This is a genomic window from Candidatus Saccharimonas aalborgensis, from assembly GCF_000392435.1.
GTDB classification, from domain to species: domain Bacteria; phylum Patescibacteriota; class Saccharimonadia; order Saccharimonadales; family Saccharimonadaceae; genus Saccharimonas; species Saccharimonas aalborgensis.
Map to the genome: position 1 here is coordinate 173,015 of NC_021219.1, position 115,343 is coordinate 288,357.

A 115,343-nucleotide genomic window follows, 5' to 3' on the forward strand; every position below is an offset into this window, starting at 1 on the left:
TGTGTCACAGGTTATTACCGGTGCCCTACTTATACCATTCACGCTTGCACATGGCTTTGAGTTCCCCGACATTAATAAATATGGCCTGCTAATGATTACAATGTTTGGGCTTTACAGTATCGGACATTATCTCTATGCGCACACGCTCAAGCGTGTCGAAGCTTCTGTATTCTCAACGTTGCTCAACACGAGCACAATTTGGGTAATTGCAATGGGTTATCTTGTATTGCACGAAGAGTTGCATCTCTCGGATATTGTTGGGACGGTTATCATCATGACAAGTGTGTTTATGCTCATGGAGCGTAAAAAGAAACATAGGCTACACCTTGAAAAATCTATTCTCATGGGATTGCTTGTCGGATTAATATTCGGTGTCGCTTTGTCAATGTGGGTATACATAGGCAAAGGCTCGGACTTATTGTCATGGATAACAATTAGCTTCTTCGGAACGCCCCTTATTATGCTTGCCGTGAAACCAAAGGTAGCACGAAAAGCAAGGCACTTTTTCTCTGGTGAGTTGCTACCTAGAATGTTAATACTTGCTGTTGTATGGGCGGTTGATAATCTTGCCTCACTGGCTGCATATCAGCATGGTAACGTCAGTATTATTGCACCGTTGCTGCAAACAAGCGCAATCTTAAGCGTACTCGTTGCGATTATATTCTTAGGGGAAAGAACTCGGTTACGCTGGAAAATTGCTGCATCTGTTGTTTGTTTTATCGGCGTTGTACTGATTATTAGTTTCTAACAAATAATCCGGTGAAGCAATGACAGCCCTAGTTCGTGATATAATATACATGGGACTGCTTAGGCAGTCGGTACGTTTTTATCATTTTCTGCTCGCTCGAGGTGTTGTGACATGGCAACTATGCCATAAATAGTCCCCCTTTAATGTGATTCTTGTAATGCGTTAATGTGTGGCTATTACGCCCGGCTTCGCCGGCGCGAGACCTACCGGTTACGGAGCTTGTCTTTGTACCGATACGTTTCTAGAGGCCAAAGTACGTTGTATGACCTTTTCTGGACAGTGCGGAAAGCGAGACCCCGCGTATGCGTGGAGAAAGGAAATGTGATGAACTTACAGCGTACTAAATATAAACGTACGACTCCAAAGTCTCTTACTGAATACTCATCAACGAGCATCAGTCTGGGCGATGGCTTCAAGCTACTGGTTCAAACCATAGTGAAAATCATCGAAAAGTACTTTGGTCTCCTCTATGTTTCTATCTATTAGGTAGGCGCATACGGGAGAATATGGGGAACACGGAGGAACTAGAAAAATTATTAGCAGACTACCCCGCCGAGGCGAGAGTTTTTTGTGCATTAGAACCAAAACGCGACGGTACGTCGCGTCCTATTATCAAGCCAAATAAGCCGCTCAATCAGTGGCTCAAGCGTATGAAACGCGCTTTGTATCGACAACGTAGAGACTGGCCGACGTTTATTCACGGCGGAGTGAAAAAGCGAAGTTATGTATCATTCGCTCGCCCTCACGCCAACAAGAACACCGTCATTACTATTGACATAAAAGACTGTTTTGGCTCCATAACACAAAGCGAGGTGCAACAAGCCCTCGTCAGTAAACTCGGCTTACCGGACGGCCTTGCCTCTCGGCTTGCAGCAAAATTGTGCTACAAACGCCGCATACCACAGGGTTTTGCAACAAGTAGCTATCTGACCAATCTATATCTCAACGACACACTACTGAAAATCAACCGCCAACTTAAGCGCAAACAAATTGACATGACTGTGTACGTCGATGATATTGCGCTGTCGGGACAAAAAGTTGATAGTGCGGTGATTATCAACCTAGTCACGCTTGAGCTATCTCGCGCGCGGTTAGCAATAAGCAAGGCTAAGGTGAAAGTTATGCGCTCTCATAGTCCGCAAATTATTTGTGGACTTGTTGTCAATAAAGGCGTAGCCCTTTCGCGACAAAAACGGAAAGAAATTTTTTCAGATATAGCCAACGGACGTATGAGCGAGACAAGTTTACAGGGCTGGCTAGCGAACTTAAATATGATAGACAGACGGCTTATGAATAAGTTGCAAACATACGCTACACAAAAAGGCCTGGTGGTAGTGAGCGCGAAGCGCGGCGGTCTTGCCGCCTAGGCGAAGCCTCAACACCTCTACTGCTTGCAGTAGTCGCCACCACCAGAAAACACCCTTTACAACAACAAAAGAAATTCGGCGGGGGAAATCCAAAAAATGCAAAAGGCAGGGCTGGCGGGACGGGCTTGCGTTTCTCGCAAGCAATCGGCGGGGTTTGTTCACGCATTTCGCTCAAAATGGGTTCGAGCTTGGTTGTAAAAATACACCAAATCAGGACAAAATTGCAAATTCGGGCGGAAGTTTGCGCTCCGCCCCAGCCAGAAAAACCTTTGATTGTTTCTTTTTATAATTTCCCTTGCCGTGTTTTTTGGAAACTGAAAAGGGTGTTTTGGTTTGTCGGTTCTACCTTATGGCAAAAAGGAGTTGTAAAGAGTACAATTTAAATATAACCCTAAACCAAATCTCTGTTTGGCATGGTTTATAAATCCACAAAGAGAAACAGCTCGTCACGGGTACTTCTTTTTGTGTTCGCGTGGGGAAACCCGCGCGGGTGGTCGCAAGGCTGCCGCTCGTGGCGAGCTTTTTGGTACGTCACGAAAATATTGCCAAATAAGTAAAAGGGGCTAAAGTGTCAAATAGTAACGAATGGTATAAAAGAAACACGTCAATCATACTTCTACTATTTTTCTTTTTTCCAGTTGGCCTCTACCTGATGTGGAAGTATGCAAATTGGAATAAGGTAGTAAAAATAATCATTAGCGTGCTGTTGGGGCTGACTGTTATTGTAGTGTTAACTAACCCGCCAAAAGAGCCGGTTAAAGATACTCAAGAAACGAATACGGAGCAGAGACAGCAAACTCAACAAGCACAACCGCAACAACCAGCTGCGAGTGCATATAGCTACGACTGGGGTAATGAGGGGACAAATACTTACTGGTTGCTCGCGAAAGATGTAGACAACAGTAGCGCAGACTTAAAGGATCGCATCAAGGCTACAATAGCAGACTTTAGCAAGAAAGTTTCGTTCACGACAAACACCCTAGTCAGTGTCACAGATAACGCTAACGTATTTAAGTGCGAAACATTGGCGGGAAAACCAGGCTACACGGGGTCTGAATATGTTGCTTGTCTAAACGAAGCTGGAGGCAAAGACGCCTATAATGCCGCCACTTCTGCGCATAATATTGCTCTTTATAGCCATAATTTTAAGTACAATATGGACGCCACGGAGTGCAAAGATAAATGTAATGAACTAATGTTCTATCCCGATGCGTCAAAAACATCTGAGCAAGCAAAGTATAAAGAAACGCTATACTGGAAACCATAGGAGGTGTTATGGGATTATTTAGTGTTAGTGAAGAAGAGAAAGCAAAGCGAGAACAAGCGAAAAAAGAAAGCACAGCAGCTAAAGAAGAAGCAGCATTTAGCGCCTCGCCCGTCGGAAAAGCGCGCCAAGCCTACGAAGACGGTCTAAAATACTATCAAGTATCTTTTGATTTAGAGCGAGTTGGGACTAATTCTGTTAGTGTTATGGCACGCAGACAAATTAAATCAACATGCGACCCTGTCGGGGCAATTCTAACAGCCATCGACGATGAGGGATGGCAACTAATCCAGGCGGGCTATACTTTCCGCCAAACCCACCAAGATAGTCGAGATAAATTTCTATCTAGCGGCCAGCAGGTCGCCATTACTGGTCAGACAGTTGGCTTATACCTCTTTAGGCGCAGGCCGTAATTGTGTTTAGGCGGTGGCTTTGTCGCCTAGGGCGGAGCTTAGCCACTCCGCTCGTAATCGGTTCGAACTTGGTTGTAAAACTCCACCATAGAAAACACCGCCTCAATGGCGGTATTTTCTATGGTAGTACACAAGTTTCCAGTTTCTGGGACCAAGCCCCTTGCTTTGTTTATTCAGGCAAATTGGTAAAACTAACGCTTCTTAGGGGTGAACACCATACACCATACACTCTATACACTATACCTCCTATCCATATCTCCTTTATTGCGAAAAAAACCTTTTACACAAATCGTCCGTAATTTTACCGAATTCATCATGCAAGCTCTTAGTATTTTTGAGCGAGATATCCTTCCAGTCTATAAAATTTTTGAAGGATGCGACTTCAGTGGGCATTCCCACATCATTTTTCATAAGTTGTCTCTCACAGTACTCGATGATTAGCTCCTCTGCTTGCTGCGTACTCTTCTCAGCTATCGCTTCAAGGTATTCAAGTTCTTCGATATGAAGTATTACAAAGGGATAGAGTTTGTTCCTAGATAGTGTGGGAGTAACCGATGAAGCATAGCCATTGTAGTAACGACGATTAATTGGATCTGCGGGTAAGTCATCTTCTGTAACGAGTATAGGCACAATGATGTCAGGCAACTTATATCCAGGGATTTGCACTGCATTGTCACGAAGAAGTGACACGAAATGGTCAATTTGCTGAAGACCCTTGCGTTTATGCTTTTTTTTCGGGTTCCTGGTCTTTTTAGTGCCAAATAATTGTTGAAGCGAACTCTTCATGTTTGGACGCGAGGCATAAAGCTGCATTTTATAGGGGATATGAAGGGCTTTAGCCTCAATGATAAGCAAAGCTTTATTACCCAACACTAGACCATCTGCAAGCTCGCCGTATCTTTTGATGGTAAAGTTCCTAATGACCTTACTGGAACCAAATCCACTCTCAAGTCGGTCAAGTGCATATTTCTCAAACCCAACTGACCAAGCTTTAGGCAGCAAGCCAAGTCTGCTTTTATCATCGACTCGGTTCAAATATTCATTCATTTGCCAATAAACACCGAGTGTCGTCCTGTTAGCCAATAACCTAGGTGAAGCACACATGATTTTTTGTTGCCCAATCATAATTACTGGATGTCTCATAAAAACCATAAAATTATTCTGGTGCGGACTTCCACGCAGAACTGTGCTGATAACCTCTTTGTTCTCTGATTCATAATCTTGCAGTTTCATCGTATATAACCCAAGTAGTGTTTGTAGCTGCTCAGGAGTAAGCTTCATTTGAGAAAAATAATCCATATCTCTGACGACATCGTTATCTAAATCTGGCTCTGAGCTATGAATTGACCATTCAGTCATAAGCGAGAAGCCAAAACCAATATAGTCAGAGATGGTTACCCCCGTGGCATCAGTGAATAACTGCTCAATATCCAAGTTATGGGGATTTGAAGCACAGCGTTTAACAATGAGCGTTGTCCTTGCTAGCTGATGTAGTATATTTGGGCGGGACGTTAGGAAGCTCTGCTCAGCGAAAGCCATTCGCATTCGCTCCACAGCATATTTGGTCATCTTTGGTTTGCCATTTACCATTCTGTAGTGCATGCCACGCGGAGCAATGGCACGATGCGTCCATTGTTCGGTTAATACCAATAGCCATTTACCAAACTGTTCAAGCTGTTCGGGAGTTGCTATATCCTGGCCAGCATCCGAGTCGCAGTTATCAATCGCAAGTGCAATAAGTGCCAATAAGGGAGGTTCTGTAAAGAACACCCACTCGTCACTCAGCCCCTGATTCTTTCTGGCTTGAAACAACTTGGCGATTTTTTCTCTGGTTTCCTGCGAGAAGAAACTTCTGAGTAGTTTAATCTGTTCATTGTTGTCTTTTACGGGAGTTTTATAAAGAACGATGCTGAGCTTTGACGCTACAATAAGGACAGCCCATAGGTTGTAGTCTTGTAACTCTTTGCCTACTTGCTTAACACTACGCATTTCTCCGAATATATCTGAGTAGCCAAAGTTCACGTTTACGTAATCTGCAACTGCCATAATGTAAGTATAGTTTATAAGAGTAAATGTCCGTTGGTTTACGTGCGTACTATTTGGCCGTTACCCTTGTGTATGTAAGTAAAGGAGCTATTTAAGGGGTGGTGAGGCGGTATTTTCTGTGGTGCGATACGATTTTTAGTTTCGAGGGCCAAGTTTTTGCATTGTCTATTTAGGAGAGCTGGCAAGAATGTACATATCTTGGGACTCAACCGTGAACCCGATACAGTATATCTCTTGACCTAAAACTATCAGGTACTGAGTTCCTTGCGCCAGACCGTACAGTATCTGTGTTTCTCCTTGGCTGCAACATCGTCTGCAATCTTCGCAACTCGTGGATCAATCCTTTCGAACCCAAGCGCTTCATAAAACCGGTTATTCCAAAATAACGTCATGGCCGTAAGATCACGTATGTCCTCCTCACCCACAACATACAGCCCAAATAGCTGCTTCGTCAGCTCGCTACCTATACCCCGCCGTCTCGCATCGGGATGCACTACAAGTGATTCCATGTACGCATGGGGAGGCCGAAGCTCAACTCCAACACAGCCAACCAGTGTTTCCTCACCTGGTACATACGCGAGGAGCCAGCCGTCATAGTCGGCAATATCTTCCGTTGATAATTTACCCAGACGTATCAGTGCTTCAACACTATGCTCTATATTGGGCGTCATTGTTTCGAGAGGGGGATGTTTCGATATGTCGATAGATTTCATATTTCAAATATACACTCTGAGGACGCGCCACCAAACCATAAACCTATAACTCAGCGAGGCGTGGGTTGGTCATTTACATCACTGATTAGTTTGTAACGATCACCGTTGGCTTCAAGCAATTCAGTTTAAACATAGGAGCCCGCATTGAACAATCGTTCGGAGTATAGCTACAATGACGATTTGTACGTACGGTAGCTTCCGGGATTGGTGTGAATATAACGAAAGATGTACACCAGAGAAAACTTTTCGGTCACAGGAAGGTCATTATTAATCAACACTATTTAGTCTAAGCGTATTTTATATATGACCTAATCGTTATGTAAACCTGGACAGTAAATAGTACCGAGATTATGATATATGTCGATATCGTTACCGGCCCCTGTATGGCCGACGGGAAGAATAGTCGATAGAGCCCCCTAGCATAGTCATGAGCCACGCAGTCAGCGTGATGAGCACTGGCCAGCGCCGCGTCCATACATTGTGTACGGTCACAAGGTAAAACCCAAAGGCCAGCAGCACAAACCCATTGAGATAGACCACATGTTCGCTCACCTGAGAGTTGTAGATAGGGAGCGTCACGATCTCGGACAAAAAGAGTGCCGACAGAACAGGTCCGGCAAATCGGCCAACCTTTTTTGATGCGGTGATCTCGACGCGTGTGGTCATGCAGACATCTTAACAAATTTTGTCAAACAATCCCACTAAAACTGAAACTAAATAAGAAACCGGCGTAGGTATATAAACCTTTTGCTACACACTAAAGAGATTCTTGTATTACACTATACATATATGTCACGACAACAAAAAAATGACCCTAGGTCAAAGGAATCCGAAAAACAGCTTCAGGCTGATTATTTACGAGAGAGAATCTATAGTGGCATTACCCTTCTTGGCGTTAGCGCAGGCCTCCTCGCAAATACTGCATACATCTCTGCCAGTTACGCGCTCACGACAATAGTATCCGCCGCACTTGGTATAGGACTGGCAAGCATTTTTGCAGAACTTGTGTCATATCGCGTTATTCACGACAGAGCTATTCCTCGACGTGAATTCTTGCATCACCTAAGAACACACCGAGCTTTTCTGGTCGCTGCAGCCCCATCACTTATATTTATTCCTGCTGCGGCCCTCAGCATCATGACACTGCGAACTGCGCTCGTAATAGACATCGTTCTCGGGGTATTTAGCTTATTTGTTATCCTCATCCGTTCAGCAGTCACGCCAAAGAATACGTTGGCATCAATCACCGTATCGATTGGAATACAGGCGATTATCGCAGCTCTTGTGATTGGTCTAAAGATAGTAAAATAACCTAGCACTTCATAGTCATAGTTTTATTGACAGGCACTACCAAACAGCTCACCATAGGTAACTTTACCTATTTGGTCTTTTTTCTGATCAGCAACGCGAGCGCGACACTCGACTGCCTTGAGGTCTAGCTCACGCTGAGCAGCTTGCCTCTGTTGCTCTACTGCTTGAGCTCGCTTAGCTGATTCGTTCTGCAGATACATATACCCCATCGACCCTATAAGGCCCAAAATGAGGATGATTGCTGCAGTGATATATTGTTTACGACTAAACTGTATCTTTGGAAGTTTTTTAGTCTTTTTCACAGAGTGGACGCCCACTTCTGCCTTTGCTTCAATAGACGACATCATGCGTGCAGACGTTATAGCTTTACGCCCGATTTTGCGACGATATAAACCCTCTCCCCGTCTCGCATGTTGTGGTTTCATCATTCCTATCATAGCAAATCCAGGGTCCGTTTGCTAGCGACATATCCTCGACCTTGATAAAAATAGCCACCTCTTGTAGAATGGATGTTGTGTGGCTCTTTAGCTCAGTTGGTAGAGCAGAGGCCTGAAGAGCCTTGTGTCACTAGTTCGAGTCTAGTAGGAGCCACCATACGAAAGCATCCCTCGTGATATGAGGGATTTTTTCGTGAGGTGACACAAGGCTCTTCAGGCCTTGGCCCTTCGAGCGGTTAATTGAAGCTGAGGGCTCTGTCACTAGTTCGAGTCTAGTAGGAGCCACCATACGAAAGTATCCCCCCATATCTAGGAGGGATTTTTTCGTAAGATTGCATGCTATAATACCCGTTAGCGCGGGTATCGTATAACGGCTATTATATGACCTTCCCAAGGTTGAGACGGGAGTTCGACTCTCCCTACCCGCACCATTTCCAGTTATGACTAGAGTTGATTTTTCACCAAGAGCACAACGAGTCGTCGACATTACCTTGAGCGAGGTAGCGCATCGCTATGGCGACGGGATAAACCCCGGATCAATCGCTTCATGTCCCTATCACGATCTTGAACATTCGACTGCCGTCATGGAAAGTGCTGTCCTATTGGCTTCACGGTTGCATCTTAGTAGAGCCGCCCTCGAATTGGCCGCTCTGAGCGGCGCAGCTCACGACGTCATTCGCGAACACGCTGAGGATATGACACCGGAGGAAGCAAGTGCTGCATGGCTTCGCCGCGTCATGCTTAACAATGGATACACAATTGACGATACTACTGTAACTACCCGGGCAATTCTTGCCACAACTGCCCAAATGCTTGAATCGGGTATCGTTGTCCAGCAAACGGCTGGTCTTAATGCCGATTCAGAAGCTAACGCGGTAGCACTCTGTGTAGCGAGCGCAGATCTCCGGGCCCTCTATATGCCGACCGGACCGCGTGCAGCTCATGATTACTTTCGTGAACTGCGAGGACTATCGGGCGAGGAGGCTCCGGCAGATTTAGAGGGATTGCGAAAGTACCAACTTGGAGAAGTAGCACTTACTAGTGGATACCGCTATCCACTCGATGTAGCTGAGGCGCTCTTTGCACGCGATCGTGACGATATCGTTGCCCACCACAAACGACTGATTGATCTCCTTGATAGAGGACTTATTTCTTCCTGGGATGATGTCGTACAGCTAGACCTCGAGTATTACGAGGCTCATACCCAAAGATAACTATTTAACTTCTTTGGCCATAAAATCTTTGACACTCTGCACTGTGTCCATAAATTGACTGGGGAAAATAATCGTTGAGTTCTTTTCAACCGCAATCTCAGTCAAGACCTGCAAATTTCGAAGCTGTAATGCAATCGGGTGTGCAGAGATGATATCAGCCGCTTCACCTAACTTTTGGGCACTCATTTGCTCACCCTCGGCAGCGATGATCTTTGCCCGGCGCTCGCGCTCTGCCTCGGCCTGTTTGGCCATGGCACGTTTCATATCCTGAGGTAATTCGATATTTTGGACTTTGACACTGTCGATGTTGATGCCCCATTTTTCGGTTTCGCCGTCGACGATATCTTTGATCTGCTGGCTCACCTCATCTCGTTTACCGAGCAACGAATCGAGTTCAACATTACCAGTGACGTCGCGAAGTGCAGCCTGCGCAAACTGGCTTGTCGCATAAATATAATTTGCCACCTCTAGAACAGCTTTATCGGCATTGACGACGTTGAAATAAACAACTGCATCGACATTGATGGTGACATTGTCTTTTGTGATAACTTCTTGCTTAGGAATATCGATGGTATTAGTGCGAATATCGACTTTTATCATTCGCTGGAACACTGGTACTACAATGCGCAGTCCTGGCTCACGTATACCGCTAAACTTACCGAGAGTAAGTACAACCCCTCGCTCATACTGATCGATAATCTTTATGCCACTTGCAATAATTGCCCCGACAAACAAAATGATTGTGATTACTGCACCTTCCACTGTATCCTCCTCGACATTACATAGATACCAGTAGTATAGGATGTTCAAAAAATATTAGCAACGTCTGCCCTACTTGTCGCGAGAACTAGGCCGTGATAGCATGGACTGACATGCGGGTGTAGTTTACCGTCAAAACGCTGGCCTTCCAGGCGAGAAACTCCTGGTTCAACTCCGGACACCCGCACCACAATCACAGTACATCCCTCGACGAGCTTCGCAGATGCGTGGCTCGTTTTCAAACGAGCGACTCTGGGGGTATAATGATAGAGGAAGATGAAATTGATACATACAGCAAAAAAAGCCCTCTACATTTCGGTAGCGAAGTATTTTCGTTACTGGTCAAACAAGAGCCTGCGGCGCTGGAATCCGCGAGTTATTGTCGTAACGGGGTCGGTTGGCAAGACAACCATGCTCAATCTCATCGAAACGCAGCTCGGACCGGCGGCTCACTATTCACACAATGCCAATAGTGCCTTTGGGATTGCCTTCGATATCGTGGGGATGCGTGGTATTACCAGCAGCAAGCTGAAATGGCTGTATCTGTTCATCGCCGTCCCCCTCCGATCACTTTTTTTTACCAGACATGAAAAATATTATGTTGCCGAGATTGACGGAGAACGCCCCCGCGAAGCCTCACTGCTTGCCGAATGGCTACGTCCCGAAGTAACTGTCTGGGTGAGCCTGGGCAGAAGCCACGCGGTGTTTTACGATGCAGTGGTCGCAAGCGGTCGCTATGGGTCAGTCGATGAAGCTATCGCCGATGAATTCGCTTCACTTGCCCGAAACACCTCAAAGCTCGTAATCGTAGATGGCGGCAACCCGGCCATGACCACACAGATCAAAGATATTAGCGGCAAGATAGTTGCCATAACTGACGCAGCATTGCACAAATACCACGTCTCGCCTACCAGTGCATCATTTGTAATGAGTAGTGGCACATTTTCTTTTTCAGATCCAATGCCAAAAGAGACGTACGTCCAATTGGCGATGCTTGAGCAGCTCATGAACTATCTCGCTTTGCCGATTACCCACGATGTATCGTCATTTTCGTCACCACCAGGCAGAAGTCGTCATTTTGCAGGCATCAAAGACACACACCTGATAGACAGCAGCTACAACGCACACCTCATCAGCATGCGTTCAATGATTGCGATGATGCAGGCTATGCCCGCGACGCACAAGTGGGCGGTCATCGGCGATATGGTGGAGCAAGGCAAGAGCGAGTCCGAAGAACACCGATTGCTTGGCGAGCTCCTCTCAACCACAGATTTCGAGCAAATTATTCTGGTGGGGCGACGAGTTTCTCTACATACTCACCCCGCTATCAGTTCATCCAACCCGCAAAGACACGTAGAATCATTTGCAAACGCACGCGATGCACTGCAATATATCGTCGATCATTTGCAGGGAAATGAAGTCCTGCTCTTTAAGGGTAGCCAGTACCTCGAATGGATAGTCGAGAAGTTACTTCTCAACCCACAGGATGTAAGTAAATTAGCTCGCCAGGATATTGCATCAGTTAAGCGCCGAGCATCTTGGGGGTTATCATGACAGCGCCTCTCGTCATCATCCACGGCTGGACCTACACAATTAAGCCATGGGACAAAACTGTTGCCATTCTCAAGGAGATGGGAGTGGAAGTACATCAACTCCGTGTGCCAGGACTGACACAGCCGTCTGACGCCGTGTGGACAATCGATGCGTACGTCGCCTGGCTCGATCAGGAACTACAAGCAATCCCCAATCCAATCGTCCTAGGGCATTCAAATGGTGGTCGTATTGCCATGCATTATCTAGCACAACACCCCAATCGTTTCAAAAAGCTTATTTTGCTGAATAGTGCCGGCGTCGCTATCTCGTCAACGAGCCAGTCGCTGAAAAAAACTGCAGTGAAAGCATCAGCAAAGATACTCAAACCGCTCAAATATATCCCTGGTGTTCGACGTGTAGTGTACCGCGCGCTAGGAAGCGACTACGGCAGAGCACCAAAAAACATGCAGGCCACACTCAACAATATGCTAGCAGCCGATAAAGACTTCTCTCCGCGTATGATCGCTACCCCAACGATCATGCTGTGGGGGGAGTCGGATAACGTTACGTCGCTCGCAATTGGCAAAAAAATTGCCGATGAACTCCCCACGGCAACGCTCCATACCTTTCCGGGCTGGGGACATGCGCCGTACCTCACTCACCCAGAACAAGTGGCTGACGCAATTATGGCTGCCATGCAGGAGAGCGCGTGATTTTTCAGTCAATCGGCTCACAGTTTCGGGCCCCAGATATGTGGCGGCATCTGACTGCTCATGCTTCGCGTGATTCGTCTACGAAACTCACCCACACACTTGAGGCAACATTTGGCGGAAAGGCCTTTTTGTACCAAAATGGCAGAAGTGCGCTCGCGGCAGCCTTAACCCAAATCGCGTTAGATCATCCAGGCGCATCGGTCGCGGTGAACGGCTATAGCTGCTTCGTCGTACAAGAAGCGGTGCATGCGGCTGGTTTGACACCAGTATTTCTTGATATCGATCCAAACGCTCTCCATTTTTCGGGTGATACCCTAGCGAAAGCGCTCACAGAAAACACCGATATCAAAGCAGTGGTCGTTCAAAATACCTTAGGCATTCCGTGTGATATAGAGACGATTGAGCGAATCACTACAAAACGAAATATTTGTCTTATCGAGGACCTGGCTCATTCTGCTGGCTTACGCTATGGCGACGGTCGTGCGGCAGGATCTGTTGGGGCCTTTGTCATCCTATCATTTGGCCGCGATAAACTACTCGATACGGTGAGTGGCGGTGCACTCATTGTGCGTCAATCAACAGATACAAGCAAATTGCCTCAGCATGAGCTACTTGCACCGCTGGGAACTCGCCTGAGAGATCGTTTGTATCCATTTTTTACCTGGATAGCACGCATGTTGTATCCGATAAAAGTTGGCGGCGTGTTACTACGGGGGCTCCTGTGGACAAAGCTCATTTCACGCTCGGCGAGCGGTAGTATCAACCCGTCCTACACGATGCCTGCTTGGCAAGCCGAATGTGCGCTCTATCGGCTGAAGGAGCTAGATCATGATATTGGTCGGCGAAAGGCGCTCCAGGAAATCTACCAAGAAAGACTACCCTCACTCATCGTAGCCGATACACCCGTGCGTGTCTCGATCATGGTAAAAGATCGTGCTGCGGTGCTGCGCGCCCTCCGTGCCCACCACTATTATCTTGATGATATTTGGTATGATAGTCCCATCGGCCCGCGCCGGCTTTATCCCTCTGTAGCCTTTCCTGAATCACGCTGTCCTCACGCTGTCTATGCAGCAGAACACATCATCAATCTCCCGACTCATGTGTCTGTCGACAAAACAACTGCTCGACATATTGCTCAGATCATCGCCGAGGAAGAAGCATGAACCAATTCAGGATGTGTAGCGATAAGGCCACGTGGGATCGCTATCTCGCAGATTATCCTGAAGCAAATTTTTTGCAGTCATGGCAGTGGGCAGAAACATATGCTCGGCGTGGCAATACCATACTGAGGCATACGCTCACCGATGATGGTGTAGTAAAAGCAGTAGTCGCTGGCGTCACACATACTGCCCGGCGAGGAAAATATTTAGAAATCGCTGGCGGACCTTTGGTTGACTGGTCTGACACTCGCCTCGTTACTCTCCTCATGAATCATATTGCGACATTTGCCAGAGAGCAGCGGTGCGTATTTGTGCGTATCCGACCACAAGCACAGACCGTTTCATTGACACAGTTTGGTCTCCGTCCTGCACGTATGCATCTTCATGCAGAACATACCAGCATACTAGACATTGGCCGTGACACCGAGGTATTGCTCGCCGCCATGCGCCAACAAACGCGCTACGAGATACGACGCGCACCAAAACGCGGCATTAGCATCTCCTCAAATAGAGCGTCGGTTGAAATTGATGAGTTCATTGAAATGCAGTACCAAACTGCCCATCGCCAGGGATTCACTCCCTCTTCGCCCGATTTCCTCCGTGAAGTTTGCCGCCAATTTGGTGACGATGCGCGTCTCTACCGCGCACAAAAAAATGGTCAGACGCTCAATCTTGCGCTTATCTTACATTTCGGTAAGGAGACGGATTATTATGAAGCGGCCTCGATACCAGCAGCACGCAACGAACCCGGCGCTTACGCTATTTTGTGGCAGGTTATCAATGACGCCAAGCAGCGACAGATGTCGCGTGTGAACCTGTGGGGAATTGCACCGTCCAATTCCGGGCCAGCTCATCGCTACGCTCGTGTGACGACATTCAAACGTGGTTTTGGTGGCGACGACACTACCTATACACATGCTCATGATCTCGTCCTCAGGCCCATTGCCTACACAAAAAACTGGCTTGTTGAATCCATACGAAAAAAAAGGAGAAACGTATAAATGGCATACGAAGTGAAAACGGTTGAATCAAAAGAGCAATGGGATTCGTTCGTCACATCACACCCCGAGGCCAACTTCCTGCAATCATGGCAGTGGGGAGAGTTTCATACATCGCGTAGCAAAACGATCGTCCGTCGCGGTATCTACGATGACAACAAGCTTGTCGCCGTCTACACCGGACATGTCGAGCCAGCGCGTCGTGGGATTCATTTGGAAATTGCAGGTGGCCCTATCGTAGACTGGCAAAATCAGTCTCTCGTAGAGAAAGTATTTGCAGACATTGCAGATATGGCAAAAAGACTTGGCTGTGTCTATGTGCGAATCCGGCCTCAACTCCTCGATAGTCCAACCGCTCGGCATCAATTTGGCAATCTTGGTCTCAAAAAAGCGCCAATGTATCTGAGTGTGGAGCTAGCAGGTGTGATCGACCTCACAAAAACCGACCAGGAAATACTGCAGGGGATGCGCCAGCGTCTCCGACGGGCCCTCCGAAAAGCAGAAAAGAATACTATCACCGTCGAAAAAAGTACTGATCCTGCGGCGATAAAAGAGTTCTATAAGATTCAGCTTCAAACTGCAGGACGACATCAATTTGTAGCATTCTCGGAAGACTTCCTCACCAAGCAATTTGCAGCATTTGCAAAAGATAATTCGGCAGTCCTCTATACCGCAAAGTACCAGGGAGAGATACTTGCTCAAAACTTTATGATATTTTATGGCAATGAAGCCTCCTACCATTATGGGGTTAGCACCGAACTCGGCACGACACTCTCTGGTGCACCACTGCTACATCTCCAGGCAATGCGCGATGCTCGCGAGCGAGGTATAACTCGTTATAACTTCTGGGGTATTGTTGACGAGACCGATACTAACCATCGATTTTACGGTGTGAGTGTCTTTAAACGCGGCTTTGGAGTTGAAGAGCTACGATACCTACCAGCCCATGATCTGATCATCAACCGCACCGCTTACCTAAAGACAAAGCTTATCGAGACGACCCGTCGAAAGATCCGACGTGTCTAAACGCTGCTACTTACTGCTCATGCTATAATGATCTCTAGTGAAACATATCTATGAGATACCGGTGGCACCCTGGCTCGCTACATTGAGTACAAAAATTGGTATGCCGATCACGCTCGCAACTATTCCAGAGGATGTTGTCGAGCAGATAGTCTCTTATCACATGGATACGGTATGGCTGATGGGGGTATGGCAACGCAGTGAAGTAGCGGCCGAGATTAGTCGAGCTGATGAGCAACTCTGGCACGAGGTTGTCGGAATCCTCCCCGACGCCACCAAAGACGATATCATAGGATCGGCCTATGCAGTAAAAGCCTATCGTGTTGACCAACGATTCGGCGGCGAAGATGGTTTGGCGATTTTTCGAGAGCAGTTGCGTGCCCGCGGTGTCAAGCTTCTGCTCGATTTTGTCCCCAATCACACGTCATTTGATGCACCATGGCTAAAGACAGACCCCGAGTATTACATTGCCGCTCGCCGAGATGATGCCAACGAACACCCTGAGCGCTACTACCAAACGGAGCAAGTCTGTATTGCCAAAGGTGCCGACCCAAACCTGCCACCATGGCCTGACGTCGCTCAGGTAAACGCCTTTTCGTCAGCATACCGCCTTGAGAGCAGTCTGACTCTGCAATATATCGCCAGTCTCTGTGATGGTGTACGCTGTGATATGGCGATGCTTCTCCTGAACGACGTCGTCGAACATACTTGGGCCGAAAAAGCGGGTCAACGACCCACTGAAGAATACTGGTCAGAGGTTATTGGCTCGGTAAAGGCGCTTTATCCATCATTTATTTTTATTGCTGAGTGCTACTGGGACACGGAACGCACTCTCCTAGAGCTGGGCTTTGATTACTGTTATGACAAACGTCTTTACGATGCTATGGTTGCTCGCGATGAGAGCGCTATCGATAATCGTCTCAGTGTACTGTCGGATGTCGCACCCCATCTGGTGTACTTCCTCGAGAATCATGATGAAGCGCGAGCAGCGACCGTCTTTAGTCCAGATGAGCAGACGCGGTATGCCCGAAAAATTATTACATCGCCAGGAGTTTGCTTATGGTATGATGGCCAATTTGTCGGCAATCAGGCGAAGCTTCCTACCCATATTGGACGTGCACCGATCGAAAAGCCAAACGACGAAATTTGCGATATTTACAGAGAGTTACTCGTCTAAATCTTTTTTCAGCGGGTGCTCACTACACTCGACAATGACACCCTCGAACGGGCGCAACATGATTGTGCCGTCTTCGGCAATTTCCGGATAATCAACCGGATGCGTACAACACAGAATACGTCCTTTATGTGGAAGTTTCACCGTATTATCAAGTCGTCCGAAATTGAGAGCAACGTAGATATGCTGATCACCCAACCAGCGAGCATACGAGAATACATCGGCCTCAAGCTCGCCAATCGCCTCATAGGTACCAGTCCGCAAAATCTCATAACGGCTTCTCATGCGCAGGAGTCGACGATATAGTGACAAAAAAGAGTCGGCTTCGTGTTGTTGTGTTTCAACATTGTGATGTCGTACAGACTCCCCTAATGGTAACCAGGGTTTTGCCTTACTAAATCCTGCATATTGACCCGTCTGCCACTGCATTGGTGTCCGCTCTGGATCACGCGTCGAATCGATATCTCCTGATGTAAACGCTCGTAGGTCTTGGATATCCTCCTGTTTAACTGGGGTATTGGGCATACCCAATTCGTCACCATAGTACACCGTCGGCAAACCGGGTAGTGACAGAAGGAGGAGTGCCATCAAACGGGCCTGCTCATCACCGCCCATTCTTGAGACTAACCGTGATTGGTCGTGATTACCAAAGCAGTACACGGGTGTATGCTCATCGGGATCAAGCATTCCCTGAAACTCAGTGATAAATGTGCGGAACGCATCGGCATAAAAGTCGGTCCACACGCCCTCGAAGTTAAATGGCATCGCTACTTTAGGATTGACACCATAAAAGCCAAGGTATTGCTCTTTTGTGCTGTAATTGGCGTCAGGATAGTCTTCGAATATCATGATACGATTATCGTATTCGGCAACAACATCAGTAAGCTCACGAAGATAGGGGAAAAGATTTTTCCAGAAACGACTATATTTATGAATGTAGTGGTTGTACTCACCCTCTGTCCCGTCCATCGCCTTTCTGACAATTTCTGTCAAAGGATCGTTTCGGAACTTCGGGTCTTTACTTAGCCAGCGTACCGCGTCCGCGCGAATACCATCGATACCGAGATCGAGCCAAAAGCGTACCACGCGTTTCATTTCATCGCGTACCATAGGGTTGTCCCAATTAAGATCGGGTTGCGCCGCCAGAAAGGTGTGGAGATAGTATTGGTTACGACCATCATCATACTCCCAGGCAGAGCCCCCAAAAATACTCAGCCAATTGTTTGGTGGACCACCTCCAGGAGCGGGATCTCGCCATGTGTAATACTCTGCGTAAGGTCCCTTTCTTGATTTACGTGATTCCTTAAACCATTCATGCTGGTCACTGGTGTGATTTGGCACAAAATCGATCATGACGTTTATATTTCGTGCATGCGCTTTCTCGATGAGCTCCTTAAAATCATCTAGCGTCCCAAATAGTGGATCAATATCACAGTAGTCGCTCACGTCATAGCCCATATCTGCCATCGGTGAAGGAAATATCGGTGAAAACCATATTGCATCAATATCCAGCGAATCTTTTTGGCCTTTTATGTAGTCCAGACGGTCGATAACACCCCGAATGTCACCTACACCGTCGTTATTCGCATCCATGAAACTACGTGGGTATATCTGATATATTGCGTTCACATCTCGCCAAGAAAGACTCATTGCTTTTCTCCTTCATCATCCAACGCTGCATAGACGCCGTTTGTCCAGCCAAAGCCATCCTGAACCTCATACTCTCCGCCACCACCCAGTTCTCCGGGATGAACGACGTTGTATTTTTCAATCATTTTTTGATACTTTGCATACACTAAGTCGTTTGCGAGTAGCCAACGGCGTCGAATTTCATTGGCAAGTTCATGATACCCATATTCCCTCAGGCCGTGGATTGCCACCCACTGAAGAGGCGCCCAGCCATTTGGTGCATCCCACTGCTGTCCGCTTGTAACAAGGGTTGTTACAAGTCCACCGGGCTTCAGAAAGTCGGTTTCAATTCGCTTCGCTAAAAAGGCTGCTTGCTCCTTCGTAGCAATTTTTGTATAGAGAGGAAACAATCCTGCCAAGGTTACTCGTCCGCTTGAATTATATGTCGACGTGTCATAATCACAAAAAAACCGTTCCGATTCATCCCAGCAATATCGCCGAATAGTCTCTGCTCGCCGCTCAGCAGCTTTTCGAAACGACGTAGCCAGGAGGGGCTGCTTGATAAGTGTGTAGGCTTCTGCGATGGTGGATTCAAGCGTATAAAGCATACTGTTGAGGTCAATTGCCGCCATGTTTGTGGTCTGAATTGATTGAATTTCATCCGCCACGCGAAACCAGCGTGAGCTAAAATCCCAACCACTCTCAGCGCCTGCCCGTAAGTTAAGATAGAGCTGTTCTTTAGCGTTCTCGTCACTGATATTCTGAGCTGTTTGTCGGTCCTCACGGCTCATCTCGGGACGTGGTGTGTGCCTATCATCAAAGTATCGCCCAAGCAGCGCACCGTTTGGCATCCGTACTAATCGATTGTGGAGCGTTGGGGTGCTCTGCTTCATCGCCTCCCGTCGTCCGTGCGTCCAAAAACGGTATTCGATAAGCAAATATGGAAGGAACTCAGCGTATGTCCGCGTGCGCCCCCTACGCTTCGCTAGCAATATTATCATTTGAGCAAAAAACGGCGGCTGGGAGCGACTAAGGAAATAGCTGCGGCTAGCATTGGGGATCCTCCCATACTTTCGTAGCATATAGGCATGGTTTCGTACCATACCAAGAAGTATGTCCCACTTATCGTCAGCAGCAAGACCGAGCATGATAAAGTAACTATCCCAATAAAACTGTTCGTCAAACCTTCCCCCCGGCACGACATACGTATAGGGGAGTGCGAGTAACGAACCGTGTTGTTTTCTATTGGTACGTTCTAGGTAGGGCCATAGTTGCCGTATATGTTCACGCGCAGTCGCCGCAGTAGCAGGCAAACTCCCTGACTTCTTGTTTAGGATAGGCTGTGCCTCAAAGTTAGTATCTACGAAGTCCTTGAGGGAAAAACCAGCCTGTTGCCGCTGCACTTCATATTGTTTTTTTATTTTTTTGCCCTTTGGAACCATATCAACAAATCGTTTTCCATCGCCCAAAACTTGAGTAACTTGAACATCTTTAAGAAGATCACCATAGCTATCCTCGGGACTCTGAGGCGTTCGGCCCAGGGTACCCGCCACTGCAACATATGTCGATTTCACTTTTTCGACATGACGGCGAGATGTTTGTTTTTTTCGCAAAATGCGCCTAAACATATCTTACTATTATAGAGGTTACGGCTAGATTCTGGCAAGGTATTTATGAAATGCAATGTTATCAACATAAATGCTTGTGTTTTTTGCTACCTCACTGTATATTAGCGACATACACGGTGGTAAACAAAAAAAGGGGATGTCATGAAGACAAAAAAGAAAATCTACGTTCAATACATTGGCTAGGGCCGTCTTGTCTTAGTAATATGGCCTACGCTATGAAGGAGCTACTATTTGTTAGCTCTTTTTCGTTCGTTTGGATCGAGTAATTTTTTGCGTAGCCGGAGGGATTTAGGAGTCACTTCGAGAAGCTCATCATTTTCGATAAAGTCGATACACTGTTCGAGACTCAATTCAGTAAAAGGCGTCAGTTGTACTGTGCCATCACTCGATTTACTGCGCATGTTTGTAAGATGCTTTGCCTTACAAACATTTATCTCTAGGTCTTCTTGGCGAGTATAGAGGCCGACAATTTGTCCAGCATACACTTCGACGGCCGGTCCCAGAAATAACTCGCCGCGAGACTCTGCGTTCTCTAGCGCGTAAGGTGTCGTCGTGCCTGTCTCAAAGGCGATCAAAACTCCCGATCTTGTTTGTGGCAACTTTCCGCCAAGCGGTTGATAACCATGAGGTAAGGAATTCATGACCACCGTCCCCTTGGTATCAGTAAGCAAAAGATTTCGTAGCCCGATCATAGCCCGTGTCGGCAAATGATACGTAAGTCTCGTCGTACCACTACTGGTCTGTTCCTGCTTGCTCAGTGCTGCTCGACGCGTACCTAGTTCTTGACTAACTACCCCGACAAATTCAGCGCCGACCTCAATCTGCAATTCTTCAATTGGCTCCTTCTCGACTCCATCTTCGGTGATTGTAACAACTTGGGGCCGCCCAACTTCAAACTCGTAGCCCTCACGCCGCATCGTCTCGATAAGCACAGACAGATGTAGCTCACCTCGCCCAGAAACGGTAAACCCAATTCCCTGCTCCTCAACACGCAGTGCAACATTCGTCTCTAGCTCTTTTTGTAGGCGATCGCCAATCTGACGACTGGTCGTGAACTCACCTTCCCTTCCCTTAAAGGGGCTGGTATTGGGACCCAGAAACATACTCAATGTCGGCGCTTCTATCGAGATGGTTGGCAACGCCTCAGGCTCATCCTTGTCAGCAATCGTATCGCCGATATGTGCACCAGACGCGCCAGTTACAGCAACAATATCGCCCGCGACCGCTTCGTCGATCTCTTCACGCAGCAGCCCACGGTAGCTAAAGAGCACGTCAATCCGTGCCGGAGAAGCAACGTCATTTTTGATAATAACGACGCTTTGCCCCTTTCGTGCCTTACCGCGTGAGATTTTCCCGATAGCATATTTCCCTAAGAAGGAATCGTATTGAAGCGCAGTGACGAGGAGTTGCAGCCCACCATCTTCACTCACGCGTGGTGCAGGAATATCATTTATAATTGCTTGAAATATTGGCTCTAAGTCAGCATGCTCACTAGGATTCTCCGGTACTCCTACCCAGGCCTTTCCTTCTCTCCCGATTGCATAATACACAGGATAGTGAAGCTGAGAGTCATCTGTTGCTAATTCCAAAAAGAGATTAGCAAGTTCATCTTCTACTTCGGCAATACGTCGTGCCGGCTTATCAATTTTATTTATAACAACAACAGGCTTGAGTCCCAACTCTAGTGCTTTGCTGAGCACAAATTTCGTCTGCGGCATGGGGCCTTCCTGCGAATCAACAATCAGTAGTACACCGTCGGCCATATTGAGGGTGCGCTCAACTTCACCGCTGAAATCGGCGTGACCAGGTGTATCGATAATGTTGATTTTGTACTCACCGTGATAAATTGACGTCTGTTTCGCCGTGATAGTGATACCGCGCTCATGTTCCTGATCGCCGCTGTCCATGATGAGTGTTTGGCTCATTTCTGCTTGATTATCACGAAATGTATTGCTCTGCTTGAGCAGGCCGTCAACAAGTGTTGTCTTACCATGGTCCACGTGGGCAATGATAGCAACGTTTCGAATCAATGAGGCATTTTTCATAAAAATATGGTCTGACTTCAGACCTTCCTAGTGTCCATCATAGCATAAATACGGTATCATAGAAAGCATGAACTCGAGTGAACTGATCGGAATCTTACGACGAAACATCCTCACGCCCGTAGTGCTTTCTATCTACGTACTAGCAGGTATTCTACTATTTCTCCACGAATACCGTGACGCGTGGTTTATGTCCTTTGTTATTACCCTCAATACGATTTTTGCTATTGTCCAGGAAATCAGAGCACGCCGAGCTCTGCATAAGCTTGAGCTAATGAACGCCCCCTTTGCTCGCATACCGCAACCAGACGGCACGCTCAAGCAGGTTCCCTACACCGATCTAACTGTTGGTACAACGATTGAGCTGCTGCCGGGTGATGAAGTGCCGGCAGATGGAGAGGTGATAGAATCTCGCGGGCTTGAAGTAAATGAGAGCATCCTCACCGGAGAATCACGTTCAATTGAAAAACCAATGAAATCCACCGTCTTAGCGTCGAGTTCTGTTGTCGCTGGTACTGCACTCGTCAGGGTCAGTGCTGTTGGCGTCGATACAAAAGCAGGTGTAATGACTTCACAACTTAAACAATACCGGCCAGAGCTCACGCCATTGCAGCAAATACTTGCTCGGCTCATCCTCTGGCTTACCTTTGGAGCAATGGCTGTGATCCTATTTATATGGCTTGCCTATTGGCTTGCGGGCTATTCTACAACTGTTATATTTAAGACAATCACTAGCGCAGGAATTACGATTATTCCCGAAGGTCTCATCCTCGCAAGCACATTGCTGCTCGCATTTGGTTCGCTCAAACTTGCTCGCGCTAATGTTCTTCCCCAAAAACTGTCTGCTATCGAGGCTATGGCTCTTCTTAAGGTCCTTTGCGTTGACAAGACAGGCACTCTCACGAGTGATGCAATCGAGTTTGATCGAGTTGAGGCTTTCGAAGATGAGACAGACGCTCTCCAAAAAAAGGTTGGCGTAGCAGCAAGTCTCATTGGCGGAGGGAACGCGACAAGCGATGCCATCACAACCGCTTTGGCTACGGCGGCTCATGCAACTGCGCTTGACACGCTCGCGTTTTCGTCGGAGCGCAAATTAAGCGCCGTTCGCTATCGTCTCGACGGCCAAACGCACACGATAATGCTTGGTGCACCGGAGTTTGTTGCTGCCTATGCACCGATCAGCCACACCCAGAAACAGCTCATTGAACGCTATGCATCTGAGGGACTGAGGGTACTCCTCGTTGCGTCATTCGACGACAAAAAAACTCCCCTAAAAACGTTGCCACAGAAAAGTGGTCTGCCACTAGGCCTTATCATTTTACGCAATCAATTGCGTGAAGGCGTCAAAACCACTGTTTCCTTCCTGCAAAAGCGAGGTGTCAGTATCCGCGTCATTAGTGGTGATAATCCTGATACCGTGCGCTACATCGCCAGGAGCGCTGGAATTATTAACACTGACGCAACCATTACCGGTGCGGACTTAGAGAAGTTATCAAAAAAACAGTGGGACAAAACCATTCTTAACACGACGATTTTTGCTCGTGTACTCCCTGAACAAAAAGAAGCACTCATCGACACATTTAAACGACATGGCCTCTATACAGGCATGGTGGGCGATGGAGTCAATGATGCTCTGGCATTAAAGAAAGCCGATCTCGGCGTTGCTATGTTTGCAGGAGCGGCCGCAAGCCGACGTGTCGCCGATATTATCCTTCTCAATAATTCATTCAACTCACTTCCTATCGGTATGCGACTAGGAAATCGTATTATGCAAGCAATCGAACTCGTTTCACTGCTGTTTTTTCACAAGATTCTCTATGGACTCGTCGTGCTATTTCTCACGATTGCTCTCTCGCTACAATATCCCTTTGCACCCCGACACAATACCTTTATGAATATTTTTATGGTCAGTTTGCCGACACTCATGTGGACATTTTTCCCTCCTCAACCGCTTCACCGCGTCAATCCAAAACGTTTCTGGCAAGATACTTTTTGGCCTATTCTACCAATTTCGCTCATCTCGGGTATTGCCGTTACGGCTGGATATGCCTACGCTATGGATATCCTCAAGCTTGATTATATGACGTCGGGAACCATCGCAGTCATCATGGCAACCGCCATTGCTATTAGTCTCGTATTTCAGTCAAGTCGTATGCTCGGAGTCAAGATAACTCGTCGCACAGCCAGTGCACGATTATTTTACGTTGTTTGGGCATCACTGGTGGTATTCCTAGCATTCGGCTTCCAGTTCTCGCGCAGCTTCTTTGACTTCAACCATCCCGCTTCTAACCGACTCCACGAACTCTGGCCCATACTCTTAGTGCTCACTATCACGCTACTAGTGCATTACTTGTTTGCACGCCTTGCGGGTACCCGCATACGAAAAGACAATACGGCAATGTAATTTCATTCTCTCTGGTGGAGCATATCGGATTCGAACCGATCGCCTCTTCCATGCCATGGAAGCGCTCTAGCCAAATGAGCTAATGCCCCTTATCGGGAGGGTACTGCCCTCCACTTCGCTCTCGAAATTAATTCGAGATCTCGCTCCACCCGCTAAACCCAGTACTTCGTACTGGTGCTGCTAGCGTTGGACATTTTCTATCATAACAAAACACCCCTCTTCCGAGAAGTGTTTTGTTGCTGCTACGCGCCCACCCGGGGCACGGTGTTGGTGAAGCTGTTTGTTTTTTCAATCGCAACGGGCACCCCGTATGCGTACCAGCATCTTCATAGTATGCTACCGACCAGGAAAAAGCGCAAGCATGATATAGTAAACAGAGATGAAAAAAACTCGTAACTCTATTATCCTTGATGCAATCGGCTGGGCTGGGACAGTGCTCGTCATTGGCGGCTATGGCGCCTACGCAATCGGGCTCATTTCTGACGTAGTTATCTATCATATTTTCAATCTGTTTGGATCAATCGGCGTACTGGTACTCTCGACATATCGCCGAATTTGGCAACCGGTTGTTATCAATGGCTGTTTTGCCCTATTTGCCTTAATTGCCATTATTCGTCATTACCTCTAGCCAAATAACAACAAATGTGCTTAACTAGAGGTGTTCAGAACTATGTACACGTCATCAGTAAAGAGTCTTTTCTTTCTTGTACCGGTACCTAGGGTCGATCTGACTCATTATTAACTACAAGAGAGAAGAAATGGCAAAAGCAAATCTTTTCGTCGGCAGTCTTGCTTACGCAACCACTGACGACAGCCTCAACGCTTTCTTTGCAACAGTTGGTCCTGTTGTTAGCGCTCGTGTTATCACTGACCGTGATAGCGGACGCAGCAAAGGCTTTGGCTTTGTCGAATTCGAGAACGAAGACGACAACCAAAAAGCTATCGACCAGCTTAACGGCAAAGAGCTTGACGGCCGAACTATCGCTATCAGCGTTGCTCGTCCAAAGGAAGATCGCCCACGCGGCGGTAACTTTGGCGGCAACAACGACGGCAACTCATTCCGTCAGCGTAGCTGGTAAATGCAGTGAAATAAAAACGATCGCTACCATTATGGCGGCGATCGTTTTTTTGTTATCTCAGCTGATCTTTAAACATACGAAAGTATTCGCCCTTCAGCGCAACTAATTCCTGGTGCGTGCCCGATTCGGCAATTCGCCCATCCTTCATCATATAGATAACGTCAGCTCGCTCGATAGTGCTAAGTCGATGGCTGATCATGATAAGCGTATGTTGTTTATCTTTAAATAGATGCGAGAAAATCCGTGACTCTGCCAGTGCATCAATAGCACTGGTTGGTTCATCCAAAATAACAATCGGACTCTGACGATAGAAGTTACGTGCCAGAGCCAGTCGCTGCCATTGTCCTCCCGACAAATCAACACCAGGTGTGCCGTCATCGTGCTCGAGCCACTTATCGAGATTTGTGAGGTCACCCTTAGGTAGTTTCTCAACGAACGAACGTGCCTCGGCTCGATCGAGGGCTTGTCGATAGCGCGCCTGGTTGAAATCACTGTCGATATCACCAAATCGTACATTGTCACGTGCATTTGTGTACCAATACTGGACAAAGTCTTGGTGTAGTACGCCGAGTTGTCGATGCCAGTCAGTCTTTTTTATCTCTCTTAGGTCGACACCATCTATTGTTATGGCTCCTCTCGACGGTTCATAGAGACCCAATAGGAGCTTAATCAACGTCGATTTACCAGCACCATTTTCACCGACAATCGCAATATGCTGATGACGTTTGATGGAAAGTGAAATGTCGTGCAGCACTTCTTGCTCGGCATTTGGGTACGCAAACCAAACATTTTCTACCGAAATGATTTTCGGGGAAACCGTGAGTGATGTCCGCCCCTGCTCTCCTGTCGGAATTGCCATAAACGCATCGTAGTCGAAAAGAGTGGCAAGATCTTCATCCATACTACTGTATTGGTTAATGAGAGAACCGACACTCGAAAGTGCTCGCGTCACCAGCGACTGCGCATACACAAATTGACCAATCGGCTGCCGTCTCGCAATAATCTCACCAACAATGTAGAGAAGGATACCAAGTTCGGCCGCCGCTTCAAAGAGCTGAGCGCCAAGCCGCTTAGTAATATACTTGCGTTCATAATCAATTTGTCCTTTTTTGTCGATATCACGCAAACGAGCATGCCATGCAATCAAGTGTGAAACAATGCCGTACATACGAAGTTCGGCAAAGTTTTTTGCCTGAAAAGAACTCCATCGAATCTGGCTCATCCGCCGCCTCGTCTCCACATTTTTCTTCCAGTGCGCTGATGATAGTCGAGACAATGCTAATTGCACCCACATACTGGGGATGACGGCAACGAGAATTACCGCACCCAACCACACGTTGATGGTGGTCAGGGCAATCATAGCGATGATCGCCTGTATGATTGACGATATCATCTGAGCGATGGTATCGAAAAAACGCGAGAAAAAGTACGCAAAGTTTTGCGCTTTGTCAAATAAGTCTGCTGTCGACTTGTCATCATAGCGCCAAAACTCAATTCGTGAAAAATGCAGATGAAGTTGATCACTTACCGCCGCGTCAATTTGATAACGTGCCAATTCGGCGATATAACGTTCGATGCTACTCCATGCAACCTGTACCATACCGATAGCCGCAGTGATGATGACGTAGGTTGTTGCCATTTCCGCACTGCCCGCTTTGCCCGCAAATGCATCAGCCAGCGCCGTTGTCGACAGTGCCGCAAAATACGCAGTCACAATCGGCAAAATTGCATCAATTAGTGCATTAAGTAATTTTACAAAGACGGCCAGTGGTGCAGCACGATATGTTGTCTTGGCAACACGCCACAATGCAACGAGCTTTTTTTGTACTGATAGTTCAACCACCGCCGGCACTACTAAGCCCCTTGCGTTTGGCTGGTTTTTTGTGAAGACGTACGTGTTGCAAGTTGTCTCTGTCGATAATATTCAGGCAGCACCACCCCGACCAGCGCAACAGCCAGCAGAACAGCAAAGCCGCACATAATCGATGGGATGCCCTTGATTGTGGCGGGGTCGACAATATTTACGGCCGTAGTAGGCACGATAAACACGAGATAGCCGGCTGCCAGACCTCTGAGCGCACGACTGATATGAGGAGCCGAGGCTTTCTTTGCGTGTGATAAACAATAGAACGTTCCAGCCAATAGCCAGCCATAGTAGTAGAACGCGTACCAGCCAATCGCCATGGGAGCAGACTGGAAAATAACATAATTACCCAAGCATGCGCTTGAAGAAATGCCGTGTCCTGTCAAAGCAAAGAATCCAGCAAAGAGTGCGGCGGATCCATAGGCGGCCATCAGCATCGTACGATTACGACGTCCGGCAATGCGTGACGCAAGATGAAAGCCGAGTGGTGGTAACAAAGTAATTGCAACATAGCCTATGCGTGCCCACGATAAGCTATCGACCCCAAAGCTTCCTTCACATATGTTGTACTCAGCAAGTTGAAATACGGCAAGGAAGAATAAGATCGCGATAGAAAGCTTTGAAACAGCATCAAGTGTGTAGCGCCACCCTACATACAGTGCGAGCCCTATCTCGATCATAAATGTTGCTAGCATCACTGGTGGCGAAAAGCATGACATTTGCAGTGGTTTGTAGTATCGCATGTGCCTATCATAGCAAATCTCTCCTTTTACGCACAGCAATCGTAATTGGTGTACTATTGACACTAAATTTTCTGTCTCGTATATTTAGTGTATAAAGTACACTAAATGAAAGCAGGTTATCATGCGCGAACGACAACATGAAATTATCGAGAAGCTCGGTGTCAAACCAATAATAGATCCACGCGAAGAAGTAGAACAACGTACCCACCTCCTTGCCAGCTATTTGCGCGAGCATCACAGAGCCGGATACACACTAGGCATATCAGGTGGGCAGGATTCACTTCTCGTGGGGCTACTCGCGCAGCGGGCGGTCATGCTCAATCGAACCCTTGGCTATGACTCGACATTTTCGGCAATACTACTCCCCTATGGCACACAGGCCGATAGAGCTGATGCGCTGCTAGCAATTGATACGATCAAGCCTGATCATACTATCGATTTTAATATTGCCTCCGTTGTGGACGCGTTTGTATCCTCATATGATGCCGCAAGTGGGGAATCATTGACCGATTTTCACAAAGGAAACGTCAAAGCGCGAACTCGGATGATGGCACAATATGCAGTTGCCGGCATGCATGATCAAGTCGTACTCAGTACAGACCATGCCGCTGAAGCCTTGGTTGGATTCTTTACAAAATTTGGTGATGGTGCCGCCGATGTCGCTCCTATCGCCACGCTCAATAAACGTCAAGGTAGACAAGTGCTACGCTTCCTTGATGTACCCGAGGTATTTATTACAAAAGTGCCGACTGCTGACCTGCTCGATGCTACTCCTTCTCAGCCAGACGAAGTTGAACTAGGAATGACCTACGAAGATTTCGATGATTATCTCGAAGGTTTTGAAGTTCCCGAAGAGAAAGCTATTGCTATTGAGCGCAGGCATGCTGCCATCTTGCACAAGCTCGAGCCAATTGTGAGGTTTTAGTCAATTATGTCGGATTGTTGAGTGCCTTTTCAAACGATCTATTGTATTGTAGACTTAGTGTATGAAGTACAGTAGCCCCTATGTCCCACCTACACTGACCGTTGACGCTGTTATATTTCAACTTCACGGTGATAAACTAGAGGTTCTCCTCACCCAGCGTGAAAGCGATCCTTTCAAGGGGGAGTGGGCACTACCGGGTGGATACAATGCTGTCGGCAGCACTACCATTGAGGCACTTACTGAAATTGTTTTGCGCAAGACGGGCGTTGATCTCGACAACGATCTCGCTTATATCGAACAGCTCTATACGTTTGACACGGTCGCTCGCGATCCGAGAGGACATGCCGTATCTGTTACCTATATGGGCTGTAGTCGAGCTATCACCCTCGGTACCGGCAGCCAGCATGCTGAGTTTTTTCCCGTCGATAGGCTTCCCAATCTCGCCTATGACCATGCGAGCATCATCACCTATGCCCAGGAACGTCTCGCAGCAAAGCTCACCTATACCAATGCCGTGTCGGGGTTACTCGACAAGAAGTTTACGCTTTCCCAGCTGCAAACAGCATATGAGGCGGTGATGGGACGCTTGCTCGATAAACGAAACTTCCGCAAAAAGTTTCTCACGCTCAATCTCATTCATGAGACGCCAGATACCTGGCGAGATGGTGCGCATCGCCCAGCAAAGTTATATGCATTCAATTCGTCAAGCCTTGAGGTTCTTTCTCGAAGTTTCGACTAGCTAACACATAACATACACACCATCTCAATTCCCTATGCAAAACAGTGTGGCCAGAAAACACACAATAGGGTAAATGGGTTCATATTCTGACAAATTGTTGAATAGCGTTGACAATACACTATTCGCTTGGTAGACTGAAATTAGTTAGTGTAATATGTACAATTAGTACGGGAAGGAACACTCCAATGAAAAAACTATTAACCACTAGTCGGGTCAGCAATACGCGAGATATCGCGGAAAGTGTATTTATAGGAGTTATCCTGACTACGCTTTCCTATGTCGTAGGTCTAAACGCCGGATGGGTTTCAAGTCTTAATCTGCTCGAGATTTTTGCCGTTTTTACCTCCTACTCAAGCACTTATCTCTGCGTAAAAGAGCGACGCGCAAATTACCCGATCGGCGCTATCAGTACGGCCGCGTATATGCTACTGTTTCTGCAAAATGGGCTACTTGCCAGCGCCATTCTCAATGCTTATCTCACCCCCACGCTCATCTATGGGTGGATCAGGTGGCGCAAAGACAAGCAAACACGACCTGTCACCCACGTGCAACTTCAGTGGATACCTGTCTATCTAGCCGTAGCTGGTGTCGGCTACGCTGGAGCAGCACTCATCAGTCAACAATTTGGCGGCACTATGGCATGGACGGATTCGATGATTTTGGCTGCTACCATTCTGGCTCAATTTTTGCTTGACAACAAAAAGCTAGAAAACTGGGTTGTATGGGCCGTTGTCAATGTGTTTGCTATCTATACCTACGCCACCACTGGACTACCACTTGTCGCCTTCCAATATGTGTTTTTCCTCCTCAACACAGTGTATGGATTTATGATGTGGCAACGGAGTAAAAAGATAACCGACACTCTACCGACTCACGCTGATACCGGCGTTCCCATGGAGGCATAGCATGAAACCATTTACCGTTACCATCATTGGCGCAGAGTCCACCGGCAAAACGAGTCTTTCTCGCCAGCTTGCCGATACAATGGATGGTGACTGGGTTCCTGAATTCGCCCGCCCCTACCTTGAAGTTACCGACGGCATCACAAATATCAGCTCGATGCTCGCAATATGGCAAGGGCAACTAGCACTGCAACACGTTGCCACACAGTCGCCGCGACCGTACGTTATCCTCGACACCGATCTCTATGCAACTGTTGGTTACTGGAAGCTCCCGCAGAGCAAATCGTATCTTGGCGCATGTCCTGAAAAACTTATAGAAGACGCCGCATTATACCAATCAAACCTTTATCTCGTCACGCAAAGTAACATTCCCTTTGAGCCAGATGCGCTACGCTATGGCGGCGACAAACGAGAAAGCACAGATGAGTATTGGATACGACTCTGCAAAAGCTATCAACTACCCTACCATGTTATATCGGCAGCTAACCGTGATGAGCGCTTAGCTGAAGCAATTGGCATCATAAACGAAAGGAGTGCACAATGAAAGGTCTTGTTATCGGAAAGTTTTACCCACCTCACCTTGGGCACAACTACCTTATCGATACCGCCCTCAAGAACTGTGAGTCTGTCGACGTGCTCGTCGTTGATAACCCGGCATATCACATTGCTGCCGAGAAGCGACGCGAGTGGCTTCAGGCTCGCCACCCTACTGCCCACGTTACCATTATCCCTGATATCAATAATGACGATGACTCGGTGGCGTGGGCCGCACATACGATGCAGTTTCTCGGCTACAAACCTGATGTTGTCTATAGCTCCGAAGACTATGGTGACCCATGGGCGCGGTATATGGGTGCGCAAAGTATCGTTGTCGACAAAGCACGTACTGCCGTACCAATTTCAGGCACAAAAGTTCGTGAGGATATGCTTGCTTCCTGGCAGTATCTTTCGGACGAGACAAAGGCCGGACTAGCACTTCGCATCGTCATCGTCGGTGCCGAGTCAACTGGTACAACGACTCTGTCGAGAGACCTAGCCGCCGCGCTCAACGCACCGTGGGCACCCGAGATTGGTAGATACTACACCGAATCGATTTTGACGACCGACAAAGCATGGTGCGACGATGACTTTTATCGAATCGGTAAATTACAACAAAACTACGAGGCGGAAATGGCAAAACGCAGTGACGGCGTTGTCGTGTGTGATACCAATGCGGTCGCGACAGAACTCTGGCAACGCCGCTATATGGGGCGTACTACGAAGGCCATGCACGCTATTGCCGCCCAGGATAAAGCTGATCTTTATATTATTACCGGCGATGAAATCCCGTTTGTACAAGATGGTATCCGCGACGGTGAGCACATCAGACATCGCATGCACCAATGGTTTATCGGCCATATCAAAAAAACAGGAATCCCTTACATCATTGTTTCTGGAACGCGAAGGCAACGTCTCCGCAAAGCCCATCAAGTCTCGAAAAAAATGATACGAGAGAAAAAAGTTATTTTTTAATAAAAAATTAGTGTTCAAATCACACTAATATATAAAGGAGTTGTTATGAAAACAAGTAAAGAAACGAGCAGGATATATGGCGAAGTAGTCGCCATCAATGTTGACTTACAAAATGACTTTTGTCCGGGCGGAAGCCTCGCTGTTGAGGACGGAGATCGAGTGATCGAGCCGATAAATAGGCTCAGTGCTTGGGTGCGAGAACACGGCGGTATGGTCGTCGACACCGCCGATGAACATCCGAAAGTAACAAATCATTTCGCTGAGTATGGGGGGACATGGCCGGTCCACTGTGTCGTAGATACCCCAGGTGCCGCCCTACACCGCAATCTGACCATCGAACCATCAGATGCCCTAGCCCGAAAAGGTGTAGCGCCTAACGACGCGGGGTACTCAGGCTATGACGCTGTCTTAAAACCACGTGCTACCGTGCCCAACGATATCGTCAGTGATCTCCCAGAAGAGGAACAGACGGTCGGCAGATTCCTGGAAAGAGTGGTGCGAGTTAACCGTAGTCTTGGTTCAAGGACACTTATCCTCCTCACAGGACTGGCTGGTGACTACTGCGTATCGGCAACGGGACGACCCATCCTTGAGAAGCTCCCATCAGAATGGACAGACCTCATCTGGGTGAGTGATGCGATTCGGAGCGTCAATCAAGAAAATGGTGAGATTGAAAAACAAGCCTCGATTGAAGCAGGTGCCTTGGTTATGACAACGGAAGAAATCTTAGCCGGAGGCATTGTCATTGATCGTGGGCGCCTGGAGAACTAGCCATGGAACGTCTCCTCAACCTTCAAGACCAATATAAGTTCCCGATGGGACAGTTTATCTATGAACAAGAACCCGCTGCAGAAGTAACCTTCAAAATGGTGAATCGCAAGGCAAAAAGTGGTATGCGCATCGCAGATTATGTTTCGGTTCAAGAGCTACAAGAATATTACGATAGCCTGCGCAGCCTCCGTTATACGCCCGAGGAGCTGGCGATCATCGAACGACAGGAGGGCAAGGACTACACACCTGAATTCCTTGGGTACTTAGCCGCATTCCGTTTACCGGAAATTGAGGTCTCAATTGATCCAGCGACGAATGATTTGACCGCCGTCACAAGCGGAAAGTGGAATGACGTTTCACAAGCTGAGATTCCAATCCTCAAAGCCATCCCCACACTCTACTACCCTCGTTATCTTGCCGATCACGGCATAAGTAAACGTGAGTGGTTTCGTGGCGGCGATGAGCGTGGCACAGAGTTTATCAACTATATAACGTCGAGTGGCGCAGCTACGGCCGAGTTCGGCACACGACGCGCAGCATCGAGTGAATGGCAGGATCACATGGTAGGACGTATGGTCGAGGAATGCCCTGGGCAATTTATCGGCACCTCAAATCCCTGGCTCGCAGCCAAATATGGGGTCAAAGAAGTGGGCACAAACGCCCACGAGCTAGGATCGGTCTTTGGCGCACTTGAGGGTAGCCGCGGCGGAAATCCACTCGATGGCCAAGTACGCCTGTTTCGCGAATGGATGACGCGCTTCCCGATGATGCGGGCTGCGCTTATCGACACGTTTACAAGTGATGTCGCCCTTCATGACATGGACCGAACCCTATACGAGCAGACTGAGCTCTATCGTATAGACTCTGGGGTAGAAGAAAAAATTGGTCAAAAAGTTATTGCGATGCTCGAACGTGTCGGTATCGATCCAACGACACGCACCCTCATGTTTACCAATAGTTTGAGCGGTAAACGTGTCGCGGAACTACAGCACCTATTTGGCGGGCAAACGCGTGTTGCCTTTGGCGTTGGCGGTGGCTCAACTAACAATATGCCCTATACTCCCGGTCTCAATATCGTCTGTAAGGCCGTCGAGGTAAATAGCATAGGCACAGTAAAGTTAAGTGACGATGATGGAAAACACATGGGCAATCCGGCCGATGTCGACCGTTACCTAACTCTGTGTGCACAGCGACTCGCCGAACCTGCTGCATGGGACATGACGAGTGCGCTATGATAAAAGAGACTATGCCAAAACAGCCAATGTTCCCCACCGACGAGGAAAAGAGTCGCTTTAGACAGCTCGGCTACGAGCTAGATTCGCACGGAAGACCGCTCCATCCATGGCGCGATCGTCTTCCGCACCTAGCGGAAGGAAAGGGCTTCTTCTACCATTGGGGACCAAACTATACTGTAGATCCGGTCGTTATTTCCCAGACAACAACACCCCGCCTCCTCCTCATCCAAAGGGGCGATACGGGACGATGGGCGTTTCCTGGCGGATTTTTAGAGACAAATGAAGACATCCATACTGCAGGGCTGCGAGAACTCCAGGAAGAAACCGGCCTTGCACAGGTTGACTCATCGGGGAGAGTGGTCTATACGGGCGTCGTCAACGATCGACGCGCGACACTCCATGCCTGGCCCGAAACGTCGGCAATTTTATGGCGCACTCATACAGCCTATCCAGTACAGGCAGGAGATGATGCAGAGCACGCCGAGTGGGTTCCACTTTGCCACGCGCGAACACTGCTTGCCGATAGTTCGCATGGCGATATCCTCGCCGAAGCAATAAAAACTCACGGTAGTCTTCATGAAAAAGTAGAGTATTACGCCGATCAAAGCATTATTCGTGATGCGCAGGGCGGTCATATGGCATATAGCCGCGTAATCATCAGCCCGCCCGAAGGAGTGCCAATCTTTGTTAAGCATCACAACAAAAACACGATCACTGATGATATCCGGGCAGATCATTTACGTCGATATCTCAAAAAGGAATATGCTGTTTATAAGCACCTTGAGACCCACGGTGTACCTGTACCAAACGACGTTATGCTGATCGACGACCATACGCTGCTAATGGAAGCGCTTGATCCCAATAGCGGCTGGTATTGGCGGGCACCGGGTGCACCTCATAAACGCGAAGCTTATATCGAAGATATTTTGCGCAGTCTCACGACAGTAGCGTCGACTCCCCCTGTGGACACTGCGGATATCGCATCGAGCTACACCACCCTACACCAGGAGGGGTGGAACGTGTACCCCGACCATCAACAGATGATTAGGGAGAAGTTAGCAGCATCACAAATCGACGGGAGCAATGAGCTCATAGCAGCACTCGATACTATCTACGCGCGATACTCAGCCCAGCATCCTCCAGAGCTTACCGCTTTTTGTCACCATGACTTTCGTCAATCTAACGTTGCCTGGCATCCAGCGCACGGTACCAAGATTGTTGACTGGAGTTGGGCTGATCGCGGGCCACGACTGGCCGATACAACCAGTTTTCTTATCGATCTCTACAAGTCCGGTCATGAGATTAGCCGCTATCAAGAATATGTTGATGAGTATCATGCACTCGTGCTGATCGGTTTTTGGCTCGAACACAGCATATGGCCGCCAGCACCATCAAATCATCTGGTTCGTGAGCAACAACTCGCCTCGGCTATTGCTGCATTTCGTCTGCTTGAAGAGATTCGACAAACTTCCGTACCTGAGAAAACGGCTTCATGAGTTGTGCATATGTCCGCTCGTTTTCCTCTTGGCTCATCTCAGCACGTGTAATATCATAGCCTTCGTTGATGAAAAATCTATCAAACCCAAATCCGTTGTCACCCCTAGGAGAGTCTGAGATTGTACCCGGGAGCTCACTGTCAAAGAACATCATATGCTCACCATCAAAGTAGCCAAATGTGCACCGAATTACTGCGCCACGATCTTCAAATCCATCAAGCATCCGACAACATGCTTCCTCACCTGCGTGTTCCACAAACCATTTTATGTATGGCCCCGGTAGGTCACCTAGTGCATTAAACGATAGACTTACATCCTCGACCAAGACAGGGCGCCTGACAAACGCATAGGCTTGACGAAGTTTGTGCTCAACAATACTATGGAGGTCTGTCGACTGTAGTTCATCAAGATTTACTTTTTGATACTCGAGCGAAATGCCGAGCTGTCGAGATAAATAGTCCGCTTTATGCTGGTTTCCTGTGATGAATACTGGGAGCTTGCTCATTTTGTCTTTCTCTTTAGCGTCATGCCGGCCACCAGGAGTGCACAAACGATAAATGCGGCTACCGCCCATACATCACGCCACATTTCTGCCGATATATCGGTATTCTTCACTACTCCATTAAGGGCATCTACTGCATATGTTAGTGGCAAATAGTAGGCAATGGTTTCGAGTGTATCGGGTAGTTTATCGAGCGGGACAAAAAGTCCGCAGACAAGGATTTGAGGAAAAATAAGGGCCGGCATGAATTGCACCGCCTGAAACTCAGTTCGAGCAAATGCGCTCACAAATAGGCCAAGTGCTACACCCAGTAACGTATCAAGTAGCGCAACTACTACCACAAACCACTGAGGTCCAACCACATTGAGCCCAAGCCAGTATATCGCGACACTGCTCGTAATGAGCGACTGAATTGCACCAAACAACCCAAATGCTATGGCATATCCGATAATAATATCAAGCTTACCGGCCGGCATAGCCAGGAGACGTTCCATTGTGCCAGTGATACGCTCCCTCAGCGTCGTGATACTTGTTACAAGAAACATAACCGTAAAAGGAAATATCCCTAGTAGTGCCGGACCAAAAAGATTAAACATTTTTGAATTATCGCTAAATATCCAATACAGCAGCGACATCAGGAGTGTTGGCGCCAAAAACATGAGAGCGATTGTTCGCTTGTCATGCCATAATTGCTCAATGATTCGCCATGCTGTTGCAAGAGTTACCCTCAAATGGTAGATCATTTTTGCTCCTCAATCATTGCGACAAAGGCGTCGCCAACGGTCGATTTTTTTGTTCTGACGAGAAGTGCTTTTTTGCTATCGTTCCATAGCATTTCGCCTGCCCGCAATAAGACTAACTCATCGCAGCGTTCTGCCTCATCCATGACATGACTCGAAATGAGAAGTGTCTTTCCCTTTTTGGCGAGTTTATCAAACAACTGCCACAGATCGTTTCTTAAAATGGGGTCCAGGCCAACGGTTGGTTCATCAAGGACGAGAAGATCGGGATTACCGATCAATGCGACTGCTAAGTTTACACGAGCCCGCTGCCCACCTGACAAATTGTCGACAAGACGTTTGCGATAGCGTGTCATATCTACCTCTTTAAGCACACGCTCAACCTCATGCGCATGAGCACCACTCACCCGCGCAAAATAGCGCAGGTTCTGTTCAACCGTGAGATCACCATATACTGCAGGGGCTTGCGTCGCATAGCCAATCCTTGATCGTAGTAACGCATTCCCAGCAGGAATACCAAATACCATGAGAGATCCCCGATACCGCTGAACACCAACTATCACTCTCATCAGGGTTGTTTTGCCGCTGCCACTTGGTCCCACAAGACCAATGAGTTTACCCGGGGGAATAGAGAAGGTTACATTATGAATAATTTTCTGATTATTTCGACTGACCAGCAGACCGCTAGCAACTATTGCATCCATATGACCATTGTATCACTCAATATCACCTCCTGCTTATCCGTATTGCTTCATCCAGAAACAGGAGTCCGGCATGTGTAGAGAGGGGTGAGTGGGGAGTTTTTGGAACAATAGAAATTGGTATGTTTCCCATACCTGCTGCATCGAGATTACTTCTTATTTCGGCAGGTGGAAAGAGTATGTCGTGCTCACCGCTCACAATATGGATTGGAATGCCATCAAGAAACAACTCCTTGACCGGGTCCAAAATACGACATACTAGCCCGGCCTCATATTGTGCTCTTGCCTTGCTCGTGCCAGGTTTTATAGTGCGGATCAAAAAAGCATGGTTAAACAAAAGTCGAAGATCTGTAAAAAGTGACGTTATTTGATGAAGGAAGTTATGATTAACTCGACGCTGCAGCTCACTATACGGAGAAGGAGACCGTGTATATTCATGGGTATTCAGGCCCAAAGGTTGAAGCAGAATCAGCTGCTCCACGTTGTCGCGCATTTTTTGCAGATAAAGAGCCACTCCCCCGGCCGCCTGTGACTCGGCAATAATTGAAGCAGGCTGGCCGTATCGTCGCGTCAATTCGTCAACCATCGTCGCGGTATATCTCACAATAAAATCTGGAACGTCCGAACCATCCTTGTTTGCAAACCAATGCGGCGCGCCTGGTATCACCGCCACGCCCGGCGGGCAGCTTTTTGTAACCCACTACGCCAGCCTGCCTACCTGCGCAGTCCCGAGGAACAACCAGGTGGTCACTGTGCTGGCACCAGCACTACAATATATCGTAACCGGAATTATCTGCTGGTGATAAGAAAAATCAACTTCGATTGTGGAATATTGTCGAGCAAGGTGACTTTTTTTATTACTTATCAATGAGCGCGAGGAATGCCGTTTCATCAATAACCTTCGTACCATACGACTGAGCCTTTTTCAGTTTACTTGCACCAACCTTACCTCCGACAACCAGGTAATCTGTATCTTTACCGACTGTTGTCTGAAAGGTGCCGCCTAATGTCCGTATAAGATCAGCCGCCTCGTCACGTCCCATTGAAGTAAGCGTACCAGTCACAACAAATGACATATTTATCAACTTTCCTGATTTTTCTTCGTAGAAAGGAGTGACATCGTACTGCTCAAACTTAGAAAGTAGTAATTCGTTATCTTCATCAGCAAACCATGCGGCAACACTCTCGGCTACCACATCGCCGACGCCATCAACTGAGCGCAGCTGGTTAATCGTAGCATAGCGAAGTGCATCCAGTGATTTAAACTGCTTTACCAAATCAATCGCCGTTTGCACGCCGACATGCCTGATGCCAAGGCCAAAGACGAAGCGTTCAAGTGGCGGCTTTTTTGACGCAGCAATTGCGTTAATCATTTTTTGTGCAGAAATAGCCGCAAATCGTTCGAGTCCCAGTAGTTGCTCGTACGTCAACCGATAGATGTCTGCGATGTCGTTTACAAGCTCGGCATCGACAAGCGCTTCGACATTTTTTTCACCCAGCGTTTCGATATCAAGTGCGCCCTTACTTGCAAAATGTTGCAACGATCGTTTGAGAATCAGTGGTCCTGTCAAGCCTTTTGCCCGATAGACTACCTCGCCTTCTTGTCGCTCAAACTCCAATTCAGGATACTGCCTAGCAAGCTCACGTTCATACTCAAAGGGCGCTACATTATTGGGACGAAGCTCCACGAGCACCTGTTGTACCTGCGGAATAATATCTCCTGCCTTATAAATCACCACCGTATCTCCAATGCGTACATCGAGTCGTGCAATCTCGTCGGCATTGTGCAGACTCGCATGTTGTACCGTTGTGCCGGCAATTTGTACGGGATCAAAGACAGCCACAGGCGTCGCTGCGCCAGTACGACCAATCGAAATAACGATATCCTTTACAATAGTTGTTGTCTCCTCGGCTGCGAACTTATACGCGATTGCTGCTCGAGGTGTTTTACCCACTATACCCAGTCTCGCAAACTCGGTACGATTATTGACCTTAATGACGGCACCGTCTGTGTTAAAGGGCAGGCCTGATCGAATCTTATCTAGATGGCGTACATACTCCATGATTTCTGCTACGCCGCGAACCACTCTTGTCTGTTTACTTGTTGTTATCCCTAACTCCATGAGCATCGCGTAACCAAATGCAATTGTTGGCGTGTCAGCCAAATCATCACGAATAATGTCATACCCCACGAAATTAAGTGGTCGTTCGGCGACTAGCTTTGGATCAAGTTGCCGAATGGTACCTGCTGCCAAGTTGCGTGGATTTTTGTAAAGTGGCTCACCGCTTCGTTCACGCGCTCTATTAAGCATTTCAAAATCTTCTTTAAACATGACGATTTCGCCACGAATCTCGGTACGGCCTCTCAAAAAATGAGCAAACTTTTGATTTGCTCTCAGCCGTAGTGGCACATTATTTATCGTACGGACATTTGCCGTTACGTCTTCGCCAACTCGACTATCACCTCGCGTTACTGCCTGCACCAATACTCCGTCTTGGTATATCAGCGCAGAAGCCAACCCATCCATTTTTATGTCGCAGAGAAATTCATCACCGACTGTAGGTAAGACGCGTTTCATACGAGCAACCCACGCGATAACTTCGTCGCGGTCAAACACATCAGCGAGACTTATCATTGGTGTCTGGTGAGTGACCTTTGAAAATGAATCGAGTGCTGTCCCGGCGACACGTTGCGTTGGGCTATCGGCTGTAATAAGCTCCGGGTACCAATCTTCAAGTTGAGACAACTCGTGCTTCAAGCTATCGGCTGCCGCTTCACTCAAAATTGACTCATCAAGAACGTGATAGTGGTACCGATAATCATTGATTAGCTCGCGCAGTTTTTCGACCCGAATCCGCGCCTCAGCAAGCTTAGGCTGGTTTTGTATCGTCATCAATAATCCTCCGATAGAGTAAATACACGTAGCTACTGCACCACACGACCGTCCATGCAAACATACACGCGATAACTATCGGTACAGCTGGCACAAATACCCACCATGTCCAAACATGAGATGCCCAGGTGCTCAACTGAATAAGGGGAATTGCGACAATCAGCCAAAGCAGCGCTATAAGTAGCATCATCCACAGCAGACGAAATAAGATGCGGAGTCGCCTTCCCGTCACGAGATCACCTGCGACTTTTACTGCCCTGAGCGGATACATCCCCGGCAGAGTAACGACAACTAATGCGAGAAAGGTCGAGGTAAGCCAGTAGAGCGAGAGGGCAATAAGTAGTGTGGCAAATATCGTAAATATCATCATACTAAGCCCTGAAGAAAGTGCTCCCACCATCGCTAGTGCGGCATACAGTACGATGACAAATCCGATTGGTAACAACTGAATGAGTGCGAGAAATACAAGCATGAGTGTTGCTATAAATGGTGCACCCGCCGAGTATAGGCCGTCTCGCAATTTTGGCTTTCGTCCCGCCAATCGTTCTCTGAGTAGCCATACCGTCGTTAGCCATACAAAGAGAAGAGCAATCATGAGATAGATTTGCTGATCAACCGAGAGACTGGTCGGACCGGTCAATACCGTTCCTGCCAATATTAGCCCCGCTCTGCCGTATGACCCAAACATTTCTCCGATCGAACCGGCGTTTTCGATGGTTTTGGAAATATTTGTGAAGGCGTCTTGACTCGTTACTCCGCTAAAGATAAATATAATCATTCCATAAAAGAGCGTGAGGAGCATAAAGATTTTCCAATTTTGGCGAAGTGTTTTTGTCACGATATGGGTAAATACACTGTAGCTCGGTAATGGCAATGATCTTATGTAATCGCGGCGACGAGTCCGACGGAAACTACGATGAGGGCGACGATTCAAGAACGACCCAATCCGTATCATGAGGTGCTCAAAGTATTTCTTGAGTCCACGTGGGTTAGGCAATGATGTCAAGCGTCGAGTAGTTGTCTTTTTGCTGGGTTGCGGCTTTTTCGAAGAAACTTTGGGGCGACGCGTCTTAACGGCCTGCACAGAGGCTTTTTTGCTTTTCACCACTTGTGCATATCCTTCTTGAGACGAGCTATCCTTGCCTCGAGAGGAGGGTGCGTACTAAAAAGCTGGGCGATGAGACCCGGCTTCAACGGATTAGAAAAAAACAAGTGAGCAGTCGAGGTGCTTTGACGACGCATCGGTTGACCATATTCCATAAGTTTTTCGAGCGCGCTTGCCAACCCCTCAGGATCACGTGTTGAAAACACTCCTGTGGCGTCGGCCAGATATTCGCGCTGGCGGCTGATCGCCATCTGGATCATCGCGGCAATAAGCGGTGATATAAGTATCAGCACAAAGCCAATCACATAAAACAGTGGGCTGTTTGCGTTGTCTTCGCGGTCGTCTCCCCCAAACCACATCAGGCGAAATGCCATGTCCGACAAGAGGCCGATAGCACTCACCAAACCAAACGCAATCATGCTAACACGTATATCGTAGTTGCGCACATGACCCATCTCGTGAGCAATCACCGCCGTCAGCTCGCGGTTGTCCATGATCTCGAGTAATCCTGTTGTTGCCGCCACTACTGCATGTTCGGGATCACGACCAGTCGCGAACGCATTTGGTGAAGGGTCATCGATAAGACATACTTTTGGCATTGGCATGCCTGTGGTGATCGATAGATTTTCGACAGTACGCCATAGACGAGGACTGTCTGCTTTGGTGATTTCCCGCGCACCAGTTGTTACGAGCGCTAGCTTATCGGCAATGACGTACTGAATCAATGCGTATACACCAGCAACAACGAGTACACCAATTCCTATACTTGACTGTCCATTGATTGCACCCACGAGCCACCCAATAGCACCCACAAATCCAACGAATACCGTCATAATCATGACGGTATTTCGTTTGTTTGCTGCGATTGCCTTATACATGAATTGCTAGTCGAGACTAGAACTTGACTTCAACGGGTTTCTCAACAGCTGCGCGATCCTCGACCTCAAAGAACTCGCGTTGCTTGAAACCAAGCATACCTGCAATCGTATTTGCCGGGAACATCTGAATCTTAGTGTTGAGGCTGCTAACACCACCATTGTAGAAGCGTCGTGCTGCCTGTATCTTATCCTCGGTATCAACCAGCTCGTTTTGCAGTTGGAGGAAGTTTTCATTTGCCTTGAGCTGAGGATAGTTCTCTGCTACCGCAAAAAGGCTCTTGAGAGCACCCTCGAATTGATTTTCTGCTTGAGCAGTTGCTTTTGGCCCCTGAGAGCTGGCATTGACAACGTTTGCCCTGGCTTCGGTGACATTTTCAAATACTTGTTTCTCGTGCGCTGCGTAGCCTTTAACCGCCTCTACAAGATTTGGAATAAGGTCGGTACGCCGCTTAAGCTGGACGGTGATATCGCTCCACGCTTCATCGACACGTACTTTGAGTTTGACAAGACCGTTGTACGTTGCCCAAACAAAGAGGACAAGCAAAACAACCACACCGCCCACGATGAGTAAGGTTACTGTTACTGGATCCATGAGTTCTTTTACCCTTTCTTTCTCTACTTTTACTGTCTACAGTATACCACTCGCCGCGCTAAAAGAATAGCTCAACCTATCATGACATCCTAGCAGGACAAAGACTGTCTAGTATTTGTTGAATTAATTACCCGACTCCGCGTCTAAAGCATGACGGTGTCTCACATACTCTTCGATCGTCTGGGCGTCAGAAAATACTAGATAATATTCCCGCCTGTATGCTTCTTGAACACTAAGGGGTTCGTCACCCGTCAGGTCTCTTGTTGTGTCTTTTTTCGAATATAGTTGAGCAAACCTCACATAATCAAATGATTCCTTATTGGGGTTGGCTGCTATTGCCTCAGCGATCGCCTCTGCAATTGTTCGATCTTGCTCTGCAAGCGTAGCCGCCATAAGTGATTCGTGAGTAGGGCCAGGTACAAATCCATCGGGCACAAGGTTATTTGTGCTGTCATGCTTGGGTGGTGAAAATTCCGTACCGTTCATTTTACTTATCTCCATTTCTATTATAACGTATCACTCTTTAATTTTACTAGATATCTCTTGATCCAGCTTCGACCGTAACAGATTAGCAAATAAATGTACCGACGAGTTGAGTAGTGACGCTGCCTTATTATGTGTCAAGAACTCACTGGAGCCAAGAACTGTCATTGTGCGTTCCATAATTGGCCTAAAAAAATCGTTTCCCCATTCGATACCAAGCTGGTGTAGATTATAAGCAACACTGGTCGTGTTATCGATTAGATCTCCATACTTAATAATTCGTACTTCCTCGGGCGCAGAGGCAATTTGCTGCATATATTTGTCAGTGTGATAATCATCCTCGTGGTTGGTCAGTAGTTCAATAAATGATAGTACACGTTCTCCATACTGATCGCGCAAAAGTTCGCGAGGAATATCCGTATCTTCGAGCAAATCGTGACCCAGCGCCGCCAGAGTGATATCCTCTAGTAACCCTTTATCCCTAACAGAGCCGGTGGCTGTAAGCGCATATTCAACAATATTTGCAACATTTTGACAATGTATCGTAACGGGCACGTCACCCCTAAACTGCCCCTTATGCCACTGACTAACCGTATCTAGCATCTGTCTATGTTTATCGCTTATCATATGCCCCCATTATCAGTTTTTACCATTGACTTATAGTACTGCAGGAAATCTTGCCAAGCCGCTCTATCCGCGATCTGATCAACTCTGACTATACTCCTTGGAGCGTGTTTATAATACTCATCACGTCCACCCTTATAGCTCGGCAATGATAAACCGGCACGCATCAAGACAAAGGAGGAGATAGCTTTAGCTGTTTTACCACAGCCATCAGCAAAAAAGTGGTCAACAAGGTCTATATGGTACTCACAAAAAGCAGCAACCTCGACGGGGTCACTATCGGGGTTGGTTAGTTTTTGATGTAACTCCTCATAAAACTGTTCCATGGCAGCAGGCAATTCGTCAAGTCTAGTGTATGGATATTTATCGGAGTCTTCGCCAGTTCTGATAAGAGAACCTTCCTTTACAATACCGTCATTAATCTGAGCAGCAATAGACTCAACTAATTGTCTAACTTTGCTGGCTGATGAAAAATCTGCGTCTCTTTGTTCAAAAGCCAATGATATCGCCTTATCAAAGTTTGCTTTAGCTCTTGCTGCGGCTTCATCACCATCGATGGATTCCATACTGGCTGCTTTTGTACTACTCGCCGATGTGTCGATTGTGCCGTTAGCGGTTCGGGAAGTAGCCAATAGATTATGATTAGCGTCAGCCAAATAACCCTTAAGCTCTTGAGCGGTACCCGCACCTGCCATTATGTCCACCGCTCGGCGTAACGTCTTGCCCTTAAACCCTCCAAGTCTAGCCGCAACCTTCGCGGCATGTTCACGGCCCTTCTCGCTATTATCGTAGGATGAATTACAGTGTTGCTGTATAAAGGCATCGTCAATTACCGTGTTACCCAGTACCTCCGCATCAGCTTCCGCTTGCTCAGGCGTACTAAATAATCTAGCGTAAAGTTCTTGTCGTTTCTGATCGACAACAACTTTACCATCAATTAGAACAGCTACCACTACAGGTCTTCGCTCATCTGGGTCAAATGCCATAAGCATGTACCCATCAACTGCCGTATTGCTACCAGTCTCAACCTGCTTTATAAGCTCAGACCTATTTGCTCTAATACCGACAAAACCTTTGATTATTGCATCAAATGGCACATTAGGATCTTCGCCACCTTTTTCGCGCATTAATACGCCCACCAGTGAGGATTCTAGCGGTACGTCGACATCAAGAATCCGTACATTACGTTCCGTCTCAGAAGCATTTGCTAAGATGTCCTCTATATCTCCGGGGGTTTCGTTGCGCTTATCTAGTACTACTGACATATCAGGATCTGTTAATTGTCGCTCGATTCTTCGGCTTATCATCGATCCCTCATCGTGTACTTGTGCGGCACTGATATCTGGGTCACCCTCTCTCAAGGCAAACTTATAGGAATCAGGGTTGATTGCACCCGAGGGTTCTCCCCTTCCGTCTAATATTCCAGCGAACATTTCGTGACCAGCGCTTAAAGCACGGGTTTTTCCAGATGCAGTATTACCACGCAGAGCATAGATTGTCGGCTTTGGATTTTTTTCTTTGAGCCTTTCGGAAAGTGCGTGAGCTTTTAAGATTGCTTCTTCGAAAACACTTTCGTGCAACTTGCGCCTTTCAGAATCCCAGCTTTCCGGATTATCAAGCAGGGATTTCCTCTCCTGTTTGCTTAAACTATCTAGATTAGCTGATGTAAAGGATTCTATGGAAGAAGTGGTGGTTTCTTTGAGTCGTTTAATCTTAGCTTTGTAGACCTCTCGCGCCGCGTGTTCAGGAGTTCTAAGCACCCCTTCAACACGATCAATTTCTTTTGCTATCGCTTCGGCAGTTTCGGGATCTTCTGCTGCTATCTCTACAGTTGCATCTACTAACTCTTGATCAAAACCATCTCTCTCTAATGTTTCTATGGGGTTACTCCTGCCCACTAAACCCCCGGCTACTGTCTGCTCAGCAGCTGCTCCAACTGCTTCCGTTATTCTTTCGCTGTCCCCCGGGCCCCTCATTTCATAAGCACCGGCATCGGCTATTGTACGCTCAGCGACATAGGTTAGCGCCTCACCAGTCTGTTGCTCAAGTTCGGGAGAAGTCAGAGGATTTACATGTTCTTTAATCCAAGATTTTGCACCATCAATCTTATCCCTAATTTTTTCCATCAATGGTCGGCGACTTTCTGTTTCAGGGGATTGAAGTGGTACAACTGGAATATTTTCTGGGTTTCTATTTTGTATCACATACAAATTATACGAAAAGCTCATGTTATTTACCACACCAGTGAATAAACAAGTAACGATGGTAGAATTAGTATATGAAACACTTCCAAACCCTTCCCAAACTCTCACCGGGCGACCAAGTTGGTATTATTTCACCGTCTGCGGGACTACCAGGACTCTTTCCATGGGTACAAGATTTGGGCCTAGAGCGCATGCGAGATATATTCGGTCTTATTCCTGTAGAATATCCCACCACACGTATGATGAATGCTTCGCTTGAGGACAGAGCGCGCGATATCATGGCCGCATTTGCCGACCCGAACAACAAAGCAGTGTTTGCTTCTATAGGCGGTAATGATCAGATAAAACTTATCAAGTACCTTGACCCACAGGTATTCAGAGATAATCCAAAGCCGTTTTTTGGCTATAGCGACAATACACATTTGCACAATTTCTTGTGGAATTTGGGTATACCATCGTACTATGGCGGCGGTATTATGAATCAATTTGGTATGAATGTCCGAATGTTTGATATGACGATAGATTCTCTCAAGCACGCCCTATTTAACAAGGGCGAATTTCCTCTTGATATCGCAAATAACTATAATGATGAGGGCTTAGACTGGTCAGTAAAAAATAACTTGGCGTTGGAACGCAAACTTGAACCAAACGATGGCATATACTGGGATGGCACCACAAACGCTAAAGGTATTTTGTGGGGTGGCTGCGTAGAAAGCCTAGTGGCTCAAATGGCAACAGCAAAATATCTACCAAGTGATAAAGACATTGATGGCACAATCTTAGTATTGGAGACCTCGGAGAACATACCTCAACACTGGATTATTGAATATCTACTAGTAGGACTAGGTGAGCGCGGCTGGCTGGATAAGTTCCAGGCTGTGTTAGTTGGAAGACCAAAGGCGTGGGAATTTAACAAACAGATGACGCCGCAACAAAAAGCAGACTACCGAGATCAACAACGCAAAACGGTTGTAGGTACTATACGCCAATATAACGCACGTATTCCGATCGTCCAAAATATTGACTTCGGACATACCGATCCCCAAACGGTATTACCCCTCGGCCAGAAAGCGCGAGTCATAGTAGATAAGCAAATAATATACTTGAGTTACTAAATCTCAGAAAAGCCAGAAAAACAGAGGCGAACTTGAATATTATTCCAACCTGGTGCGCGGGGCGGGAATCGAACCCGCACGACTTTTGGTCAAGGGATTTTAAGTCCCTCGCGTCTACCTATTCCGCCACCCGCGCTCAACTTTAGTATACTAGAAATATGAAGCAAATCCTCATAATTCATGGTGGTGAAAGTTACAATTCATACAACGCCTATTTGACGAAGCTGCGATCAAAGCGTGTTGACTATGACCGCCTAAAGGTTCATCAGAAATGGAAACCATGGATCGCAAATCAAATAAAAGATGCCGACGTACTCCTTCCTGAGTTTCCCAATGCGTGGAATGCTGTCTACGATGAGTGGAAATTATATTTTGAGAAACTCATCCCCTTCTTCGGCAATGACGTTCAGTTAGTGGGGCATTCCCTCGGCGCTATGTTTTTGGCAAAATACCTTCATGAGGTTCCGCTCAAACAAAAAGTGAAGCGACTTATTTTGGTCGCACCGGTTTACGACAATGACTTTACGGGAGATAATGGTAGTTTTCTCGTTGGTGACGCACGTGGTCTCGATAAGAGTGCGAATGAAATCCACTTGTTTCATAGCAAAGATGACCCTCTCGTGCCATTTGCTGAACTAACAAAGTTTCACCGTGATTTGCCCGATGCCATAGTTCATACGTTTGAAAACCGTGGGCATTTCATCGAGGAGACATTTCCCGAGATGCTCGAACTCCTCAAAAAGAAATAACCTCGAGCCATCGAGATTATTTCATGGAGGCACGTATGGGAGTTGCACCCATCTACGCGGTTTTGCAGACCGCTGCGTAACTGCTCCGCCAACGCGCCACGTTTTTTAGTATAACAAATAGATTAGCTTTGGTCTCTCGGAATAATAAGAGATGCCTTGGAGGCATCTTATTTGTGGTGCACTGAAGAAGACTTGAACTTCCACGATCGCAATGATCACTAGCCCCTCAAGCTAGCGCGTCTACCAATTCCGCCACCAGTGCATATCACCTGTTGGATACCCCCATAGTATACTGCAATTTACGGTGTTTTGTAAACCATGTCACTCTCAACTGTCCAATAGATGACAGTTGAGAGCCGATCGGTAGAGGTAACAAGTTTTGCGTTACTACGGACTGTTTGTGCATTTTTGTTTGATACATACTCAGCAACGGGTTGGTAAAGACCGATCGCTGGCGCATCCTCTATCCACTGCCGCGCAAACTGCTTGTACTTAGCATTACGTAGATCGGGTTCGAGACGAGACCGCGCACTTGCTAAACTTGCGTCTGCTGTCTTGTTACTGTAGCTGGTGAAATTGTATCCCGATGGTCCCGCCTGCGATGAATGCCAGTACGCATAGACATCAGGGTCAGCACCGATGGAAAGCTGGTAGAGTAACACGTCAAAGTTTCTTCCCTGCAACGTATCTTGCACAAAGGTTGATGATACAGTTGCAGTGTCAACGGTACGTGTATTGACTTTTATACCAAGTGCCTGCCATTGCCGCACTATTTCTTTGAGTACCACTCCATACTCGCTACTTTTCGTTGTTGTGATGTTGAGCTCAAGCGGCTTGCCATCTTTGACACGATACGAACCCTCTGCTTTCCAGCCAGCTTCGTCCAGTAGTGCTTTCGCTTTTGTTAGATCGGTTTTTGGTGCATGCGGAATATCCGCTCCCGTCAGCTGCCCATCAATAAATGGCGAATCGAGTGAAAGTGTTCCCTCACCTAATCTCGCGCGAATGGCTTCAGTATCTGTTGCATACTGAAGTGCTTTTCTCACCTTGCCATCACGTAGTACCGGGTGAGTGGTGTTGAGGAGCAGATAAACACCGCTATCGAGCGATTGAGGTGCCACAGTGTAGCTGTTTGGTATTTGCGAACGAGAGGCAATAGAAATGTCCGCCGCACCATTGACCTCACCTGATTTTAAGGCACTCAGTATTGCTTCTTCGCTTGTGTATGCCTGCACTTCAAACCTATCTAGTTTCGGTTGCCCGCGATAATAGTTTTTATTTGCCTCAAGTGTGACACGCCTCGTTCCCGTTAGTACATCCGCTGACTGGAGAGACTTGAAACGGAATGGTCCACTTCCCACCGGCGACTGACTAAATATGTTTTCCCGAACCGCACCCGGACTCACGCTCGACAAGATATGCTCAGGCAGCACAGGAAAGGTGAGCGCATACGGAAAGGCGGCATAGACTGTTGGTAGTGAAAATTGCACCGTTGTCGCATCGATCGCCTGTACCGATACGTCAAGCCAGTTGATCCTGAGCGAAGAGCGAGAGAGGGGGTTTTTGATGAGATTTATAGTAAATACTATGTCTTTTGCCGTCAAGGGCGCACCATCATGCCATGTTACATTTGGTCTGAGTTTGATGGTATATTGCTTTCCTGTTGAATCCACTTGCAGCGAAGCGGCTATGTCCTGGTGCAAACTACCCGTTTCATCATAATCATATAAGCTCGAGAATACTAAACGACCAACGGTTGCTTCGGCACTTGACGAAATATAGAGTGGATTGAGCGTCGTAATCGGCCCGAGTGAAGCTTCAACGTAGCTTCCACCCCCCTGCCGTGCAGAAACCATGTAATTTGACTGTCCCCACATCCACTGAAGTCCCAAGCCGGCAATGATAAACCCCATCATAGTAAGCCAGAGGGTAATTTGGCGTCGAACAGCGCGTACGTTTTGAATACGACGAATAATAAAACGATGAGCATGTCGACGTGTTGTCCCTTCGATGCGTCGAGCCCGCCGAGCCAACGCCTTACGATCAAGACGTATTCGCCTAAACTGATTCCACCCCTGTTTATCTTTATTCACGTGGTTCCCTTACCTAAATGATGGCAGAAGTAGTCCGGCCAGGATAGAGGCGACGAACGTAATCGCTAAAAAGATAGTTACTTCAAATAGATTTTTGTCTAAGCCGCGCCGCGTAGTATATAACTCCCCCGAACCTCCAAATCCAGCACCTAGGCTCGCGCCGCGTTGCTGAAGTAAAATGGCAAGCGACATAAGAATTGCCGACCCAACGGTAATACTTTGCAAAATACTGTCAAGACTCATTTATTGCTCCTTTCGCATATTCGAATACTCTAGTTCGAGCACGCTACTTACTACATAGTTTACCAGACTTAGTACCAATCCTGTAAGAACCGAGTGCCAAAATGTCATCTGTAGACCTGGAGCGAGCTTTAGTGATATCCAGACCATAAACCCGTTGACAATAATAGTGAACAGACCGAGCGTCAATAAGATTGCAGGAAGTGCCAAAATTATGACAATCGGTTTTAGGATGGCATTGACAACTGAAAATATTAGTCCGGCCAACAAAAAGACAGCGACCCCGGCATCAATCTCAGCTCCGCTATAGCCCGTGCCAAACACTCTCACGGCGATCCAAAGCCCAAAGGAATTAAGTATCCAACGGATGGCAAACATCATCATTTGTTGTTTCATAGTCTCCGTATGAGTATAGCGTTTTTCTACAAACTTGTCGACAAGGCGCGACTCAAGTTTTCATGTCCATCGGCGGTTATCAGGATATCATCCTCGATTCTCACCCCGATATGTTCCTCTTCGATATAAATACCAGGTTCAACCGTCAGCACCATGCCGGGTTGAAAATAGCGCGGTGCCCCAAGGCTATCATGAACATCAATGCCTAGACCGTGACTGATAGCATGAGGGAAATATTTTCGGTACGTCTCAGTGTCATCCCGATTTTTGAGCAAGCCAACCTCACCGAGAGCATCTTTCATAATCTCATCAACTTGACGTAAATAGTCTGCAATAAGCAAGTCTGGTCTGAGTAGTGCAATAATTCGGCGATGCGCATTCTCGACCGCTGCATGTACTTGCTGCTGACGCTTTGTCGGTTTCAGACAATACGTCCTCGTAATGTCAGCCGCGTAACCATCAACCCGCGCACCGACATCGATCAGTAATGCCTGATTTTTCATTATTCTGCCACTGTTTTCGACATAATGAAGCGTCACTGCGTGGCTTCCGCCGGCGATAATTGGTTGATAGGCGTGTGCTGCGTTTGCCCGACGAAATGCCCTCGTCATATCAGCCTCAACCTCATATTCATAGCGGTATTCTTCGAGTTGCGCACGGACAGCGGTAAAGGCCATGATTGTTAACTTCACCGCTCGACGAATTGCCGCAATCTCCTCAGGCGATTTGATCGCTCGAAGTCGAGCCAGTTGATCACTGCAGTCTACTACCTTGGGAAATATTCGGCAAAGCAGAGAATGTAGCTCAGCTGGTGCTGGGTTCATAACAAAATGATGCGGATGTGGTCGATACGGTGTATAAGCAATTGTATGCTGACGGCTCAGCTGGCGTAGTCTTGTTTCAAAATCTGTTTCGTCAATGATCTCATTTGCTCCAGTTGTCTCGAGCAAGGCTTCTTCGTCTGTCTTACCATCAAATATAACTTCCGCTTCCGACCGAGACGGTCTCACCAACACCACATGCTGACGTATGCCGTCAATAATCACTTTCCACCCAGGTAACGTAATTCCTGTAAGCCACAGAAAATTAGCTTCCTGTAGGAATGGTGCTACCATATCGTTACTTAATTGCACTTGGTCATACGATGAAACTACGACAAGCCCTCCGGACAACTGCGCGGTTAGTTGCTCGTGTCTTTTTTTTATCTTCTCACTATCCATTTATTAACTGCTGCGTAACTCAACTTCTGCTGGTTGGCTAAAGATACTGAGTATCTCATTTATTCTAATTTTTGGTAAATATTACCTTTGAATATCCACCGTTAATGTTTGCTTGTACCTGAGGGTTACTTACCGATGCTGAGTATGCTTCAAAGGTCGCTACCGTGCCCACCGGGCTAGTATTTCCAGGTGTGATACGCACCTGATATGTCCAGCCAGCTGATGAAGTCGTCATCGAAACAGTATTTGTAGTTGTCCACGTAGTACCTCCATCTATGGACATCTCAAGAGGACCAGTAGTTCTCAGCTGAAACACTGTTGTACCACACAGGATTGTTAGCTCAGTGCAGCCAGCGGTAGAGTTTATATTAATCGTCGTCCCAAGTGCTAAATTGGTAACTGCTGGCTTCAATATAGCCAAATCTACACGTGCACCCCAGCCACTACCTGTATATCCAAAGACAAGATCGGATGTACCAGAAGGAGGCATCGTTATCTGCCACGCACCAGGAACTATTACTCCACCCGCACAGGTACCATACTGAGGAGTTTGGTACTTATCTGAAACAAACATTTTAACCGTAGGCACTGCCACACTAACCCCTTCGACACAATATGTAGAGCTGGTACCTGAAATGTAGGTGACCGTCACACCAGAGTTTATCGTCACATCAGTTGGTATAGACGTTGGAAAAGCATTATCAAAATTCCGGGCATTTTTCATCCCATCGGCAACAGAGGACAATGCGCTCCTTACTTCTGCTACAGCAGTACGTTGTCGCCAAGACCCAAAAGCGAAAATTACTATACCCGCAAGTATAGTAATCACGGCGATCATTATAAGTAACTCAACTATTGTAAATCCATGCTGCTTGTGGTTAGTTTTCATACAATTACTATAGCACTCCTCATGACTTTACAAAAGAAATGATTCTCTGTGCTAACTTGTCGCCAACAACTTGAGTGATATCTGTCTGGCTCGCTTGCTCGATACCTCGCAGGCTACCAAAAGCTTTGATCAGCTTCTTGCGTGTCACCGGGCCAATGCCAGGAATATCCTCGAGTGTACTTTTGGTTTGTGAGGTACGCTTAAGGGTCGTATGGTATGTCACAGCAAAACGATGCGACTCATCCCTAATGCGTTGTAAAAGTTTAACGATATGGGAGCTGTGAGGAAGACTGATTAGGGTAAACTTGTCACTCGTCATAGTATGACCGTCCAATCTCTCGAGTACCTTATGGTCGAGCCTCACGCGAGATCTCTCGAGGTGTACGACTATCTCTTCGTGCTGTTTAGCTAAGCCGATCATTGGTATCGTGAGACCTGCCTGATCCCGCGCAGTAATCGCCGAATCAAGCTGACCCTTACCACCATCAATCAAACAGATGTCCGGAAGTTTCCACCGAGAACGATTTTTTTCACTAAACCGACGCGACAAGGTCTCAAACATATTTGCGAAATCATTGTTTTGCTCCTTGTGCATTTTGAACTTTCGATACTCAGTACGATCACTAACGCCGTTTGTAAATACCACCATACTCGCGACAACATTTGTGCCACTCATATGGCTAATGTCGTATCCCTCCACTCGTGCCGGTATCGACGCTAGCCCCAAAAGTAATCGTAGATCATCGAGCGCCCTGTCCTTGCTGATATCCAAGAATTCTTTGTCGCCAAACATAATACGCCGCTGCAATTCTCGCAGATATCCGAGCCTATTGCGCAATTCGGCAGCAATCTCAAATTGCTGCTGCCGTGCGGCGCGATTCATGTCTCGCTCGAGTTCGCGAGTGATAGTTAACTTATCGCCCTCAATGTATCGTATGAGCTTTTTAAGACTAGATTTATATTCTTGGCTTGTCATATCGGAGCGCGGACTCAGCCCCAGATGAACATCAAAGTCGACGCGGTGTGTACCCGGCGGTTTCGTATAATACGGAAACACTTTTCGCAGGTATCGAAGAGCTTTTTTGAGAGCATGGCCATTATAGAATGGTCCGATGTACCGAGCCTTGTCGTCAGCTGGATTGCGCGTAAAACTGACATGTGGCCACTCGCTTTTTATGTCAATACGGACATACAGTTGGGACTTGTCGTCGCGAAGCAAGATATTGTAACGAGGCATGTAGCGCTTTACCATTTCGCTTTCCAAAAACAGAGCATCAATTTCGCTGTCCGTCTCAATCCAGTCGGTATCCTCTATCTCCGCCACCAGCGCACGCGTTTTGGCATCGATATCTCGATTTGCCTGGAAATACTGCCGGACACGATTTTTTAAGACCGCCGCTTTTCCCACATAAATCACTTCTCCAGAGGTTGATTTATGAAAGTACACCCCAGGGGAATTGGGAAGGTTTTTTAACTTTTGCGCGAGACTGGTGTTCATCCCACTAGTATAAGCCGAAGTGATCGCGGGGGTCTACTTTTTCTCGGCGCGCATCATACCAAGCGCCATACCGACAAATGCAGCTGATAACACCAAAAAAACTGATCCGACAGCATACTTTGATGCCAGCAGCGCAGTGCCGATTGGCAACATGGCGATGCCCAGTACCAATACAGCCGTTGAGTCTTGTGATGATTGCTTCTTATGCTTTTTCATACATCAAAGTATATCACATGCTGTTGCCGACTGGCACTAGAGATCGTATAGTAGTCATATGAAGCAAGTGTATCTGGAGAATAATTTCGCGTGCTAAAACGCTACTATCGAGCCATCGCCTCAAAAGACCTTGCCCTTCTGGGAGAGTATCGCGACAACGTATGGGTTCACTTGGAATCTCCCTCGCAAGATGAACTGGCTGAAGTTGTCGAACGATACGATCTCGTGCCTGGTCACCTAGAAGATGCGCTCGACGAAGACGAAGTGCCGCGGCTTGAATCAGAGGGCAAACAGACCTACATCTATGTACGTTATGTGGTTCGTGAGCGAACTGGTGATTTTGAGACCTTTCCGTTGCTCATCATCCTGCTAGAGAACGCGCTTATCACCGTTTCATCACGGCACGTTGCTCCGCTCGAGCCCCTTCTCTCTGGCAAGATTCCCTTCACCACCCGGGAACAGACGCGGCTGGTCTTGCTTATTATGCAGCGAATTACCGAGCAGTACGACAGCTTAACAGACAAGACGAGTCGAAAAATAAAAGCAGTTCGGCAGCGATTGCGCACCCATGCAGTGAGCAACCAAGATTTTGTTGATTTTGTCTTGATCGAGGATGAATTAAATGAGTTTTTGAGCGCATTGCAGCCAAACAGCGCTGTGCTGAGGCGGCTTTTTGTCGGTCATCGTTTGGCAGAGCAAGACCGTGATCTCGTGGAAGATGCACTACTCATGAACGAGCAGTCGGTCGAAAAATGTAATGATAACATCAAGGCAATCGTTGGGGTGCGCAACGCGCATAGCTCCATCAGCGACAACAGCCTCAACCAAACAATGAAAGTTCTCACTGTGGCTACACTCGCTATGGCAATTCCCAACATGATTTTTGGGGTATATAGCATGAATATCGAGACACCATTTCAGCATGATACCGGTGCCTTCTGGATTATCCTTGGCATTACGACAATTGTGCTAACGATCGCAATGTGGCTTGGTCGTAAAAAGGGTATTTTTTAGAAGTATGAACAGAGCTTTACTTATCAAAATCGTCGATGTGGCAGCGAGTATTTATGGGCGCATGCTTCGCATTCTGTTGGGAGCATGGCTTGTATATACTGCGTTCGGAACTCTTCGAGACCCCTGGCAGTGGATAGTTGGCGACCTTGGCTTACTGTTGATCGTCTCTGGCCTACTGGGTGCCTGTCTGCTCAATAAGCTAATAGGCAAACCAATTATCACTCGTCGCTAATTACGTTTTTTTGATTGATAGATAGTACTGACGTTGAGTTTCAGGCAAGTGCTCAATAGCATAACGTAGTGCCGTCCGTGGCATACCGCGGGCATGACGGTCGAGAAAATCACGCAGCAGTTGCTCGTCACAGCGTTTGCCGACTTCGCGGAGTGTCCAGCCAACGGCTTTATGCATCAGGTCTTCGCGGTCACAGAGTAGCAGTTCGGCCAAGTCGAGTGAGGTACTTGCGTCACCACGAGCGATATAGGCAAATGTACTAATGATACTGACGCGGCGCTCCCACAAGTTGTTGCTTTTCGCAAGTTCATACAGCTGTCCGCGATCGCCTTGTAGATGTTCACCAACGATCTGGCGACAGGTAACATCGACAAGGTCCCAATTATTGATATTTCGCTTGGTTAGCTCCTGCATATAGAGGTCAAATATGTCATTTTTCGCTTGATTTGACGCACGCGGGTATTGGAGTGTCAATATGATAAGCCCTGCCATGCGGTGCTCGTGTAACGGGCTTTCGATGAGTTTTTGTACCTCCCCGAGCGATAACTGTCGAAACTCTTTGCAAACCTTCCGAATCATCGGCACCCGTACGCCTAGGAATTGATCACCCTCACCGTACTCCCCCGGCCCCGTCTTGAAAAACCATTGCAAATTCACTGCATCGGCATCACTGGTGTAGGCCTGAAGCATGGCCTTAACATCTTCAGCCTTCATTGCACCAGCTCTGCTAGTTTACGGGCGGTGTTCACGTTACGAATGGTCATCTGCTGGTACAGTGGCGTACCGACCGCCCTGAGCAAGCTGCTGCGATGTTGGTTTTTGCGCTCTACAGAGTACAGCAGCGCACCCTCTACATACACCGCGGTTTCTATGTCTGCGTTGCAGCTGAGCTTCATGGTAATGGTCGCCTCATCGACCGCGGGGAACAGGTAGGCTACGTCTGACTTCTGTGTGGTGTCGTTTTGCCACCCTTCCGGAATCGCTTCGGCAATGCGGCAAATGTTGTTAGCGTCGAGAATAAGAAGCGGTATTTCAAACCCAAAGGCTGACAATAACGTATTTTGAATAGCGCTCACATTTAGCTTCTTGAGCGATTCGAAAATGACATTGCCAGAGTTTATGTACGTCCTGACATCGCTAAAACCACATCGCTCAAACACGGTCTTCAGCTCTGCCATCGACACCTTGCGGTTGCCCCCTACATTGATTCCGCGCAGCAACGCAACGTATTTCATAATGATATAGTATAAGAGTTATATCATTTCATTCAACCGTAATACGGAGAAAACACTTTGTCATTTTTACCCCTACTTCTGATCGCACTTGCCATATCGGCTTACTCAACCTACACCGGCGTCAAAGATTACGCCGAGCTCATACGCACAAAAGAAAGAAGCAGGTTATACCTGCGCTGGATTAGTCAGTCCTGGCTCATTTTTGCCCTCCCAGCAGCGACGCTTTTGCTGCTCGCTGGACACATCCACTATCTGTTTGAGCCGATTGCTCGCAGCGACAGCTCTGCATTCATCAGTCTGAGCGGCAATAGCGAACACGACACGAGCGTCATCATTGGCGTCGTGGTAGGGCTTCTCGTCGCAGCCTTCATTGTTGGCTGGCGAGTCAAACGTAGCCTAAAAAAGCGCCGCGAGGCACCGCAAGAAGCACTTATTCCTACTACAACCAAAGAGCGATGGTTGGCTGTCGGCATGTCGGTAACGGCCGGCATTACCGAAGAACTGTTTTTCCGCGCCATGCTGCCCGCGCTCCTTTTTCTTGTCACTGGCAACGCGGCCGTATCGATGGGTCTAGCGCTTCTTGTTTTTGGGATTGAGCATCTCTACGGTGGCTGGAAGGTTGTGCTTGCAACTACCGTCATTGGCTGGGTATTTCTGAAGCTTTTTATGAGCAGCGGAACTATTTTTGTACCTATGGCTGTCCATGCACTGCTCGATATTAACGGGCTCATTGTCATGCCATACCTTGCGAAAAAAGGCATATTTGGCAAACGCGCGTAAGACGCCTAAACCATGCGCTATACTGGTGGTATGAAAAAACGTTCACAACTCATCATCATACTTGCCTGCCTCATTGTCGTTGGCGCTGGCGTAACGTTCCTGCTGTTTTCTAAACGAAGTGATACCCCTACAAATACCGGCACAAATGACATCACAAAAGCCTTGCGCTGCGACCGCGCAACCGCGGACTACACCACAACCGACCCGCTTTGCACCAACACCGATTATGCCCGTCAGCTTTTCGAGCGGGGCATAACCTTTGGCGTGAATGTGCCGGGTACTGGCACGAAACCCTCGCAGGTAACACTGGTTGTCATAACAAATGGAGCAAAGGCGCAGCCGCTCGCCCGTACCCGCGTGAAGGTTTCGAGCGAGGTCAAGGTACAGTGCATAAAAGCACCATGCAACCCCGTCAGCGAAGTACTCACCGAAGCGACAACGGATGAGTTGGGCGTCATCAGCCTGCCGGCCCTACCTTCCGGCACCGAACCGCTCATAACGCTCATCGTCGAAGCCGATGGCCACCCCACCAAACGCGAAAGCATTATGCGCTCCGATTTGGGGCAGTATTTAGTCAGGATTGACTAAGGCTGAAAGAAACTGCAGGAAATAATCGGGGTCTAAATCGCTTTGAACGTCAGCGTGACACCCACGGACAATCGCTTTCCATTTGTCTGTTGCGCTCGCAGGTACCCCGCAGCCCATCTTCTGATGCGCGGAACAAGTCGCCAACACTTCTAGCTGACCAATGGCGATATCTTTCTTACCCGCCTACAGGCACATAGGTTAGCCTACTCACATGCAGTATATCTGCCGCTTATTGGTATTGACTATTACTATCTATCCTTAACGTACACGACTATGCCTGACTTTTGATCATGAACAATTACGCCGCTACGGTTAATATATTTCCAAAGTCTTTGGGCAGCCCATAAGTCTCCAACTGATCCGGTAAAGTTAACTATAAACACAAGTGAAAAAATATGTTGATACATGGGTAGTACTACAGATAGCATGAGAGAAAGCACAGACAAAACGACAAAAGGCAAACATCCCGCTATCAGCATTGGCTTGACAGACAGGAGCCGGTTGGCGGTTACATAGAGAAACCCAAAACCAATGCCAAATGCAGGTTTCACGCCTGCCAGCAAGAACCCAACAGCATGGAGAAGCTCATGTACGACCAAAGTCATGCAGAATACAATAATAAATACACCTAGTCCTATGGGTGTTCCATTACCGTCGCCGACAATATTGTTATATACTGCACCACCCAAAAAGGCCACCGCCAGTCCGACAACCTGCAGCACTGCTAGGCTTTTTGCGGACATCTTGATTGTTTCTACCTTTTTCATAATTTTCACTATACCATGTTCATGAAAATTATGGGTTTCACCCCCGTAACATGCCGGTCTGTACTATTGAGATTTACATAATTTTTATACTATAGGCATGACCTTCTGCACACGCAAACGTTACACCATATGACAATCTCAACCTCGATGTGAACGTAATGCTCGAGCGACAACAGGTCAGCGCTTTACCTCGATACCTGCCATGATGAGCACCCCATCGAGATAGAGTATCGGCGCATCTTTCGAGTGAACGGGGCTTGTTTTGTCTTCTATGCCACCCATCACCATAACAGCGCGAGATTTCACGATGACATTTTCGGGTACGCGTAGCTCCACTCCACCCATAAACACAAAAACGTCAAGCAGCGCGTCTTTTTTAATAGTTGCCTTGCTAAGATCAATTTCGCTGCCGCCCATCACGGCCGTCACCTTACCGCCACGGTAGTCTGACGACGTATTTTTGTGCGAACTGCCACCGAGTATTGCAGTAATATCTTCGTCATTTTTTTCACTCACTCGCCGAATAGTAGAACCGGTGCTTTGACGCAATATCGATAAGCCAATAGCCACTAAAACCGCTGGGAAAAAGATGTCACCTACACTTACCCTTGCGATATCGAGCGTGTTTACCAAAAAAAGTACCCCAAGGCCCGACACAAACAAACTCCAGATGTAATTTTTGCTGTCATTAATTAGCATCAGTAGTCCCGCTCCGATAAGCAGTAGGGGCCACCAATCAGCAAACACAGGACCAAAGTTCAATACGTTAATATTTGAGAGTAAGATCATGACACCCGCGAGGATGATAGTGATGCCCGTGATAATTCGTTTCATAATACAATTATCATATCACCCATCGAGAAAAAGCCACACCACGCTTCACTACAACAAAACTAATCCATGTCTCAGTCAGGCCCTGGTCGGTAGCTCTTCTTTACATATCTGACACAAATGTACGTTCGTAGTGACAGGTATACCCACCGGGGTGCTTTTGCAAATAATCTTGGTGATATTCTTCGGCCGAGTAAAACTGCGTCAACGGCTCCAGACTCGTCACGATCGCACCGTCCCAGCGAGGCTGCGCCCGCCCAATCGCCTGTGTGGCCGCATCTTGCTGCACGTCATCAGCATAAAATATCGCTGAGCGATACGACTCGCCAACATCATTTCCCTGACGGTTTACCGTCGTGGGGTCGTGGATACGGAAAAAATAATCTAACAGTGTTGCTAGTGTCGTCTGAGATGGATCGTAACTAATCCGTAGCGCCTCAGCGTGACCAGGATGATGCTCATAGGTTGGATGGTCATTGCTACCACCAGTGTAACCGACTTCTGTGTCGACAACGCCGACTTGCGCGCGAAACAGCTCCTCCATGCCCCAAAAACATCCACCAGCTACAACGATTTGTTCAATCATACATTTAAGTATACTAGGTGTATGAAACAACCCATAAATCCCAGTCTAAACAGTGCGCAAGTTGCGGTACTCCGTGACAAAGCAACTGAGGCGCCGTTTAGCGGCAAATTTTTAGAGCTAAACGAAAACGGTACTTATGCCTGCGCCAACTGCAACACGCCCTTGTTTGCATCAGATAACAAATTCGACTCTGGCTGTGGCTGGCCGAGTTTCGACGATGCGCTGCCAGGCAGTGTTGAGTTCACCGACGACACTAGTCACGGTATGCAGCGTACAGAAGTGACTTGTAGTGACTGCGGGGGCCACCTCGGCCATATCTTTGAGGACGGCCCATGCGAAACCACCGGCAAACGCTACTGTATCAATTCATTGTCACTCAGTTTTGCCCTGAAAAAGTGACTGCGCCACGGGTCATAACTATGGGAGTTTAGTGCCGAATCTGCCAAGAGTATAATCAGTAGCGTAGGAGGTAAACAATATGAGCAAACAATGCCAAAGCTGCGGGATGCCGCTAAGTACCAAAAAAGCAGGTGACTGTCGTGGTACAGAAGCAGACGGCACCAAGAGCGAGAAATGGTGTAGCCTCTGCTACGAAAATGGTGCGTTTATTGGACCAGATTGCACGCTCGATGAGATGAAAACAATTGTTGACAAAGCATTGGTCGAAAACGGCAGCGGCCGACTGATGCGTTGGCTGGCGCAGAAACAACTTCCCCATCTCGAGCGCTGGAAAACGTAAAAAGAGTCCAGCCTACGAGTTGCTAGTTTGAGCCGGCTTGTGCTGCCCTGTACTTGTGAGTCAACGACGTATACGCCCGCGATCGAAATGCCATGAGGGCTGCAATGAGCATGATGAGACTTGCACCCATAAATACGAGGGCCATACCGCGCGCTTCGCCCTGCCCGACCAGCCAGCCCCAGGTCGCCTTGCCTTCAGGGCTTGCCATGTACGGAATGATCCAGAGCTGCGCAATCGGGCCAATCATGTAGGCCGAGACGGGTGACGCCGCGGCTTCGACACTTTGCCCAAACCCAAACACGCGACCTTGTTTTTTGAGCGGCACGATTTTTTGCAGTGTCGTTTGTTCGGCCGCTTCGATAACTGGCACCGTCGACATATAGGCAAACATACTGACCGCGAGTAACCACAACGACTCACGGATACCCATAACAAAACCGATGATCCCGACGACGACGTTACCAAGCAGCAGCACGCGTAGCGGGTTTTTACCTAACCCCATTTTAGCAACGAGTGCCCCACCAACCATAAACCCAAGGCTCGAGATTGCATAGACAAATCCCCACATCTGCACGCTGGTAAGTGTCAATCCATACGGATCAAGCAATGTCATAAAGACACCACCGACTAGATTGTTAAATGTTGCAAATAATATCAGTGCCAGCAGGCCCGGCACGGCTTGTATGGCCGACCATGCGCCTCTGAAATCAACCAGTTTCTGTTGGAGTTTGGGGTCGTGAATGATCTGCTTTTCGTTGATTGTTACAAATAGCAAGTCGATGAGAGCAAAAAGCGTCAGCGCAATTGAAATCACCAGCGTCCAACCCATGCCGAGGTAGCCAATGGCCAACCCGCTAAATATCGATGTAATCATAAAAGCCAGACCCTGCACCATGCCGACGAGCCCGTTGGCGTTCGCGCGCCTATCTTCAGGAACCATAATTGTCACGCAGGTACTAAGGGCAATATTGCGGCTATTTTCGACGATACAGCCGCACAAAATAATCGTTGTAAACAACCAAAACCACGGACTACCTATTGTAAGCAGCTGCTCATGAGGCACAAATACATAGATAGCGCCGCCTAAACCGTACATAAGTGCCGTTATGGCAGATGCGACCGTCATAACATGCTTTTTATGAAAGCGGTCAACCAATGTTCCGAAAAACAACCCGGTGACCGCCAGCATCAACATATAACTACCGCCAAGGATTGCTGTAGCCATAACATTTTTCGTCTCTAAATATACCCAGAATGTCAGTGCAAACCACAAAAAGCTGGTCGTGACGTTGGCGATGAGCGTGTTTACGAGTAGACGATAGAAATGTTTCATATCAATCCAGTATAGCTGACAATTATCCAACCGCAGTAATTGTCATTATAACTGCGCCAGTGCCAGTACTCAGCTCACCACTACAATTTCAAACTACGTAGTCTAGGTATTATTCGCATCTCATGGCACAAGGAACATGAACAATATTTGATTAATATAAGTACTAGCTTGCAAAACAAGTTATCGTGTGCTATATTGCTTTACAAGATAGCGACAGACTATCAGAAAGGTTGCATGGAATTAAATAGCCAACTACTAAAAGGCGTCCTAGATGGCGGAATACTACTTGCAATTTCAGCCCGTGGCGAGCTGTATGGGTACGAATTGTGCAGTGCTCTTGCCACATATGGTTTCGATACAGTTCGGAGTGGTAGTATTTATCCCGCCCTGCTTCGCCTAGAACGAGATGGTCACATAGACTCAGTACTACGCAGCTCGCCTGTCGGACCAGACCGTAAATATTATCGTATAACCGAAAAAGGAATCGAATATATGCAACAGTTCATCGAATTCTGGGAGTCCATGAATCAATCAATAAACCAACTCATTCGGGAGGTACAATGAAAGACAATACCAAATTACACACGCTTCAAGCAGTGGTTAACCAGCTTGAGCCAGAAAACAAACAGGTCTTTAGCTATATTAAACGCTATGTAACAGACCAAAGCCTATACGAGCAGAAAGCAACCGAAGGAGTGCTGATCGAAATTGCATCTCACTTTTATGAGGCCCAAAAACAAGGTATCAAAGCCAAGGAGGTCGTCGGGAATAATCCAAAAAAATATTGTAGTGAACTTGGGCTATCCCTTGTACGCAAACCGTGGCGCTTCGCTTTAATGCTCGGCGCTGCTCTGTCATGGAGCGTTTTTCTAATTCTTTTTCTTAGCGAATATGCACTCAATATGTATGGCGTCAGATCGCCATTCAGTGGACAAAACCACTTACTGATCTTATTGACACCACTAGTTATTTTACTGCTACTCGACTTTATATATGATGCTTTCCGTAATACGGTCAACCCGATACTGTTAAAGGTCTTACTGGCTGCTGCCTCCATATCTGTCATCATAGCTATCGTACTTTCTTACGAAAGAGCAGTTGAGTCTTTTCCTGAATTTACACAATCAAATATTTCACTTCTAATAATTTTCTTGGTCACTCTGGGCTCATGGGGCCGGGTGTGGCGACACAGAAAAATTCACTTGTCCTAAGCTTCACAATCAACAGTGGCGTGTTTTATCGGCGCACATAACAGATTCATTTGTGACTAGGATACCAACGGGATTTAAGCAACTTAGCACATAATCGCTCATTGTTGCCTTGAACGTTACTTTTTCGCCGAATCTGGATATGCCCTGTACCTCACGACTTTTTTCACCAGTTCAAGTGGCAAGGGTTGGTTGAGGGGAAACTGAACGGAACCTTTGCCCTGTTTGTACGGCGCAAATTCTGCTTTGAACGCTTCGTGACCGTTTGGTGTAGCGTAGAACCCGATGTGGTTTTTATACCCAGCAAAGTAAACGAGCGGCTTACCGTGTAGTTTGTATGCTGGCATGCCATAGGCCATCGATTCTTCGGCGTCTGGTGCAAGTTCACGAATAGCTCGGCGCACGGTTTCAAGCCGTTCACGTACGTCGCTGTGGAATTGTCCGATATAGTCGTCAACTGTCATGATAATGACTAGTGGACATACGCATTACGAATCATCATACGCAGAATTGACTCATCGATATCGGAAAGTTTTTTGATATAAAGGCAACCCTTGCCGCGCGTATGCGGACCGAGCTTTTCAAGAAGTTGGTTGTTTGGTTCGTTTTCGTCATAAAATACGAGTCCGTAAAACACAAATGCTGCTTTACGCGGTGAGAAGCCGACCTTGAGCATATCGCCCTCACGACCAGACTCGTACTTATAATGATAGCTGCCGAATCCAATCATACTCGGCCCCCACATGACCGGTTCAACCCCAGTCACTTCTCTCATAATTGCCACTACTCGACGGGCTTCTGACCGTCGTGGCTCGGCGGCTGTGTCGATAAACTCATCGACACTGACGTCTGTTGGTTTCGTTTTGTTCTCAGTCATCGCGTCTACCCATTCGTACTCCTTGCACCTAGTATAATTATTATACACTAGACACTGCGCCCTATGGGGTAGAAGTAGTCGCTTAGAGGTATTTCTGTCATACCCTGTCCATTGACGCCGGATAACGATAAGCTATATAATCATGAATAACATTTGAGGAGGAAAACCGCGTGACTATGCAGACAATAAAACGAGTGGTGCTGAGTTTGGTAATCGCAGCAGCTCCATTTTTCGTTGTATCACCCGTATCGGCCGCCGTCGACACCTGTACGTGGACTGGTGCCGTTGATAATACCTGGAGCAATGGAGGCAACTGGACGGGTTGTGACAACGCCGGCGTGCCAGAAAACGGCGATGCGCTGACTTTTCCTGAGGTTGCAAACAATAAATCTATGAACAATGACCTCGTAGGACTTTCTGTGACCGGACTCAGTTTCACTGGTACCGGCTACACGGTAGGCGGAAATGCATTTAGTATCAGTACCGTGACAGCGCTCGATGCCACAGAATCCGTCACAATCAACGCCGACATTACCTATACGGCTTTTAACGCTTCTATCACGCCAAGTGCTGGTAAAACCGTCACGATTAACGGCGTAAGCAACTTCACACTTGGCGGTGGCGAGGTCAATATAGGCGGCTCCGGTCGATCTGGTACGGTCGACTTCTATGGCAACATCACCGGAACCGCAGCCCAACTCGTAGCCGTCAGCGGGGCAACTGCTGTTGTGCGAGGTGCCGCCAACACATACACGGCCGCAACAGTCGGTGCCGAGAGCAATGCGCATTTTGTCTGCCGCTCACTCACTTGTTTTGGAGACAACGCCAACGATATTTATAGTGGCGGTGGTGTCGTTGAACTACACACAACCGGCACATACGTAAACAACATTCAGACATCTGTAGTCACTCCCGATACTTCCTCTATATGGGCCTACGATGATGTGACGCTCAACGGTGCAATAACGGTCAATGACGGCCTGTACTTCGGGCAAGGCACCAATGGTAAAACATTGGCTGTCGATGGCGATGTAAACCTCGCCGCAGAAGACTTGCAAATCTCCGGTATGAGCCGTGCGGCAAATGTTGTTATAAATGGTGTGGTAAGTGGCAATCATAGTATTTTCGTTTACTCGTCTACACTGACACTAGCTGGGACCAATACATATACCGGTGCTACCTATGCGACATCTAATAACGCAACGATTGAGGTAACAAACCAAAGCGGACTCGGTACGAGTGGCGCTGGCACGCAAATCGGCGATGGTGATTCACTAGAGTTCAACTTTGCGAGTGCCCAGACAGTGAGCGAGCCGCTGTATGTTATGGGTACTGGTGTATCTGGTACGGGTGCAGTTGTCCAGACGGGTGCATCAACAACGCTATCTGGTGCTATTGCGCTCGCCGGTGACACAACCTTTGGCGTCGATAGCAACGCACTATTTTCAGCCTTCATGCTCTCAGGGGTTATATCTGGAACTGGGAATATTACCGTTACTACCAGCCCAACGACCGTGGTGGCCAATAGCTCTATCCAGTTTACTGGCGCCTCACCCAACACTTACACTGGTAAATTGACCGTCCAGGGCGTTCGTTTCTACCCTAGTAAAGCAGCTAGTGTCGTTGCGGTTACCGGCGACATGGACGTGCTCGCTTCAGCTAGCAAGCCATCGACTGTCGAGACCGCGTTCAGCGAATCGATCGCAGACACGAGCCACGTGCATCTTGTCAAAGACGGCAGCAACAAAGCAAGTTTGAGTATCGGCTCAAGCGCAACCGAAACCATCGGCTACGTCACGGGTGATGGTGAATTGTCGGTAGGTGCCAATGGCGCAGCTGTTGTTCTCACCAGCAACGCTGACTACACATTTAGTGGAACTGTCTCGAAATTTAGTAACTTCCCAGCTGGTGATTCCTTTGTCGTCAAAAAAGGTACCGGTACAGCAACTCTCACTGGCGGTCTCGATACAAGCTATATCGCAGGTGTCGCCCCAGTATTTGGCGCCCAAGAAGGATCACTTATCTTAAATGGTGTATTTACGGAAGCGGGTACGCAGGTCTTGAGTGGCGCGACACTCAAAGGCACTGGAACAGTTGGCGCTGTCACTGTCGATAACGGCGGCGCAGTGAGTGTTGGCAATAGCCCTGGTTGTATGACCTTCGGCTCACTGACCCTCAACTCTGGCTCCACATACACGCAAGAGATCTCTGGCACAACCGCCTGTACACAGTACGACCAAGCAACCGTCACCGGCGCCGCAGTGCTTGGCAATGCGACTCTAGCTACTACACTAAGTACAAACCCTGCTGACGGCACTGTCTTCACAATCTTGACCGCAGCGTCGGTCAGCGGCACATTTAACGGTCTCCCAGACGGCGCTACCGTGAACGTCAACGGCGTTACACTACGTATTAACTACACCGCAACATCAGTCACCTTGACGAAAGTTGGCGGTAACCTTGCACCAACCGGATCGTCTACCGCTATCTACGGGCTACTCGGTCTATGTATGGTGCTGCTTTCCACTCTTGCACTCAGACGTTATCGATTTAACAATCACACTAATTAGCCGGAGGTAACCTATGAAAGCTAAGCTACTGATCGCTGCCCTTGTCAGCTGTGCCGTGATTGCTGGAGGAGTATTCCTCTTTGTTAGCAAGAGTAACCCTAACGCACCGAGTGGTGGAGCAACCCCCTCGCAAAATAACACATCTGATACAACACCAGACTCACCAAAACTCAAAGCCCAAACCGTTGGTCAATTAGCCGACTGCTCTACCTACACGTTTGACGAACTCAGCAAGGTCTGGGGTGTGCCCTTTGTTGATACCGATATCAACAAAGTCTCCGAGTTGTCGACAAGCGGCGGCAAGCTATACTCCTGTACCTACAACCAGACCGATTCCGGCACCGGTGTGAGCTATGTCATAGAATACCGTGAACATCCGAGCGTTGAAAGCGCAAAGCAAAGCATGAACGACACTCGCAGCACCGAAAAATACGGCGACAAAGTGTATTACCTCAAAGAGGACAAAGCCGGCGTCGGTGACGAAGCATTTTTCTGGGCGCGTAACCGCACTGACGGCAGTAAGGAGCCCAATCAACAGATGTATATCCGGAAGGGAGCTGTCGTATTCCTTCTCTCAGCGATAAATCTCGATGGTGTCAATTCGACCTACAAAGATAAGCTAGTATCTTCTTATAAATTACACTATGAATAAATATTCAGCCGTTAGAACTGACTACTAAAGGCGCGTAAGTGGTTCTCGGAACCCCTACGAAGCCCCTCTAGGGTCAAGATAACGTCCTGATCACTGGCAGTTTTGAGCTGAGCGTTGATATCTGCAATATCTTTTTCCTCGATTGCAATCCCGGCCTTATATGCCTGGATAACGCTTTTGCTACCTTGAGCGATCAGTTGATTATACAGGGTCTGTAGTTCTTGATTACGAAATACTCCGAGTTCGGCCGACCGCGGATCAGCAACATTTCGCGCTTGGAGCAACGTCAGAACTCGGCTTTGATGTGCCTGTTCGCTACTAAGTATGTTACCGAATACCCTAACTCCATAGAGCTCATACATCTTTGTGTAGACATCGTGTGCAAGCTTCTCTTCCTCAATAAGGTACAACAGGAGCGACTCTGTCGTGTCTTTGGTAGCAGAACCTTGTTCAATTGTAGAATCAAACGCATTGGAATTATTTGCTACCATGTTTGTTTGAATCTTATTCGTGGGAGAGGGCTCATACCGAATGGCGACACTATAACCTACTACACCCGCTAGTATCGTTATTGCTATAGCTATTATAGCGGTAATTGTTATTCGAAGTTGTGTCATATTCTGTCCTTTCAACTTATACGCACACATAAGTGTACATAGTCTCGCTGAAAAACAGCTGAATGATTTTATACTAACTGGTGACGCTTTTTAGCTCACTCTCTAGCACATTGGCAGGTCGTGCCCCTACAAGTTCCTTGACAACCTTGCCACCCTTAAAGACTTGCATATTAGGAATACCCCGCACGCCATATTTGCTTGCCAACTGGCTATTGTCCGCCGATGCTTCGACATCAATCTTAATGACGTCAAGCACATCATCCATCTTCTTTGCCACATCTTCAAGAATTGGCGCCATCACGCGACACGGTGGACACCACGTTGCCCAAAAATCTACGAGCACTATCTTTTTACTTTTTAGAACTTTGTCATCAAATTCTTGATTTGTTGTTGTACTATAAAGAGCCACTAAACACCTCCCGATAATTTGTAATACTAATGCTAGTGCGTAACGACCTTATCAAGCATTTTGGCATCATCAATCCATGCCTGCACCTCAGACTCAGTTGGCAAACGACGTACAAGTCGGGCGTGTGATTGCATGGCCGCAACGAGATTCGCTGCGTTTCGCTGTGCAAGCTCAGTCGGACTGTCGACACCAACCGCTTCGAGCAGGTCAGAATATTCTTCACCAACACCCTTGATGCGCATGAGGTCTGCACGATTTACCCACTCAAGTACCGTTGCTTCGCTTGCCCCCACCTGACTCGCTAGGGCAACTCGTCCTGCCTTTGGACCAGCAACCTCTAGTAACTTTTCAGTAGTTCGTATGCCCGCTTCAGCTAGTTTGTCTGCCCATTTTGCACCGATTCCTTCGATATCTACAATACTTGTCATTTCACACTCTCCTTATGATTCGTGATACTTCGTATTATACGCCCCCTCGATATACGTTACTAGCATCATTAGTCCACTACTATAAGAGGTGCTTCGTATAGCCACGACGTATTAATTCGTTATAGGCATCAAGTACGTCTGGTGGTATATCTTGGGTTATTTGGAATCCTTTTTTTGGATATAACATTACCCGTTGAAGATCACCCACCATTGTGTTAACCGTGTGCGAAAAGTCATAGCGCGCGTCGCTTGTGTACTCATCGAAACTAGCTTTTATAGTAGTGGTCATGATGCGTGGCTTTGGATCCGCTGGCCACTGCTGCATGAAGGTCGCATAGGTCCGTCTCAGCATAAATGGTTTTTGAACGAGTAGTATACTCGATGCCCTCAGCCCCAATTCGACAATCATTTTATATCCAAAAATAATGTTTTCACCTGTGTTCGTGGCATGTTCTTCTTTTATAATTACGCTGGGTGGTATGCCAAGTTTAATCATCCTTTGTTCAAGCATCTCCGCTTCACTACGATCAAAAAACTTGCCTGTTGACCCGCTGTCTCCTGAAACGAGGATGGCAGGAGCATATCCTGCTTGATAGATTTCTGCGGCGCGATCAGCAATCCGTACATCATCACTTCCAAGCACAAAAATCAGATCAGTCTTTTCGATCGGCTGTTCATAACGCATATAGTCCCAAACGATCTTGGCAAGATCTCGGTCAGACTGCTGCAACACGAGCCTTCTCACGACAGGACATAGTATGAAATAGATTTTCTTTATTGTTCATACATGACTTACATATCAGCACCAACTCATTACAGCTTGGCTCAGCACAATTCTCGTAATTGCTGGTTGGTCCATCACAATGCACACACCTCCCAATAGTCTTGGTATGATCACTAAAGTTCATTCCCATGCGACCATCGAAGACATAGAGCTGGCCTTCCCACAATCCATCATCACCATATGCCTCACCGTATTTCACGATGCCTCCATCAATTTGGTAAACATCTTTGAAGCCACGCTGCTTCATCATAGCGCTCAGGAGTTCACAGCGCACACCGCCCGTACAATAACTAATCACTTTTTTGTCTTTGAGATCGTCATATTTACCGCTCTCAAGTTCACGCTTGAAGTCACGGCTCGTCCGCGTATCGGGCACGACAGCATTTTTGAACTGGCCTACTTTTGCTTCGTAGTGATTGCGTCCGTCAAAAAACACCACGTTATCACCATATTTCTCAACCATTTCGTTAACCTCATGAGGCTTAAGGTGAGGGCCCCTTCCCACTACTCCGTTTGTGTCGATCTTGATTTCGTCCCATGTTTCAAATGCTACAAGTTCCTTTTTGACTTTTACGCTCATGCGCGGGAAATCATCGCGTGAACCATCGGACCACTTCCATAAGATATCTTTAAATCCCGGGAATGCTTTTGTGGCTTTAATGTAGCGCTTGAGATCATCGATATCCCCGCCAACCGTACCGTTGATACCTTGCGTACTTACGAGGATCCGACCTTTTAGATTGAGTGAATCGCAGAGAGTTTTTTGCCATAACTTTAAAAGCTCAGGATCATCGATTGGGAAAAACTTATAGTACAGCAGTATTTTTTGCATACTATTATTGTACCGTTTTTTTATATGTAAGTTCAAACCTATATTTTTACTACTCACCGCTGAGCAAATATGTTTTTTATGCTATAAACTCTTGCAAACAATACCTTTACCAGGCATAATGGTAGGACTATGAACCATTCTAACGGTTCCTCTACTCGCAAATGTTGGGACGGTCCCAACCGCTCGCGGAATAATTAACACCTATCAGGTGGTATCGAAAACATGGGTTATTTTTTGCCCGTGAACTAATTACTGCCCCAAGGAGAACCATGCAGGAACCAAAAGCCAATACCAAAGCTATCAAAAAAACGCTTCGCCTCTACCTTAGTATCATCACGAGGGGTTGGCGCTATACCCTCTCTATTACCATCGCTGTTGCGCTGGGGAGTATTCTTATCTTTTATGTACCCCCTCTCATCATCGCGGCACTTTTACGACATACAGGCGATCTTCATTTTGAAGCGTTTTGGCCCTACGTCTTTTGGTTTGGCCTCGCGTGGCTGGTGGGTGAACTGTTCTGGCGCGTCGCCCTCCACTTGATGATCCGTTTTGAGATTAAAACCATTCGCACTCTCTATAAGGACGCGCTTGCTACTTTGCTCGAGAAAGATCTCCTGTTCTTTCATAACCGTTTTGCTGGCACCATCACAAAGAATACGCTTGCTTACGCACGACGATTTGAGGGATTTTTTGACACCATTGTATTTGAAGTGGTGTCGCAGTTGTTTCCCGCTATCTTTGCTGCCATTGTCTTATGGACTATCAGCCCGTGGTTATCGGTGACACTTATGATAATGATGTTGGTGGGCGTGGTAATCGTCATCCCCCTTGTCACGCGCCGTATCAAACTTGTTCGCGATCGCGAGGATGCACATGCCACGATGTCTGGACATATTGCCGATGTTATCGCAAATGTTGCCGCAGTGAAGGCCTATGGTGCCGAACAAGATGAACACACGACTCACCGACATCATGTCGATTCATTTATAGAAAAGGCGGCCAAGAGTTGGCACTATCAAAATAATCGAATCGACATGGCGATTTCACCACTTTATGTTGCAACAAATGTCGTGGGACTTTGGATCGTACTGAGTCTGGGGGTTGATGCATCCACAAAAGCGAATCTTTTTATTGGCTACAGTTACTTTGCAACAGTGACGCGTTTCCTGTGGTCGTTCAATAGTGTGTACCGGCGTCTTGAAGAAGCGATTACTGAGGCTTCGCTCTTTACTGCATACCTGCTAGAGAAACCAAAAATTTCTGATGCAGCAGATGCAAAACCACTGAACGTTTCGGTTGGGAATATTGTGTTTGACGATGTTACTTTCACACATTCAGAAAACCCAGATGCGCTATTTAGAGACTTTACCCTCACTATCGCGCCTGGCGAAAAAGTTGGCCTCGTCGGACCTTCGGGAGCAGGTAAGTCAACGTTTGTAGCGCTACTACTACGCTTTATGGACATCGATGCCGGTCGGATTACGATCGACGGACAAACTATTGCTGATGTTACCCAACAAAGCCTTCATAGAAGTATCGCCTATGTACCTCAGGAACCCGTCCTCTTTCATCGAACACTGCGCGAAAATATTGCCTACGGCAAACGGCACGCGAGTGATGCAGACATTATTACTGCTGCGAAACAAGCCAATGCCTGGGACTTTATCGCACAACTTCCTCAAGGTCTTGATACCCTCGTTGGCGAACGTGGTGTGAAACTAAGTGGTGGTCAGCGGCAACGTATTGCTATTGCCCGCGCCATGCTGAAAGATGCACCAATTTTAGTACTAGACGAGGCGACATCTGCCCTCGACAGCGAGAGCGAGAAACTTATCCAGGCGAGCCTCGGCGACCTCATGAAAGATCGCACCAGTATCGTCATTGCTCATCGACTCTCCACGATTGCAAAGCTTGATCGTATCGTCGTCCTCGATCGCGGCACCATTGCTGAGAACGGAACGCATGGCGAATTACTACAGCAACATGGCATTTACGCAAAACTGTGGGCGCACCAGAGTGGCGGATTTATCGAAGAATAGGTATAGTCGAGTTTACTAGATTATTGGTTCGTAGCTTGTTAGGCTAGAGGTATGAGTTACGAACCAATTATCCACACCGTTCAGGCAAGCATATTGCGGCAACTACTGTTTACACCACGGGCATCATTTGCTGACTTGCAAAAAGAGACAAATCTATCGAGCGATCATTTCACCTTTCACATAAAGAAACTTATCGAATCAGGCCTCATCGAAAAAAATGCCTCCCAGTATCAACTAACTCTCACCGGCAAAGAATATGCCAATCGTATGGACACTGATAGTCATGTCATAGAGCGCCAACCAAAAGTTTCCACGCTACTGATTGTCGAGCGCACACTACCTGATGGCACCTACCAGTACCTTGTCCAACAGCGCCTCAAGCAACCTTTTTATGGATTTTGGGGACTGTTTGGCGGAAAAGTCGGCTGGGGAGAATCATTTGAGGACACCGCTAGGCGTGAGCTTAAAGAGGAATCAGGTCTTGACGGCACCTTTGTCTACAAATTTCTGCACCGAAAACGTGATTACAAAAAATCAGATAATTCCCTGCTTGAGGATAAAGTATTTGCCGTAATGTTCTGCGATAATGCGAGTGGCACACTCAAAACTGAGTTTGAGGGAGGTCACAATGAATGGCTCACGATTGACTCATTACGAGCAAAGGACAACTATTTCTCAGATGCTCCACTCCTGCTTGAAATGGCGCATAGCCCTGAGCAGTATATTGCAAAAGACTATTTCTATACGAGCGAAGAATACTAGCGTCGACGCTTACTTTTTGGAGGATGAGCTGCCGCATATTCTTTTAACTCAATAGCAGTATGCTCTCGCCGGTCAAATACAAATAGCACCTCACGTCCATCGCGTGTAAACACGTGGTCCGGAAGTGTTTCAATAACTTCACGGCGAATGCCATGAATTTTCGGCTTGTGATTGCGGAAATCAACTTGATAACTCTTGCCGTTTATCGCGACGAATGGCCAGGCATCTTCGATGATCTTCTCCGTCTCAGGCTTACTGACATAGCGGGTGTCCAAGCCAGCTTCTTGCATGATAACCCACAGATTATCGTCAATCTGTTGCGGATCGATCACGTCTAGCGGGGTAGCCTGGTCAATCATCGCTTCGAGCTCACGCTGTGTCATTACTTTGATTGGTGTTGCTGACCGATGATTCAGCTGTTCAAGCTCTTTTTTTAGATCACGTAGTCGACGCTGCGCTGGACCAGGATGATTCATTGCGTATGCGATCACCTCACGGCGCACCTCTGGAGATGGCGTGATGGCAGTTTCTCTCAACTGATGCGTGTCTTCGCCAACAATATGCTCAATTTCTTGTCTGAGGGGTCGTCCGTTTCGCCAGACAATTCCGCCTTCGGTCCACTGCGTCATAGCGATGGCCGCGTCGCCAAGCGTGTGAAGATCAGGAAGTGCTGTCACCGACTCAATAATATCAACTGTTTCCAGTTCTCCTCGCCTTCGACGTTCCATGCGGTATGGCGAACCAACTACAAATGGTGCCTGACGTCTATCGACAACGCTCCGGTTACTCAGCTCAAATACGGTTTCATCACCTTCTTCAGTCAGGAGTCGATAGCCAATACGTCCAATTCTTCTATAGACATGTTCGATATAGCCAGCGTAAATACACGATCGTAACTCCGGTGTATGTTCATCGGTCGCCACGATAAGTTCCTTGCCATCTACGCCCAACAGTCGACACAGCCGCTCAAATAATTCCTCAGCTCGACGAAAGTTCTTGCTATCGATACCAAGTTGCTTCAATTGATAGTCAGTCTTTTCTCGTGTCTTTGTAAATAATTCGAGCTGCATGAGCACATCCGACGAAGACTCCTCAGCAATCTCGCGCCATTTCCGACTGGCAAATTTGTCGTAAAGAGGCAGACCTCCCGTTTCGATCACTGCCGCTATCGCTGCCACCATTGTGCGGATGTCGGTGTTCATCTGCTCGGCCTTAACCAGCATGCGGCCTAGCTGTGGACGAACCGGGTATCGATCCATGCGCATACCTAGTTCCGTCACTTGGTTGTTGTCGTCAAGTGCTCCGAGTGTTCGTAGCGATGCTTCTCCGACCACGATGAGTTCTGGCGGCACCGGCTCTGGCGGAATATCAAGCTCAGCAAATCGTTCTCCCATAGCAGCGAGCCGTAGTATGTGACGCGACACATCACTTCTCAATATCTCCGGAATCTCATACTCATGGCGCTGCGCCATAGATCGAAACTCACTCTCGGCATTTGGCTTAGTTAGTACGTGTATGCCTTCGCTTAGCCTGCCACCGCGACCGCCCTGCTGCTTCAAGGCCGATTGAGAGATAGGGCGGCTAAACAATCCTTCGTGCCCACGCTTATCGATCTCAACCATGCGCGCTTGTCCGTCGGAAATAACACAATTAATGCCGCTGATCGTCAGACTTGTTTGGGCGATATTGGTTGCGACAACAATTTTAATAGGTGGCGTACTTTCACAGGCCGCATGTTGCTCCCGCTCAGACAAACGACTATAGAGCGGGTAAATTCCCGCCTGCGTCAAGATATCCTTTGGCAATAATCGCCTGAGTTCATCAATGAGATCCCGAATCTCACGCTGTCCCTGCTGAAATACAAGTACGCCCTTGCCCTCTGACGCATATTTTATAGTTTGCTCGAGAACCGTCGAGTTTGGCTCTTCGATATAGGTGATCGGATAGGTACGACCGGGCACCTCGATAATCGGTGGCATGGTTTCGGTTACTTCTGAGAAATACTGCTGGAGGCGCTCAGCGTCCATTGTAGCGCTAGTGATTACTAGCTTGAGGTGTGGATTACGACTCAGCTCTCTCTTATATAGCGCAAGCAAAATCGACATATTGGCATTCCACTCATGCACTTCGTCGACAATTGCCAATACATCCTGCCTGTCGCGAGGCCTATGCAGCTGATAGACTAATTGTAGTCCGTCGGTATACATCGAGATACGCGTATTTGGCGTAATTGTACTTTTTTCGGCAGTCTGATAGCCGACGATATCGGGCGGCAACTCAGGCATAACCTGGCGGATTTCGTAACCAATACGTTCAACTACCTCACGCGCTGCGATGCGTCGTGGCTGCGTATGCTCAATAACATGTCCCATCTCTAGGCCAATCTTTGGTAGCTGCGTACTTTTGCCGCTGCCCGTCTCGCCGACCACAATCACTACCTGATTCTCACGGATAGCATCGGTGATCTGCTGTTTGTGCTCTGCAATGGGGAGATCAAAGTATTCGGGTTTGACAAACTCGCCATACTGATACGGCGTCCAAAGTTGCCGACCGAGGGGTACTTCTTGACCGGGAGAGCGTTCTCTGCTCATACTGCCTTTCGCCCACCCGTCACTGTTTTTATTATGCGCCTACCGTCCAGTTGCCGGTACGGTATCTGTCCATAGTCGGTCTATTTCTACTCAGTTTTGCCGTCAGATGCGGGGACTTCTGCTGATTCTTGCTCGCCCTCAGCCGCCACTTCACTCTCATCTTGAGCGGCCCCGGCTGCTGCTTCGTTTGCTGCCTGAAGAGCACTTGGTTCGTAGACCGAAGCAACGACAAGGTCCATGATAGATGGTTTCTCGGTTTCCTCATCCTCATCAGCGTGTCCATCGCTATGCTCGACGATCTCAACACCCTGCGGCAGCACAATGTTGCCCACGGTCACACGATCGCCAGCCTCGGCTAACTCAAGGATAGAAACTTCAAGCGCCTCTGGTAGATCCATCGGCAAGGCTTTGACCTCTAGTTTTTCGATGGTTTGAAGCACGACGAGGCCCGCGCGCTCAGCAGCTGACTCACCCTCGCCAACCAATCGTACTGGCACCTCAGCATGGACTGGTTCATCGGCTCTGACTGCGTGAAATGCAACATGACGAATCACACCGTGCTTTGCGGGGTCATACTCAACACTTTTTATCATAGCGATACGCTTTTTTGCACCGGTCAAATTGACAGGCGTATGCTTGCCGGCCGATGCAACCACCTTTCGCACTTCACCCGCATCAGCCTGTACCGATTGCGGCTCCATGCCGGGTCCATACACAACCGCAGGGGTCAATCCCTGTGCACGAAGCTGTGCGACTTTCTTTCCATGTATATCGCGCGCCTCAATCTTGAGACTAATTTTATCTCCCATACTTCTCCTTTCGGGTACCTTTTCGGAGGTAAATTGTTGTCCCTACTAGTATATCATGTCTAGGTGGTCTCTATGTTAGAATAGAGTGCATGGAAGGATTCATCAATCTTATAACTGGCTTTGGGGTCTTCGCTATTCTTTTTGTGATATACGCGGAATCAGGGCTTCTGATCGGCTTTCTATTTCCTGGCGACAGCCTGCTTTTTATGTCGGGATTTCTCGTTCAACAGCAGACGCTGAATATCAACATTCATCTCTTTGTGTTTCTCCTTTTTCTCGCGGCAGCGCTGGGCGAGAGTACGGGCTATCTCTTTGGAAAAAAGGTGGGAAGAAAACTATTTGAGCGACCAAATACACGGTTCTTTCGCCGAGAAAACTTGGTTCGAACTGAGCAGTTTTACGAAAAACACGGTCCGATAGCCATCGTGCTCGCCTGCTTTGTTCCGATCGTCCGAACGTTTGTGCCAATTGTTGCGGGTGTCAGCAAAATGAGCTATCGGCAATTTCTCCCCTACAACATACTCGGAGCTGCACTCTGGACGGTGAGTTTCACCTACCTTGGCTACTTTGCGGGTGATTTGCTAAAAAAGATGGGGGTAAATGTCGAAATTGCAGCACTCATCATCATCTTTCTCTCAATCTCGCCGATGCTCTACCACGCATTCAAAAGCCCCGAGCGCCGCAAAGGCTTGGTAGAAGGCACTAAGCGCGAAATCCGTATTTTACTACAACGAAATAGCAAGTCGTAAGACATGCTATAGTATTCTTGGTCCCGCGACGACACATTGACAGCCTGGCGCTCATCTTAGAAGCGATGACCGATAATGGTGCGTAATAGCTCACTGGCCGAGTGTCTGTCGCGGGACGCTCAACACTACAGCATTTTTTTGAGATATTTCCCCGTAAAACTGGCGGGGATTTTTGCTATCTCTTCGGGGGTGCCCTGCGCTACAATTGTACCACCCCCTTGACCGCCCTCTGGACCAAGGTCAACGATGTGGTCGGCACATTTTATCACCTCGAGATTGTGTTCGATAATGATCATTGTGTTACCACCCTCCACCAGTTTCTGCAAAATTTCAAGTAACTTTTTGACATCGTGGGTATGGAGACCGGTCGTTGGTTCATCGAGAATATAGAGTGTTTTGCCAGTACTGCGCCGACTCAGCTCGCTGGCGAGCTTGATACGCTGTGCTTCACCACCACTAAAGGTTGTGGCTGGCTGACCCAGTTTGATATAGCCGAGGCCTACCTCATTGAGCGTATCGAGTTTACGCGCGATCGAGGGTACATTGGCAAAAAACTCACAGGCTTGTTCGACTGTCATATCCAGAACATCACTGATTGTCACACCCTTATATTTTATTTCGAGCGCTTCACGGTTGTAGCGCTTGCCTTTACACTCATCACACGTTACATAGACATCAGGAAGGAAGTGCATCTCGATCTTGATAACTCCGTCACCCTGACAATTTTCACACCGACCACCTTTGACATTGAAACTAAATCGCCCTGCTTTGTAGCCGCGAATATTGGCCTCGGGGGTACCGGCAAACAATTCACGGATTGGCGTAAATACGCCGGTATACGTCGCTGGGTTTGACCTCGGCGTACGACCAATAGCTGACTGGTCAATCACTATCGCTTTATCGAGATGCTCGATCCCCTCAATATTCTCATGTGCACCCGGAACTTCCTGCGCACGGTGAAGTCGCGCCGATAATTCTTTGGCCAAAATATCATTGACTAGCGTCGACTTACCGCTTCCGCTTACTCCTGTCACGACCGTCAAAATACCCAGAGGAAATACGACGTCAAGATTTTTGAGATTGTTTTCTTTTGCGCCCCTGATGGTAACTGCTCGATCTTTCTGGAGCTTACGGCGCGTGCGCGGCAAGGGAATCGTTTCTTTGCCTGAAAGATACTTCCCGGTGATACTTGCTGGATTCTCGGCAACCTCTTTTGGTGTTCCATGAGCCACAATCTGCCCGCCATGCACGCCAGCACCCGGCCCAACATCGACGAGATAATCAGCGTGGCGAATCGTGTCTTCATCGTGTTCGACAACAAGTACCGAGTTACCGAGGTCACGCAAATGCTTGAGCGTGCCGATCAGTCGATCATTATCGCGCTGGTGCAGTCCGATTGACGGCTCATCAAGTACATAAAGTACTCCTTGTAACCCAGAGCCTATCTGTGTCGCTAGGCGAATACGCTGCGCTTCGCCACCGCTGAGAGTGTTTGCAGCACGTGATAATTCGAGGTAACTCAGGCCAACATTACTCATAAAGCCCAGACGCGCCATGATCTCTTTGAGAATCAGCTTTGCTATCACCATTTCATCGTCAGTAAGCTTCAACGCATTAAACAGATCAATCGCATCGTCAACACCTAGATTGCAGATATCCATGATAGATAAGTCATGTACTGTCACCGCGAGCACCACCGGTTTGAGACGAGCTCCGTGGCAGGCATGACATTCACGCTCACGCATGAACCGTTCGATGTCTTTACGCATAAACTCGCTCTCGGTTTCTTTGTGCCGCCGCTCAAGATTCGGGATAACACCCTCGTAGGTACTATCGTAATAGCGACCACCATTCAAAGTGATTCGATATTTTTGACTCCCCGTCCCATACAAGACTTTTTGCAAATCGTCAGGATGAAGTTGTTTCACCGGCACCTGCACGCTAAACCCATGCGCTTCAGCGACTGTTGCGAGGCGTTTCATATACCAAGCATCGCTATTGACTCGGTTATACGGCCGGATGGCTCCCTCGGCAATGGTGAGATTGGGGTTAAATACAAGATCAGGATCTATCTCTAGTCGACTCCCCAGCCCCGTACAAACCGGACAAGCGCCTTGTGGTGCATTAAAACTAAATAGTCGTGGTTCCAACTCAGGTATATCCTCACCGGGATGGTCGATACAGGCATAGCGTTGGCTAAATGTATGCAGTGTATCACTATCGGCATCGAGCAACTGCACTACACCTCCTGCGATATCAAGCGCTTGTTCGGTCGACTGCGTGACTCGACTCACGGCATCCTGACGAAGCACTAGTCGATCAACAACTACTTCAATATCGTGCTTGAAGCTTTTTTGTAGTTCTGGAAACTCGTCGAGCGCATACACAACACCGTCAACACGTACTCTTGCAAATCCGAGGCGTCGATACTGCTCAGGAATATGAGCGAACTCACCTTTTTTTTGATTTACGATAGGAGCCAGTATCAGCAATTTACTTCCCTCAGGAAGTTTCATAATTTCATCAATAATTGCCTGAGGGGTACGACGATGAACCGCTTTGGCACAAACAGGACAGTGCGGTACGCCAATACGAGCATAAAGCAAACGCAGGTAGTCATAGATTTCAGTAACGGTCGCAACGGTACTGCGCGGATTACGGCTCGTCGACTTTTGGTCTATCGAAATAGCTGGGCTGAGACCATCGATACTATCGACATCTGGTTTGTCCATAATCCCAAGAAATTGTCTCGCGTAGCTACTCAATGACTCAACATAGCGACGCTGACCTTCAGCGTAGATAGTGTCAAAGACAAGCGAGGATTTACCGCTCCCGCTCAAACCAGTTACTACCACCAACTGATCTCGAGGAATCTCCACGTCGACATTCTTCAGATTATGTTCTCTCGCACCACGAACACGAATTACTTCTGACATGGGTCTACATTGTACAGTAGTATGTCATTTTTTTCCAGACCTTAGGCGCTATCCGTAGTGTAGATAATGCTTATAGTTGCATTATTTTGACATATTTGCTACATTGTTTTTAATTAGAAGTTGTGAAATCCTATGAACAAACGTATTCTCCTACTCATTGCTGCCGCCATCGCCCTGATCGTCCTGACACAGGGTCCGGTCGCCGACGCCCTCCTTACCTTTATTGTCACCGGTATCGTACCGGGAACAGGCGTCGCACTGCCATTTTGGGCTATTGTGACGATGAGCACGATGCTCTCTTTGATAGCTGTCGTGATTCTCGTCGATGACATCGCACTCGATCGTCAGAAGTCAAAAGCATCCTCAAAACAGGCTACAAAAATGCCTCGTCGACGCTATAGCCATATTTAATCTTCGACTGGAATAATCGATTCGGCCCAAAGTTGCAACTCCTGCAGAATAAACTGACGAGATTCGTCGACTGATTTTGCAAGTCGATGATACGCAGTCATAAACTGTGGCAGTTGTGCACGGAGACGATTTGCTCGCCACTGTTCCCAATCGTTTGTCTCTGATTCACTGAGGGTGCGCGGATAGTTTCGCGCCTTGTAGTGCAACAGAAGCGGCGTCAACCTCTCATCATTAAAATCAGGGTGGAAATCAGCAAGTTCTGATTCGGCTGCATTTCGCACCGCCTCGACACGCAGACGGTCATGATCACCGAGAAAGCTATCATAAAGCTGGCCTTCGGGGTCGGGGCAAGCTTTATAGGCCGGTTTGCTCTCATAAAGTGAACGAATATTCTCAGCAAATTCCGGATGAGCAAGCAATAGTTTTTTGTGACGCTCTATCGTTTGGGCATCGAGTTCAATTTTTTTCCATCCGTCTCCCTGTTCGAGCACTCCAAGCGGCGCAACCGCAGGAGCGCGATTATACTGAAGTTCCTTAACAGGCAGTGCCACAAACTCTGGCTTTTGACGCTCCTCCCAGGAAGCAAAAAAGGCAGTGGTCCGCTGCTTGCCAGTCATGGTCATAAACGGTGTAGGATCGTGACGCAAATCATAGACCACTACATTGCCATTTGTGCCCGACGTCAAAGGAAAGGCCACCGTTGTCTTAGCATACGCCTTGTCATAGCGCCCGCTGGTATAGACAAATGGTTTTTTGTCGTCGAGATTGATGAGTTGTTGCACCGCCCGCTTATCGCGCATCTTTAAGAGATAGTCAAATAATTGTGGTTGGCTCGTCTTTATCAGCCGAGTAATGTCGATGAGAGCTACAACATCTGCCAAAGCATCGTGTGCGTTCTCGTGCACAATGTTATTCGCTTTTGTGAGTAGCTCCAGACGATTACTTGGCTCGCCCTTGTCGTCAGTTGGCCAAATGACACCCTCGGACCTCAGTGCGCGAGTCATACGCACCACATCGAGCATGTCCCAGCGGCTTCTGCCGTCCTGCCAACTCCAGCTATACGGGTCATGAAAGTTACGCCAGAGGAGATGGCGAATGAATTCATCGTCAAATCGAATGTTGTTGAAGCCAACCATGATCGTGTCAGGAGTCGCAATCTCCTCTGAAAACAGATTTGCAAACGCCGCCTCGCTATAGCCGTCACTGACGGTCTGCTGCGGTGTGATTCCCGTCACCATCAGCGCATCAGGACTCGGCAGGGTATCGTCACACAGCGTCACCAAGATATTGTAGGGTTCCCCGATGAGATTGAGATTAAGATCGGTTCGCTGCCCAGCAAACTGCATGATGCGGTCCTCACGCGGGTTTAACCCGCTCGTTTCGAGATCATAAAAGAAAAATGTCTGCGCCATACTGCTACTAGTGTATCAAAAAACACCCCTATAGGGTGCTATGAAGTGATAGGCCAAGCCGTATCAGAGAGGTGAGAGGTAGTGGTGGGGGTGCGAGATGCACCCCCACCACACCCCTGTCGGAAGACGGTGATCACCCGTGGCGATCCCTATCTTCCGCTATTCGGTTATTGCCCGCTTATACCGGTACGGGCCCCGGGTGCCGTTGTTCAGACGGCGGCTGTTTGCCTCTGCGGCGAGGGGGACGCGAGTCCTTGAGTGGGGTCATCCGTCGCGGAGGAGCGCTTTTCTTTGCTCCTCGTTCCTCTTGGATGCGTGCACTCTACCCTACTTTCAGCCGAAGTGGTCGAACTACTTGGTGTTGACCACCCCGGTACATCGGGTGTTACAACCGGAAGATCGGATCATCCGGGGGTCCTCCTTTCGGGGGGCGGGTCGAGGCCAGCAGACTGGGATCGGTACAGGGGTACCGATCTAGCCGAAGCCTGCGGTCGCGGAGCTAGGCTCCTTGACCACCGGCATTCGCCAACCCCATCGCTGGGTATTGGTGCGCGGCGTCGGGTGCGCGAGGCGGTCGCCGACCTGGAACATCCCGGTCAGGAGGCTGAATCCAATCATCCAAAGCATGAGAGGAGAAATCTCACCTCCTTTCTTTTGTAAAGTGGCTAGTATCTCTTCTCTGTGGGGCCCGAAGTGCCCCAGTTGCTCAGGGGTGATGGTAGAACCCGGGAGCTACCAAGCGACATCGGATTTCACCGATCTCGCCTCGTAGCTCCCGAGTACAATACAGAACAATTTCTCTGATACGACTTGGTAAATGGCGTCTGCACGAGGGGTTTCCTCACAGAACATGAATCATTATAGCACTTAGTTGAATAAATGTCAATATGTTTTTGTTTTATTTTGTAAGATTACTGCTCTACCAGGGTAAACTGAGGCGAATCGCCAATCTGAATCATGCTGTCGCCTCTCGCACCCATACGCGCCAATTCGTGGCCGATACCAAGTCGTTTCATGATATCACGGAGACGGTTGAGACTCTCGAATTGATCGTAATTGGTGCGGATAGCAAATTTTTCGATCTTTTCGCCGGTTACCCTATAAACACTGTTCTCGTCGTCATATTCCACTTTCCAGCGTGCAGACGCTGCGTGATCTGGGAGACTAATGACAACAGGTTGTTCAGGCTGATTCTCTTTTATTGGTTCATCGCTCTCACGGACTTGCTGGACTTTGACACGAAGTGCCCGTAAAACCTCAGTAATACCCTGGTGGGACTGAGAGGAAATCACAAAAATATCTGTCGAAGGAGAGACCACCGTGCAGAGCGTATCTCGTTGCATGGCAATCATTTCATCGTCCAGACCCTCGCACTTTGTCAGGGCTATTACCTCAGGTCGGTTTACAAGTTCCGGACTATAACGCTCCAGTTCGTTTCGAATTGTTGTATAGGCGGCTGCCACGTCATCACTGTAGGCATCGATGAGATGCAGCAATACCGCCGTCCGCTCAACATGACGCAGGAACGCATCGCCGAGACCTTTTCCTTCGCTTGCGCCCTCGATCAAGCCAGGGATATCTGCGATCAGAATGCTTGTACCATCACTATCTGCCACACCGAGATGGGGGGTCAAGGTCGTAAATGGGTAGTCGGCGATCTCAGGACGGGCATTGCTGACAACAGAGAGAAACGTCGATTTTCCTGCGTTTGGAAAGCCGACGAGGCCAACGTCTGCGAGTAGTTTTAGTTCAAGCTCAGCCACAAAACCTTCGCCCGGCTCACCAAGTTCAGCCATACGGGGAGTTTGGCGAGTCGATGATTTGAAGTGCGCGTTGCCAAAGCCACCCCCACCACCCTTAGCAATAATTGCCTCTTGGCCTGGATACGTCAGATCGGCGATTTCCACCCCCTCGCGCTTGACGAGCGTACCGACAGGCACCTTGACCAACAGATCAGTCCCCCATCGACCGGCCATTTTTTTCTTGCTACCATTGACGCCGTTTTCGGCCTTTAGCTCTGGCTTATAGCGAAAGTTAAGCAGGGTATTGAGCTGCTCTGTGGCAACAAAAACCACGTTACCACCTCGTCCCCCATCACCGCCATCTGGACCGCCCTTGTCAACATAAATCTCATGCCGAAAACTGACGGCACCATCGCCGCCTTTGCCTGCCTGTATTGTCACTGTTGCTGTATCGACAAACATATCTGTTACCAGTATAGCAAAACTGCCTCATTTTTGGCCGAGAGGCAGTTGTTTATTGTTTTGTTATTTAGCTCTAATGGATATATTTATACATACCGCTGGTTGCTTCACCCCAGGAGATTATACCAAATCCAACACGATTCCAGCCGCCGCCCCAGCGATACCCGTTCATCTCCGAGATCGAGATCGATACCCCAGGTACAATACTTTCGACAATTGCAACGTGTCCGTAGCCGCCGCCGTTTGCCATCACCGCTCCCGGAGTAGGATTGCCGTCGACCAGATAGCTCGACGAGGCCGCGCTAGCCCAGGTGTTAGCATTGCCCCACATGCCGCCGACCGGGTTACCCAGCTGTAAACGACGTTCATAGGCGTAAAAGGTACACTGACCTGTACCGTATCTGTTGCCAGGGGAAGTACCTGCAGTCCAGTAGTAGGCGGTACCATTTGCTTGACCACCGCTATAGGTGGCGTAATTGTAGTTATAGGTAACAGCGCGTCGTGGTGCAACGTAACCCGGCTGTTCTGTCGCCGGTAAATCACCACCGGGAATAAGAATACGTGAACCCACCACGGGAGTTCCGGTTACCTCAAGATCATTATAGGTGATAAGCAGCTGTTTATCTGCCTTGTACTTCGCGGCAATACTATCAACTGTATCCCCAGACTTAACAGTGTACAAAATACCGTCAGTTGGCGGAATAGTAAGCGTTTTTCCAGGGGCAACAGCATCTGAAGTAAGATTATTCGCCCATTTCACCGTCTGAGCCGAGATATTGTATCGCTGGGCAATGGTAGGAATTGTGTCACCTGTAATAGTTGTATACTGCTGAGGCGTGCGTCCGTCTGCTGTTGGCTGCACAATCTGTGGCTTGCTGATGGTATTGGTGTCAGTTTGAGCAAGCGTATTCTCGATCGACAGAGACTGAGAAAGGCTCAGCACATTGCCAGCAACCGGCAGCTCTGTTCTCTCTGCAATCGTCGCCCCTACACTTGTTGCCAACATAGAGTCGACCGTAGGCTGAGAAACATCATTGAGGGCGGTGTTGCCCGTCAAACCGCTTGTAGAAGCTAACGCCTGACGCTGTGGCGGCTGATACGTCATCGCTACAACAGATACGATAAGTAAAAACACTCCCAGATAAGCTGAGAGCGACGAAAGCGAAAACGGAAAACGAGATGACGAACGGCGTTTTTCAGTCCGCGTCGTATCAGATATCGGTGTAAGCACTCGGGCCTTGAATTGCTTCAGAGCCATTCGTTGATTACGAATAACGATTCTCCTGTGAAACCATTGCTGGAATCACGTCTACCCCACTCTGTCTTTCTCCTCTCGCAAGGGAGGACTGGCGCGCGCGTGTCGACCGATGTTATCAATTGATATTAGTAAAATCTTTGCTTATTTCGGCGGCCGTTCGACATTTAAAGGTAAGCAGTACCGTGTTATACATCCGTACACTGGACGATACGTGCTCCACCATTGTAGCAAGCCTGAGCATGATATGTCAAGGTCGCCTAAAGGGTGCTGCAGAGTTTTTGACAATGAGTTTGAATATTCGCTTCATGTTCAGATTGGGTTTTTGCAAAGTAAATTACGCCATCGTCTCCCGCCAGAAAGAAGAGGTCATCACCCTGTGCAGGGTCCGCCACTGCCTTTAGTGCGCCCAGTCCCGGTGACGCGATCGGTCCAGGAGGAAGTCCAGCGTGAATACGAGTATTATAGGGAGAATCGACATCAACGCTTGGTGGGATGCCTAACTTATCTGCCCCGTAGATAAACGTCACATCAGAGCCAAGTGTCATGCCAAGTTCCAAACGGCGATAAAACACCTGAGCGATACGTCGTTGGTTTTCTTGACAGGTTTTCAATGACGCCTCAGTAGTCTTATTTGAGCAACCAAGTTCCCGTTGAACAATTGACGCTAAGGTGATGGCTTGATAGAGCGTCAGACCGCGCGCTGTGTACTTATCGATCAATTTATTGGACTGGAGCTGGGAATATAATTCATCAAACGCAGTGCTAAGGACCGTCTCTGGCGAGGCATCTGTCGGCACATAATAGGTCTCTCCAAACACATAGCCCTCGAGTGAACTACCGGCCGGTTTACCTGCGAAAAGAGGCCCCTTTCTTGAAGCTTCAAGTGTCGCCGTTATCTGTTCGCGAGAAAAACCATATTTTATGAGCTGCGACGTAACATCTCTCCCGCTCGGACGGAATGTCGAAGCTGTGAGCGTTTCGCCTGGATAAAAGGTGATTACTTTGAAATCATTACACCCCTTTTGTAGCGTATCGACAATTTCCTGTACACTCTGGCGAGGAGCAAAGCGACAACTACCGGCCTTGAGTTCGCTACGTGTCAGCTTGATGTAGAGTGTGAACGCAAACTCATCGCGTATAAGATGCGCGCTTTTCAGCGTGCGAGCGATCTGTACCGAACTACTGCCCTGCTCAATCACAACCGATACGCGTCGGTCATCACTAGCGTCAACGGGTTTTAGTTGTTCATGGTACCAGGCATAGGATGCCCCCGCCGTTGCTACAATGAAGCTGGCTGCAACGAGCCAAAGCCATTTTAGGCTTTTGCGGGAAGGTGCTGGACTTGCCTTCTGGCGTACGGGTGCACCGACAGATGATGGTGGACGGGAAGCCGAAACCACCGGACGCGGTAATTGTGCTAGTGTTGGTTGAGTTGGTGCAGGTTGGGGAGTGGTAGGAGAAGGCTTGCGCACAGGTCGTTTAAATCCGTCCATACTGTTGCTCCAAATAATCTTGCAATATGAGGCTCGCCGCGAGAGCATCGATATCACCCTTTTGATAGGGTTTGCCACGTGATCTCACTATCTCTTCAGCTTTAACACTTGTCAACGACTCATCCTGAAAGATCACCTCTTTTCCTATCGATTCGATTTTTTTTGCAAATGCTTCAACACTCTTGGTCTGCTGCGTTGTCTCTCCTGATTGATTGCGTGGGTAGCCGACAATGATCGTACTCACTTTTTCTTGGTTGACGATACGTGTTATTTGCTCTAATTCGCTACCGTCGACCAAAAGTGTATCGTAGGCAATAGCAATACGAATGTTGCTCTGTGCGATCGCCACCCCTATGCGTTTCTCGCCGACATCGAGGGCAAGCAGGGTGGTGCTAGATGCCATTTACCTTAAACTCAACCTGTATACGCCTGGTGTCATTTGGGGCTTGGTTTACCCAAAACGGCGAAAACTTGATATCAGCACTCTCGATGCCGTTGACTGCCTGGACGCGCGATTGAATCTCACCGTATTTCCTGCCCTTTGCAAACTCTTTGATGGCGTTTTCATCAATTCTTGGGCCCACCTTACCATTCGTTGAGATAGATGCGGTGAAATTACCGTTATCGACCGCATTGACATTTGTGAGTGACAGCGCAGCAAGGCCATTGTCATATACTTTCTGGTCTGTTTTGCCATCGATTTGCTGTGCAAAATAGGCATCGAGATACTTTGTGGCCTCACTCTTGGAGATAGCGGTCAGAGAATATCCCACACTCCCAGCCAATGCACCCTTACCATCGGGAGCCTCGGCTCCGACAGCGGGACTCGCTTTTACCGCAGCAGCATCTGTTTTGAATGAACTTTCGACGATAATATAATCGCTCCCGAAGTCACTGACCAGTTGTTTCTTTGCTTCATCACCGGTCGAAGACTGTGTCACCTGACCCTGTACGGCATCGATATCGCTCTGCTGTACGGCAGTGACAGTTTTGTCGGTACCGCCAGAAGTAGCGCCACTAAAGGTAGCCGTCATCCCTGAACCCGATAGGCTGCCAGTGGCGGCATTGTACTTGGTGCCGCTTTCGGCAGCGGTCACACTACCCGTAGCGGTTCCGGCACAAGCAGTCGGGAAACATCCTGGACCAAAGGTGCTCGCAGGAACACTCACCGCTGTATCAGTAACAAAGATAAGCCCTCCCGTGCTGGTTAATTGTGTTCCAGCCGGGATGGTTGTTGCACTCAACGACTGATGCGAGAACTTAACGCTTCCTATGGCCTTATCACCGACGTCCTTCTTGCCTGTCGCTGTAAACGGTATCGAAATATCTTTTTTGAGAGTCTTGGTCTCGGCTTTTATGGTTCCGGCTTTTAGATCAGTGCCTGCTGTCGCCGTCAGTGTTACGCGGCTATTCAATGCCGTATCAGTAGTGCGAGCGGTGATAATAACACGCGCCGATGGAGCAAAGATGATCGCCCAGACCAAAAAAAGTATGAGTGCTGCGACGCAGCCAATGATAAGAAATAATTTTTTGCGAAATCTATCGAAATTTGGCACTTTTGAGGCTGACTGTCTGACGACTGGGGTATCCTCTTTTTCGTCACCATCGGGCAAGGTTGCGGCCACCGCTGCCGCGCCGACACCACCTGCGACAGGTGTTGCTGATGTTGGAGCTTTCTCAGATAGCACTTCAGTCCCATCGATGATATCCTCGCCATCGTCAATCTCAAGCACGGGTATCTCGGGCATTTCTGGCTTACTTTGGAGATTTTTTGCTACTGGGATACCGGCGTTGCTCGCGAGCGCTACCAGCGCCGCGTTATTGGAAATAATAACAAGATGTTTGCCTTCGTGTGTTGCCGCACGCTGAACGAGTTTGAGGTTGACTGCACTCTGAATCGCCCCCACTCTTTTTGGAGGAACAAGCGCGACAACCTTTTGTTTTGCCGCCTTTACTTTGCCGATGATGGCAGTAATATCATCTTCGACATCAATATAAAGTACGTCTTTTTGCATTCTAACCTATATTCGTAGCATCCGATTTAGCTTTTCTTTGAGCGAATCAGCGTTACTAGTGCCTATCATTGTATCATATCCGACCCTTAGCAGGCCCATGGCAGTGATATACGTGTGGTCGCTTGCCTTTGCTGTCATATCTGTGATTCCCGCTACTTCACTCGGGCGAATTCGTTGAACAGACGGACGCTTGGTAAAAGGTAGCTCCTTATACCACTGGCGCGTTTCGAGCGCTTTTACGAGCTGTTCAAGGCTCGCGCCGCCTCCACAGAGTAAAATGCGATTTGGCAGGTGGTCAATCGAATCAAACTCTCCAAGTGCTAATTCGACACCTGCCAGCCATACCTCAAGTGTTTTGTCGATGGCCTGCTCGACATCTTTTTTGACTGATTCTTTGACATGCTCGTTATCAATATTGACCTTTAGCTTTTCGGCCTGATCATAGGAAATATTCATATCACCAGCAATCGTATTGGTGAAACTACGGCCGCCGATTCCAAACATTTTTGTCCCCTCGACCCCGCCGTCGTTTACCACTGCGATATCGGTCGTTCCGCCACCAACATCTGCCAAGATAGCAGTAAATGAACTATTGGCATCGGTGCCCAGCACACTGCGACTAACGGCAAAGGGTTCAGCGGCCACCGCTATTAGTTCGAGCGCCAACTCATCAGCAACCCGTTCGAGTGCACCAATATGCACCATCGGAGCAAATGCGGTATATATCTGCACCGCTACATCTTTGCCCTGAAACCCAATCGGATTGCTCACTTTGTAACCATCAATATGAATACTGACAAGTGCCGAGTTGACTAACTTCACCTCGACATCGTCATTACCTGTCTCGAGTGCTATTTGCTTTTGGGCTTTTGCGGCAGCACGAGTTTGGACTTTTTCGATAATGAATTCCATTTCAGATTCGTCGAGCGGTCGATCTGGCTGAGGACGACGATAGCGAATTGTGTGTGTGACACCTTTGACTAGTTCGCCAGCGATACCGATCACAACATGCTTACCACGCACACCCGCCTCGGTCTCAGCTTCGGCAAGCGCTGCTTCGCAGTTTTTGACGACACCCGCAATATCTGCGATCGCCCCAGAGTGCATGTCCGCTAGCTCCTGGTGCATTCGCCCGACACCCATGATTTCAATTGCATCGCCCTTAACACGAGCGATGAGCGCCTTGACATATTCAGTACCGATGTCTAACCCAACAATGACGTCGTCCCCGGGTTTGGACTTCGTGGCGAATTTAGATAGTGTTTGCTTGAATGTATCAAGTACCATACTTTGATGATTATACAACGAAACTGCTTGTGCCAGCAAATTAGTGTTGCCCGGCTATCCCCACTTCCCCGCTCCAGACAACCGGCCCGCCGCTAACTGAATCAGCCTTCGCTCTTGGCGGGCCTTGGCCCATCAGGGCCAACTGTCTGTCGGGAGAGGTGGGGATAGCCAGATGATAATGGATTGTTATCTCAGCAAGGCTTTAATACGACGGATTCCGGCCGAACTAGCTTCTTCCTTAGTGATAACAAATACCTTGCCGTCTTCGCCGAGTTGACCAGTGTGATCAACGTGAGGACCACCACAGATTTCGATACTAAAGAGTTCGTCACCCTCGCCAGCCGAGTATACCTTGACAGTATCGCCATACTTGTCACCAAACGCACCAAGCGCCCCCCTTGCGAATGCTTCGTCAGTCGGGAGTTCCTGCCAGCTCATCGGTAAATCTTTTTTGATGACATCGTTGACGATATCCTCAACGCGTTTGATCTGTTCGGGCGTCATTTTTTCACTATGGCTAAAGTCAAAGCGTAGCCGCTCGGCGGTGATATTGCTACCACGTTGGACGACATGATCACCGAGTACCGTACGGAGTGCCTTGTACATCAGATGTGTCGCTGTATGGTATTTCTTGTGGATATCATCGTGTCCCTCAAGTCCACCTTTGAAGACGCCTTTTGCGGCGGTCTGACTGCGCTCACGCTGCTCTCGCATTTTGGCATCAAATTGCTGACGCCAATCTTCGGGCAGCGAGATTCCCTGCTTGTACGCTTCCTCAACAGAAAGCTCGACAGGAAACCCATAGGTGTCGTAGAGTGCAAACAGTTGCTCACCACCCATCCATTTGGCCATAGGCTGCGTTTCGTGAGGCGAATCATGTTCAAACGTTTTGTTAGCCTCTGCCATACGCTCGAGTTCCTTCAGCCCTTTACGAAGTGTTTGGCGAAATACCCTTTCTTCCTTTACGAGCACCGCTACCACTTCGTCACGACGTTCGGCGACCTCGGGAAAATCGTTATGATAAAGGTCGGCAATTACTGGTACTACTTCTTGCAAGAAATTTTGCTCGATGCCGAGGTCAAAGGAATGACGAATCGCCCGGCGCAGTAGCCGACGCATCACGTAGCCCTGCTCTTTATTACTTGGCACACAGCCATCGACAGCCAAGAACGTTGCCGAACGCAAATGATCGGCGATAACACGCATGCTCTCAGTGTGTGACTCATAGTTTTTACCGCTTAGTAACTGAAGTTTTTCGATGATCGGCCAGATGAGACTGATCTTGAACATATCAGGATTATTGATGGCCGCAGCCGCGAAACGTTCGAGCCCAGAACCGTGGTCGATATTTGGTTTGTCGAGTAACTCAAACTTGCCTTCAGCGACTTTTTTGTAGACCATGAAGACGTTGTTGCCGATCTCGATGAAACGACCACAGTCACAGTTCGGATGACAATGCTCCCCATAGCTCGTATCATGCTCGACAAAATCAAACTCATAAAACATTTCGCTGTCGGGGCCACAGGGATCGCCAACCGGTGTTTTGGCTTCGTTGCCATTTCGGCTCCACCAGTTTTTTGTCCCGTCGTAATAAAATATCCGTTCACCCTCGTGTATACCGCGCGCATAGCCATTTGCCTCAGAACCAATATCTGCGGTGCCGGTGGATAACCCCTTACCGCCAAAAAGTCGCGACCAGGTTTCGGCAGCTTCAGTGTCCTTCGGAATACCGAATTCGTCGTTACCGATGTAGCAAGTGATGTATATCTTGCTCAGGTCTAGCTTGACAACGTCGCTGATAAACTCAAACATCCACTCGATTTGCTGGGTCTTACCATAGTCACCCAAACTCCAGTTGCCGAGCATCTCAAAAAACGTCGTGTGGCGATTGTCCCCAATGTCATCGATATCTTGCGCTCGCAGACACGTCTGGCTGTCGGTAATCCGCACACCTTTAGGATGCGTCTCGCCGAGTAGATACGGAATCATCGGCTGCATACCACTGCCGGTAAAGAGTGTGGTGGGATCGCCACTGAGCACTAGTTGCGCACGCGGGACAACTGCGTGACCGCGCTCAGCAAAGAAATCCAAATAAGCATTTCGTATTTCTTGAGCATTCATATCTGTTATTGTAGCATGCCCCTGACATTTACCGCACCAGCCCACTTCCAAGACAGACTTCATCGTTATAGACAACAGCAGATTGGCCAGGGGTCACAGCACGCTGCGGCTCAGAGAGATCAAGCAGTACGGCATCGTCCTCCCCATGCTGTAGCGTAGCCTCGACTAGCTCGGCGCGGTGACGGACACGAACCTTGTATGTCCCTTCTAGCGGCATGCTATTGATCCAGTGAACATGGTCAAGGCTCAGTTGCGCCCTCCATAGCTCTTGGCTATTGAGATTGGTGCTGACATAGACCTCATTTTTTTCCATATTTTTCCCCACAACATAGTATGGTAGTCCGCCACCCACATCGAGTCCATGGCGCTGCCCCAATGTGTAGAAAATTGCCCCATCATGCTGTCCGATTGTCTTTTTTGTCTGCTCGTCAATAATCGGCCCAGCATGTGTCTCGACATACTGGCTCAAAAACTCCCGCATGCCGACGTTTCCGACGAAACACACCCCCATACTCTCAGCCTTTTTTGCCGTCCAAAGACCCCTCTGGGCCGCCATGTCTCGCACCTCGGATTTCAAAAAATCACCGAGGGGAAACAGTACTTTCTTGAGTGCGTCTCCAGATATTCGACCAAGGAAATAGGTTTGATCTTTGTCAGTATCTTTTGCACATTTCAACAGGCTATTTTCAACCCTTGCATAGTGCCCTGTAGCAATCATATCGGCGCCATCACCAAGCGCTGTCTCCAAAAAAAGCTTAAACTTCACTTCTTGATTGCACATGATATCTGGATTCGGTGTGCGACCGGCCTCATATTCATCGATCATATACTGCACAACTTTTTGGCGATACTCCTGTTCAAAATCGTAGACCTTGAAATCTATTCCTAACTGCACTGCCACTCGCTTGGCGTCAGCGAGATCATCTGCCCACGGACAACGTACCCCAGGCAAATCTTGCGTCCAGTTCTTCATATACACACCCGTGACATCGTAACCTTGCTCAACCAAAAGCGCTGCGACAACTGACGAGTCGACGCCACCACTCATACCCACATAGACACGGGTCATTAGCGCACTACTCCACCCGATGCAACAATCAGTATTTTTACTAGCTCGCTCAACGCCAAATACCAGCCCGTGGGCGTTAGCCACCACCAGGCTCCCCACTGGTTATCACTTGCTACCGGATGCGCGCGAAAGGTGATAGAGGGCGCCCGATGGCTAAACTCCATCACCGCACGTCGTTCATGATACGCAGAAGTCACAACAATTGCCGATGTAACGCGATACTTGTCGAAGATATTCTTTGTTTTTACAGCGTTTTGCTCTGTCGTCTCACTCTGGTCTTCAATAACGATACTATTTTCAGAGATACCGGCCCGAACGGCATGCTGCTGCATCACCTCGGCATTGCTGGGACCTGATTTGTCGGCCGCCGCGCCAGAAAAAATGATGAGAGGCGCCCAACCTGATTTATACAGAGCAATCGCCTCGTCGGCCCGTGCCAACGTATCACCACCACTTACCGCTACAATCGCGTCGGCTCTCTCACAACCCTTTGTCTCACTGGGTTTGTCCCCACAGGATTTCAAATCATTAGGACCAAGGTAGGCCGAAATACCAGCGACAAGCAAGAAATAGCCACCAACGATGCTAGAGATGATGATTATTTTTTTCATCGATCCATCCTCGTGCGCTCACTAAGAACAGCCCCGACAATATACTCAAGCGCTCGCTCACACCCTAGCTTGTCTGTACCCCTTCCCAACGTGATCCGTAAACTTCCATCAGCTACCGAAGGATCAAGTCCCAGTGCAATGAGCACATGAGACCGCGTTCCCTTATTTGCGGCACACGCACTCCCTGTCGCCACAAAAACTCCCTTAGCCTCTAGCAAAAAGACTATTCGTTCGGCGTCGATATTTGGAAACGAAATCGACAGATAGTTAGCGAGACGGTGACGTTGGTTACCAGAGATAACTGCATCGGGAAAGTTATGGGTGAGCCTAGATTGCATCATATCTCGCAACTCTCCCAATCGCACTACCTCTGATTTACGACCACCAACTGCCAATTCGAGGGCGAGCGCAAACCCAACCGTACCGGCAACTTGCTCAGTTCCGCTACGCAGCCCTCTTTCTTGACCGCCACCAACAATAAGCGGGTTCAGTCTGACATGACTATCGATCCACAACAGCCCAACTTGCTTGGGCCCATACAGTTTGGCGGCATTGAGCGTGAGCGCATCGACCCCGAGCCGTGCGACATTGATGTCACAAAGTCCGGCACCCTGCGATGCATCGCTGTGAAAATACAGTGGTGTCTGATTGCCGGTAGCGTGGCGCTCACGTTTTACCTCTTGTATCACCTCACTAATGTTGCGAAGCGGCTGAATGGTACCAATTTCGTTGTTTGCGAGTGAGATACTGACGAGCACCGTATCCTCGCGTATGGCAGCTCGCACATCTGCAGCCGCAACTCGTCCGGTCGAATCAACCGCCACCAGACTATGCTCGTGCAGACGAGCGGCGGCAAGGACAGCGATATGCTCGATAGCGGTCGTGACGACGTGCCCAGTCACTCCTGCAAACATGAGATTGATAGACTCTGTCGCACCAGCAGTCATGATAATATCACTGCCTTTTGCCCCAATACATTCGGCGATGCGCTGTTTTGCCGCTTCATAGTGGTGACGTACCTCTACGGCAGGCGCATACGGGCTAGAGGGGTTATAAAACTTGTCACCAAAAAAAGGCAGCATTGCTGCCATGACTCGTTCATCAACAGGGGTAGCTGCAGCGTAATCTAGATATACAGTATCACTATTCACTGATCGTATTATACCAGTTTGGCACCGGTATCAGGGTCAAAGCCGTAGATCTGGCGTGCAACCTGCTCATAATAAAGTTTGACGGCGAGCATAAAATGCTGCAGCTCATCACCATCGAGGTAGCTGTAGCGAGCGCCCTCTTGTACTTTAAATATTCCCTTGTCATGGACCTCATAGCGAATAGTGCTCGTTTGCAGTTTACGCTTTTCGTTGATCCACTCTTCGTGCCAAATCCAAGTTCGCTCATCGAGATTGAAGAACTCTCGGCGATGTCCCTCGGGGACTGCACCAAAAAGCTTCGAGCCTATTTCACTTTCAAGTCGTATGAGATCGCGCTCAGTTAGTGATTTTAGCGGACGATTCTTTGGGATATGTAACAGATCGGCTTGATCAGGATCACCTGTCAAGAGTGAGAGTGCTTTTTGGAGGATATTTCCCACAATGTTTCCTTATCCTAGCCGGTTAAGCCGAGCTACACCAAGATTGGCACCGATAGTTCGCACATAGGTTGCGTGAGGTGCTACACCGATGGTCTCTGGCCTACGAGGAGCCGTTTGGTGAAGCGGTGCCGTAGCGGCTACGAGACGCCCGGCAGCCGAACCAACTGTTCCGGTCAGGCGTGGTGCACCCTCGATACGTCCCTCATCAATATCTCTAGGATCAACAACACGCTCATGCGCAGCAGCGGCGCGCAGAGCTAGCTCAGTCAAGACCCCTACAGGAGGGAATTCAGCAGTTCGTGAGTCAGGGGGTTGGTCATGAGAAAATGGAGCCGTCCCGTCTGGAAAGGCTTCGTCTCTTGGTGTATACGGTGTCATTACATCTGTCATGTCATTTTCCCAAACACTCTCTCGGCGTTGTCAGTAGTTGCCTGCTCGACATCCTCGACGCGTACTCCTTTGAGGGCGGCTTGGTGTCTAGCAACCAGACCAACATACGCTGGTAAGTTCATTTTACCACGGAAAGGCTTTGGTGTCAAGAACGGAGCATCTGTCTCAAGGACTATTTTTTCGAGCGGCACCTCAGTATAGAGACGCTGTTGACTCTCTTCCTTTGTAAACGTACTGATGCCATTTATACCGACAAGCAGTCCCCGTTTTAGCCCTTGCTCAAGGTTGTGCTGCGTATCAGTAAAACTGTGCATAATACCTCTGATGCCGCTAAAGGAATCAAAAATAGGCCAGAAGTCATCGTAGGCATCTCGCACATGAAAACTGACTGGCAAGTTAAACTCCTGTGCTAAGGCCAATTGATCATGCAGTAGCTGTCGCTGCACGTCACGCGGGCTGTGTTCATAAAAATAATCAAGGCCGATCTCTCCAATAGCGACAATTTTTTTATGACCCTCTTCAAGAAGCTGGCGAATACCGGCAACGTCCTCATCTTTACCATCGTGAGGATGAATCCCGACAGCCGCATAACAGCCCTCATGTGTCTCGGCAAACGCGACTGCTTCCCGAGAACTACGCACGGTTGTCCCAATACAAAGCATCACAACACCAGCATCACGTGATTGCCGATAAACATCCTCTCTATTCTCTGGGTAGAACTCACTGTCGTGAATATGACAATGGGTATCGATCACCATTAGTTTGCCTTTGGTGCGCGGGGATCGGGGGTATGGAGATATAATTTGGGGAAAAGTGGCGAGGCTTGCTCAGATGGTACGACTCCTGATTCAAACAGATTTCGAATCGCATCAGCGGTAGCGGGCATGAAGGGCGTGAGCAAGTCGGCAATTTGTAGCAACGTACTCACGGCGTGTGCCAAAACTTCCTCTAGGTGACCAGCAGCCTCCGCATCCTTCTCGCGCTGCTTTGCAATTTCCCAGGGTTTGACGTGCTCAAGATATTGATTGAGTGAGCGCACCATCACCCATGTTTCATCAAATGCTTTGTTGAACTCGAGATCTTCGACAGCTTTGCGATAAGGTCCCATGTCGTGCTCAGCCCTCGGCGCATCCCCGATCACGCCTGCCTGGTATCGCGTAATCATCGCCGCAACGCGCTGAACCAAGTTACCAAGATCATTGCCCAACTCGGTGTTGTAGGCTGTCTCAAACTTTTCCCACGTAAAGTCACCGTCTTCTTGGGTCGGAATATGCCTCATAAAGTAATAGCGAAACGCATCAGTACCATACTGGGTAATTACTTCTGTCGGACTGACACCGTTCCCCAGTGATTTGCTCATTTTTGTCCCACCAACATTAACAAAACCATGTACCAATAATACTTTTGGCAGTGATAGCTCAAGGCCCATCAGCATTGCCGGCCATATGCCAGCATGAAAACGCAGGATATCCTTGCCGATAACCTGTAGATCGGCCGGCCAATACTCTTGCCACGCGGGATTATCTGGATAACCAAGCACCGTGATGTAATTTGACAGCGCGTCGAGCCACACATACATTACCTGTGTATCATCTCCGGGAACACTGACACCCCAGCTAAGATTTTTGCGCGGGCGAGATACCGAAACGTCCTGGAGACCATCTTTTATGAGTTCCAGGAACTCGTTTTTGCGGAACTCTGGTACGATCTTCATGCGCCCGGTTTCGATGACTTCTCGAATCTTGTCGGAGAATGCACCTGTCTTGAAATAGTAGTTTTCTTCACTAAGACGCTGATAGGGCGCCTGATGATCGGGGCAAGAGCCATTGTTTTCGGTTGCTTCTTTGTCGGTCACAAAGTTCTCACACCCCTGGCAATACCATCCCTCATACACGCCTTTATAGAGATAGCCCTTTTGCATCAGTTGTTGCCAGATGTACTGAACTGCCCCCTTATGATGACCGTCAGTGGTACGAATAAAATCAGTGTACTCAACATTAAGCGCCTTCATGAGTGATGCAAAATTGCCATACATGCTATCAACATAGGCTTGCGGCTCCATGTTATTTTCGGCCGCTTTGGCAGCGATTTTATTGCCGTGTTCATCTGTCCCTACCTGAAAACGAACGTCACGACCGTTCTGGCGCTGATAGCGAGCCCAGGAGTCTGCCAGTGAATAATCAAGCGCATGCCCAATATGGGGTGTTCCGTTGACATAGGGTATTGCTGTACAGACGTAGAGTTTTTTTGCCATTGCCTTTCATTATACCAGAGGTGCGTTGTTACTTTCTTTTTTTGGGTGTGGTGCTCGAGGCAATTGACGTTTATACTATGGATATGGCAAAAACCAAAAGCGGTTTTACGATTATTGAGCTGGTCATCGTCATTGTGATCATCGGTATTCTTGCTACTATCACCCTCGTTGCTTACAACGGTACTCAGGGGCGTGGCCGTGACGCAAAACGACGCACCGATATCAACAATATGGTCAAAGCACTCGAACTTTACTATGCAGATAACGGCACGTATCCTGTTCCTTCTGGCTCACCATCGCCGCTCGGATCTTCGTGGTACGCGTCAAGCGATAGTACTTGGAATACGTTTAAAACAACATTGACGACCATAGACAACTTGCCGAGTGACCCACGAAACGCTGGCTCACCACTCGCTGCCGGAGGATATGCATACGCATATTATTCGGGAAGTAACTGCGGCCATACCGCTGGTCAATGGTACCTGATCGTCTACCGCTATGAGGTGCAGACGAAAGAAAAATACAGTGGTGAGGGCACGTGTCCCTCGGGCGAATTAGGTGATACCTACTACGCAGGTGGCGCAAGCTACTACCGAGTGTTGCGTTAGTGAAGCACCGCAACAACCGCAAAGCGACCTGATGTATCGCCGCTGCTGTGCGAAAAATAGTTTCGATCAGTAGCCGTATTGACGGGTGATTCATAGATGTGACTTTCCTGAACACCCGCCTCAATTGCTCGCGCCCGGTTATATCCTTGCAAATCAAGATAGATGCCATCGGCCGTTTCATTAACAAACGGCCGCCATTCTGGGGCATCCTTGTACACAAAGTAGTCTAGCCAATAGTCGGAACGCTTGACGCTTGGTGCCATCCAGATTAATAGATTACGAACATCGCTTCCCTGTTTCTCAAAATAGCGAATTGTTTTTTGTAGTGTATTTGCGATCGAGGCATGACGACCAATATGAGCCACTGCTAGCGCACCCATCTGCGGATCGTAGATGACAGTGCCAATACAATCAGCTATCGGCAGAAATAGCCCCACTCCTTTTGACTGTGTGTAGAGGACGTCCGCGGATACACCCAGCGTATTCGGTGCATCAACCTGGCAAATAGTGTCATACGTATTCTCATCATCATAGCTAATTATCTGATAGACACACTGCCGATAGTCGATATTGACTTCTTTGCAGAACATCTGACGGTTTGTGACAATATCATTGGCGTGGCGATTGCCCTGTGTACGATCAAGCATTGTGCCATCCTGGCGCGATGAAACCGCTGCACAAACTTTCTCGGGAAAACAAGTTGGTTGATCCTGCGCGATCATTTCTTTTTTACAACTCCTCTTTTTGATAGAAAATCGTAACTGTATGGCCATATGATGTAGATGACATAGAAATAATACACGGCGAGCATAAAGATATATAACAGCTGCCACCACCACTTGTTTTGTACCCAATATTCTGAAGGGAAAGAAAATGAGAGGAGTAGGACGGTAATAGCCATAGCAATGATCAACCCATATGCCCAACCTAAAACCAAGATGTTGAACCACATCACAGCCTTCCGATCGTCGAACTCATATCTGGTATGAAGATGGGCGCGGTACTTTTTGAACCAGATATTGCGATTCATACTCATAAATGACCCGAAGAACTCATTTGAATTCGCAAGCAATTCCTTGTAGTTCATTGTCTGTGTCATACGCTATTCTTTGTTAGGCGAAGCCATTCTTCTATACTCAAATCTTGCGCGCGATTATTCGCATCAATCCCCGTCCGCTCCAAGAGCTTCTCGGCCTCAGGCGTAGAAATCGCAAGACCTGCGGCTATCGAATTACGAAGTTTTTTACGTTTTTCTCGAAACCCAGCTTTTACGATACGAAAGAATCTCTTTTGATCCTCTGCCTCAACGCGCGGCTGCTTCAGTGTCTCGAGGATCACAACCTGAGAATCAACTTTCGGTTCAGGGAAAAACAGTTCTCTTCTCACCACCTTACCAAGAGAAACATCGGCAAACACCTGCGTTGCAACCGCAAGCACGCTCATATCGCCAGGTTTTGCCGCCAAACGGCACGCTACTTCTTTTTGAACCAACAATACCGCGAGCGAGGGTCTATTAGGAGCGGTCATCAACTTTTCAACAATGCTGCTCGTAATATAGTAAGGGACATTTGCGACCACTTTGTAGCCTTTCGGAAGCTGGTTCAGATCAAATTGTAGGATGTCTTGGTGGATAACGGTGAGGTTTTTGCCAGGAAACTGCCCTGGCAGTTTGCGGGCTAGCTCGCTATCATATTCAACCGCAATCACCGCTTTTGCCCGCTTCAACAGTTCACTCGTTAATGTACCGAGACCAGGCCCAATCTCAAGAATGGTATCCTGCTCTGTTATGGCCGCTTCTTCAGCAATCAAGGAGAGTACCTGACGATCCTGGAGCCAGTGTTGTCCAAGAGATTTGTTAGGCATTAGTGACTCGCGAGAATATTGTAAGCAAATTGAATCCGACGATCTTCGACACAAATGCCACAGCGCTCGTATTGATTTTGGAACGTGATGGTTGCGCCCTCGACCGTGGTCTGAGCGCGAATGGCATTCAGCACCTTCGCGTATGGTTCACTCAATTCGTACCAGAGGTAGTCAAGTTGTGACTGAATTGTCATATAGCTATCGGGAAACATTGATCGAAGCCGAGACTGCCGTGAGCCAGTCCATTGAGCCAAGCCATCTCCGCTGGTCTGAAATCCGTGCTCCTGCATGAGATTGCCCATGATACCTGCGGTTTGCTCTCGAGTTAATCCCTTGCCCACCAGAAACTCCCACGTGATCTGTTCATTCTCACTTGGCGTAGTATACATTCCTTTGACGCCAATCACTTCGACTTGTTGAATAGGTTGCTTAGTGATAGTACTATTTATCTCTTTTCGAGCGACTTCGACTCCATTTTTTGTGCTAATTTCGTAGCTCACCGTACGCCGTCCAGGTTCGCCCTTTGTTTGGACTTCTTTGTATCCCCGTTCGTGATTGGCATCTCTGATTTGTTTGGTATCAAATGCAACATCCTCGTCAACCGTCACCGTCTGGGTGCCATCACGCCAAACTTTCACTGTCATACCGGTGGAGAGTGGCGTGTTTAAGCTAGGCGAGACACCATCTTTTTCGGTCAAAGTAATGCGCTTTTCGGTCAGCATAGCGGCGACCGTTGACGCCTGTGAATAGGCTGTTTCGGTTTTTCCATAAAACACAAAGGTGAAGGCTTTGGCACGCGTAATAGTCATCACTTCGGCAGTCCCATCAGTCATAACATTCTTCGATGCCGCCAACGAAACAGTATCTTCATCATGCAGTTGAATCGCTGCCTCTTTCGCTATCTGACGGGCAGTACGATACGCCGACACGACGCGTGTCTCCGTAGAACCGTCTCTAATAATAACCGGGCGAGCTCGATAGATATTTGCTTCGTACGAATTTGCAACAAGCTGTTCATCAAGCCGCGGCTCGGTTCGATCGCGTTGATCAACGCTGATACCAGCCTCTTTGAGAGCGTCTCGCAACGTTGTTGCTTTGGTGTAAAAGCCTTTTGTCTTGCCATCGTCATGAACCGTTATCACCCTTTCGCCAGAACCTGACAGCGAAGATGCAGCGTGAGCAGTTTTGAGCGCCAAAATAAGTCCAACAAAAATCGTCAACAGAGAGGCAATTGCCAAGAGAAGGATACGATGAGAGCGTGGTGTAGTAGTCAAAATTTGCTTCATAAATCCCGAACTCGCCTCACGAGCGCGTACCTCTCATTGTATCAAATCATTACCGCAAAGACTAGGCCGTTAGCATTTTTCGAGGCGCGCGTACTCGACATTTAGTTTTTTTGTCTGGCCGCTATCGAACGAAACGGTCACTGCGAGCCCATCAATATCAATGATTTCCCCCTGACCAAACTGTGGCGATCGCACTCTATCCCCAATATCAAGCGAAAAAGAAAACTCGTCGAATTCGTTCGTCATTGATCGTTGATAGGGAGATACACTGGCGGCCACATATCCCATATCCTCTAAAAAACGTGATGGAGTGGTGTAGGATCGTTGTCCAAACTGAAGACGGCTTCCGGCATAGAGCAGATAGAGCTCCTCTCGGGCACGTGTCATGCCGACATAACATAACCGACGCTCTTCCTCGAGCTGACGCGGCCCCTCCTCGAGTGCTCGCATACTGGGAAACAGCCCTTCCTCCATGCCCACTATAAAAACAACGGGAAACTCGAGTCCTTTTGCAGCATGAAGTGTCATGAGCGTCACGACAGACTCGGTGCTACCTACATCGGCACTCGACATCAGCGCGACTTCCTCTAAAAAGTCGTCGAGCGATGCATACGATTTCGCATCAGATATCAATACACCCAGGTTTGCCTCTCGCTCCTCGGCTTGTGGTGATCCATCAAGTAGCATGTCTCGATAACCAGTCGCAGACAACAGCTCCTCTATCAGCTCGCTAGGACCAACACCTAACTCACTTTTTACCTGCACGCGCCGCAATAATTCTCCCAGTCCGCTCAGCGCCTGTCGCGCTCTGGAGGTCAGGGTTGCTGTCTGCTCAGCATTGACAAGTGCTGAGAGAATGTCCATGCCCGACTGGCTCTGCCATACAAGAAACTTTTCCAGACTAGTTGCACCAATTCCTCTTGTGGGCACATTGACAATGCGGCTAAAGCTCATACGATCGTTTGGTTGGTAAAGTAGACGCAGATATGCCACGATATCTTTTATTTCTTTACGGTCATAAAACCTCACGCCACCAACCAGTTGATAGGGTATCCGCTGCTGCACGAGCGCACGTTCGAGGGCATAACTTTGTGCGTTAGTACGATAGAGTACAGCAAAATCACCGAACGATCTCGCACCAATTGCAGTCTGTGCGGCAATCCGCGTTGCTACCACGCCCGCCTCTTCTGTTTCATCATAAACACCCTGCACCTGGACAGGAGCGCCTGCACCAGCGGTGGTCCACAGCTTCTTCTCTGTACGTTCAATGTTCTTTGAAATCACGTTATGCGCTGCTTCGAGAATAGCGCCAGTCGATCGGTAATTCTGTTCGAGCTTGATAACTGCGGCGCCTGGAAAATCTCTCTCAAATCCCAATATATTTTTGAAATCAGCACCGCGCCAACTATAGATTGACTGCCAATCATCACCAACAACACAGATATTCTTTTCTGGCCCGATAAGTGCCTTCATGATTGCGTACTGTGCTGCATTTGTATCTTGATATTCATCGATGAGAATATGACGAAATTGTGCTTGGTAGTGGTTGCGAGTCTTGGGCGAATCACGAAATAGTCGTACTGTTTCGAGTAGCAGATCATCGAAATCCACCGCACCCGCCTCCTTGCGTCGCTGTTCGTAGCGTGCGTACAACTTGGCGACCGATTTCTGGAAAGGGAACTGTGCAACATCGGCGTATTCTTCTGGACCCACCATTTCATTTTTTGCACTTGATATCGCCGCACTAACGGCTCGTGGCTTTACCATATCGGCGCTGAGCGACAGTTCTTTCATCGCCTGTTTGATAAGACCCTGACGATCATCGTCGTCGTAGATCACAAAGTTACTTGCGATACCAATCTCGCTGCCATGCTGCCGCAAAATCCTTACGCAAACTGCATGAAATGTGCCCATCCAGGGCATAAAAGAGCGTGTTATCTGCTGGTCTAACAGCTTTGCCAGGCGTTCTCGCATCTCTTTGGCAGCCTTATTAGTGAATGTGACGGCGAGTATCTGATTTGGCCAGATACTCTCATGGGCAAGAAGATAGGCGATACGATGCGTGAGCGTCTTTGTCTTGCCGCTTCCCGCTCCTGCAAGAAGCAATAGCGGACCGCTCGTGGTTGTCACAGCAGTTTTTTGCGCATCATTAAGTCCGTCGAGGATATCCATTTCCTCTATTATACGGACTTCGTTAGCGGGGAGCAAAATAAAAGTATGCAGCGGCAGCGGCAGCACCAATCAGAATGAGACTCAGCATCCATATCACAATTCCGAGTATAGACCGTTTCTTGGGCGTATGGTCGAGCGGCTGATGGTAAGTGTCGGTATCATAAATAGCACCAGTACTTGTCGCCGAGGTACTGGGTTTTTCGGCGTATTGTTGCGCGATAGATCCCGTCTGCGTAGTATCGCTCGCCGCAGGAGTATCCATGACTGGCTCCGATGATGGAGAGATATCTCGCTCGATCTCGCTTTCAATTTCACTATGGGTACCACCAGTTGATTCAATCGCAAGCACTTCGGTACCCAGTTCGGCAGGCAATATAACCGGAGGAGCGCTATCACCTTCAACCTCAGTGGAAACGGTAGAGATATCCTGTGAGCCAAGAGGTCGCTTCTCGACCTTCGCATCCGGCAAAAATGGTGAACTAAGCGGTTCATCATCCACTGGCATATCTTGATGCTGGTCACTTGTATCGACAACAGGATCATTCTGCGTCGTGCTCTCCGCTTCCTCTATAGACGAGTCGGAGGTATGGTCGGTGGCTTCATCCTTACCTGTAAACTCCATCGGATCAGGATACCCCACTTCATCAGTACTATCAGTAGGAGTTTCTAGGAGGCTGTTGCCCGACTCAATAACCGGTGGTTGCTCGTCATTTGGCTCCGCCTCGCTCGTTGTACCATTCTCGGTAGGAGCGGGAGAGGCCACCATATCTTCATGAGGCTGTGTGGGAGAAGGCTGAATGGTAATACCTTCCCTCTTTACGCCAGGAGTAGCGGCTTTCTTCATGTCCGAGGAAGGATGGATCATATCCATAAACTGTCCCCTTCGCTTGATAGCAGGTGGGACGGTGCTAGCGCTAGCTGTAACACCCTGAACACTCTCCTCGGCTATCTGGGTAGACGGCGACGAAGTAGCTGGTGAGCTATCAAGCTTGACAATTTTTTCCTCAGGATCATCAAGCCCGGAAGGGCGCTTGGTCGTATCAACATCCTGCATCAGATCATTGACAGCACGGTCGAGTTCATCAAAATCTAGCTCGGTCATCGTCGTTCCTTTATTCCTTTCAATTGATCATGGGTGTTGTTGATAATTGTTGAAAAAACATGTGCATCTAGGCTCGCACCGCCTATCAGGAGTCCGTCGATACCTTGGATACTCAGATAGCTTGCAGCAGTATCAAGCGTCACACTTCCGCCGTACAAAATGCGCACCGACTCCGCAACCTGTTCACCAAACAGATGCTTAAGCTGGGTGCGAATCATCTTTGCTGCCGCGCGGACCTCCGTAGGAGAGGCGTTATTGCCAGTACCGATCGCCCACACTGGTTCGTACGCGATGACAAGTTCGGCAGCTTCTTCACTAGTAATGTTGGCAAGCCCTCCCGTTACTTGATCATGTAGAACATCTCTCGTCTCTCCGGCTACCCGCTCGCTTACCGTCTCACCTACACAGAGCACTGGTACGATTCCATTGCGATAGGCGGCTTGAACCTTATGCCGAGTATCTTTGTCATGCTCGTTGAATATGTGGCGGCGTTCCGAATGACCAACCAACGCATACTGTACGAGACCGCGCAGCTGATGGGCCGATACTTCGCCTGTGAAAGCTCCTTCGTCGCGCCAATAAAAGTTTTGAGCGGCAAGTTTGAATTGTCGGTAATTTATCTGCAACGAAACTGGCTGAAGAGCCAAATGACTCGGCGCCAAGACTACCTCGACACCTTGGTGTATCTTTACAAGATCGGCCAACTTATGCACATACAAACTCGCCTCATGGATGGTGAGGTTCATCTTCCAGTTACCGATGATAAGTTTTTTGCCCACAGATGATATTGCTTATGTTCTTTTCTACAGTGTACGCTATTTATGCTCAGGCGTCTAGCAGTGCTTCAACCCCTGGCAGTTTTTCTCCCGCCATCAATTCAAGACTGGCCCCTCCACCAGTTGATACATGCGAGAAACTTTCTCCATGATGCGGGTCCCAGTGAATCACAAAATCCGCCGTATCCCCACCCCCAACAATAGAGGTAATGTCGGGGTGCCCGGCTAACAGTTGCGCCAAGCGGGTAGAGGCTTGAGCAAATGTAGGCAATTCATCCATGCCGAGAGGACCATTCCAGATAACAGTCCGCGCCTTCGCAATGATTGACTCCATACGAGCGATTGAATCTGGCCCGATATCAAGTGCATAACTGCCTGCAGGAATTGCTTTTACCGATACATCTAGGCGCGTTGCCGTCAGCTCCAGCGACGTACCGACACCTACGTCGGTAGGCAAAACAATATAGTTATCGGCATTCTGTCGGCCGACCTTTTGAGCCGCCGCCTCATAGATTGCATCGATTGTCTCTGCTTGATCGGGCTCGATATGACTGCTCCCCATGAAGTTACCTCGGCGTGCCAGAAAAGTGTTTGCCATTGCACCGCCAACGATAATGGTATCTGCGGCATGTTCAAGTGCTTTGATGATAGGGATTTTGTCACTTACTTTTGCACCACCAAGTACCGCGACGAGTGGTTTCTCTGGATGCTTCATCGCCTTTGTGATAACAGAGTACTCCCGCTCCAGGAGCAGACCCGCTACACTAGGCAAAAACTGTGTAATCGCACTGGTACTCGCATGTGCTCGATGTACCACCCCAAACCCGTCCTGAACAAAGTAGTCTGCGTGTGTTTGCTTTGCGAGTTGCTGCGCAAAAGCTGAATCATTTGCCTCTTCTCCAGGGTAGAAGCGTAGGTTTTCGAGCAACGTCACGCTCCCTTTTGGTGCCTTTTTGGTTGCCATAAACACCTTATGTCCAATACAATCGTCAATAAATCTCACCTCTCGCCCGAGAAGCTCCGAGAGTCGCTTAGCAACGGGCTGCAGCGTATACTGCAGGTCTTTCTTGCCATCCGGGCGTCCCAAATGGCTTATAATCGTCACCGTGCACCCATCAGTGAGGAGTGCTTGTACAGTCGCGAGACTCGAACGAATGCGGAAATCATCGGCTATCTGACCATCATCGGTCAGCGGAACATTATAATCCGCGCGCAAGAGAATGTTTTTGTTTGTGAGCGGTACGTCCGCCATCGTTTTTTTGAAGAAATGTCCACCAGTCATACCACTTATGGTATCACGAGTTGGGGGACCGAGACTACTCGATCGTACGAACTTTTATGGTATCTGTTCCCCCGACCTTACCGGGTTGAAGACCGCTCACGATAACGACATTAAATGGTTTGTCCAGTTCAAAGAAATTGCGTTCCGCCAACTCTTTTGCTAGCTCGTAGCCTACCTCGGTGTTATCGGGACGAATAAAGCTGCGGTTCGCAAAACTGAGAGCAAGCTGTTGAGCCGAGCGTGGCTCACTTGTGACGCTGATAATGGGCAGGTTGGGACGCCACGCCCCAATATTTGCCGCCGTTGCGCCCGATTTCGTCTCGGCAATGATAGCAACAGCGTTGATCTCACTAGCAAGGCTAACTGCCGCATGCGAGATAGCATGACGAATCGGCATTTTTTTATCGACAAACAGCGCGTCGTCTAGGCGCGCTACCCCTGTATTCTCTTGGGTATAGAGAATCGTTTTGCGCATTGCGTCAATCGTCTCGATTGGATACATACCGTTTGCCGTCTCGTCAGACAACATGACCGCATCGGCACCCTGAATGACGGCCGTGGCTACATCACTCACCTCAGCACGGGTTGGCTCAGGATTGTCGACCATACTACTCATCATCTGGGTAGCAATGATGCTCAATTTACCATGCTTGCGGCAGAGCGCAACAATTTTTTGCTGGATAACTGGCACCATTTCGAGTCCCACCTCTGGAGCAAGATCGCCACGAGCCACCATCACGCCATCGCTTACCTTGACGACTTCCTCAAGCACACCGTCCTGAATAGCCGCGCGTGTCTCAATCTTTGCAATCACATGTGCTGCACTGCCGTTACTCACCAAGAGCTGACGCAGATTCTGAATATCCTCGGCTGACTGAATAAAACTAAGTGCCACATAGTCTATATCTTTTGTGGCGCCATACTCGATGTCCTTGATGTCTTTTGGGGTGATAATGTCGCCGCCAAAATCGGTATCAGGTAGGTTGACGCCCTTTTTGCTCATCAAAAACCCGTCGTTTTCAACTTCAACGTTAACTGCTGTCGCAGAAACAATTTCGGTCACGTGAGTACGAATCTTGCCGTCAAAGAGATAGATGCGTTCACTAACCTTCACCTTTTCGGCAAGATTGTATTGCATCGGCAGGGTCAACCCATTGTGTTCTGCTGCGCTGTCGAGAGTCAGAATATCGCCTTTTTTGACCTCTTGATGATTGTCGTTGAGCACACCCAGACGCACCTTTGGACCCTGGAGGTCTTCAACAATCGCCACTGGGCGACCTTTTCGCTTGCTTACCTCACGAATCCACTCGATTTGCCGATCTCGCTCCTCGTAGGTACCGTGAGAAAAGTTCATTCGATAGCCGTTGACACCGGCATCAAACATTTGCTCAATTTTTTCATGTGAGTTGGTAGCTGGACCAACACCGGCAAGGATTTTGGTTCGTTTTAGTATGTGCATAGGGTCTCCACTATAGCAACTCTCCGCAATTTGATCAAGACTTCCTAAGGGGTAAGTGGCCGTCTTCAACCATTGACCTGAAATGCCAGACTCCTCGCTCCTGGGTCTTGTAACTCCAATAAAACCATGCATCTGCCCGCTCATAGACCTTGAGCTGACGTGCAATATGCTCAGCCACTATGGCTGCATGCTCGCTCTCGGGGTACTTTCTCAGTAGCTCGCCGCTCAGTACCCCACTCCACTCGCCCACAATTACTCCCTGCCAGCGTTTCAGGCGGATAAGCAACCGCCGGTGAGTAGGTAGTACAAGCCGATAATACCAAGCAGGAGACACCCAGCGGTGAAGGGGAAAAAATCCATGATACCAATGAATATCCATCACGACTGGCTGATGCTTGCTATTCCAAATGGCTCCAGACAACATACGGGGACTAAATGCATCGTGAAATACAATGTTTACGTGAGGTGGTAGTATGTCCGCTAATACCCTATAGGCGTGGTTATAAAACCGCCTCAGTTTCCACTGTATAATTCCCACTCGAGGCTCGTTGAGAAGCTCTAGTCCCCAGAGTGCGGCCTTGTTACCATATCGATCAGCCAAACGACATAAGATATCGATTGTCTGCTGCCGATAGACGGCAGAGCGATACCAATTCGCCTTTCCCACCTTACCGCTGTGATCTTGACCGTTTTGACTCCCAGGCGCACCGTGCAGGCAGAGCAAAATACCGATCTGGTATTTTGCAGCCATACGAAACGCCCAATCCAACCGCTTAATCGCCGAGATATAGGGCCCATCACCGTCAAGTATCCAATAACCAACTGGTATGCGAACCAGTTTGATACCATGACTACTCATCCACTGCCAATCTTCTTCACCGATAAACGTATTGTGATGCTTGCGCAACCTTGCGCGAGCACCAGGGTACTGCAAAAAAGTATATTCATCTACTGCATCAGTATCGGCAAACAGGTCCGGCGTCATCCACTTTTCTAAGACGAGCCAGCCACCAAGATTGACACCCTGCAAGGCCATCACTCAATACCTATCCCGCCTGAGTTCCAAACAACGTACCGATACCATAAGTGATAAGCATCGCCAGTAGTCCCCCCACCACGACGCGCATAATCGCCCTTAGCTTTGACGCATTGCCAGCAACTGCAGAGATATATCCCACCCCAATAAGGCACAGCAATACCGCCACAATCGTCGCCAGTACCCGCATATGCACCGGAAATAGTACGATCGTCAAAAATGGTACAAGCCCACCCGCCGTAAAGGCGAGGAGTGAGGCAATGGCCGCATGCATCGGACTATTGATATCTTCAGGATCAAGATTGAAATGCACGTGCAGATGAGCCTTCAGCGCATTTTTCTCAGTCAGTTCTGCAGCGACTCTGTGTGAGGTCTGCTTTGAGAGACCGAGTTTTTGATATTCCCGCGCCAGCTCGTCGAGCTCGTCTTCGGGGTTGTCTTTCAGATCAGCCTTTTCCAGCTCGATATAGGCTTTCTCGGCGTCACTCTGACTGCTGACGCTCACATACTCGCCTACCGCCATACTGAGAGCACCTGCGATCAGTGCCGCCAGGCCGGCAATCAATATCGATCGGCTATCGCTTGTCGCTCCGGCTACACCCATGACGAGGCTTGAGATGCTGACGATACCGTCGTTTGCCCCAAGCACTGCCGCTCGCAATTTGTTCAGTTTACCGTTATTCGCCATATCAGAGGGCAAATCATATTTTGTGTTGTCGTATTCGGCCATGGATTCTCCTTGTATCTCCCTAAGAGTATACCTTGTTTTCGCCGTATCATAAAACAGTTCTCTACATGATAAATACAATTATTACTCATTGTTGTCAAGTCAACATCGCCCCTCTCTATTTTTGGTGAACGATGCTATTTAAAGATACGAATGCTATGTGTTGTGGGGTTGACATCGGGGGGGTTCGTGGTAATCCCACCGGGAATATCTAAAGATGTAAACCATCCTCACTCGGAAAAATAAGCAAGCTGATTTTTCTCTCATTTCGTCGGTTTATCGAACCCTCCAGGTTCGGTTTCATGACTGAAACCAACCAGAGAAAAAACACCACGCAAGGTGATGTTTTTTCTCTGGTGATCCCACCGGGAATCGAACCCGGATTGCCAGGATGAAAACCTGGTGTCCTAACCGTTAGACGATGGGACCGTAATTATATTGTAAGATACTTTAGTTCGATTCCGCGCGGGAATCGGCCACCTTGCCGGCGGCCCCGCCTCGACCCACTTGAAGCATAGCTTCAAATCGGTCTCCGGCCTTGCGAAGTGCCACTGGCACTTCTCACCCGGATTGCCAGGATGAAAACCTGGTGTCCTAACCGTTAGACGATGGGACCATCGTGCCGCGAAATTGGCTCCCGTTATTCTATCAAATCTATAAAGACATATCAAGAAAAATATATTCGAAATAACATTTTTAGTTATTTTGCAACATATTTTGCCCATCACCCCTGTTATACACTATAGCCATAAGCGTTAAAACATGGCAAAATATATTGACATATAAGCATATTTGTGATAGAATGTAATGGTCACTGGGCGTGAGGTGGAAGCCACGACCTAGCGGAGGATCGTTGACAATCAGGCTATACCTTATAGGTACGAATTGCCTGTGTATGCGGCCACGAGAATAGGACGTCACCAAGCCATCATTCTTTTCCTATTTTTGTGGCTGCATATGCAGCATGAAGTACACTTGAGAATACAATCAAATCTGGTTGTTCTCCTTTAGCGCCATTGCTCATCAGCAAGGGGTACGCACGTCATACGTGTGTGTCACCGGCCGATGAGCAATGCGCAAGCTCGTCGACCGGCATCTCTGCCCCATCATACAAGTTGGGGCACCCGCCCCTCGACCAGTCCAGGAGGACAATCATGAACAACGCAACCCGTCAGCACTACTTCCGTGCCCTCCTCGCCGCGCTCAACGCCGGCGACGAGCGGTACTGGGCCACGAAGGCCGAAGCCTTCGTAGTGGAGCTCGCAAAGGGCGACAAGGCCCTTGCGGACTTCGTCGCGGCCGTCAAGGCCGCGACTCCGCCCGGCTCCAACACGTACTTCGCGACGTTCAGCGCCCTCATCCATCAGGTCGCCAACACTGGCGACCTCGGGCGTGGCATCGCCCTCGGCCGCCAGATCGCCGGTATCAGCGCGTCCACGAACCCCTACGACCCGCAGCCCAAGGGCCCCGGCGTCGTCGGGGCGTTCAAGGACAGCTACCACAAGGGCCGCGACAAGGCGCGCTCGCGCGCCGTCCGTCCCACGGCTCCCGCTGCCGGCACCCGCCGGCGAGTCGGTCTCTGAACACCCACTAGAAGAAGGGAGAAGGCATGGACTTCATGCCGCAGTGGCCCACCTGGATCGTCTCCGGTGGGTGGCTCATCGTCCTCGCGATGGTGGCGTGTGCCATCATCGCGACCCGCATCAACCGAACGGCGGGCATCCTGCTCGGCGCCCTGGTGTTTTTCGCCGGGTTCGCCTGGGTCGCCCCCGTCTGGCTGACCTTCCTGTTCGTCATCTTGGCCGTGATCGGGCTCATCACCTGGCTCACGCAGGGCGGCGACAAGAACTACCTCAGTCTCGGTGCAATCGGAGCGCTGATCATCAGCGCGCTCCTGGCCTCGAACCTCGCCGCGGGATGGCCCCAATGGTCCAACCCGCTCGGCTGGTTCAACCGGGACGAGCCGGTTGTCAACCTGTCCGTCGGTCCCAACAGCCTCATCCCCGACTCCGCCAAGTGCGAGAGCAAGGTCTACACGGCCAAGTCTCTCGTCAAGGTCGGGCCGTCGGGCCGGCTGTGGGCCGACGGCGTGTCGACGCCGTTCGTCGCCACCGACAACGACGGACGCCTCGGTGAGACGCTCGACGAGGTCTGTGGCAACACGACCCTCGGCGATGCCTATGCCCAGGCTCTGGTCGACCCGCACGCCACGATCAACGGCGTGCCGATCGTCGACCGCAACCTGTGGCTTCGCGACATGCTCGCGAAGTCCCAGGCCAAGGGCCTGAGGGCGGCGTGGCTCACCTACCGCTTGGGCGACGACGGCAAAATCATCACGGACGCCAACGGCAAACCGGTCATCTACGTGACCGACGAGTACAGCCACTACGCGTCCATGATCAACACCCTCCTGCTCGGGCTCGAGAACCAGGGCACCAAGGACGGTACGTCCATCGTGCACTGGCCCCTCATGGCCCTGACGGCCGATGAGCTGCCGCGCGCCAGCGCCGTCACCGACCCGAAGAAGCAGGATGGGAGGCCGTTCCTCGCCCTGACCTTCACCCAGAAGGACGGCGAGGCCTGCCCCTTCGTCCTGGCCATCAACATCCAGGACAAGCGGCCGGAGTATGTCGGCTGCGAGAAGGCCAAGGTGATCGCCCCCGCGCGCGTCACCACGGTCTCCAAGCAGGCGAAGGCCAAGACCACGGTGCGCCGCACTGTGGTGCACACCTGCGCCGAGCGCGGAATGACCGGCACCTACCCGCTCTGCACCGAGCCCAAGAAGCCCGGTCAGGACGGTGGTGCCTCGGGTGGGAACGCCAACCCCGGCACGGACGAGTCTGTCGCGCCGACGGACGCTGGTCAGCCCCCGGCGGTCTACACACCGCCGGCAGTGCCGGCTCCGCCCGTCGTGGACACGCCTCCGGCCCCCACGCCGGAGCAGCAGGCCCCCAAGCCGGACAAGCCGGCCACGGGCGTCAGCTGCCCGCCGGGCCTGCATGACAATGGTCACGGCGTCTGCACGACGTGACTATCCGGTGCAGGGGAGACGGCTACGCCGCGCTCCCCTGCACCACCCCAGCGTATTACTCAAGGTACTTCTACGATCCAGCGGAGCTCATCGCTCGTAGGAGGAACTATGTTCCACCCCCAGTGATGACTCCGCTGGTCATCACACTTTTTCATTCGTGTCATAAGGTATAGTCTGGTTGCCCCTACTATCGTCCGGTATATGTGCGTTATTTAACAATACAGATTGCAGCATGTACCGTTTCAATTTTTACTATTCACTCTTGTTTAACTGATAGTTAATTAAACTAACCCGTAGTTTCAATGTTTCTAGCGAGATACATCGAGACTACACCAATCCATATAAGGAGAATGTATGAACAAAGTTATTTCGTTTGTACGCCGAGCTCCTACGCGTGTTGTCGCTCTGGCGACACTAGTTGTGGCAAGCCTCATTGTGCCTGCTTCGCTCCACGCGTGGGGTCCGTCTCGTGCAACATTTACGATGCAAAATCCTGCGACCTATGTGACATTCAACTCTATTACCGACAATCCAAA

The 115,343-nt window shown here is 48.6% G+C and carries 114 protein-coding genes and 9 tRNA genes (2 of these 123 running past the window's edge); 48 read left to right on the forward strand and 75 right to left on the reverse strand.

The window, feature by feature from the left end; all coding sequences use genetic code 11:
* The 5 genes from L336_RS00860 to L336_RS00880 all read left to right on the forward strand — a co-directional run.
* Positions 1-748 carry the 3' portion of a DMT family transporter gene (locus L336_RS00860; protein ID WP_015641328.1) on the forward strand. 110 nt of this gene lie to the left of the window's left edge, so the window shows 748 of its 858 coding nt (coding positions 111-858); its start codon lies off the left edge, out of view; the stop codon is at positions 746-748.
* Between the two features lie 324 nt (positions 749-1,072).
* Positions 1,073-1,234, forward strand: a complete 162-nt coding sequence (locus L336_RS05880) for a hypothetical protein (RefSeq protein ID WP_160142751.1) — start codon at positions 1,073-1,075, stop codon at positions 1,232-1,234.
* A gap of 20 nt (positions 1,235-1,254) precedes the next feature.
* A complete protein-coding gene (locus tag L336_RS00870; protein ID WP_015641329.1) occupies positions 1,255-2,115 on the forward strand; it encodes a reverse transcriptase family protein in 861 nt (286 codons plus the stop codon).
* A gap of 568 nt (positions 2,116-2,683) precedes the next feature.
* Positions 2,684-3,382, forward strand: coding sequence for a hypothetical protein (locus tag L336_RS00875; protein WP_015641330.1), 699 nt, complete (start codon positions 2,684-2,686; stop codon positions 3,380-3,382).
* Positions 3,383-3,390: 8 nt separating this feature from the next.
* Positions 3,391-3,792, forward strand: coding sequence for a hypothetical protein (locus tag L336_RS00880; protein WP_015641331.1), 402 nt, complete (start codon positions 3,391-3,393; stop codon positions 3,790-3,792).
* Between the two features lie 261 nt (positions 3,793-4,053).
* On the opposite strand, the gene L336_RS00885 is transcribed toward L336_RS00880, so the two are convergent.
* The 3 genes from L336_RS00885 to L336_RS00895 form a co-directional block, all read right to left on the reverse strand.
* Entirely contained in the window at positions 4,054-5,838 is a 1,785-nt protein-coding gene (locus L336_RS00885) for a hypothetical protein (protein ID WP_015641332.1), read from the reverse strand.
* Between the two features lie 248 nt (positions 5,839-6,086).
* Positions 6,087-6,551, reverse strand: coding sequence for a GNAT family N-acetyltransferase (locus L336_RS00890; protein ID WP_015641333.1), 465 nt, complete (start codon positions 6,549-6,551; stop codon positions 6,087-6,089).
* A 369-nt stretch (positions 6,552-6,920) separates the two neighbouring features.
* Positions 6,921-7,217 (reverse strand): hypothetical protein, encoded by a 297-nt coding sequence (locus L336_RS00895; RefSeq protein ID WP_015641334.1) that lies wholly within the window; start codon positions 7,215-7,217, stop codon positions 6,921-6,923.
* A gap of 123 nt (positions 7,218-7,340) precedes the next feature.
* On the opposite strand from L336_RS00895, the gene L336_RS00900 reads away from it, so the two are divergent.
* Positions 7,341-7,862 (forward strand): hypothetical protein, encoded by a 522-nt coding sequence (locus tag L336_RS00900; RefSeq protein ID WP_015641335.1) that lies wholly within the window; start codon positions 7,341-7,343, stop codon positions 7,860-7,862.
* A gap of 23 nt (positions 7,863-7,885) precedes the next feature.
* Here L336_RS00900 and L336_RS00905 read toward each other — a convergent pair whose 3' ends face one another.
* On the reverse strand, positions 7,886-8,290 hold the full coding sequence (locus L336_RS00905; RefSeq protein WP_237738786.1) for a hypothetical protein: 405 nt from the start codon (positions 8,288-8,290) through the stop codon (positions 7,886-7,888).
* Between the two features lie 90 nt (positions 8,291-8,380).
* Here L336_RS00905 and L336_RS00910 point away from each other — a divergent pair.
* From L336_RS00910 to L336_RS00920, 4 genes are all read left to right on the forward strand, one after another.
* A tRNA-Phe gene (locus L336_RS00910) sits at positions 8,381-8,456 on the forward strand.
* A gap of 26 nt (positions 8,457-8,482) precedes the next feature.
* Positions 8,483-8,587 (forward strand) — tRNA-OTHER (locus L336_RS05885).
* 68 nt (positions 8,588-8,655) lie between these two features.
* A tRNA-Gly gene (locus tag L336_RS00915) sits at positions 8,656-8,730 on the forward strand.
* A gap of 9 nt (positions 8,731-8,739) precedes the next feature.
* Entirely contained in the window at positions 8,740-9,513 is a 774-nt protein-coding gene (locus L336_RS00920) for a hypothetical protein (RefSeq protein WP_015641337.1), read from the forward strand.
* Here the strand turns inward: L336_RS00920 and L336_RS00925 are convergent, their stop codons facing one another.
* A complete protein-coding gene (locus tag L336_RS00925; protein ID WP_015641338.1) occupies positions 9,514-10,275 on the reverse strand; it encodes a slipin family protein in 762 nt (253 codons plus the stop codon).
* A 112-nt stretch (positions 10,276-10,387) separates the two neighbouring features.
* Here L336_RS00925 and L336_RS00930 point away from each other — a divergent pair.
* The 7 genes from L336_RS00930 (at position 10,388) to L336_RS00960 (ending at position 16,876) form a co-directional block, all read left to right on the forward strand.
* Positions 10,388-10,462, forward strand: a tRNA-Gly gene (locus L336_RS00930).
* An 86-nt stretch (positions 10,463-10,548) separates the two neighbouring features.
* Entirely contained in the window at positions 10,549-11,826 is a 1,278-nt protein-coding gene (locus tag L336_RS00935; protein WP_015641339.1) for a glutamate ligase domain-containing protein, read from the forward strand.
* On the forward strand, positions 11,823-12,518 hold the full coding sequence (locus L336_RS00940; protein ID WP_015641340.1) for an alpha/beta fold hydrolase: 696 nt from the start codon (positions 11,823-11,825) through the stop codon (positions 12,516-12,518). The genes L336_RS00935 and L336_RS00940 overlap by 4 nt, the downstream gene beginning before the upstream one ends.
* Complete coding sequence (locus tag L336_RS00945; RefSeq protein WP_015641341.1) at positions 12,515-13,681, forward strand: DegT/DnrJ/EryC1/StrS family aminotransferase; 1,167 nt, start codon at positions 12,515-12,517, stop codon at positions 13,679-13,681. Before L336_RS00940 ends, L336_RS00945 begins: the two co-directional genes overlap by 4 nt.
* Complete coding sequence (locus L336_RS00950) at positions 13,678-14,679, forward strand: lipid II:glycine glycyltransferase FemX (RefSeq protein WP_015641342.1); 1,002 nt, start codon at positions 13,678-13,680, stop codon at positions 14,677-14,679. The genes L336_RS00945 and L336_RS00950 overlap by 4 nt, the downstream gene beginning before the upstream one ends.
* Positions 14,680-15,702 (forward strand): lipid II:glycine glycyltransferase FemX, encoded by a 1,023-nt coding sequence (locus L336_RS00955; RefSeq protein ID WP_015641343.1) that lies wholly within the window; start codon positions 14,680-14,682, stop codon positions 15,700-15,702.
* A 37-nt stretch (positions 15,703-15,739) separates the two neighbouring features.
* Positions 15,740-16,876 (forward strand): alpha-amylase family glycosyl hydrolase, encoded by a 1,137-nt coding sequence (locus L336_RS00960; protein ID WP_015641344.1) that lies wholly within the window; start codon positions 15,740-15,742, stop codon positions 16,874-16,876.
* On the opposite strand, the gene L336_RS00965 is transcribed toward L336_RS00960, so the two are convergent.
* The 3 genes from L336_RS00965 to typA form a co-directional block, all read right to left on the reverse strand.
* Complete coding sequence (locus L336_RS00965) at positions 16,865-18,523, reverse strand: alpha-amylase family glycosyl hydrolase (RefSeq protein ID WP_015641345.1); 1,659 nt, start codon at positions 18,521-18,523, stop codon at positions 16,865-16,867. The two genes, L336_RS00960 and L336_RS00965, sit on opposite strands and share 12 nt — an antisense overlap.
* On the reverse strand, positions 18,520-20,130 hold the full coding sequence (locus L336_RS00970; protein ID WP_015641346.1) for a trehalase family glycosidase: 1,611 nt from the start codon (positions 20,128-20,130) through the stop codon (positions 18,520-18,522). Before L336_RS00970 ends, L336_RS00965 begins: the two co-directional genes overlap by 4 nt.
* A gap of 227 nt (positions 20,131-20,357) precedes the next feature.
* Entirely contained in the window at positions 20,358-22,175 is a 1,818-nt protein-coding gene (gene typA, locus L336_RS00975; RefSeq protein ID WP_015641347.1) for a translational GTPase TypA, read from the reverse strand.
* 67 nt (positions 22,176-22,242) lie between these two features.
* Between typA and L336_RS00980 the strand changes: the two genes are divergently transcribed.
* Complete coding sequence (locus L336_RS00980) at positions 22,243-24,576, forward strand: HAD-IC family P-type ATPase (RefSeq protein WP_015641348.1); 2,334 nt, start codon at positions 22,243-22,245, stop codon at positions 24,574-24,576.
* 12 nt (positions 24,577-24,588) lie between these two features.
* Here the strand turns inward: L336_RS00980 and L336_RS00985 are convergent.
* Positions 24,589-24,665: transfer RNA gene (locus L336_RS00985), tRNA-Ala, on the reverse strand.
* Positions 24,666-24,955: 290 nt separating this feature from the next.
* Between L336_RS00985 and L336_RS00990 the strand changes: the two genes are divergently transcribed.
* Positions 24,956-25,204 (forward strand): CBU_0592 family membrane protein, encoded by a 249-nt coding sequence (locus tag L336_RS00990; protein WP_015641349.1) that lies wholly within the window; start codon positions 24,956-24,958, stop codon positions 25,202-25,204.
* Positions 25,205-25,334: 130 nt separating this feature from the next.
* Positions 25,335-25,655: an RNA recognition motif domain-containing protein gene (locus L336_RS00995; RefSeq protein ID WP_015641350.1), complete on the forward strand. Its 321-nt coding sequence runs from the start codon at positions 25,335-25,337 to the stop codon at positions 25,653-25,655.
* Positions 25,656-25,707: 52 nt separating this feature from the next.
* Here L336_RS00995 and L336_RS01000 read toward each other — a convergent pair whose 3' ends face one another.
* Positions 25,708-27,507, reverse strand: a complete 1,800-nt coding sequence (locus tag L336_RS01000) for an ABC transporter ATP-binding protein (protein ID WP_015641351.1) — start codon at positions 27,505-27,507, stop codon at positions 25,708-25,710.
* 2 nt (positions 27,508-27,509) lie between these two features.
* A complete protein-coding gene (locus L336_RS01005) occupies positions 27,510-28,262 on the reverse strand; it encodes a hypothetical protein (RefSeq protein WP_041191141.1) in 753 nt (250 codons plus the stop codon).
* Positions 28,263-28,383: 121 nt separating this feature from the next.
* On the opposite strand from L336_RS01005, the gene nadE reads away from it, so the two are divergent.
* The 8 genes from nadE to L336_RS05480 all read left to right on the forward strand — a co-directional run bounded on the left by nadE (position 28,384) and on the right by L336_RS05480 (position 35,842).
* A complete protein-coding gene (nadE, locus tag L336_RS01010; RefSeq protein WP_015641353.1) occupies positions 28,384-29,187 on the forward strand; it encodes an ammonia-dependent NAD(+) synthetase in 804 nt (267 codons plus the stop codon).
* Positions 29,188-29,248: 61 nt separating this feature from the next.
* Positions 29,249-29,926: an NUDIX hydrolase gene (locus L336_RS01015; protein WP_015641354.1), complete on the forward strand. Its 678-nt coding sequence runs from the start codon at positions 29,249-29,251 to the stop codon at positions 29,924-29,926.
* Between the two features lie 185 nt (positions 29,927-30,111).
* A complete protein-coding gene (gene pnuC / locus L336_RS01020) occupies positions 30,112-30,831 on the forward strand; it encodes a nicotinamide riboside transporter PnuC (RefSeq protein ID WP_015641355.1) in 720 nt (239 codons plus the stop codon).
* 1 nt (position 30,832) lies between these two features.
* Entirely contained in the window at positions 30,833-31,372 is a 540-nt protein-coding gene (locus tag L336_RS01025; protein ID WP_015641356.1) for an AAA family ATPase, read from the forward strand.
* Complete coding sequence (locus L336_RS01030) at positions 31,369-32,340, forward strand: AAA family ATPase (protein WP_015641357.1); 972 nt, start codon at positions 31,369-31,371, stop codon at positions 32,338-32,340. The genes L336_RS01025 and L336_RS01030 overlap by 4 nt, the downstream gene beginning before the upstream one ends.
* A gap of 45 nt (positions 32,341-32,385) precedes the next feature.
* Entirely contained in the window at positions 32,386-33,111 is a 726-nt protein-coding gene (locus L336_RS01035; protein ID WP_015641358.1) for an isochorismatase family protein, read from the forward strand.
* A 2-nt stretch (positions 33,112-33,113) separates the two neighbouring features.
* Positions 33,114-34,346: a beta/alpha barrel domain-containing protein gene (locus tag L336_RS01040; RefSeq protein ID WP_015641359.1), complete on the forward strand. Its 1,233-nt coding sequence runs from the start codon at positions 33,114-33,116 to the stop codon at positions 34,344-34,346.
* Positions 34,347-34,357: 11 nt separating this feature from the next.
* Complete coding sequence (locus L336_RS05480; RefSeq protein ID WP_160142752.1) at positions 34,358-35,842, forward strand: phosphotransferase; 1,485 nt, start codon at positions 34,358-34,360, stop codon at positions 35,840-35,842.
* Here the strand turns inward: L336_RS05480 and L336_RS01050 are convergent.
* The 11 genes from L336_RS01050 to L336_RS05485 all read right to left on the reverse strand — a co-directional run bounded on the left by L336_RS01050 (position 35,775) and on the right by L336_RS05485 (position 46,565).
* Complete coding sequence (locus L336_RS01050) at positions 35,775-36,347, reverse strand: non-canonical purine NTP pyrophosphatase (RefSeq protein WP_015641361.1); 573 nt, start codon at positions 36,345-36,347, stop codon at positions 35,775-35,777. The genes L336_RS05480 and L336_RS01050 overlap by 68 nt on opposite strands.
* Positions 36,344-37,087 carry an ABC transporter permease gene (locus L336_RS01055; RefSeq protein ID WP_015641362.1) on the reverse strand — a complete coding sequence of 248 codons (744 nt, stop codon included), beginning with the start codon at positions 37,085-37,087 and terminating at the stop codon, positions 36,344-36,346. Before L336_RS01055 ends, L336_RS01050 begins: the two co-directional genes overlap by 4 nt.
* A complete protein-coding gene (locus L336_RS01060; RefSeq protein ID WP_015641363.1) occupies positions 37,084-37,788 on the reverse strand; it encodes an ABC transporter ATP-binding protein in 705 nt (234 codons plus the stop codon). The genes L336_RS01055 and L336_RS01060 overlap by 4 nt, the downstream gene beginning before the upstream one ends.
* A gap of 22 nt (positions 37,789-37,810) precedes the next feature.
* Positions 37,811-38,458, reverse strand: coding sequence for a hypothetical protein (locus tag L336_RS01065; RefSeq protein ID WP_015641364.1), 648 nt, complete (start codon positions 38,456-38,458; stop codon positions 37,811-37,813).
* A 184-nt stretch (positions 38,459-38,642) separates the two neighbouring features.
* Positions 38,643-40,679 carry an NAD-dependent DNA ligase LigA gene (ligA, locus tag L336_RS01070; protein ID WP_015641365.1) on the reverse strand — a complete coding sequence of 679 codons (2,037 nt, stop codon included), beginning with the start codon at positions 40,677-40,679 and terminating at the stop codon, positions 38,643-38,645.
* On the reverse strand, positions 40,657-41,784 hold the full coding sequence (locus L336_RS01075) for a hypothetical protein (RefSeq protein ID WP_041191147.1): 1,128 nt from the start codon (positions 41,782-41,784) through the stop codon (positions 40,657-40,659). Before L336_RS01075 ends, ligA begins: the two co-directional genes overlap by 23 nt.
* Positions 41,781-42,662 (reverse strand): M48 family metalloprotease, encoded by an 882-nt coding sequence (locus L336_RS01080; RefSeq protein WP_015641367.1) that lies wholly within the window; start codon positions 42,660-42,662, stop codon positions 41,781-41,783. Before L336_RS01080 ends, L336_RS01075 begins: the two co-directional genes overlap by 4 nt.
* Positions 42,663-42,678: 16 nt before the next feature.
* Entirely contained in the window at positions 42,679-43,254 is a 576-nt protein-coding gene (locus L336_RS01085) for a LemA family protein (protein ID WP_015641368.1), read from the reverse strand.
* Positions 43,255-43,377: 123 nt separating this feature from the next.
* Positions 43,378-43,755, reverse strand: coding sequence for a hypothetical protein (locus L336_RS01090; RefSeq protein ID WP_128817256.1), 378 nt, complete (start codon positions 43,753-43,755; stop codon positions 43,378-43,380).
* A gap of 15 nt (positions 43,756-43,770) precedes the next feature.
* The gene (locus tag L336_RS01095) at positions 43,771-44,364 is read right to left on the reverse strand and encodes a hypothetical protein (protein WP_015641370.1); all 594 of its coding nucleotides are present in this window, start codon (positions 44,362-44,364) and stop codon (positions 43,771-43,773) included.
* Positions 44,361-46,565, reverse strand: coding sequence for a zeta toxin family protein (locus L336_RS05485; RefSeq protein ID WP_237738787.1), 2,205 nt, complete (start codon positions 46,563-46,565; stop codon positions 44,361-44,363). The genes L336_RS01095 and L336_RS05485 overlap by 4 nt, the downstream gene beginning before the upstream one ends.
* A 74-nt stretch (positions 46,566-46,639) precedes the next feature.
* Here L336_RS05485 and L336_RS01105 point away from each other — a divergent pair, with 74 nt between their 5' ends.
* On the forward strand, positions 46,640-47,680 hold the full coding sequence (locus L336_RS01105) for a S66 family peptidase (RefSeq protein ID WP_015641372.1): 1,041 nt from the start codon (positions 46,640-46,642) through the stop codon (positions 47,678-47,680).
* A gap of 50 nt (positions 47,681-47,730) precedes the next feature.
* Here the strand turns inward: L336_RS01105 and L336_RS01110 are convergent.
* Positions 47,731-47,816: transfer RNA gene (locus L336_RS01110), tRNA-Leu, on the reverse strand.
* 22 nt (positions 47,817-47,838) lie between these two features.
* Between L336_RS01110 and L336_RS01115 the strand changes: the two genes are divergently transcribed.
* Entirely contained in the window at positions 47,839-48,429 is a 591-nt protein-coding gene (locus L336_RS01115; RefSeq protein WP_015641373.1) for an RBBP9/YdeN family alpha/beta hydrolase, read from the forward strand.
* Between the two features lie 24 nt (positions 48,430-48,453).
* On the opposite strand, the gene L336_RS01120 is transcribed toward L336_RS01115, so the two are convergent.
* From L336_RS01120 to L336_RS01160, 9 genes are all read right to left on the reverse strand, one after another.
* Positions 48,454-48,527 (reverse strand) — tRNA-Cys (locus tag L336_RS01120).
* Positions 48,528-48,603: 76 nt separating this feature from the next.
* Positions 48,604-48,691 (reverse strand) — tRNA-Leu (locus tag L336_RS01125).
* 37 nt (positions 48,692-48,728) lie between these two features.
* Entirely contained in the window at positions 48,729-50,522 is a 1,794-nt protein-coding gene (locus L336_RS01130; RefSeq protein WP_015641374.1) for a peptide ABC transporter substrate-binding protein, read from the reverse strand.
* A gap of 9 nt (positions 50,523-50,531) precedes the next feature.
* A complete protein-coding gene (secG, locus tag L336_RS01135; RefSeq protein ID WP_015641375.1) occupies positions 50,532-50,765 on the reverse strand; it encodes a preprotein translocase subunit SecG in 234 nt (77 codons plus the stop codon).
* A complete protein-coding gene (locus L336_RS01140; protein ID WP_128817258.1) occupies positions 50,766-51,158 on the reverse strand; it encodes a phage holin family protein in 393 nt (130 codons plus the stop codon).
* Between the two features lie 26 nt (positions 51,159-51,184).
* Positions 51,185-52,378, reverse strand: coding sequence for an aminopeptidase P N-terminal domain-containing protein (locus L336_RS05490; protein WP_015641377.1), 1,194 nt, complete (start codon positions 52,376-52,378; stop codon positions 51,185-51,187).
* A 64-nt stretch (positions 52,379-52,442) separates the two neighbouring features.
* Positions 52,443-53,267, reverse strand: coding sequence for a type II secretion system protein (locus L336_RS05495; protein ID WP_015641378.1), 825 nt, complete (start codon positions 53,265-53,267; stop codon positions 52,443-52,445).
* A gap of 19 nt (positions 53,268-53,286) precedes the next feature.
* Positions 53,287-54,765, reverse strand: coding sequence for a helix-hairpin-helix domain-containing protein (locus L336_RS01155; RefSeq protein ID WP_015641379.1), 1,479 nt, complete (start codon positions 54,763-54,765; stop codon positions 53,287-53,289).
* Between the two features lie 33 nt (positions 54,766-54,798).
* Complete coding sequence (locus tag L336_RS01160) at positions 54,799-54,981, reverse strand: hypothetical protein (RefSeq protein ID WP_041191150.1); 183 nt, start codon at positions 54,979-54,981, stop codon at positions 54,799-54,801.
* A gap of 90 nt (positions 54,982-55,071) precedes the next feature.
* On the opposite strand from L336_RS01160, the gene L336_RS01165 reads away from it, so the two are divergent.
* Both L336_RS01165 and L336_RS01170 read left to right on the forward strand, forming a co-directional pair.
* Positions 55,072-55,995: a magnesium transporter CorA family protein gene (locus tag L336_RS01165; protein WP_015641380.1), complete on the forward strand. Its 924-nt coding sequence runs from the start codon at positions 55,072-55,074 to the stop codon at positions 55,993-55,995.
* Positions 55,996-55,999: 4 nt separating this feature from the next.
* Positions 56,000-56,227: a YgaP family membrane protein gene (locus L336_RS01170; protein WP_015641381.1), complete on the forward strand. Its 228-nt coding sequence runs from the start codon at positions 56,000-56,002 to the stop codon at positions 56,225-56,227.
* Here L336_RS01170 and L336_RS01175 read toward each other — a convergent pair whose 3' ends face one another.
* Both L336_RS01175 and L336_RS01180 read right to left on the reverse strand, forming a co-directional pair.
* Entirely contained in the window at positions 56,228-56,941 is a 714-nt protein-coding gene (locus L336_RS01175; RefSeq protein ID WP_015641382.1) for a DNA alkylation repair protein, read from the reverse strand. It lies immediately after the preceding gene.
* Positions 56,938-57,462, reverse strand: a complete 525-nt coding sequence (locus tag L336_RS01180; RefSeq protein ID WP_015641383.1) for a DUF1697 domain-containing protein — start codon at positions 57,460-57,462, stop codon at positions 56,938-56,940. Before L336_RS01180 ends, L336_RS01175 begins: the two co-directional genes overlap by 4 nt.
* Before the next feature lie 57 nt (positions 57,463-57,519).
* On the opposite strand from L336_RS01180, the gene L336_RS05500 reads away from it, so the two are divergent.
* Positions 57,520-58,242, forward strand: coding sequence for a CPBP family intramembrane glutamic endopeptidase (locus tag L336_RS05500; RefSeq protein ID WP_015641384.1), 723 nt, complete (start codon positions 57,520-57,522; stop codon positions 58,240-58,242).
* Between the two features lie 30 nt (positions 58,243-58,272).
* Entirely contained in the window at positions 58,273-58,830 is a 558-nt protein-coding gene (locus L336_RS01190; RefSeq protein ID WP_041191152.1) for a hypothetical protein, read from the forward strand.
* A 248-nt stretch (positions 58,831-59,078) separates the two neighbouring features.
* Here the strand turns inward: L336_RS01190 and L336_RS01195 are convergent, their stop codons facing one another.
* The 3 genes from L336_RS01195 to msrA form a co-directional block, all read right to left on the reverse strand.
* A complete protein-coding gene (locus L336_RS01195) occupies positions 59,079-59,597 on the reverse strand; it encodes a DUF3267 domain-containing protein (RefSeq protein ID WP_015641386.1) in 519 nt (172 codons plus the stop codon).
* Positions 59,598-59,774: 177 nt separating this feature from the next.
* A complete protein-coding gene (locus tag L336_RS05505) occupies positions 59,775-60,431 on the reverse strand; it encodes a LiaF transmembrane domain-containing protein (RefSeq protein ID WP_015641387.1) in 657 nt (218 codons plus the stop codon).
* A gap of 100 nt (positions 60,432-60,531) precedes the next feature.
* Entirely contained in the window at positions 60,532-61,014 is a 483-nt protein-coding gene (gene msrA / locus L336_RS01205) for a peptide-methionine (S)-S-oxide reductase MsrA (protein WP_015641388.1), read from the reverse strand.
* Positions 61,015-61,035: 21 nt separating this feature from the next.
* On the opposite strand from msrA, the gene msrB reads away from it, so the two are divergent.
* The gene (gene msrB / locus L336_RS01210; protein ID WP_128569594.1) at positions 61,036-61,413 is read left to right on the forward strand and encodes a peptide-methionine (R)-S-oxide reductase MsrB; all 378 of its coding nucleotides are present in this window, start codon (positions 61,036-61,038) and stop codon (positions 61,411-61,413) included.
* A 79-nt stretch (positions 61,414-61,492) separates the two neighbouring features.
* The gene (locus tag L336_RS01215; RefSeq protein WP_015641390.1) at positions 61,493-61,753 is read left to right on the forward strand and encodes a zinc ribbon domain-containing protein; all 261 of its coding nucleotides are present in this window, start codon (positions 61,493-61,495) and stop codon (positions 61,751-61,753) included.
* Positions 61,754-61,775: 22 nt separating this feature from the next.
* Here the strand turns inward: L336_RS01215 and L336_RS01220 are convergent, their stop codons facing one another.
* Positions 61,776-63,086: an MFS transporter gene (locus tag L336_RS01220; RefSeq protein ID WP_015641391.1), complete on the reverse strand. Its 1,311-nt coding sequence runs from the start codon at positions 63,084-63,086 to the stop codon at positions 61,776-61,778.
* Between the two features lie 234 nt (positions 63,087-63,320).
* On the opposite strand from L336_RS01220, the gene L336_RS01225 reads away from it, so the two are divergent.
* On the forward strand, positions 63,321-63,650 hold the full coding sequence (locus tag L336_RS01225) for a PadR family transcriptional regulator (RefSeq protein ID WP_041191154.1): 330 nt from the start codon (positions 63,321-63,323) through the stop codon (positions 63,648-63,650).
* Entirely contained in the window at positions 63,647-64,297 is a 651-nt protein-coding gene (locus L336_RS01230; protein WP_015641393.1) for a DUF1129 domain-containing protein, read from the forward strand. The genes L336_RS01225 and L336_RS01230 overlap by 4 nt, the downstream gene beginning before the upstream one ends.
* Before the next feature lie 116 nt (positions 64,298-64,413).
* Here L336_RS01230 and L336_RS01235 read toward each other — a convergent pair whose 3' ends face one another.
* Positions 64,414-64,758, reverse strand: a complete 345-nt coding sequence (locus tag L336_RS01235) for an iron chaperone (protein WP_015641395.1) — start codon at positions 64,756-64,758, stop codon at positions 64,414-64,416.
* Positions 64,759-64,766: 8 nt separating this feature from the next.
* A complete protein-coding gene (locus L336_RS01240) occupies positions 64,767-65,171 on the reverse strand; it encodes a DUF1801 domain-containing protein (RefSeq protein ID WP_015641396.1) in 405 nt (134 codons plus the stop codon).
* Positions 65,172-65,347: 176 nt separating this feature from the next.
* On the opposite strand from L336_RS01240, the gene L336_RS01245 reads away from it, so the two are divergent.
* Positions 65,348-67,741, forward strand: coding sequence for a beta strand repeat-containing protein (locus tag L336_RS01245; RefSeq protein WP_128817260.1), 2,394 nt, complete (start codon positions 65,348-65,350; stop codon positions 67,739-67,741).
* Positions 67,742-67,754: 13 nt separating this feature from the next.
* Positions 67,755-68,393 (forward strand): hypothetical protein, encoded by a 639-nt coding sequence (locus L336_RS01250; RefSeq protein WP_015641398.1) that lies wholly within the window; start codon positions 67,755-67,757, stop codon positions 68,391-68,393.
* Positions 68,394-68,404: 11 nt separating this feature from the next.
* Here the strand turns inward: L336_RS01250 and L336_RS05510 are convergent, their stop codons facing one another.
* The 5 genes from L336_RS05510 to trhO form a co-directional block, all read right to left on the reverse strand.
* Positions 68,405-69,010, reverse strand: a complete 606-nt coding sequence (locus tag L336_RS05510) for a ferritin-like domain-containing protein (RefSeq protein ID WP_015641399.1) — start codon at positions 69,008-69,010, stop codon at positions 68,405-68,407.
* Between the two features lie 73 nt (positions 69,011-69,083).
* A complete protein-coding gene (gene trxA, locus L336_RS01260; RefSeq protein WP_015641400.1) occupies positions 69,084-69,419 on the reverse strand; it encodes a thioredoxin in 336 nt (111 codons plus the stop codon).
* Positions 69,420-69,451: 32 nt separating this feature from the next.
* On the reverse strand, positions 69,452-69,847 hold the full coding sequence (locus L336_RS01265) for a DUF4332 domain-containing protein (RefSeq protein ID WP_015641401.1): 396 nt from the start codon (positions 69,845-69,847) through the stop codon (positions 69,452-69,454).
* A 79-nt stretch (positions 69,848-69,926) separates the two neighbouring features.
* The gene (locus L336_RS01270; RefSeq protein WP_128817262.1) at positions 69,927-70,592 is read right to left on the reverse strand and encodes a YdcF family protein; all 666 of its coding nucleotides are present in this window, start codon (positions 70,590-70,592) and stop codon (positions 69,927-69,929) included.
* The gene (gene trhO / locus L336_RS01275; RefSeq protein WP_015641403.1) at positions 70,564-71,463 is read right to left on the reverse strand and encodes an oxygen-dependent tRNA uridine(34) hydroxylase TrhO; all 900 of its coding nucleotides are present in this window, start codon (positions 71,461-71,463) and stop codon (positions 70,564-70,566) included. The genes L336_RS01270 and trhO overlap by 29 nt, the downstream gene beginning before the upstream one ends.
* 269 nt (positions 71,464-71,732) lie before the next feature.
* Between trhO and L336_RS01280 the strand changes: the two genes are divergently transcribed.
* Positions 71,733-73,502: an ABC transporter ATP-binding protein gene (locus L336_RS01280; RefSeq protein ID WP_015641404.1), complete on the forward strand. Its 1,770-nt coding sequence runs from the start codon at positions 71,733-71,735 to the stop codon at positions 73,500-73,502.
* Positions 73,503-73,553: 51 nt separating this feature from the next.
* Positions 73,554-74,264, forward strand: a complete 711-nt coding sequence (locus L336_RS05515; protein ID WP_015641405.1) for an NUDIX domain-containing protein — start codon at positions 73,554-73,556, stop codon at positions 74,262-74,264.
* Here the strand turns inward: L336_RS05515 and L336_RS05520 are convergent.
* On the reverse strand, positions 74,261-76,855 hold the full coding sequence (locus tag L336_RS05520; protein ID WP_015641406.1) for a helicase-related protein: 2,595 nt from the start codon (positions 76,853-76,855) through the stop codon (positions 74,261-74,263). The genes L336_RS05515 and L336_RS05520 overlap by 4 nt on opposite strands.
* A gap of 86 nt (positions 76,856-76,941) precedes the next feature.
* The gene (locus L336_RS01295; protein ID WP_015641407.1) at positions 76,942-77,664 is read right to left on the reverse strand and encodes a 50S ribosomal protein L25; all 723 of its coding nucleotides are present in this window, start codon (positions 77,662-77,664) and stop codon (positions 76,942-76,944) included.
* Between the two features lie 89 nt (positions 77,665-77,753).
* On the opposite strand from L336_RS01295, the gene L336_RS01300 reads away from it, so the two are divergent.
* Positions 77,754-78,413: a VTT domain-containing protein gene (locus L336_RS01300; RefSeq protein WP_015641408.1), complete on the forward strand. Its 660-nt coding sequence runs from the start codon at positions 77,754-77,756 to the stop codon at positions 78,411-78,413.
* A gap of 125 nt (positions 78,414-78,538) precedes the next feature.
* Here L336_RS01300 and uvrA read toward each other — a convergent pair whose 3' ends face one another.
* Complete coding sequence (gene uvrA, locus L336_RS01305; RefSeq protein ID WP_015641409.1) at positions 78,539-81,349, reverse strand: excinuclease ABC subunit UvrA; 2,811 nt, start codon at positions 81,347-81,349, stop codon at positions 78,539-78,541.
* Between the two features lie 132 nt (positions 81,350-81,481).
* Here uvrA and L336_RS01310 point away from each other — a divergent pair, with 132 nt between their 5' ends.
* Positions 81,482-81,760: a hypothetical protein gene (locus L336_RS01310; RefSeq protein ID WP_015641410.1), complete on the forward strand. Its 279-nt coding sequence runs from the start codon at positions 81,482-81,484 to the stop codon at positions 81,758-81,760.
* Here L336_RS01310 and sbcB read toward each other — a convergent pair.
* The 15 genes from sbcB to metG all read right to left on the reverse strand — a co-directional run bounded on the left by sbcB (position 81,757) and on the right by metG (position 99,465).
* Positions 81,757-83,172, reverse strand: a complete 1,416-nt coding sequence (gene sbcB, locus L336_RS01315) for an exodeoxyribonuclease I (protein WP_015641411.1) — start codon at positions 83,170-83,172, stop codon at positions 81,757-81,759. The two genes, L336_RS01310 and sbcB, sit on opposite strands and share 4 nt — an antisense overlap.
* Before the next feature lie 911 nt (positions 83,173-84,083).
* The gene (gene obgE / locus L336_RS01320) at positions 84,084-85,376 is read right to left on the reverse strand and encodes a GTPase ObgE (RefSeq protein ID WP_015641412.1); all 1,293 of its coding nucleotides are present in this window, start codon (positions 85,374-85,376) and stop codon (positions 84,084-84,086) included.
* Between the two features lie 73 nt (positions 85,377-85,449).
* Positions 85,450-86,634, reverse strand: a complete 1,185-nt coding sequence (locus L336_RS01325) for a LysM peptidoglycan-binding domain-containing protein (protein ID WP_015641413.1) — start codon at positions 86,632-86,634, stop codon at positions 85,450-85,452.
* 257 nt (positions 86,635-86,891) lie between these two features.
* Positions 86,892-88,127: an endolytic transglycosylase MltG gene (gene mltG / locus L336_RS01330; protein WP_015641414.1), complete on the reverse strand. Its 1,236-nt coding sequence runs from the start codon at positions 88,125-88,127 to the stop codon at positions 86,892-86,894.
* Positions 88,114-88,530: a Holliday junction resolvase RuvX gene (ruvX, locus tag L336_RS01335; RefSeq protein WP_015641415.1), complete on the reverse strand. Its 417-nt coding sequence runs from the start codon at positions 88,528-88,530 to the stop codon at positions 88,114-88,116. Before ruvX ends, mltG begins: the two co-directional genes overlap by 14 nt.
* Positions 88,520-90,142 carry a baseplate J/gp47 family protein gene (locus tag L336_RS01340; RefSeq protein WP_015641416.1) on the reverse strand — a complete coding sequence of 541 codons (1,623 nt, stop codon included), beginning with the start codon at positions 90,140-90,142 and terminating at the stop codon, positions 88,520-88,522. Before L336_RS01340 ends, ruvX begins: the two co-directional genes overlap by 11 nt.
* A gap of 6 nt (positions 90,143-90,148) precedes the next feature.
* Positions 90,149-91,429: a cell division FtsA domain-containing protein gene (locus L336_RS01345; RefSeq protein ID WP_015641417.1), complete on the reverse strand. Its 1,281-nt coding sequence runs from the start codon at positions 91,427-91,429 to the stop codon at positions 90,149-90,151.
* Between the two features lie 186 nt (positions 91,430-91,615).
* On the reverse strand, positions 91,616-93,550 hold the full coding sequence (locus L336_RS01350) for an alanine--tRNA ligase (protein ID WP_015641418.1): 1,935 nt from the start codon (positions 93,548-93,550) through the stop codon (positions 91,616-91,618).
* 28 nt (positions 93,551-93,578) lie between these two features.
* Complete coding sequence (gene mnmA / locus L336_RS01355) at positions 93,579-94,619, reverse strand: tRNA 2-thiouridine(34) synthase MnmA (protein WP_015641419.1); 1,041 nt, start codon at positions 94,617-94,619, stop codon at positions 93,579-93,581.
* A complete protein-coding gene (locus L336_RS01360) occupies positions 94,619-95,230 on the reverse strand; it encodes a YdcF family protein (RefSeq protein WP_015641420.1) in 612 nt (203 codons plus the stop codon). Before L336_RS01360 ends, mnmA begins: the two co-directional genes overlap by 1 nt.
* On the reverse strand, positions 95,227-96,381 hold the full coding sequence (locus L336_RS01365) for a cysteine desulfurase family protein (RefSeq protein WP_015641421.1): 1,155 nt from the start codon (positions 96,379-96,381) through the stop codon (positions 95,227-95,229). The genes L336_RS01360 and L336_RS01365 overlap by 4 nt, the downstream gene beginning before the upstream one ends.
* A gap of 8 nt (positions 96,382-96,389) precedes the next feature.
* On the reverse strand, positions 96,390-96,821 hold the full coding sequence (locus L336_RS01370; RefSeq protein WP_015641422.1) for a hypothetical protein: 432 nt from the start codon (positions 96,819-96,821) through the stop codon (positions 96,390-96,392).
* 9 nt (positions 96,822-96,830) lie between these two features.
* Positions 96,831-97,211, reverse strand: coding sequence for a hypothetical protein (locus L336_RS01375; protein ID WP_015641423.1), 381 nt, complete (start codon positions 97,209-97,211; stop codon positions 96,831-96,833).
* Positions 97,208-97,969 (reverse strand): TatD family hydrolase, encoded by a 762-nt coding sequence (locus tag L336_RS01380; protein WP_015641424.1) that lies wholly within the window; start codon positions 97,967-97,969, stop codon positions 97,208-97,210. Before L336_RS01380 ends, L336_RS01375 begins: the two co-directional genes overlap by 4 nt.
* The gene (metG, locus tag L336_RS01385) at positions 97,969-99,465 is read right to left on the reverse strand and encodes a methionine--tRNA ligase (RefSeq protein ID WP_015641425.1); all 1,497 of its coding nucleotides are present in this window, start codon (positions 99,463-99,465) and stop codon (positions 97,969-97,971) included. Before metG ends, L336_RS01380 begins: the two co-directional genes overlap by 1 nt.
* A gap of 83 nt (positions 99,466-99,548) precedes the next feature.
* On the opposite strand from metG, the gene L336_RS05525 reads away from it, so the two are divergent.
* A complete protein-coding gene (locus tag L336_RS05525) occupies positions 99,549-100,073 on the forward strand; it encodes a prepilin-type N-terminal cleavage/methylation domain-containing protein (protein WP_160142754.1) in 525 nt (174 codons plus the stop codon).
* On the opposite strand, the gene L336_RS01395 is transcribed toward L336_RS05525, so the two are convergent.
* The 12 genes from L336_RS01395 to L336_RS01450 form a co-directional block, all read right to left on the reverse strand.
* Positions 100,070-100,795, reverse strand: coding sequence for a polyphenol oxidase family protein (locus tag L336_RS01395; RefSeq protein WP_015641427.1), 726 nt, complete (start codon positions 100,793-100,795; stop codon positions 100,070-100,072). The genes L336_RS05525 and L336_RS01395 overlap by 4 nt on opposite strands.
* Positions 100,792-101,172 carry a hypothetical protein gene (locus tag L336_RS01400; RefSeq protein ID WP_015641428.1) on the reverse strand — a complete coding sequence of 127 codons (381 nt, stop codon included), beginning with the start codon at positions 101,170-101,172 and terminating at the stop codon, positions 100,792-100,794. The genes L336_RS01395 and L336_RS01400 overlap by 4 nt, the downstream gene beginning before the upstream one ends.
* A complete protein-coding gene (rsmA, locus tag L336_RS01405) occupies positions 101,169-101,936 on the reverse strand; it encodes a 16S rRNA (adenine(1518)-N(6)/adenine(1519)-N(6))-dimethyltransferase RsmA (RefSeq protein WP_015641429.1) in 768 nt (255 codons plus the stop codon). The genes L336_RS01400 and rsmA overlap by 4 nt, the downstream gene beginning before the upstream one ends.
* On the reverse strand, positions 101,936-103,222 hold the full coding sequence (locus L336_RS01410) for a phage tail tip lysozyme (protein ID WP_015641430.1): 1,287 nt from the start codon (positions 103,220-103,222) through the stop codon (positions 101,936-101,938). The genes rsmA and L336_RS01410 overlap by 1 nt, the downstream gene beginning before the upstream one ends.
* A gap of 69 nt (positions 103,223-103,291) precedes the next feature.
* Entirely contained in the window at positions 103,292-105,394 is a 2,103-nt protein-coding gene (locus L336_RS01415; RefSeq protein ID WP_041191161.1) for an ATP-dependent helicase, read from the reverse strand.
* Between the two features lie 22 nt (positions 105,395-105,416).
* The gene (locus tag L336_RS01420; protein WP_015641432.1) at positions 105,417-106,496 is read right to left on the reverse strand and encodes a hypothetical protein; all 1,080 of its coding nucleotides are present in this window, start codon (positions 106,494-106,496) and stop codon (positions 105,417-105,419) included.
* The gene (gene tpiA, locus L336_RS01425; RefSeq protein WP_015641433.1) at positions 106,493-107,275 is read right to left on the reverse strand and encodes a triose-phosphate isomerase; all 783 of its coding nucleotides are present in this window, start codon (positions 107,273-107,275) and stop codon (positions 106,493-106,495) included. Before tpiA ends, L336_RS01420 begins: the two co-directional genes overlap by 4 nt.
* A 46-nt stretch (positions 107,276-107,321) precedes the next feature.
* Positions 107,322-108,554, reverse strand: coding sequence for a phosphoglycerate kinase (locus L336_RS01430; RefSeq protein ID WP_015641434.1), 1,233 nt, complete (start codon positions 108,552-108,554; stop codon positions 107,322-107,324).
* Positions 108,555-108,588: 34 nt separating this feature from the next.
* On the reverse strand, positions 108,589-110,013 hold the full coding sequence (gene pyk / locus L336_RS01435; RefSeq protein WP_015641435.1) for a pyruvate kinase: 1,425 nt from the start codon (positions 110,011-110,013) through the stop codon (positions 108,589-108,591).
* Positions 110,014-110,047: 34 nt separating this feature from the next.
* Positions 110,048-111,049 carry a glycoside hydrolase family 5 protein gene (locus tag L336_RS01440; RefSeq protein ID WP_015641436.1) on the reverse strand — a complete coding sequence of 334 codons (1,002 nt, stop codon included), beginning with the start codon at positions 111,047-111,049 and terminating at the stop codon, positions 110,048-110,050.
* Positions 111,050-111,059: 10 nt separating this feature from the next.
* Positions 111,060-111,779, reverse strand: a complete 720-nt coding sequence (locus L336_RS01445; protein ID WP_015641437.1) for a VIT1/CCC1 transporter family protein — start codon at positions 111,777-111,779, stop codon at positions 111,060-111,062.
* A 351-nt stretch (positions 111,780-112,130) separates the two neighbouring features.
* Positions 112,131-112,205: transfer RNA gene (locus L336_RS01450), tRNA-Glu, on the reverse strand.
* Positions 112,206-112,930: 725 nt separating this feature from the next.
* Between L336_RS01450 and L336_RS01455 the strand changes: the two genes are divergently transcribed.
* The 3 genes from L336_RS01455 to L336_RS01465 form a co-directional block, all read left to right on the forward strand.
* Positions 112,931-113,359, forward strand: a complete 429-nt coding sequence (locus L336_RS01455; RefSeq protein WP_041191163.1) for a hypothetical protein — start codon at positions 112,931-112,933, stop codon at positions 113,357-113,359.
* Between the two features lie 26 nt (positions 113,360-113,385).
* Entirely contained in the window at positions 113,386-114,807 is a 1,422-nt protein-coding gene (locus L336_RS01460; protein WP_041191165.1) for a hypothetical protein, read from the forward strand.
* 354 nt (positions 114,808-115,161) lie between these two features.
* Positions 115,162-115,343, forward strand: the 5' end (the start) of a protein-coding gene (locus L336_RS01465; RefSeq protein ID WP_015641441.1) for a DUF11 domain-containing protein. It continues 1,681 nt past the right edge of the window; 182 of the gene's 1,863 nt are visible here — the first part of the coding sequence; it begins with the start codon at positions 115,162-115,164; its stop codon lies off the right edge, out of view.

Coding starts and splice junctions, on each gene's coding strand:
- L336_RS05880 (WP_160142751.1), top strand. CDS start 1,073: ATGAACTTACAGCGTACTAAATATAAACGTACGACTCCAAAGTCTCTT.
- L336_RS00870 (WP_015641329.1), top strand. CDS start 1,255: ATGGGGAACACGGAGGAACTAGAAAAATTATTAGCAGACTACCCCGCC.
- L336_RS00880 (WP_015641331.1), top strand. CDS start 3,391: ATGGGATTATTTAGTGTTAGTGAAGAAGAGAAAGCAAAGCGAGAACAA.
- L336_RS00885 (WP_015641332.1), bottom strand. CDS start 5,838: ATGGCAGTTGCAGATTACGTAAACGTGAACTTTGGCTACTCAGATATA.
- L336_RS00890 (WP_015641333.1), bottom strand. CDS start 6,551: ATGAAATCTATCGACATATCGAAACATCCCCCTCTCGAAACAATGACG.
- L336_RS00895 (WP_015641334.1), bottom strand. CDS start 7,217: ATGACCACACGCGTCGAGATCACCGCATCAAAAAAGGTTGGCCGATTT.
- L336_RS00900 (WP_015641335.1), top strand. CDS start 7,341: ATGTCACGACAACAAAAAAATGACCCTAGGTCAAAGGAATCCGAAAAA.
- L336_RS00905 (WP_237738786.1), bottom strand. CDS start 8,290: ATGATGAAACCACAACATGCGAGACGGGGAGAGGGTTTATATCGTCGC.
- L336_RS00920 (WP_015641337.1), top strand. CDS start 8,740: ATGACTAGAGTTGATTTTTCACCAAGAGCACAACGAGTCGTCGACATT.
- L336_RS00935 (WP_015641339.1), top strand. CDS start 10,549: ATGAAATTGATACATACAGCAAAAAAAGCCCTCTACATTTCGGTAGCG.
- L336_RS00940 (WP_015641340.1), top strand. CDS start 11,823: ATGACAGCGCCTCTCGTCATCATCCACGGCTGGACCTACACAATTAAG.
- L336_RS00950 (WP_015641342.1), top strand. CDS start 13,678: ATGAACCAATTCAGGATGTGTAGCGATAAGGCCACGTGGGATCGCTAT.
- L336_RS00955 (WP_015641343.1), top strand. CDS start 14,680: ATGGCATACGAAGTGAAAACGGTTGAATCAAAAGAGCAATGGGATTCG.
- L336_RS00965 (WP_015641345.1), bottom strand. CDS start 18,523: ATGAGTCTTTCTTGGCGAGATGTGAACGCAATATATCAGATATACCCA.
- L336_RS00970 (WP_015641346.1), bottom strand. CDS start 20,130: ATGTTTAGGCGCATTTTGCGAAAAAAACAAACATCTCGCCGTCATGTC.
- typA (WP_015641347.1), bottom strand. CDS start 22,175: ATGAAAAATGCCTCATTGATTCGAAACGTTGCTATCATTGCCCACGTG.
- L336_RS00980 (WP_015641348.1), top strand. CDS start 22,243: ATGAACTCGAGTGAACTGATCGGAATCTTACGACGAAACATCCTCACG.
- L336_RS00990 (WP_015641349.1), top strand. CDS start 24,956: ATGAAAAAAACTCGTAACTCTATTATCCTTGATGCAATCGGCTGGGCT.
- L336_RS00995 (WP_015641350.1), top strand. CDS start 25,335: ATGGCAAAAGCAAATCTTTTCGTCGGCAGTCTTGCTTACGCAACCACT.
- L336_RS01005 (WP_041191141.1), bottom strand. CDS start 28,262: ATGCGATACTACAAACCACTGCAAATGTCATGCTTTTCGCCACCAGTG.
- nadE (WP_015641353.1), top strand. CDS start 28,384: ATGCGCGAACGACAACATGAAATTATCGAGAAGCTCGGTGTCAAACCA.
- L336_RS01015 (WP_015641354.1), top strand. CDS start 29,249: ATGAAGTACAGTAGCCCCTATGTCCCACCTACACTGACCGTTGACGCT.
- pnuC (WP_015641355.1), top strand. CDS start 30,112: ATGAAAAAACTATTAACCACTAGTCGGGTCAGCAATACGCGAGATATC.
- L336_RS01025 (WP_015641356.1), top strand. CDS start 30,833: ATGAAACCATTTACCGTTACCATCATTGGCGCAGAGTCCACCGGCAAA.
- L336_RS01030 (WP_015641357.1), top strand. CDS start 31,369: ATGAAAGGTCTTGTTATCGGAAAGTTTTACCCACCTCACCTTGGGCAC.
- L336_RS01035 (WP_015641358.1), top strand. CDS start 32,386: ATGAAAACAAGTAAAGAAACGAGCAGGATATATGGCGAAGTAGTCGCC.
- L336_RS01040 (WP_015641359.1), top strand. CDS start 33,114: ATGGAACGTCTCCTCAACCTTCAAGACCAATATAAGTTCCCGATGGGA.
- L336_RS05480 (WP_160142752.1), top strand. CDS start 34,358: ATGCCAAAACAGCCAATGTTCCCCACCGACGAGGAAAAGAGTCGCTTT.
- L336_RS01050 (WP_015641361.1), bottom strand. CDS start 36,347: ATGAGCAAGCTCCCAGTATTCATCACAGGAAACCAGCATAAAGCGGAC.
- L336_RS01055 (WP_015641362.1), bottom strand. CDS start 37,087: ATGATCTACCATTTGAGGGTAACTCTTGCAACAGCATGGCGAATCATT.
- L336_RS01060 (WP_015641363.1), bottom strand. CDS start 37,788: ATGGATGCAATAGTTGCTAGCGGTCTGCTGGTCAGTCGAAATAATCAG.
- ligA (WP_015641365.1), bottom strand. CDS start 40,679: ATGACGATACAAAACCAGCCTAAGCTTGCTGAGGCGCGGATTCGGGTC.
- L336_RS01080 (WP_015641367.1), bottom strand. CDS start 42,662: ATGTATAAGGCAATCGCAGCAAACAAACGAAATACCGTCATGATTATG.
- L336_RS01085 (WP_015641368.1), bottom strand. CDS start 43,254: ATGGATCCAGTAACAGTAACCTTACTCATCGTGGGCGGTGTGGTTGTT.
- L336_RS01090 (WP_128817256.1), bottom strand. CDS start 43,755: ATGGAGATAAGTAAAATGAACGGTACGGAATTTTCACCACCCAAGCAT.
- L336_RS01095 (WP_015641370.1), bottom strand. CDS start 44,364: ATGATAAGCGATAAACATAGACAGATGCTAGATACGGTTAGTCAGTGG.
- L336_RS01105 (WP_015641372.1), top strand. CDS start 46,640: ATGAAACACTTCCAAACCCTTCCCAAACTCTCACCGGGCGACCAAGTT.
- L336_RS01115 (WP_015641373.1), top strand. CDS start 47,839: ATGAAGCAAATCCTCATAATTCATGGTGGTGAAAGTTACAATTCATAC.
- secG (WP_015641375.1), bottom strand. CDS start 50,765: ATGAGTCTTGACAGTATTTTGCAAAGTATTACCGTTGGGTCGGCAATT.
- L336_RS01140 (WP_128817258.1), bottom strand. CDS start 51,158: ATGAAACAACAAATGATGATGTTTGCCATCCGTTGGATACTTAATTCC.
- L336_RS05490 (WP_015641377.1), bottom strand. CDS start 52,378: ATGGATAGTGAGAAGATAAAAAAAAGACACGAGCAACTAACCGCGCAG.
- L336_RS05495 (WP_015641378.1), bottom strand. CDS start 53,267: ATGAAAACTAACCACAAGCAGCATGGATTTACAATAGTTGAGTTACTT.
- L336_RS01155 (WP_015641379.1), bottom strand. CDS start 54,765: ATGAACACCAGTCTCGCGCAAAAGTTAAAAAACCTTCCCAATTCCCCT.
- L336_RS01160 (WP_041191150.1), bottom strand. CDS start 54,981: ATGAAAAAGCATAAGAAGCAATCATCACAAGACTCAACGGCTGTATTG.
- L336_RS01170 (WP_015641381.1), top strand. CDS start 56,000: ATGAACAGAGCTTTACTTATCAAAATCGTCGATGTGGCAGCGAGTATT.
- L336_RS01175 (WP_015641382.1), bottom strand. CDS start 56,941: ATGAAGGCTGAAGATGTTAAGGCCATGCTTCAGGCCTACACCAGTGAT.
- L336_RS01180 (WP_015641383.1), bottom strand. CDS start 57,462: ATGAAATACGTTGCGTTGCTGCGCGGAATCAATGTAGGGGGCAACCGC.
- L336_RS01190 (WP_041191152.1), top strand. CDS start 58,273: ATGAAAAAACGTTCACAACTCATCATCATACTTGCCTGCCTCATTGTC.
- L336_RS01195 (WP_015641386.1), bottom strand. CDS start 59,597: ATGAAAAAGGTAGAAACAATCAAGATGTCCGCAAAAAGCCTAGCAGTG.
- L336_RS05505 (WP_015641387.1), bottom strand. CDS start 60,431: ATGAAACGAATTATCACGGGCATCACTATCATCCTCGCGGGTGTCATG.
- msrA (WP_015641388.1), bottom strand. CDS start 61,014: ATGATTGAACAAATCGTTGTAGCTGGTGGATGTTTTTGGGGCATGGAG.
- msrB (WP_128569594.1), top strand. CDS start 61,036: ATGAAACAACCCATAAATCCCAGTCTAAACAGTGCGCAAGTTGCGGTA.
- L336_RS01215 (WP_015641390.1), top strand. CDS start 61,493: ATGAGCAAACAATGCCAAAGCTGCGGGATGCCGCTAAGTACCAAAAAA.
- L336_RS01220 (WP_015641391.1), bottom strand. CDS start 63,086: ATGAAACATTTCTATCGTCTACTCGTAAACACGCTCATCGCCAACGTC.
- L336_RS01225 (WP_041191154.1), top strand. CDS start 63,321: ATGGAATTAAATAGCCAACTACTAAAAGGCGTCCTAGATGGCGGAATA.
- L336_RS01230 (WP_015641393.1), top strand. CDS start 63,647: ATGAAAGACAATACCAAATTACACACGCTTCAAGCAGTGGTTAACCAG.
- L336_RS01235 (WP_015641395.1), bottom strand. CDS start 64,758: ATGACAGTTGACGACTATATCGGACAATTCCACAGCGACGTACGTGAA.
- L336_RS01240 (WP_015641396.1), bottom strand. CDS start 65,171: ATGACTGAGAACAAAACGAAACCAACAGACGTCAGTGTCGATGAGTTT.
- L336_RS01245 (WP_128817260.1), top strand. CDS start 65,348: ATGCAGACAATAAAACGAGTGGTGCTGAGTTTGGTAATCGCAGCAGCT.
- L336_RS01250 (WP_015641398.1), top strand. CDS start 67,755: ATGAAAGCTAAGCTACTGATCGCTGCCCTTGTCAGCTGTGCCGTGATT.
- L336_RS05510 (WP_015641399.1), bottom strand. CDS start 69,010: ATGACACAACTTCGAATAACAATTACCGCTATAATAGCTATAGCAATA.
- L336_RS01265 (WP_015641401.1), bottom strand. CDS start 69,847: ATGACAAGTATTGTAGATATCGAAGGAATCGGTGCAAAATGGGCAGAC.
- trhO (WP_015641403.1), bottom strand. CDS start 71,463: ATGCAAAAAATACTGCTGTACTATAAGTTTTTCCCAATCGATGATCCT.
- L336_RS01280 (WP_015641404.1), top strand. CDS start 71,733: ATGCAGGAACCAAAAGCCAATACCAAAGCTATCAAAAAAACGCTTCGC.
- L336_RS05515 (WP_015641405.1), top strand. CDS start 73,554: ATGAGTTACGAACCAATTATCCACACCGTTCAGGCAAGCATATTGCGG.
- L336_RS05520 (WP_015641406.1), bottom strand. CDS start 76,855: ATGAGCAGAGAACGCTCTCCCGGTCAAGAAGTACCCCTCGGTCGGCAA.
- L336_RS01295 (WP_015641407.1), bottom strand. CDS start 77,664: ATGGGAGATAAAATTAGTCTCAAGATTGAGGCGCGCGATATACATGGA.
- L336_RS01300 (WP_015641408.1), top strand. CDS start 77,754: ATGGAAGGATTCATCAATCTTATAACTGGCTTTGGGGTCTTCGCTATT.
- uvrA (WP_015641409.1), bottom strand. CDS start 81,349: ATGTCAGAAGTAATTCGTGTTCGTGGTGCGAGAGAACATAATCTGAAG.
- L336_RS01310 (WP_015641410.1), top strand. CDS start 81,482: ATGAACAAACGTATTCTCCTACTCATTGCTGCCGCCATCGCCCTGATC.
- sbcB (WP_015641411.1), bottom strand. CDS start 83,172: ATGGCGCAGACATTTTTCTTTTATGATCTCGAAACGAGCGGGTTAAAC.
- obgE (WP_015641412.1), bottom strand. CDS start 85,376: ATGTTTGTCGATACAGCAACAGTGACAATACAGGCAGGCAAAGGCGGC.
- L336_RS01325 (WP_015641413.1), bottom strand. CDS start 86,634: ATGGCTCTGAAGCAATTCAAGGCCCGAGTGCTTACACCGATATCTGAT.
- mltG (WP_015641414.1), bottom strand. CDS start 88,127: ATGGACGGATTTAAACGACCTGTGCGCAAGCCTTCTCCTACCACTCCC.
- ruvX (WP_015641415.1), bottom strand. CDS start 88,530: ATGGCATCTAGCACCACCCTGCTTGCCCTCGATGTCGGCGAGAAACGC.
- L336_RS01340 (WP_015641416.1), bottom strand. CDS start 90,142: ATGCAAAAAGACGTACTTTATATTGATGTCGAAGATGATATTACTGCC.
- L336_RS01345 (WP_015641417.1), bottom strand. CDS start 91,429: ATGGTACTTGATACATTCAAGCAAACACTATCTAAATTCGCCACGAAG.
- L336_RS01350 (WP_015641418.1), bottom strand. CDS start 93,550: ATGAATGCTCAAGAAATACGAAATGCTTATTTGGATTTCTTTGCTGAG.
- mnmA (WP_015641419.1), bottom strand. CDS start 94,619: ATGACCCGTGTCTATGTGGGTATGAGTGGTGGCGTCGACTCGTCAGTT.
- L336_RS01360 (WP_015641420.1), bottom strand. CDS start 95,230: ATGAAAAAAATAATCATCATCTCTAGCATCGTTGGTGGCTATTTCTTG.
- L336_RS01375 (WP_015641423.1), bottom strand. CDS start 97,211: ATGACAGATGTAATGACACCGTATACACCAAGAGACGAAGCCTTTCCA.
- L336_RS01380 (WP_015641424.1), bottom strand. CDS start 97,969: ATGGTGATCGATACCCATTGTCATATTCACGACAGTGAGTTCTACCCA.
- metG (WP_015641425.1), bottom strand. CDS start 99,465: ATGGCAAAAAAACTCTACGTCTGTACAGCAATACCCTATGTCAACGGA.
- L336_RS05525 (WP_160142754.1), top strand. CDS start 99,549: ATGGCAAAAACCAAAAGCGGTTTTACGATTATTGAGCTGGTCATCGTC.
- L336_RS01395 (WP_015641427.1), bottom strand. CDS start 100,795: ATGATCGCGCAGGATCAACCAACTTGTTTTCCCGAGAAAGTTTGTGCA.
- L336_RS01400 (WP_015641428.1), bottom strand. CDS start 101,172: ATGACACAGACAATGAACTACAAGGAATTGCTTGCGAATTCAAATGAG.
- rsmA (WP_015641429.1), bottom strand. CDS start 101,936: ATGCCTAACAAATCTCTTGGACAACACTGGCTCCAGGATCGTCAGGTA.
- L336_RS01410 (WP_015641430.1), bottom strand. CDS start 103,222: ATGAAGCAAATTTTGACTACTACACCACGCTCTCATCGTATCCTTCTC.
- L336_RS01415 (WP_041191161.1), bottom strand. CDS start 105,394: ATGGATATCCTCGACGGACTTAATGATGCGCAAAAAACTGCTGTGACA.
- L336_RS01420 (WP_015641432.1), bottom strand. CDS start 106,496: ATGACCGAGCTAGATTTTGATGAACTCGACCGTGCTGTCAATGATCTG.
- L336_RS01430 (WP_015641434.1), bottom strand. CDS start 108,554: ATGACTGGTGGACATTTCTTCAAAAAAACGATGGCGGACGTACCGCTC.
- pyk (WP_015641435.1), bottom strand. CDS start 110,013: ATGCACATACTAAAACGAACCAAAATCCTTGCCGGTGTTGGTCCAGCT.
- L336_RS01440 (WP_015641436.1), bottom strand. CDS start 111,049: ATGGCCTTGCAGGGTGTCAATCTTGGTGGCTGGCTCGTCTTAGAAAAG.
- L336_RS01445 (WP_015641437.1), bottom strand. CDS start 111,779: ATGGCCGAATACGACAACACAAAATATGATTTGCCCTCTGATATGGCG.
- L336_RS01455 (WP_041191163.1), top strand. CDS start 112,931: ATGAACAACGCAACCCGTCAGCACTACTTCCGTGCCCTCCTCGCCGCG.
- L336_RS01460 (WP_041191165.1), top strand. CDS start 113,386: ATGGACTTCATGCCGCAGTGGCCCACCTGGATCGTCTCCGGTGGGTGG.